General features: G+C 57.1%; 103 protein-coding genes, 1 pseudogene and 1 riboswitch (2 of these 105 cut by a window edge). Of the genes and pseudogenes, 18 read left to right on the top strand and 86 right to left on the bottom strand.

Going from position 1 to position 115343, the window contains the following annotated elements; genetic code table 11:
* The 3 genes from AAFN83_RS08450 to AAFN83_RS08440 all read left to right on the top strand — a co-directional run.
* Positions 1–1078, top strand: partial view of a cache domain-containing sensor histidine kinase gene (locus tag AAFN83_RS08450; RefSeq protein WP_347768552.1) — the 3' portion only. Its footprint begins 722 nt before the window's first position; 1078 of the gene's 1800 nt are visible here — the last part of the coding sequence; its start codon lies off the left edge, out of view; its stop codon occupies positions 1076–1078.
* Positions 1079–1093: 15 nt separating this feature from the next.
* Entirely contained in the window at positions 1094–2377 is a 1284-nt protein-coding gene (locus AAFN83_RS08445; protein WP_347768551.1) for a response regulator transcription factor, read from the top strand.
* Positions 2378–2447: 70 nt separating this feature from the next.
* Positions 2448–3737, top strand: a complete 1290-nt coding sequence (locus AAFN83_RS08440; RefSeq protein WP_347768550.1) for an ABC transporter substrate-binding protein — start codon at positions 2448–2450, stop codon at positions 3735–3737.
* Positions 3738–3832: 95 nt separating this feature from the next.
* Here AAFN83_RS08440 and AAFN83_RS08435 read toward each other — a convergent pair whose 3' ends face one another.
* The 20 genes from AAFN83_RS08435 to AAFN83_RS08340 all read right to left on the bottom strand — a co-directional run bounded on the left by AAFN83_RS08435 (position 3833) and on the right by AAFN83_RS08340 (position 29463).
* Positions 3833–5440 (bottom strand): ABC transporter substrate-binding protein, encoded by a 1608-nt coding sequence (locus AAFN83_RS08435; protein ID WP_347768549.1) that lies wholly within the window; start codon positions 5438–5440, stop codon positions 3833–3835.
* A gap of 167 nt (positions 5441–5607) precedes the next feature.
* Complete coding sequence (locus tag AAFN83_RS08430; RefSeq protein ID WP_347768548.1) at positions 5608–6585, bottom strand: carbohydrate ABC transporter permease; 978 nt, start codon at positions 6583–6585, stop codon at positions 5608–5610.
* Positions 6586–6597: 12 nt separating this feature from the next.
* Positions 6598–7575 carry an ABC transporter permease gene (locus AAFN83_RS08425; RefSeq protein ID WP_347768547.1) on the bottom strand — a complete coding sequence of 326 codons (978 nt, stop codon included), beginning with the start codon at positions 7573–7575 and terminating at the stop codon, positions 6598–6600.
* Positions 7576–7815: 240 nt separating this feature from the next.
* Positions 7816–8505, bottom strand: a complete 690-nt coding sequence (locus tag AAFN83_RS08420) for a hypothetical protein (RefSeq protein WP_347768546.1) — start codon at positions 8503–8505, stop codon at positions 7816–7818.
* A complete protein-coding gene (locus AAFN83_RS08415) occupies positions 8502–9857 on the bottom strand; it encodes an ABC transporter permease (RefSeq protein ID WP_347768545.1) in 1356 nt (451 codons plus the stop codon). Before AAFN83_RS08415 ends, AAFN83_RS08420 begins: the two co-directional genes overlap by 4 nt.
* On the bottom strand, positions 9854–10729 hold the full coding sequence (locus tag AAFN83_RS08410) for an ABC transporter ATP-binding protein (protein ID WP_347768544.1): 876 nt from the start codon (positions 10727–10729) through the stop codon (positions 9854–9856). Before AAFN83_RS08410 ends, AAFN83_RS08415 begins: the two co-directional genes overlap by 4 nt.
* Before the next feature lie 28 nt (positions 10730–10757).
* Complete coding sequence (locus AAFN83_RS08405; RefSeq protein ID WP_347768543.1) at positions 10758–11102, bottom strand: hypothetical protein; 345 nt, start codon at positions 11100–11102, stop codon at positions 10758–10760.
* Positions 11074–11682: an RNA polymerase sigma factor gene (locus AAFN83_RS08400; RefSeq protein ID WP_347768542.1), complete on the bottom strand. Its 609-nt coding sequence runs from the start codon at positions 11680–11682 to the stop codon at positions 11074–11076. Before AAFN83_RS08400 ends, AAFN83_RS08405 begins: the two co-directional genes overlap by 29 nt.
* A gap of 175 nt (positions 11683–11857) precedes the next feature.
* Positions 11858–12292 carry a DUF6157 family protein gene (locus AAFN83_RS08395; RefSeq protein WP_347768541.1) on the bottom strand — a complete coding sequence of 145 codons (435 nt, stop codon included), beginning with the start codon at positions 12290–12292 and terminating at the stop codon, positions 11858–11860.
* A gap of 77 nt (positions 12293–12369) precedes the next feature.
* Positions 12370–13641: a [FeFe] hydrogenase H-cluster maturation GTPase HydF gene (hydF, locus tag AAFN83_RS08390; protein WP_347768540.1), complete on the bottom strand. Its 1272-nt coding sequence runs from the start codon at positions 13639–13641 to the stop codon at positions 12370–12372.
* Positions 13642–13704: 63 nt separating this feature from the next.
* Positions 13705–15156 carry an aspartate ammonia-lyase gene (locus AAFN83_RS08385; RefSeq protein ID WP_347768803.1) on the bottom strand — a complete coding sequence of 484 codons (1452 nt, stop codon included), beginning with the start codon at positions 15154–15156 and terminating at the stop codon, positions 13705–13707.
* A gap of 152 nt (positions 15157–15308) precedes the next feature.
* The gene (gene hydF / locus AAFN83_RS08380; protein WP_347768539.1) at positions 15309–16514 is read right to left on the bottom strand and encodes a [FeFe] hydrogenase H-cluster maturation GTPase HydF; all 1206 of its coding nucleotides are present in this window, start codon (positions 16512–16514) and stop codon (positions 15309–15311) included.
* Positions 16515–16627: 113 nt separating this feature from the next.
* On the bottom strand, positions 16628–18055 hold the full coding sequence (gene hydG, locus AAFN83_RS08375; RefSeq protein ID WP_347768538.1) for a [FeFe] hydrogenase H-cluster radical SAM maturase HydG: 1428 nt from the start codon (positions 18053–18055) through the stop codon (positions 16628–16630).
* 427 nt (positions 18056–18482) lie between these two features.
* Positions 18483–20219, bottom strand: a complete 1737-nt coding sequence (locus tag AAFN83_RS08370; RefSeq protein WP_347768537.1) for an NADH-dependent [FeFe] hydrogenase, group A6 — start codon at positions 20217–20219, stop codon at positions 18483–18485.
* A gap of 18 nt (positions 20220–20237) precedes the next feature.
* Positions 20238–22112 (bottom strand): NADH-quinone oxidoreductase subunit NuoF, encoded by a 1875-nt coding sequence (gene nuoF / locus AAFN83_RS08365; protein WP_347768536.1) that lies wholly within the window; start codon positions 22110–22112, stop codon positions 20238–20240.
* A gap of 131 nt (positions 22113–22243) precedes the next feature.
* Positions 22244–22750, bottom strand: coding sequence for an NADH-quinone oxidoreductase subunit NuoE (gene nuoE / locus AAFN83_RS08360; RefSeq protein ID WP_347768535.1), 507 nt, complete (start codon positions 22748–22750; stop codon positions 22244–22246).
* 326 nt (positions 22751–23076) lie between these two features.
* Positions 23077–25374 carry a thiamine pyrophosphate-dependent enzyme gene (locus AAFN83_RS08355; protein WP_347768534.1) on the bottom strand — a complete coding sequence of 766 codons (2298 nt, stop codon included), beginning with the start codon at positions 25372–25374 and terminating at the stop codon, positions 23077–23079.
* Positions 25375–25399: 25 nt separating this feature from the next.
* Entirely contained in the window at positions 25400–26389 is a 990-nt protein-coding gene (locus AAFN83_RS08350) for a 2-oxoacid:acceptor oxidoreductase family protein (protein ID WP_347768533.1), read from the bottom strand.
* A gap of 96 nt (positions 26390–26485) precedes the next feature.
* Complete coding sequence (gene hydE, locus AAFN83_RS08345; RefSeq protein ID WP_347768532.1) at positions 26486–27541, bottom strand: [FeFe] hydrogenase H-cluster radical SAM maturase HydE; 1056 nt, start codon at positions 27539–27541, stop codon at positions 26486–26488.
* 767 nt (positions 27542–28308) lie between these two features.
* Positions 28309–29463 (bottom strand): LCP family protein, encoded by a 1155-nt coding sequence (locus tag AAFN83_RS08340; RefSeq protein WP_347768531.1) that lies wholly within the window; start codon positions 29461–29463, stop codon positions 28309–28311.
* 422 nt (positions 29464–29885) lie between these two features.
* On the opposite strand from AAFN83_RS08340, the gene AAFN83_RS08335 reads away from it, so the two are divergent.
* The 3 genes from AAFN83_RS08335 to AAFN83_RS08325 all read left to right on the top strand — a co-directional run bounded on the left by AAFN83_RS08335 (position 29886) and on the right by AAFN83_RS08325 (position 32315).
* Positions 29886–30803, top strand: a complete 918-nt coding sequence (locus AAFN83_RS08335; protein WP_347768530.1) for an ABC transporter ATP-binding protein — start codon at positions 29886–29888, stop codon at positions 30801–30803.
* Positions 30796–31728 (top strand): ABC transporter permease, encoded by a 933-nt coding sequence (locus tag AAFN83_RS08330; RefSeq protein ID WP_347768529.1) that lies wholly within the window; start codon positions 30796–30798, stop codon positions 31726–31728. Before AAFN83_RS08335 ends, AAFN83_RS08330 begins: the two co-directional genes overlap by 8 nt.
* 170 nt (positions 31729–31898) lie before the next feature.
* Entirely contained in the window at positions 31899–32315 is a 417-nt protein-coding gene (locus AAFN83_RS08325) for a hypothetical protein (RefSeq protein WP_347768528.1), read from the top strand.
* Positions 32316–32425: 110 nt separating this feature from the next.
* Here AAFN83_RS08325 and AAFN83_RS08320 read toward each other — a convergent pair whose 3' ends face one another.
* The 7 genes from AAFN83_RS08320 to AAFN83_RS08290 form a co-directional block, all read right to left on the bottom strand.
* Positions 32426–33004 carry an SMI1/KNR4 family protein gene (locus AAFN83_RS08320; RefSeq protein ID WP_347768527.1) on the bottom strand — a complete coding sequence of 193 codons (579 nt, stop codon included), beginning with the start codon at positions 33002–33004 and terminating at the stop codon, positions 32426–32428.
* A gap of 43 nt (positions 33005–33047) precedes the next feature.
* Positions 33048–33392: a transposase gene (locus AAFN83_RS08315; RefSeq protein WP_347768526.1), complete on the bottom strand. Its 345-nt coding sequence runs from the start codon at positions 33390–33392 to the stop codon at positions 33048–33050.
* Between the two features lie 40 nt (positions 33393–33432).
* The gene (locus AAFN83_RS08310; protein ID WP_347768525.1) at positions 33433–34035 is read right to left on the bottom strand and encodes a DUF4269 domain-containing protein; all 603 of its coding nucleotides are present in this window, start codon (positions 34033–34035) and stop codon (positions 33433–33435) included.
* Entirely contained in the window at positions 34035–34562 is a 528-nt protein-coding gene (locus tag AAFN83_RS08305; protein WP_347768524.1) for a YfiT family bacillithiol transferase, read from the bottom strand. The genes AAFN83_RS08310 and AAFN83_RS08305 overlap by 1 nt, the downstream gene beginning before the upstream one ends.
* A gap of 36 nt (positions 34563–34598) precedes the next feature.
* Positions 34599–35333 carry a DUF6199 family natural product biosynthesis protein gene (locus tag AAFN83_RS08300; protein WP_347768523.1) on the bottom strand — a complete coding sequence of 245 codons (735 nt, stop codon included), beginning with the start codon at positions 35331–35333 and terminating at the stop codon, positions 34599–34601.
* A gap of 152 nt (positions 35334–35485) precedes the next feature.
* The gene (locus AAFN83_RS08295) at positions 35486–36157 is read right to left on the bottom strand and encodes a DJ-1/PfpI family protein (protein WP_347768522.1); all 672 of its coding nucleotides are present in this window, start codon (positions 36155–36157) and stop codon (positions 35486–35488) included.
* A gap of 30 nt (positions 36158–36187) precedes the next feature.
* The gene (locus AAFN83_RS08290) at positions 36188–37777 is read right to left on the bottom strand and encodes an amidohydrolase (protein ID WP_347768521.1); all 1590 of its coding nucleotides are present in this window, start codon (positions 37775–37777) and stop codon (positions 36188–36190) included.
* Between the two features lie 237 nt (positions 37778–38014).
* On the opposite strand from AAFN83_RS08290, the gene AAFN83_RS08285 reads away from it, so the two are divergent.
* Complete coding sequence (locus AAFN83_RS08285) at positions 38015–38653, top strand: metal-dependent hydrolase (RefSeq protein ID WP_347768520.1); 639 nt, start codon at positions 38015–38017, stop codon at positions 38651–38653.
* A 119-nt stretch (positions 38654–38772) separates the two neighbouring features.
* On the opposite strand, the gene AAFN83_RS08280 is transcribed toward AAFN83_RS08285, so the two are convergent.
* Positions 38773–40062: an MFS transporter gene (locus AAFN83_RS08280; RefSeq protein WP_347768519.1), complete on the bottom strand. Its 1290-nt coding sequence runs from the start codon at positions 40060–40062 to the stop codon at positions 38773–38775.
* 116 nt (positions 40063–40178) lie between these two features.
* Positions 40179–40961 (bottom strand): GNAT family N-acetyltransferase, encoded by a 783-nt coding sequence (locus tag AAFN83_RS08275; protein ID WP_347768518.1) that lies wholly within the window; start codon positions 40959–40961, stop codon positions 40179–40181.
* A gap of 146 nt (positions 40962–41107) precedes the next feature.
* Between AAFN83_RS08275 and AAFN83_RS08270 the strand changes: the two genes are divergently transcribed.
* Entirely contained in the window at positions 41108–41923 is an 816-nt protein-coding gene (locus tag AAFN83_RS08270; protein ID WP_347768517.1) for a TspO/MBR family protein, read from the top strand.
* 48 nt (positions 41924–41971) lie between these two features.
* Here the strand turns inward: AAFN83_RS08270 and AAFN83_RS08265 are convergent, their stop codons facing one another.
* Complete coding sequence (locus AAFN83_RS08265; RefSeq protein WP_347768516.1) at positions 41972–42670, bottom strand: DUF554 domain-containing protein; 699 nt, start codon at positions 42668–42670, stop codon at positions 41972–41974.
* 130 nt (positions 42671–42800) lie between these two features.
* A complete protein-coding gene (locus tag AAFN83_RS08260) occupies positions 42801–42965 on the bottom strand; it encodes a hypothetical protein (protein WP_347768515.1) in 165 nt (54 codons plus the stop codon).
* A 330-nt stretch (positions 42966–43295) separates the two neighbouring features.
* Between AAFN83_RS08260 and pdaA the strand changes: the two genes are divergently transcribed.
* Positions 43296–44183 carry a delta-lactam-biosynthetic de-N-acetylase gene (gene pdaA, locus AAFN83_RS08255; RefSeq protein WP_347768514.1) on the top strand — a complete coding sequence of 296 codons (888 nt, stop codon included), beginning with the start codon at positions 43296–43298 and terminating at the stop codon, positions 44181–44183.
* A gap of 91 nt (positions 44184–44274) precedes the next feature.
* Here the strand turns inward: pdaA and AAFN83_RS08250 are convergent, their stop codons facing one another.
* The 4 genes from AAFN83_RS08250 to AAFN83_RS08235 form a co-directional block, all read right to left on the bottom strand.
* Complete coding sequence (locus AAFN83_RS08250) at positions 44275–45666, bottom strand: TrkH family potassium uptake protein (protein ID WP_347768513.1); 1392 nt, start codon at positions 45664–45666, stop codon at positions 44275–44277.
* A gap of 79 nt (positions 45667–45745) precedes the next feature.
* A complete protein-coding gene (locus AAFN83_RS08245) occupies positions 45746–46654 on the bottom strand; it encodes a D-alanyl-D-alanine carboxypeptidase family protein (protein ID WP_347768512.1) in 909 nt (302 codons plus the stop codon).
* A 78-nt stretch (positions 46655–46732) separates the two neighbouring features.
* On the bottom strand, positions 46733–47848 hold the full coding sequence (locus AAFN83_RS08240; protein ID WP_347768511.1) for a sensor histidine kinase: 1116 nt from the start codon (positions 47846–47848) through the stop codon (positions 46733–46735).
* Complete coding sequence (locus tag AAFN83_RS08235; RefSeq protein ID WP_347768510.1) at positions 47841–48530, bottom strand: response regulator transcription factor; 690 nt, start codon at positions 48528–48530, stop codon at positions 47841–47843. The genes AAFN83_RS08240 and AAFN83_RS08235 overlap by 8 nt, the downstream gene beginning before the upstream one ends.
* 263 nt (positions 48531–48793) lie before the next feature.
* On the opposite strand from AAFN83_RS08235, the gene AAFN83_RS08230 reads away from it, so the two are divergent.
* Complete coding sequence (locus AAFN83_RS08230; RefSeq protein ID WP_347768509.1) at positions 48794–50134, top strand: hemolysin family protein; 1341 nt, start codon at positions 48794–48796, stop codon at positions 50132–50134.
* A 149-nt stretch (positions 50135–50283) separates the two neighbouring features.
* On the opposite strand, the gene nagZ is transcribed toward AAFN83_RS08230, so the two are convergent.
* The 3 genes from nagZ to AAFN83_RS08215 all read right to left on the bottom strand — a co-directional run bounded on the left by nagZ (position 50284) and on the right by AAFN83_RS08215 (position 53155).
* Positions 50284–51909, bottom strand: a complete 1626-nt coding sequence (gene nagZ / locus AAFN83_RS08225; RefSeq protein ID WP_347768508.1) for a beta-N-acetylhexosaminidase — start codon at positions 51907–51909, stop codon at positions 50284–50286.
* Positions 51910–52142: 233 nt separating this feature from the next.
* Positions 52143–52364 (bottom strand): cold-inducible protein YdjO-related protein, encoded by a 222-nt coding sequence (locus AAFN83_RS08220; RefSeq protein WP_347768507.1) that lies wholly within the window; start codon positions 52362–52364, stop codon positions 52143–52145.
* A 278-nt stretch (positions 52365–52642) separates the two neighbouring features.
* The gene (locus tag AAFN83_RS08215) at positions 52643–53155 is read right to left on the bottom strand and encodes an acyl-CoA thioesterase (protein ID WP_347768506.1); all 513 of its coding nucleotides are present in this window, start codon (positions 53153–53155) and stop codon (positions 52643–52645) included.
* 216 nt (positions 53156–53371) lie between these two features.
* On the opposite strand from AAFN83_RS08215, the gene AAFN83_RS08210 reads away from it, so the two are divergent.
* On the top strand, positions 53372–53821 hold the full coding sequence (locus AAFN83_RS08210) for an AbrB/MazE/SpoVT family DNA-binding domain-containing protein (protein WP_347768505.1): 450 nt from the start codon (positions 53372–53374) through the stop codon (positions 53819–53821).
* Between the two features lie 138 nt (positions 53822–53959).
* Here the strand turns inward: AAFN83_RS08210 and AAFN83_RS08205 are convergent, their stop codons facing one another.
* The 4 genes from AAFN83_RS08205 to AAFN83_RS08190 all read right to left on the bottom strand — a co-directional run bounded on the left by AAFN83_RS08205 (position 53960) and on the right by AAFN83_RS08190 (position 56977).
* Positions 53960–54361: a hypothetical protein gene (locus tag AAFN83_RS08205; protein ID WP_347768504.1), complete on the bottom strand. Its 402-nt coding sequence runs from the start codon at positions 54359–54361 to the stop codon at positions 53960–53962.
* 84 nt (positions 54362–54445) lie between these two features.
* Positions 54446–54799 (bottom strand): hypothetical protein, encoded by a 354-nt coding sequence (locus AAFN83_RS08200; protein ID WP_347768503.1) that lies wholly within the window; start codon positions 54797–54799, stop codon positions 54446–54448.
* Positions 54800–54987: 188 nt separating this feature from the next.
* Complete coding sequence (locus AAFN83_RS08195) at positions 54988–56607, bottom strand: M56 family metallopeptidase (protein WP_347768502.1); 1620 nt, start codon at positions 56605–56607, stop codon at positions 54988–54990.
* Positions 56608–56617: 10 nt separating this feature from the next.
* Entirely contained in the window at positions 56618–56977 is a 360-nt protein-coding gene (locus tag AAFN83_RS08190; RefSeq protein ID WP_347768501.1) for a BlaI/MecI/CopY family transcriptional regulator, read from the bottom strand.
* A 254-nt stretch (positions 56978–57231) separates the two neighbouring features.
* On the opposite strand from AAFN83_RS08190, the gene AAFN83_RS08185 reads away from it, so the two are divergent.
* Entirely contained in the window at positions 57232–58101 is an 870-nt protein-coding gene (locus AAFN83_RS08185; RefSeq protein ID WP_347768500.1) for a DegV family protein, read from the top strand.
* Positions 58102–58182: 81 nt separating this feature from the next.
* Here AAFN83_RS08185 and AAFN83_RS08180 read toward each other — a convergent pair whose 3' ends face one another.
* A complete protein-coding gene (locus AAFN83_RS08180) occupies positions 58183–59160 on the bottom strand; it encodes a DMT family transporter (RefSeq protein WP_347768499.1) in 978 nt (325 codons plus the stop codon).
* Between the two features lie 473 nt (positions 59161–59633).
* Here AAFN83_RS08180 and pgmB point away from each other — a divergent pair, with 473 nt between their 5' ends.
* Positions 59634–60314 carry a beta-phosphoglucomutase gene (gene pgmB / locus AAFN83_RS08175; protein ID WP_347768498.1) on the top strand — a complete coding sequence of 227 codons (681 nt, stop codon included), beginning with the start codon at positions 59634–59636 and terminating at the stop codon, positions 60312–60314.
* Complete coding sequence (locus AAFN83_RS08170; RefSeq protein WP_347768497.1) at positions 60311–62623, top strand: glycoside hydrolase family 65 protein; 2313 nt, start codon at positions 60311–60313, stop codon at positions 62621–62623. Before pgmB ends, AAFN83_RS08170 begins: the two co-directional genes overlap by 4 nt.
* A 146-nt stretch (positions 62624–62769) precedes the next feature.
* Here the strand turns inward: AAFN83_RS08170 and AAFN83_RS08165 are convergent, their stop codons facing one another.
* From AAFN83_RS08165 to AAFN83_RS08135, 7 genes are all read right to left on the bottom strand, one after another.
* Positions 62770–64407, bottom strand: coding sequence for an ATP-binding cassette domain-containing protein (locus AAFN83_RS08165; RefSeq protein ID WP_347768496.1), 1638 nt, complete (start codon positions 64405–64407; stop codon positions 62770–62772).
* A gap of 137 nt (positions 64408–64544) precedes the next feature.
* On the bottom strand, positions 64545–64685 hold the full coding sequence (locus AAFN83_RS08160) for a hypothetical protein (protein ID WP_347768495.1): 141 nt from the start codon (positions 64683–64685) through the stop codon (positions 64545–64547).
* Positions 64686–64699: 14 nt separating this feature from the next.
* The gene (locus AAFN83_RS08155; RefSeq protein WP_347768494.1) at positions 64700–65728 is read right to left on the bottom strand and encodes a radical SAM/SPASM domain-containing protein; all 1029 of its coding nucleotides are present in this window, start codon (positions 65726–65728) and stop codon (positions 64700–64702) included.
* Complete coding sequence (locus AAFN83_RS08150; protein ID WP_347768493.1) at positions 65715–65978, bottom strand: PqqD family protein; 264 nt, start codon at positions 65976–65978, stop codon at positions 65715–65717. Before AAFN83_RS08150 ends, AAFN83_RS08155 begins: the two co-directional genes overlap by 14 nt.
* A 452-nt stretch (positions 65979–66430) precedes the next feature.
* Positions 66431–67849 carry an aspartate ammonia-lyase gene (locus AAFN83_RS08145; RefSeq protein WP_347768492.1) on the bottom strand — a complete coding sequence of 473 codons (1419 nt, stop codon included), beginning with the start codon at positions 67847–67849 and terminating at the stop codon, positions 66431–66433.
* A 116-nt stretch (positions 67850–67965) separates the two neighbouring features.
* A complete protein-coding gene (locus AAFN83_RS08140; RefSeq protein WP_347768491.1) occupies positions 67966–68346 on the bottom strand; it encodes a globin domain-containing protein in 381 nt (126 codons plus the stop codon).
* A 184-nt stretch (positions 68347–68530) separates the two neighbouring features.
* On the bottom strand, positions 68531–68743 hold the full coding sequence (locus AAFN83_RS08135; RefSeq protein WP_347768490.1) for a Spo0E family sporulation regulatory protein-aspartic acid phosphatase: 213 nt from the start codon (positions 68741–68743) through the stop codon (positions 68531–68533).
* 391 nt (positions 68744–69134) lie between these two features.
* Between AAFN83_RS08135 and AAFN83_RS08130 the strand changes: the two genes are divergently transcribed.
* The gene (locus tag AAFN83_RS08130; RefSeq protein ID WP_347768488.1) at positions 69135–69614 is read left to right on the top strand and encodes an Lrp/AsnC family transcriptional regulator; all 480 of its coding nucleotides are present in this window, start codon (positions 69135–69137) and stop codon (positions 69612–69614) included.
* Positions 69615–69680: 66 nt separating this feature from the next.
* Here the strand turns inward: AAFN83_RS08130 and AAFN83_RS08125 are convergent, their stop codons facing one another.
* Complete coding sequence (locus AAFN83_RS08125; RefSeq protein ID WP_347768486.1) at positions 69681–69839, bottom strand: hypothetical protein; 159 nt, start codon at positions 69837–69839, stop codon at positions 69681–69683.
* A gap of 246 nt (positions 69840–70085) precedes the next feature.
* Positions 70086–70229, bottom strand: a complete 144-nt coding sequence (locus AAFN83_RS08120; protein WP_347768484.1) for an anti-repressor SinI family protein — start codon at positions 70227–70229, stop codon at positions 70086–70088.
* A 28-nt stretch (positions 70230–70257) separates the two neighbouring features.
* A riboswitch (cyclic di-GMP riboswitch) is annotated at positions 70258–70343 on the bottom strand.
* Between the two features lie 628 nt (positions 70344–70971).
* Here AAFN83_RS08120 and AAFN83_RS08115 point away from each other — a divergent pair.
* The gene (locus AAFN83_RS08115; RefSeq protein WP_347768482.1) at positions 70972–73956 is read left to right on the top strand and encodes a cellulose binding domain-containing protein; all 2985 of its coding nucleotides are present in this window, start codon (positions 70972–70974) and stop codon (positions 73954–73956) included.
* Positions 73957–73980: 24 nt separating this feature from the next.
* On the opposite strand, the gene yfcE is transcribed toward AAFN83_RS08115, so the two are convergent.
* Positions 73981–74523, bottom strand: a complete 543-nt coding sequence (yfcE, locus tag AAFN83_RS08110; protein WP_347768480.1) for a phosphodiesterase — start codon at positions 74521–74523, stop codon at positions 73981–73983.
* A gap of 13 nt (positions 74524–74536) precedes the next feature.
* Positions 74537–75712: a serine hydrolase domain-containing protein gene (locus tag AAFN83_RS08105; protein ID WP_347768479.1), complete on the bottom strand. Its 1176-nt coding sequence runs from the start codon at positions 75710–75712 to the stop codon at positions 74537–74539.
* A 291-nt stretch (positions 75713–76003) separates the two neighbouring features.
* Between AAFN83_RS08105 and AAFN83_RS08100 the strand changes: the two genes are divergently transcribed.
* Entirely contained in the window at positions 76004–76810 is an 807-nt protein-coding gene (locus tag AAFN83_RS08100; RefSeq protein WP_347768477.1) for a hypothetical protein, read from the top strand.
* 47 nt (positions 76811–76857) lie between these two features.
* Here the strand turns inward: AAFN83_RS08100 and AAFN83_RS08095 are convergent, their stop codons facing one another.
* The 5 genes from AAFN83_RS08095 to AAFN83_RS08075 form a co-directional block, all read right to left on the bottom strand.
* Positions 76858–79155 carry a PAS domain S-box protein gene (locus AAFN83_RS08095; protein WP_347768475.1) on the bottom strand — a complete coding sequence of 766 codons (2298 nt, stop codon included), beginning with the start codon at positions 79153–79155 and terminating at the stop codon, positions 76858–76860.
* A gap of 186 nt (positions 79156–79341) precedes the next feature.
* On the bottom strand, positions 79342–81357 hold the full coding sequence (locus AAFN83_RS08090) for a methyl-accepting chemotaxis protein (protein WP_347768473.1): 2016 nt from the start codon (positions 81355–81357) through the stop codon (positions 79342–79344).
* 113 nt (positions 81358–81470) lie between these two features.
* Positions 81471–82493, bottom strand: coding sequence for an HD-GYP domain-containing protein (locus AAFN83_RS08085; RefSeq protein ID WP_347768471.1), 1023 nt, complete (start codon positions 82491–82493; stop codon positions 81471–81473).
* 263 nt (positions 82494–82756) lie between these two features.
* A complete protein-coding gene (locus AAFN83_RS08080) occupies positions 82757–83953 on the bottom strand; it encodes a S8 family peptidase (protein WP_347768469.1) in 1197 nt (398 codons plus the stop codon).
* 186 nt (positions 83954–84139) lie between these two features.
* Positions 84140–84910, bottom strand: coding sequence for a sugar phosphate isomerase/epimerase family protein (locus tag AAFN83_RS08075; RefSeq protein WP_347768468.1), 771 nt, complete (start codon positions 84908–84910; stop codon positions 84140–84142).
* Between the two features lie 196 nt (positions 84911–85106).
* Between AAFN83_RS08075 and AAFN83_RS08070 the strand changes: the two genes are divergently transcribed.
* Positions 85107–85574 (top strand): cupin domain-containing protein, encoded by a 468-nt coding sequence (locus tag AAFN83_RS08070; protein WP_347768466.1) that lies wholly within the window; start codon positions 85107–85109, stop codon positions 85572–85574.
* A gap of 42 nt (positions 85575–85616) precedes the next feature.
* Here AAFN83_RS08070 and AAFN83_RS08065 read toward each other — a convergent pair whose 3' ends face one another.
* The 27 genes and pseudogenes from AAFN83_RS08065 to AAFN83_RS07935 all read right to left on the bottom strand — a co-directional run.
* Positions 85617–86138 (bottom strand): ADP-heptose synthase, encoded by a 522-nt coding sequence (locus tag AAFN83_RS08065; protein WP_347768465.1) that lies wholly within the window; start codon positions 86136–86138, stop codon positions 85617–85619.
* A gap of 783 nt (positions 86139–86921) precedes the next feature.
* Positions 86922–88097 (bottom strand): DegT/DnrJ/EryC1/StrS family aminotransferase, encoded by a 1176-nt coding sequence (locus AAFN83_RS08060; protein ID WP_347768464.1) that lies wholly within the window; start codon positions 88095–88097, stop codon positions 86922–86924.
* Positions 88090–88797, bottom strand: coding sequence for an HAD family hydrolase (locus AAFN83_RS08055; RefSeq protein WP_347768462.1), 708 nt, complete (start codon positions 88795–88797; stop codon positions 88090–88092). The genes AAFN83_RS08060 and AAFN83_RS08055 overlap by 8 nt, the downstream gene beginning before the upstream one ends.
* A 4-nt stretch (positions 88798–88801) precedes the next feature.
* Complete coding sequence (locus AAFN83_RS08050) at positions 88802–89767, bottom strand: ATP-grasp domain-containing protein (protein WP_347768460.1); 966 nt, start codon at positions 89765–89767, stop codon at positions 88802–88804.
* Positions 89768–89817: 50 nt separating this feature from the next.
* Positions 89818–89967: a hypothetical protein gene (locus AAFN83_RS08045; RefSeq protein ID WP_347768458.1), complete on the bottom strand. Its 150-nt coding sequence runs from the start codon at positions 89965–89967 to the stop codon at positions 89818–89820.
* Positions 89968–90114: 147 nt separating this feature from the next.
* Positions 90115–91164: a UDP-glucose 4-epimerase GalE gene (gene galE, locus AAFN83_RS08040; protein ID WP_347768456.1), complete on the bottom strand. Its 1050-nt coding sequence runs from the start codon at positions 91162–91164 to the stop codon at positions 90115–90117.
* Complete coding sequence (locus AAFN83_RS08035) at positions 91164–92720, bottom strand: lipopolysaccharide biosynthesis protein (protein ID WP_347768454.1); 1557 nt, start codon at positions 92718–92720, stop codon at positions 91164–91166. Before AAFN83_RS08035 ends, galE begins: the two co-directional genes overlap by 1 nt.
* 275 nt (positions 92721–92995) lie before the next feature.
* Complete coding sequence (locus AAFN83_RS08030) at positions 92996–94279, bottom strand: glycoside hydrolase family 88 protein (protein WP_347768452.1); 1284 nt, start codon at positions 94277–94279, stop codon at positions 92996–92998.
* The gene (locus tag AAFN83_RS08025) at positions 94276–95472 is read right to left on the bottom strand and encodes a glycosyltransferase (protein WP_347768450.1); all 1197 of its coding nucleotides are present in this window, start codon (positions 95470–95472) and stop codon (positions 94276–94278) included. Before AAFN83_RS08025 ends, AAFN83_RS08030 begins: the two co-directional genes overlap by 4 nt.
* 23 nt (positions 95473–95495) lie before the next feature.
* A complete protein-coding gene (locus tag AAFN83_RS08020) occupies positions 95496–96686 on the bottom strand; it encodes a glycosyltransferase (protein WP_347768449.1) in 1191 nt (396 codons plus the stop codon).
* Between the two features lie 19 nt (positions 96687–96705).
* The gene (locus AAFN83_RS08015; RefSeq protein WP_347768447.1) at positions 96706–97866 is read right to left on the bottom strand and encodes a polysaccharide pyruvyl transferase family protein; all 1161 of its coding nucleotides are present in this window, start codon (positions 97864–97866) and stop codon (positions 96706–96708) included.
* Positions 97863–98924: a glycosyltransferase gene (locus AAFN83_RS08010; protein ID WP_347768445.1), complete on the bottom strand. Its 1062-nt coding sequence runs from the start codon at positions 98922–98924 to the stop codon at positions 97863–97865. The genes AAFN83_RS08015 and AAFN83_RS08010 overlap by 4 nt, the downstream gene beginning before the upstream one ends.
* A 1-nt stretch (position 98925) precedes the next feature.
* Positions 98926–100320 (bottom strand): nucleotidyltransferase domain-containing protein, encoded by a 1395-nt coding sequence (locus AAFN83_RS08005; RefSeq protein ID WP_347768443.1) that lies wholly within the window; start codon positions 100318–100320, stop codon positions 98926–98928.
* Between the two features lie 38 nt (positions 100321–100358).
* Entirely contained in the window at positions 100359–100964 is a 606-nt protein-coding gene (locus AAFN83_RS08000; RefSeq protein ID WP_347768441.1) for a sugar transferase, read from the bottom strand.
* Positions 100948–102162 carry a glycosyltransferase gene (locus AAFN83_RS07995; protein ID WP_347768439.1) on the bottom strand — a complete coding sequence of 405 codons (1215 nt, stop codon included), beginning with the start codon at positions 102160–102162 and terminating at the stop codon, positions 100948–100950. Before AAFN83_RS07995 ends, AAFN83_RS08000 begins: the two co-directional genes overlap by 17 nt.
* Positions 102163–102199: 37 nt before the next feature.
* Positions 102200–102940: a glycosyltransferase family 32 protein gene (locus AAFN83_RS07990; RefSeq protein WP_347768437.1), complete on the bottom strand. Its 741-nt coding sequence runs from the start codon at positions 102938–102940 to the stop codon at positions 102200–102202.
* A gap of 28 nt (positions 102941–102968) precedes the next feature.
* Positions 102969–104045, bottom strand: a complete 1077-nt coding sequence (locus AAFN83_RS07985) for an EpsG family protein (protein ID WP_347768435.1) — start codon at positions 104043–104045, stop codon at positions 102969–102971.
* A gap of 3 nt (positions 104046–104048) precedes the next feature.
* A complete protein-coding gene (locus tag AAFN83_RS07980) occupies positions 104049–105026 on the bottom strand; it encodes a glycosyltransferase family 2 protein (protein ID WP_347768802.1) in 978 nt (325 codons plus the stop codon).
* Positions 105027–105386: 360 nt separating this feature from the next.
* Positions 105387–107486: pseudogene (locus AAFN83_RS07975) on the bottom strand (glycosyltransferase); the annotation flags it as partial.
* 3 nt (positions 107487–107489) lie between these two features.
* A complete protein-coding gene (locus tag AAFN83_RS07970) occupies positions 107490–108611 on the bottom strand; it encodes a glycosyltransferase family 4 protein (RefSeq protein ID WP_347768433.1) in 1122 nt (373 codons plus the stop codon).
* 23 nt (positions 108612–108634) lie between these two features.
* Positions 108635–110464, bottom strand: coding sequence for a polysaccharide biosynthesis protein (locus tag AAFN83_RS07965; RefSeq protein WP_347768431.1), 1830 nt, complete (start codon positions 110462–110464; stop codon positions 108635–108637).
* A gap of 508 nt (positions 110465–110972) precedes the next feature.
* On the bottom strand, positions 110973–111632 hold the full coding sequence (locus AAFN83_RS07960) for a CpsD/CapB family tyrosine-protein kinase (protein WP_347768429.1): 660 nt from the start codon (positions 111630–111632) through the stop codon (positions 110973–110975).
* Positions 111622–112335, bottom strand: coding sequence for a YveK family protein (locus tag AAFN83_RS07955; RefSeq protein WP_347768427.1), 714 nt, complete (start codon positions 112333–112335; stop codon positions 111622–111624). Before AAFN83_RS07955 ends, AAFN83_RS07960 begins: the two co-directional genes overlap by 11 nt.
* Before the next feature lie 77 nt (positions 112336–112412).
* Complete coding sequence (locus AAFN83_RS07950; RefSeq protein WP_347768425.1) at positions 112413–112739, bottom strand: helix-turn-helix domain-containing protein; 327 nt, start codon at positions 112737–112739, stop codon at positions 112413–112415.
* Positions 112720–114552, bottom strand: a complete 1833-nt coding sequence (locus tag AAFN83_RS07945; RefSeq protein WP_347768424.1) for an ABC transporter ATP-binding protein — start codon at positions 114550–114552, stop codon at positions 112720–112722. The genes AAFN83_RS07950 and AAFN83_RS07945 overlap by 20 nt, the downstream gene beginning before the upstream one ends.
* Positions 114549–115058, bottom strand: coding sequence for a lasso peptide biosynthesis B2 protein (locus AAFN83_RS07940; protein WP_347768422.1), 510 nt, complete (start codon positions 115056–115058; stop codon positions 114549–114551). The genes AAFN83_RS07945 and AAFN83_RS07940 overlap by 4 nt, the downstream gene beginning before the upstream one ends.
* On the bottom strand, positions 115055–115343 hold the 3' portion of the coding sequence (locus AAFN83_RS07935) for a lasso peptide biosynthesis PqqD family chaperone (protein WP_347768420.1). The gene runs 5 nt beyond the window's last position; only the last 289 of its 294 coding nucleotides appear in the window; its start codon lies beyond the right edge, outside the window — the gene reads right to left on this strand; the stop codon is at positions 115055–115057. The genes AAFN83_RS07940 and AAFN83_RS07935 overlap by 4 nt, the downstream gene beginning before the upstream one ends.

Genomic DNA, 115343 nt, shown 5'->3' with positions numbered 1-115343 from the left:
GATGGAGAAGTTCGAATCGAAGAAGCCGCGCATTCTCCCGCTCAAAACGAATTCTTCGGACTCGTACGTCTCGTACTCCCATTCCTCTTACAGCGGCTGGAGCCTGTTCGCGTTCATCGACTCTAAGGAAGCGGTCAAGGATTTAAATACCGTTCAACGCAAAATTCTGATCATCGGCTTATTGGGGCTCGCTGCGGCGCTCGCCTTTACGATCATGTACTCCTGGACCTTGTCCCGCCCCATCCGCAGCCTTGCCACCAAGATGTCTAATGTAGAGAGAGGGACTCGCATTCCTTTTGTGAAGACGACCATGAACAAGGAGCTCGACATTCTCTATACCAGCTACAATTCCATGCTGCAAAACCTTGATCGCACCATCACCGACCTGTCTAACAAACAGGTCAGCGAGAAGCAGGCGCAAATCACCGCGCTCAAAGCGCAGTTCCGCCCGCATTTTCTCTATAACACGCTCAACACCATCTATTGGTCTCTCGCCAACAAGAGGTTGAATCAAGAAGCCCGCATGCTACTCGCTCTAAGCGACCTGCTTCGTTACAGCATCGAACGCGGCTCGGAGTACGTCACCGTTGAGGAAGACCTTGAACAGTTAAACCGATTCATCTTCCTCCAAAAGCTCCGGTACGAGGATAAGCTTCACGTCGATATTCAAGCGGACCCCGATGTGCTGTCATGCAAGATTATGAAACTCACCCTGCAGCCGCTTGTCGAAAATGCCATTACCCACGGCCTGGAAACGGTTGTCCGTGACACCTGGCAGTTGCGCATTCGCATCTTCCGTGATCAGTTTACCCTCGTGCTGTCGGTGGAGGACAACGGCAAAGGCATGACCCCGGATGAGATGGAGCAAGTCTTCCTCGGAGACGCGGCCACCTCCGCTCCCATGCAGTCCAATCCGCTTCATTCCGGCATCGGACTCTCTAACCTCCACACTCGCATCCTGCTCATCTACGGCAGCGATTACGGCCTCAGCCTAAGCCAAAGCGAGCTGGGAGGGCTGCAGGCGAAGGTTACGTTCCCGTTATCTCAGGAAGACGCCCCGAGATCCACCGAATTCTAAAAGGAGGTCCTGAAGATGAATATCCTCATCGTGGATGATGAAAGCTTTGTCCGTCGCTCCCTGTCCGAAATGCTTCATACCGCCGGTGCCAAGTGGACGGTGGTGGGGGAAGCAGAGAACGGCCTGGCCGCGCTCCAGATGCTGGAGCAGGAGCCAGTCGACCTGATCATCTCGGACATCCGCATGCCCGGTATGGACGGACTGCAACTGGCGGAACAGGTCAAGCTGCACCATCCCCACACCGAGGTCGTGCTCCTTACCGGTTATCAGGACTTTACGTATGCTCGTCAGGCGATTCAATTCGGCGTGAAGGATTATCTCGTCAAGCCTTCTTCGGTGGAAGCCATTCTGGACCTGGTCACCGGCTTGTCCGATCAGTCGGAGAAACGCAAGCAGGAAGCCCAGTTAAATCGTCTGAGGCAAAAAAACCTGCTTGAAAAGCGGTTGCACGACCTGCTGTACGGTATCCCGATGCCCTACTTCGATGAATCGATTGTTCCTGCGCATCGCTCCTTTCTCGTGTTTACGGTGCTCATCAAGAAGGATGCGCCCCCTGCCGGATGGAAGGAGTCGACGCTCTACCAAGCGGTTCGCAACATCGCCGAGGATTGGTTCGTTCCTTACGGGCAAGCCATCGGCATGATCGAAGAGCAGGAAGGCCCCATCGTCCTCTTCCTGAATGAAGGGCTCCCTTCTCCTTCAGAGGAGGACCATTCCATCGCGGTAACCTTCGCCCGCGAGCTTACCTCCATTTTGAAGTGCGAGTTTTGCATCGGCCTCTCGGAGCGCCACGACAGCTTGGATGCACTCAGCATCGCCTATCGCGAGAGCCTGCAAGCGGCTCGCTTGGCGAAGAAAGCCCCCGATGCGGTCGTTACCCTCTTCCGGGAAGTGCAAGAGAAAGCCAGCCCCACTATGGTGGAGGAGCACATTCGGGTTAAGGCCAGCCGCCGCGTGATCGCGCTGACCGTCGAGGCCATGGAGCGACGCTTGGACGAGGACCTCACCTTGAAGACCATCGCCGAGGAGCTCTACATGAACCCGACCTACCTGGGGAGAATCTTCAAGGAAGACATTGGCGAGAGCTTCTCCAGTTTCCTGACCGGCCTGCGCATCGCAAAGGCCAAAAAGCTGCTCGATGACATCACCGTGAAAGTCTACGAGGTAAGCGAGCGCGTCGGGTTCAAGGACCCCGCCTACTTCAGCTGCATCTTCAAGAAGCATGTCGGCATCACGCCGCAGGACTATCAGAAGCAGCATCGGCCGATGCCGAATACAGCGGAGCCCATACGCCGATGATGGCCCGCCTCTCGCGAACCAGACCGGCGATAATGGAAACAATCGATCAGGCATGGAGGTGACCGCCGTCTTGCGCTTATCCAATCGAATCCTGCTCGCGGCGCTCAGCGGGTTCCTCATGATGGGGGCCAGCGGCTGCGTGCTCACCCCGGTCGTTACCGTCAAGGAAGCGCCGGATCCGCCCATCGTATTGAACGTCTGGCTCATTCCAGGCTCAGGGCTGGAGGCCATCATCGACGATTATCAGAGGCTTCACCCCGAGCTGAACATTCAAGTCCAATCCTCCGCTTACGAGGAACTGCCCAACAAGCTGCAGACGGCTTTCGCCGCTCGTTACACAAGTCCGGACATCGCCATGATCGAAGGAGATTTTATCGATTGGTTCCAACAGAACCCTGGGTATTTCTACAACCTGTTTGATTATGGGGCCGCAGAGCTCAAGGACCAGTATGTCGGCTGGAAGTGGGACCAGGCCGTCTCCGATGACAGCCGGTTCCTCCTGGGGCTGCCAACCGACATCGGACCCTATGCGATGATCTACCGACGAGACTTGTTTGCCGCGGCCGGGCTGCCGACCGATCCCGATCAGGTGCAGAAGCAGTTGGGCACGTGGGACAAGTTTATCGAGGCCGGTATCCAATTGAAGGAACGAACCAACACGGCCTTTGTCAACGACCTGGAAAGCTTGTATCGAGCCGTGGTGAATCAAGCAGATGAGCAGTACTTTGACCGGAGCGGCAAGCTGATCGTGGATACCAATCCCGCTGTCAAACGAGCATGGAACTTTGCGATGAAAGCCCATGAGCACCAGCTGTCCGCCAATCTGACCATCCATACCGAAAAATGGAGCAAGGGACTCACTCAGGACTTCGCCGTCATGCTTTGTCCGGCGTGGCTCGTCGCCAGCATGAAGGACAGCGCCCCGCAAGCCGATGGGCTGTGGAACATCGTCCCCCTTCCCGAGGGATCAGCGAACCGCGGCGGCTCCTTCCTGGCTCTGCCGATCACGGGCAGTCATCCTCAGCAATCCTATGAGTTGATTCGCTGGCTGACGGCGCCGGAGCAGCAGCTTCAAACGTTCCTGAACCAAGGCACATTCCCGTCCACTCCATCCCTCTACAAGAGCAAGACGTTGACGGATTACCGGGATCCCTATTTCAATGCCGCCCCCATCGGAGAAATTTATGGGGAGGCCGCAAGAAGCATCAAGGTCCCCTATATGGGGCCGAAGCATGCAACCATCCAAACCGAGCTGCTTCGCGTCCTTCGGCTCGTGGACACTGGCGAGCTTTCTGTAGAGGATTCCTGGACCGAAATGGTCCGCTCGGTTAAAGAGCTCGATGAGAAGCTGGGCCAATAGAAGAAAGCCTCCTCCTTCTATCAAAAACAAAAGCTCCGAACCCGCAAGCGGGTTCGGAGCTTTTTCGTTGATAGGCCGTTTCGTTGCCAAGTGGCTTATTTCTTGGAAGCGAGGAAGGCATCCAGTTGGGTTTGTTTTTCGGCGATGACTTTTTCCATGCCGGCTTTTTTCAGCTTGTCGACGTATTTAGCCAGAACCGTATCCGGATCTACCGAGCCGGTATCCAGCGTAGCATCGTATTCCTTCATGATGTCTTTGCAGGTAGCAATTTCGGTCTTAACCTTTGACGTGTCAAAGGTGAAGCCCAGTGCCGGAGAAGCCTTGGCTTGGGAGTTGAAGGCCTTGAAGTCATCCCACTTCGTCGGAGCTTCCGTTTCCCAGATGTAGTTCAGGAATTGGTTACCGAGCATCCAGGCAGCGCCCGGGCTGTAGTTGGCTGCTTGAGGGCCGGCTTTGATGACGTTGTCAGCAACCTTCGTGTAGTGCTCGCCTTCGATCCCGAAGTTCAACAGGTTGTTGATGTCCTTGTCGGTGTGCAGCAGGTTGATGACCATCATAGCACGAGCCGGGTCTTCCGAGGTGCTGGAGATCGCAAGCATGGCACCTGCGGTGTCACCTGTGGAGATCGTGGCATCGGTCAAGGCGATTTGCTTCAGCTTGCCAACAAAGCTGTTTTCCGGCGTACTGATGGAGTTCGCCATTTCAATGTCTTTACCTGGCTTCAACGATTGGAAGGTCATGAAGACGTTACCGGCCTTCATGGCATCTTGAGTCGACGGGGTAGCAACGGCAGCGTCCTTGTTGATGTACCCCTTCTTCATCCAATCGCGGGCAAGCTTCACGTTTTCTTTGTATACATCGGTGTCCAGCTTGGAAACAACCTTCGTTTCCGTTCCGTTCTTGAAGATAATCCCCGGCGTTCCGTCATCTCCCATGGTATCGAAGCCAGCCATGTAGTGGGAGTTCAAGGTTTCGCCATCCTTCAGGTACAGAGGCGTGATATCCGGTCTCTTTTCTTTGACGACTTTCAGAACAGCGTCCAGGTCCTTGACACTCTTGACTGCGGTCATGTCGATGCCAAGCTCTTTTGCGATGTCTTCGCGGTACAAGATCCCGCCTTGAGCGGCGAGTTCCTTGTTCGTCGGGATGCCGTAGTTCTTGCCGTTGATTTGCGAACCAGACAGGAAGGCCGGGTTCAGGTTTTCCTTGATGCCTTGGCCGTATTTCTCGATCAGGTTACCGACATCCTTCAGGCTGTCGTCATTCAAAGGAAGGAACGCGCCCTTGGCTACGTTGGTTGCATAATATCTCCATTGGGCGGTGAACATGATGTCGAATTTCTCACGGCTGGCGATCATGAGGTTCGTCGAGTTATCCCAAGGACCCCAGTCGATCGGAGCGATATCGAGCTTGGCGTTGATCTTTTGCTCGAGGATTTTGTTGATCGCATCCTCAACCTTTTGTTCATCCTTTTGGGCAGCGCCGATGTAAACCAGCTTCACTGTATACGGTTTCAAATCTTTGGCTGGGTCTGCGCTTGCGGTCTCAGCCGGAGCCTTGCTCGCTTCCGTTGGTGCAGTGGTAGCCTTGTCACTCGGAGATGGGGAAGAACTGTCTTCTTTTTTGCTGCACCCTGTGAGACTGAGGCTGAAGACGAGCACCAGCATCAGAAGCAGAGTCGCACTTCTTTTGACTGCCTTCATGAAAATAAAACCTCCCTATGGATCTTATATGCCAAACCGGAAGGATGCACCGGTTGAAGCCAATGGAACGGGCTTGCTTTAAACAGATGGAGTAAGAGAAGAACGGGTTCCGGAGGGAACACGGGGACTTGCGTCCTTCGGTTCCTCTCCGGCCCCGGAGGGGCGCATCAGCCTTTGACGGCGCCTACCGTCAACCCTTGCACGAAATACTTCTGGAAGAAGGGGTAAGCGAAGACGATCGGCCCGATCCCGACTACCGCCATGGCCATCCGAACCGATTCCTGCGGAATTTTCAGGTTGCCGCCGGAGGCAGCAATCGCCGCCATGGCCGTCGGGTTGGAGGTGATGAACTGGATGTCGAGCATCGTTTTGTACATCAGGTACTGCAGGTTGACGTTCTGTAGATTGGACCCGTTCGGCATGGAGATGAAGATCATGCTTAGGAACCAGTCGTTCCAATACCCGAGCGTCTGGAACAAGGCGACGGTGGCAAGAACCGGCAGCGACAGCGGGAGCACGATCTGAATGAACGTTCGGAGTTCGCCGGCTCCATCGATCTTGGCCGATTCAATCAAGGCTCCTGGTATGGTATTGGCGAAGAAGGTTCGCATGATCATGATATAGAACGCCGAGATGAGCAGCGGGATGATAAGCGCCCAGATGCTGTCCTTCATGTGCAGCATGCGGGTGTACACGAGGTACCAAGGAACGAGCCCGCCGTTGAAGAGCATCGTGAAGAACATGAAGAAGGAGAAGAAATTCCGATGCGGGAAGTCCGGACGGGAAATCGGATAAGCGTACAAGGCCATCAGGAACAAACTGATTACCGTACCGACCACCGTAACGATCACGGATACCTCTGCGGAGTGGACGAGCTGCTGCCAGTCCTTGAAGAGAAATTCATAGGCAAAGGTTGAAAACTTCTCAGGGAAGAAGGTGTAGCCCTTTCGCATGATGGAGTTCTCATCTGTAAAGGAAACGATGATGACGAGAACGAGCGGAAGCAGACAGGCTGCGGAATAGATCCAGAAGAATATGTTTACGACAAGATTGGTAGGGCCGGATAAGGCGTTCGGGTTCTTGGCTTTCTTGGCCTTGCGGCCGGGTGCCGGCGCACTCAGCTTGCCTTCCATACTTATACTCAATGTCAGCGCCTCCTAGAATAAAGCGTCGTCTTTGCTGACGCGCCGTACAATCAGATTGGCAATAAAGATCAAGCAGAATCCGACTACTGATTGGACCATCCCTGCTGCAGAGGACATCCCGATGTCGCCCATCTGCAAGAAAGTCTGGTAGACATACGTATCGATTACCTGAGTGCTGGAATACAAGGCACCCGCGTTACGCGTCACTTGGAAGAACAACCCGAAGTCCGCATTGAAGATCTTGCCGATCTGCAGAAGCGTCATGACGATGATAACCGGAGCGATGAGCGGAATGGTGATCTTGCGGATTTGCTGCCACTTGTTTGCACCGTCGATCAGAGCGGCCTCGTAATATTCATGATCAATCCCGATGATTGCCGCCAGGTAGATAACCGTGGAGTAGCCGATTTCCTTCCATACCTTAACGAATGGTAGAATGAACGGCCAATACTTGGATTGGGTGTACCATTCGATGGGCTCTAGCCCAAGCTTGGGCAGGACGGTCATGTTGATGAAGCCGTTCTCATGGCTCAGGAAGCCAAATACCAGATAGGCCACAACAACCCACGACAGGAAGTAAGGAAGGAACATGATGCTTTGGTGCATCTTGGACAGGAAGCGATTCTTCATCTCGGAGAACATGATCGCGAACGCAATACCGATGACGAGGAACAGAAGAATAAAGACCCCGTTATAAGCCAGCGTATTGCGGGTGATGATCCATGCCTTCTCCGTGGAGAATAAATACTTGAAGTTCTCGAACCCGGACCAGTCACTGCCAAGGATCCCCTTCGAATAATCGACATTCTTGAAAGCGATGACAACCCCGAGCATCGGAATGTAGTTATTGAAAATGACGATGATCAATGCCGGCAGCATCATGCAGTAGAAAACCCAGTACTTGCGCATCACTTGAAAAACACGCGGTACCCTGGATTTCTTTCGTCCTTCCTGATCCGGCAGCTGGAGCGCTTCTTCCACTGTGCTCATCCGTTTCTCTCCTTTGTTTCTCTGATGATAGATGGATGTCCCTTCGCGCGGGACTTCTCTTCTTGTACTCTCATTAAAACACATGGATTTTTTTGGGACTATAAGGAGGAAATTAGATTTCTATAAAAAATCAAACGGATTTCTCGTATTCTGTGCCTATGCAAAAAGCCCCTTCTCTCCCAAATGGGAAGAAGGGGCTTTTGTGTCGAATAGGTCCTGAGCAGCATTGTTGATCGAGGATCAGGCTTTGCCGCCTATGCTTTTTGGCAGGGCCCACAGGGAGAGCGACAAAGCAAGGAAGGCCAGGCCAAGCAGCCAGAGCTTGTCGGGATTCCACTCCCCCTTCAACAAGCTGAACAGATAGAAAGGGCCGGTAAGCTTCCCCTTCGTCATCCAATCGAGGGCGTACCAGGCGAAGGCCGCGAGGAATCCGCCCGACATCCCGCGAAAGAAAACCGCGATGCAGAGGCCGAACGACCCGAGAGCAAGAGCCGTGATCCACGCCCCGACGGGAATGACGGAGAGAGGGAACGTCGCACCGAGCAGGCGCATGAGCCCGTAAGAGGCCGCCGTCAGCAGGATCATGTATAGAGCAGCGAGCAGCCAGCGCAGGGCGAACACGGCTCGATGCGACTGGCGCTTGGCGAGAAGCGTCTCGCCTATGCCCTCCGCATCGAGAACCGCGAGCGGCGGGAAGAGCAGGAGCGCAATCAAGCTGAGAAATCGCTCGCCCCAGAGGGCCCCCTGCGTCGGACTCATGAAGGCCGGGCTGGCAAGGTAGGCCATCGCGGCGAGCAGGATCGGCGCCGCCAGCCAGGCCGGCGTAGCGATGAGGCGCAGGTTGTGCCAGACGAGCGGCAGAACCGGCGGGCGGCGGCTGCGCGAGTTGAATGAAGCAAAGCGCGGCGAGGGCTGAGCGGATGCGGTCATCGGCTTCCCCCCTGTATGGTTGGCGCTGCCTGATGTCGCCGGAATCGGCGTTTGCCCGATACTCCGCTGCTTCTCCTCCGCTCCCAGAGAAGGGCGGCTGCTTCGACCATCAGGAAGGCGAACAGCACATAGAAGATCCGGTTCGCTAGAATCTGACCGGCAAAGTGATGGTACGTCTCTGCCTCTGTCGGTGTATTAAAGCGGATGAATAATTTGAAGAGTCGGTAATCTCCCATAAGGGGAAGAGCCGATGCCAGCCACCAGGCAATTTGCAACGGGATGGCAACCAGCCCGTTTCCAAAGAGGGCATAGACCAGCATACCGAAAGCAGTCGTCGCCCAGACAGTTGGAAGCAGCCAGCCCGCTCCATATTGCAGGAAGATCGGCAGCGCCTTCCAGAAGGCACCCTCCCCTTCAAGAGCGGCCGCGGTCTCCCAAGCGGCCAGAACCGAAAGCAGCAGGTAGATAAGTGAGATTAGAAGAGCGTGTGCAGCGAAGCGGGCCCCTACGTACGTCCAAGCCCGTACGCGCCGGCTTGCGATCAATTCATGCATGCGGCTCGTTCGGTCGCGGCCTAAGGCGAATGCGGCGAGAAAGACCGGGAAAATCCCGGCTGTAATCCCCATGTAATCGCAGAAGAGCCGCGCCATGCCCGTATAGACCTCGCCGTCGTTGACTCGCTTGAGGTACTCGGCTTCCTCGTACTTGAACTGTTCCATCGCTTCCTCGTAGGTCATGATGGGAGCAGCAAAACTCATCCCATCCCGCATATAGTTGGTCCAGCCGCCCAGCTTATGGTCCAAATCGGCTGCCACCTGCTTGACCTCTTCCGAAGTGTGGCTTTCGGGCGCCTTCAGAATTTCCTGAAAGGAAGCGATCGCTTCCTTCATCGCCTTCTTATCGCTCTCGGATAATTTCGATTGATGAGCGAACATCCCGAAGAAGACCCGTTGATCGATAGCCCCGTTCTCCAGGTCCCATTCAAGCGCCAACTGATAGCGCTCTGCCAGTCCCTTGGGATCCGCAACGGCCTTGAACCCGTAAGCGGGCCTGGGGGGTGGCGCTGCCTCCTCGGGGTCTTCCGAATTCGCTCCGTCTGGAGCAGCGGTTGCGCCGCTCTCCCCGCTTGGAGGCGCATCCGGCTGTCCATTTCCAGCGGGTGCTCCCGTCGTTCCCGATCCGGTCGTCTCCTCTATCTTTTGCGGAGGAATAGGGGCTTTCCCCGAATCCCAGCTCTCTTGGGTGGCGTAATTGCTATAGAAGAATAACAGGATGATGGCGATCAGCAGATAGAAGACGAGGTTGCGGCCCACCATCTTGATCTCCTTGCCGACAAGGGTGACCAGATTCATCGAAGATAGCCTCCCTTCCCGACGAGGCAAAGGTAGCCATCCTCCATCGTCGGCTCCGCCGCCTGTGCATCGGCAAACGGACGCTCCTCGGAGAGGAGCCTCACCTTCATCGCAGAGCCTGCCGCCACGGCGGACACGATGGGGTATCGGCCATCGGCCTTGGCCCATTCCGCCCTATCCATCTCTGCCAGCCAGACGCGCCCCCGCGCTTTCTCAGCCAGGTCACCGATCTCTCCGGTGAAGGGCATCTGCCCGTTTTGGAGCACGGTTACCCTCCGGCACGAAGATTCCACATCCTCGACCACATGCGTAGACAGGAGGACGATACGCCCTTCCGCGAAACGGGCCAGGAGTTGGCGGAACCGCACCCGCTCTTCCGGATCAAGCCCGGCAGTTGGCTCGTCCACGATGAGCAGCTTCGGCTCGTGGATCATCGCCTGCGCGATACCCAGCCGTCGCTTCATCCCGCCCGACAGCGCTCGAACCTTTGTCTTGCGATGAGCAGACAGGTTGACTTCCTCCAGCAGCGTCTCGATCCGGCGGCGGCGCTCCGCTTTGCCTCCTACTCCAGACAAGAGAGCCAGATAATCCATCGCTTCCCCTACCGTCATTCCGGGGTAAAACGAGAAGTCCTGGGGCAAATAGCCGATCAGTTCACGGATTCGTCCCTTGTCGGTCAGCGAAACTCCACCGATCTCGGCGCTTCCCTCCGTCGGGGTTAGCAAGGTGGCAAGCAGACGCATGAGCGTAGTCTTCCCAGCCCCATTCGGGCCGAGCAATCCTTGAACCCCTTCCTCCCAGGTCAGGGTCACTCCGGCCAGAGCCAGTTTGTTGCCATACCTTTTTGTCAATTGATTCAATCGCACTTCCACGACTCTTCACTCCTTTTATCTGACCCGCTTACTCTTCCCACTCATCCCGCCATCCCAGGCTCATCTGCTCCAGAGTCGTGCCGAGCGCTACCACTCCGATGGATACGGTGAGCAAGGTCCCGAGGTCCATGGCGCTCATGCGAAGGACGGCATAGGCGGTAAGACCGGCAACCGCAAGGATGAGCGCCTTGCTGATGCTCTGCCGACGAAGACGGCGGCGGTTGCGCTGCACCCGTTCTTCTTCCCTCCGGTCGAAGTCAAGCAGGGACGCCTTCAAGTAAATGCCGCGCAGAAAATCCTCGGAATCCATTCTCTCCGAATCAATCCTTTCTGCCTGCCTTTCGTTACGCTCTCTGTTCGTAAACTCGCTCATGGTCCTCCTCCTTCTCCACGGATTCTCTCAGCTTTTTCCTCGCCCGATGCAGGGTAACCCGAAAGCCCGCTGATGTTTTCCCAAGCACGGCGGCCGCCTCGCGCGGATGCATGCCTTCAACATCCACGAGGTAAAGGGCCGAACGGTACTCTCCCTTCAGCTCGCCGAGTCTCCTCTCCCAACCGAGCCAGCTCTCCTGCAGCAGCAGATGTTCCTCTGGTCCGGGCTTAGGATCGCAGAGGATGCTCTCCTCCGGCTCAGCCTCCCTTGGATTTCGGTCACCCGAGCTCGTTCCGTCTTCTTTTCTCCGTTCCCTTTTGCGCAGATAATCGATGCACTTGTGCCGAATGAGGGTGAACAGGTACGTCTTGAAGGAGCTGCGGAAATCGTACTTCTCGGGGTACACGTACAAGTAGGCGAAGGCATCCTGCACCAGGTCCTCAGCCATGTGATAATCGTGAACATAATGGCGGGCAAACCCGACGGCGGGCTGTCGGTAGCGGAGAACGAGCGCTTCGAAGGCGGTCCGGCTCCCATTCACAAAATGGCGAAGCTCTTCTTCTTCCGATGTCCGGTTCATGCGCTCTCCCAGCACCTCCTCTCGCAGCGTTTCATCGGGTTGTCCTCTCTTATTCGTATGAATGCCCCGTATCGTTACAGATGAAAAAGAGAGCCGGGCCATCCGCGCTCTCCTGTGTTTGGTTCTATCCAATTATTGCGGCGTAAGCGTACACGTGACTGCCTCAACTTAGCCATTAGGGCTGCTTGCCGTCCACTCCGCCTCCGAGACGCTTGCTACGCATTCCTTTTACTACGTGAAGGTGGGGAGATTCCCTGAGTGTCCGATACTCCTCCGATTCCGCTCCGTAGAGGGCAACCTTGCCCTCATGATCAAAATGGAGGCCCCAGCCGTAGCGTTTGACGAGCGTGGAGGTTCGGAGGCAAGCCTTCGGCGTGGAAAAGAACACATCCCGCAGGCTCTCTTCCTCCTCATCATGAAGCTGGTTCAACTCCACATGAGTCCGAAAAAGAACGTCCTCCATCGTATAAACATAGGGATGATCGGCCAGGAGGTCATATTGAATGCCGGCTGCCGTCTTTTTCCCGCCTCTTTCCGGGGGAATGACCCCCGTTCGCAGCTCGCAATCGTCAGACACGGTGATGAAAGTATCGATGTAGGTGACAGCCATAACGATTCCTCCCTCGGTTCGCTTGCTCTTAAGCTTAGCGGACAGAGGGCGGTTTGTCCATCGGTCGTTGCCGTTCGCTACCGATCCGTTTCCAGGGAAGCCTCGCCTTCCCGCTCCCCTTCCTCCCAAGCCATCCTTGCAAGCGGGAACGGAGAGATAGCTCGCTCCAGGATGCCCTGCACGCAAGCAATGGCTACGCCGTAATTGACGATGGGGACTCCGGCGTCTACAGCCTGCTCGATGCGCCAAAGCATCTGCCGTCGGTTGAGCATGCATCCCCCGCAATGAATGATGAGCGCATAATCTTGAACATTCTCAGGAAACTTCATCCCATTCGCAAAATCAAACTGCAGCTCCTTGCCTGTCGCCTGCCGAATCCAGCGGGGAATCTTCACCTTGCCGATGTCGTCCGGCTGTTGATGGTGCGTGCAAGCTTCCGCGATCAGCACCTTGTCGCCATCCCGAAGCTGTCCGATGGCTCGCGCTCCGCGCACCAGCTCCTCCAGGTTCCCCTTGTTTCGCGCAAACAGAATCGAGAAGGAGGTAAGCAGAACGTCCTTCGGCGTGTCCGCTGCCACCTTCAGGAACACCTGTGAATCCGTAATGACGAGCTTCGGCTTGCGCCCCAGGCTCGCGAGCGTCTCCTGAAGCTCGAACTCCTTCGTCACCACGGCAATCGCATCGCTCTCCAGAATGTCCCGAATCGTCTGCTGCTGCGGAAGGATGAGCCGGCCCTTCGGGGCGGCCTTGTCGATTGGCGTGACCAGCACGACGAGATCCCCTGGAGCGAGCAAATCACCGACGATGCGAAACTTGTCCTCGTCATCCGGAACAGCGGCAATGAGGGCCTTTTTCAGCTCGGCGATCCGTCGGCTCTCCTTAGCGGATACGGCAATGACCTTAAAGCCTAGCTCTGCGGATGCATGATTCTCTGCCTCTTCCAACGTCTCCGCCAGCAAGTCTGTTTTGTTGAGCACGCCGATGGTCGGGATGACTTTCCCCCGCAGCAAGTCTGCAATATCCCGATCAAAGGCCGTGACCCCATCCGCTGCATCGATCACGAGCAGGGCGAGATCCGTCTTGTTCAGGACGTCGAGGGTCTTTCGACGGCGCAGCTCTCCCAGCTCGCCTTCATCGTCCAAGCCCGCCGTATCGATGAACACGACCGGCCCGATGGGCAGAAGCTCCATGGACTTGTAGACCGGATCGGTTGTCGTTCCCTTCACGGGAGAAACCACCGCAATCTCCTGCTGGGTGATGGCATTGATGATGCTGGACTTCCCTGCATTGCGGCGACCGAAGATGGCGATATGAAGCCGACTGGATCGCGGTGTATCGTTCAAGCTCATGAAGTTCTCCCCTTCTTGCTCGTTTTGGTGCGCGTTCCTTACTCCCGTTCCTCACTCCCGCTCCTAACGACCGGGAATCCCCGGCTTGGTTACCTGCAGCGGATTCAGGATGCGGTCTGCCTCCTCCTCGGTGAGCAACCCTTCCGCAAGCGCGATCTCCCGGACGGTTCGCTGCTCTCTTTGGGCGCGAGAGGCGATACGCGTGCTCGTTTCGTAGCCAAGGTGGTGGACGAGAGCGGTCGCCAGCACCGCAGAGCCTTCCACCTGCTCGCGGCAGCGTTCCTCGCGAATGGCGAGGCCGCGGATGCAGCGCTCCGTGAGCAGCGTCACCGCATTCGCCAGCGTCTCCAGCGAATCGAGCAGGGCATCGGCGATGAGCGGTACGAACGCGTTCAGCTCCAACTGACCGGCGGCTGCCGCTGCCGTCACGGCCGCATCGTTCGCGATGACCTTCATCGCGGCGCTTCCGGCCATCTCGGCCATGACGGGATTGACCTTGCCCGGCATGATCGAGGAACCGGCCTGCACCGCAGGCAGTTCCAGCTCTCCGAGGCCGCCAGCCGGGCCGCTGCCAAGCAGCCGCAGGTCGTTAGAGAGCTTGAGCAGGTTGACGGCGGCTGCCTTAAGCAAGCCGGACACCTCGGCGAAGACATCCATGTTCTGCGTGGGGTCCATCGGGTACTCGCTGCGGGCGAGGCCGTAGCCGGTCAGCTCCTGCAGCAGCTCCGTCACGCAGAAGATGTACTTCACCGGAGCGTTCAAGCCGGTTCCGATCGCCGTGCCGCCGAGGTTCACCTCACGCAGCCGCTCCTCGATCTTGTACAGACGCCAGCGGTCGCGGGCCGCGGCCTTGGCGTAGGCGCCAAAGCCCTGCCCGGCCATCATCGGCAGGGCATCCATCAGCTCCGTTCGCCCGAGCTTCAGCACATGGGCGAACGCCTGCTCCTTCTCCTGCAGCGCCTCCTGCAGCGAGGCGAAGGCAGCGCTCACCCGCCGCAGGAGGCGGATGGCGGCGATGCGCAGCGCCGTTGGATAGACATCATTCGTCGACTGCGCGCAGTTGACGTGATCGAGCGGATGCACGACGGCGTAGTCGCCTCGCTGGCCGCCGAGCCGCTCGATCGCAACATTGGCCACCACCTCATTCACATTGAGGTGGGTGGAGGTGCCCGCACCGCCCTGCAGGCTGTCGAGCGGGAAGTGCGCCCTCCAGCGCTCTTCCCACGCTGCGCCATCCTCGGCCAGCAGCTCGTCGCAGGCGGCTGCGATTCCCAGCGCGATCTCCGCCGGGTAAGTACCGAGCCGCTTATGGGCGAGCGCCGCCGCCTTCTTCACGACGATCAACGCGCGCAGCAGCTCGCGGTTCACGAGCCTTCCGCTCACGGCGAAATTTTCCGCCGCCCGCAGGGTGTGGATGCCGTAATAGGCGTCAACCGGCACCTTCCGCGTGCCGAGTGAATCTCGCTCTTCCCGGTAGGCGGGCGCAGCTGACCCGACAGGCTGCCGTTCTTCCATCTTCCTCGTCCTCTCGATAGAAAATGGCGGGAACGCTCCCGCCATCTCCGTTTCGTTTCTATCCTCGGCCATCGAGTAGTTGCTTCCGTTGGCTTCGCTTGATCGGCTTGGTCTTGCCTGTGTTAGGGCCACAAAAGTTCGCCAGAGGGCTGCTAGCGCCGCTCCCCCGTCTGCAAGGCCTCCAGCACGCGGGGCAGGAAGCCGCCAAAGTAAGCGTAGGAGATGCCGTAGTTCGTCATCGGCACCCCTTGCTCGCAGGAGCGAAGCAGGCGCATCATGAGCTGTTTGCGATTGAAGATGCAGCCGCCGCAATGCACGATCAGCTTGTACTCACCCAGATTTTCGGGGAAGTCTGCGCCCACCGTCGTCGCCAGCTCAAGCTGGCCGCCTGCTGCCTCGCGAAGCTTTTGCTCGACGAATTGACGATCGATTTCTCCATTGTGCGGATGCTGAATGCAGCCTTCGGAGAGCAGGACCTTGTCTCCCGGCTTGAGCGAACGGATCGCCTCTGCTCCCTCCACAAAGCGATCCAGATCGCCCTTAAAGCGAGCCATCAGAATGGCATAGGTGGTGAGCGGAACGGACGCCGGGAGCAGCGCTGCCACCTTGTCGAACACCTGTGAATCGGTAATGACATACGTCGGCGGCTCACTCAGCTTGCCCAGAAGCCCGGGCAGCTCGGCATCCGTGACGAACAGGGCCATCGCATGATGATCGAGCAGGTCCCGCAGGATCTGCTGCTGCGAAGCAACGAGTCGATACTTCGGCGCCGGCATGGATTCGGGCGTCACCAGAATGACGGTGTCACCCGGATGAACCAGGTCGCCCACGATGCTCGGCCGCTCATACTCAGCAGGCGCGAAGACGCGGATCGCATCCTTCAAGCTCCCGAGGTTAAACTTCTTCTTCGAGCTGATCTTCACGATCGGAATGTTCAGTTCCATCTCCAACGGATCGATATCCACGTACCGTTCATCGACCTTGGTGATGACTCCGATGACCGGGATGTTTCGCGCCGCCAGCTCCCGGTACCAGACCTTCTCCAATTGAAAGCAGGCGTCCTCCTGCGAGAAGATGAGGATGCCGAGATCCGTCTCCTCCATAACCTGCTTGGTGCGCTGCGTATGGACCGCCTCCCCGTCGATGCCGGAGGTGTCCACCAGAACGACAGGACCGACGCGGTCGAGGTGATAAGGCAGATAAACGGGCTCCTTGCTCGTGTCCGGCAGATCGGAAGCCGCCGCAGGAGCTTGCCCGGTCAAGGCGCGGATCAGACTGGACTTGCCGGAACCGGCACAGCCGAATACCGTGATGTGCAGCCTGCCGGATTGCATGGAAGAATGCAAAGAAGCGTGCATGATGCTTTCCCTCCTTCATGTGGGAAAAACGGACTTTCTGACGGCGACAACCAGCCACATGGGCAATGTGTGAATGTGAATTGTTACTTGGAGGCATTCCATGCATTTGAAAGCTAGAAGCGCAGATCGCGTTCTCCTTGCTCAATGCGGGCGAGACGGTCTCGGGTGGCCCGGCGGGCGGCTTCCTTCGGAATGTCCTCGATTCCCTTGGCGATGATGGCTTCCCCCATCCGCCGGGTCTCATCATCGGCATAATCAAGCAAATATTCCTTAAAGGTCAGAAGCGAATTCGGCTGGCAGACGTTATGAATCTGCCCGCTCTTCGCCAAGCGCATGAAGCGGTCGCCGGTTCTCCCTTCCCGGTAGCAAGCCGTGCAATAGCTCGGCACGTAGCCGTCCCGGCAAAGCCCACGGATGATTTCTTCGGGTGACCGATGGTCGCTCACTTCGAACTGAGGCTTCTCCCGCGGCTCTTCCTCCTTGTGGAGCTTCGCTTCCATATAGCCGCCGACACCCGTGCTGGAGCCCGCGCTGATCTGGGAAATACCGAGTTGGATCACTTGATCACGGAAGGCCGGCTCTTCCCGCGTGGAGAGAATCATTCCGGCGTAAGGAACAGCCAGACGAAGAACCGCCACAATTTTCTTGAAGTCCTCGTCCTGAACGAGATATGGATAGGTGTTGAGGTTGACGCCCACAGCCTCTCGCATGCGAGGAACCGACAGCGTATGCGGCCCGACGCCGAAGCGCTCTTCAAGATGCTCCGCATGCATCAGCATGGCGATGGTATCGTACTTGAAATCATAGAGCCCGTAGAGCACACCGACTCCCACATCGTCCAACCCGCCCAGTTGCGCGCGGTCCATGGCCGTCGTGTGCCAATCGTAGTCGTGCTTGGGGCCTTGCTTGTGCAGAGCGGCATACGTCGGCCGGTGGTAGGTTTCCTGGAACAGGATATAGGTACCCACCTCTGCGTCTCTCAGCTTGCGGTAATCCTCAATGGATGCGGCCGCAATGTTCACATTCACGCGGCGGATGCTTCCATTGTCTACTTTCACCGAATAGATGGTGTGGATCGCCTCGACCACATAGTCGATGTCGCAGTTAACCGGATCTTCGCCCGCTTCCACAACGAGCCGCTTGTGCCCCAGCTCCTGCAGGACGCGGACCTCATCCGCGAGTTCTTCCATCGTCAGCTTGCGGCGGACGAACTCATCATTCGAATGCTTATAGCCGCAATACTCACAGTTGTTGACGCAATAATTGCTTATATACAACGGCGCAAACAAAACAATGCGATTGCCGTAAATGGTCTCTTTGATGGTCCTTGCCGAATGGTAAATCTCTTCCAACAGCTCTTCATCCGCAACTTCCAGCAAAACGGCGGCTTCCCGATGGGTCAAGCCTTTGCAAGCTCTGGCTTTCTCCAATAGAGCCAGCAGATACGTACGATCAAGCGCTTTCTTTTTGGCGTCCTCCAAGGAATCCAGAATTTCCGAATCCTCGATGAAGGCAGCCGGCTCCCAATCCTTCCGCTTCATGGTGTACCCTCCTGACCGGCCGGGGAATGAGCGCTCCACGACCCGTGACTGTGTGACTCTTCTCGAACTTGTGCGCTGTTTAACAGTGAAGCCGCGATGAAATGAGGACGATAACGGTAAAAAAGGAGTCTTTTCTCACTTTACCCTGATTTTACACCGAAGCCTTGTCGGTATCCGTGATTAATTTCACTAAATAAGCTGTGCTTCATCTCACAAAATCACATGCTTGTTGCTCATCATTCAATGGAAGAAACGGCAAGAGCGCAGAGGGGGAAAGCCTGTCAGCTAACCGCTTTCACGGTTTGCCAGCAAGCCCTGTCCTCCTCCTGCACTCCGGCCGTTCACGTTCTTGGCGAACCTTGGCGAACAAGCGTCTTCCAACTCTAGCTCATCCGATCCAGAGTAGCAGAAACGCCCTCCTCACCTTCTAGAACTTGGAGCGTTTCACATAATGGGTATGCAGCAGTTCGTGGGACAGGTGGCCGTTCGGCTCGCCCAGGAATTCCGCATACAGCTGCTGGATAAACGGATTCTTATGCGATTTGCGAACGCTGAGCGCCTCGTCCTCGGTATAGATGGCTTTGGCACGCTCCGCTTTGACGTTGATCTTTTCGCTCGTCTTGGCATCGATGATCGGCTGTCCGCCGCCTGCTACGCAGCCGCCTTGGCAGGCCATAACCTCGATAAACTCATAGGCTTTCTCGCCGCGCTCCATCGCCTCCATCAGCTTCCGGGCATTGCCCAGGCCGTGGACGACCGCCGTGCGGATTTTCTTGCCGTTCGGCAGCTCGATGACGTTCTCTTTGATGCCGTCGAGGCCGCGAACCGCGGTATATTCGACCGTCTCCAGCTCGCGTCCAGCCGTCAATTCGAAGACCGTCCGCAGCGCTGCTTCCGCCACGCCGCCCGTCGCTCCGAAGATCGCACCGGCGCCGCTGCCTTCGCCCATCGGGTTATCAAACGCTTCCCCCTTCAGGTTGGCGAAGTCGATGCCGGCTTCCTTGATCATGGACGCAAGCTCCCGCGTGGTGAGGACAAGGTCGACGTCCTGGAGGCTCTCATGGGACAGCTCCTCGCGCTGGCCTTCAAACTTCTTCGCGGTACAAGGCATGATGGAGACCACGACAATGTTCTTCGGATCCAGGCCCATCTTCTTGGCGAAGTAGGACTTGATCATCGCCCCTTCCATCTCGTGCGGAGATTTACAGGTCGAAAGGTTGTCGAGCTGATCCGGGAAGTTATGCTCCATAAACTTGACCCAGCCCGGGCAGCAGGACGTCATCAGGGGAAGATTCTCCCCGCTGTTCAGTCGGGACAGAAGCTCCGTCCCTTCCTCCATGATCGTGAGGTCAGCGCCAAAGTTCGTGTCGAACACTTTATCAAAGCCAAGCTTGCGGAGCGCAGCGACCATCTTGCCGGTCACGCGGGTTCCGACCGGCATGCCGAACTCTTCCCCGAGCGCAACGCGGATCGCCGGCGCGGGCTGAACGACCACGTACTTGCTCGGGTCAGCCAGAGCATTCCATACGTCCGTCATGTTCTCGATCTCGGTCAAAGCGCCGACCGGACAAGCCATGATGCATTGGCCGCAGTTGACGCAGGGCGAATCGGCGAGGGAGCGGCCGAATGCCGGGCCTACGGTCGTATCGAAGCCGCGGTGGTTGAAGCCGATGGCGTGAACGGTTTGGATCGTGCTGCACGCGCCGATGCAGCGGCCGCACTTGATGCACTTGGCGGAGTCGCGCATGATCGAGGGCGACGACAGGTCCTTCGTGGCATGCGATTTCTCGCCGACGAAGGAAACGGTGCGCACGTTCATGTCACCCGCGACGGTTTGCAGCTCGCAGCCGCCGCTTCGCGAACAGCTCAGGCATTCGCGGTCATGGTCGGACAGGAGCAGCTCGACGGTAGCCCGACGGGCATCCCGGACCTTCTTGGTATTGGTCTGTATCTTCATGCCCTCTTCCGCCTTCAGCGTACAAGAGGCGATGAGGCGAGGCCCGACCTCCACGACGCAGACGCGACAGCTGGAGGAGTGGTTGACGCCTTTCATATAACACAAGGATGGAATATTGATGTCGAGATCGCGGGCCGCTTCGAGCACGGTTGTGCCTTTTGGAACATCCGTTTCGATGCCGTCGATCGTAATTTTAATCGTACTCACTCTCGATCACTCCTATCGTCAGACTATCGCTACGGCTTTGAACTTGCAGACATCGAAGCAGACGCCACACTTGATGCAGGCTACGGTATCGATGACGTACGGCTCCTTCACCTTGCCGGTGATGGCGTCGTTCGGGCATTTGCGCGCGCAGAGGCTGCAGCCACGGCACAGCTCGGGGTCGATGGTGTAGGAGATCAGGGATTTGCAGACGCCGGACGGACATTTTTGGTCGACGATATGCGCCATGTACTCATTTCGGAAGTACTTGATGGTCGACAGCACCGGGTTCGGAGCCGTTTGACCGAGCGCGCACAACGAGGCATTCTTGATCGTGTTGGAGAGCTGCTCCATCTTGTCGAGGTCCTCGATCGTCCCCTTGCCTTCCGTGATCTTGTCGAGCATCTCGAGCAAGCGTTTCGTGCCGATCCGGCACGGCGTACATTTGCCGCAAGACTCATCGCGGGTGAAGTCCAGGTAGAAGCGAGCGACGTCCACCATGCAAGTGTCTTCGTCCATGACGATCATCCCGCCGGAGCCCATCATGGAGCCCAGGCTCGTGAGCGTGTCGAAATCGATGGTGCAATCGAGGTGCTCTTCCGTCAGACAGCCTCCGGAGGGTCCGCCGGTTTGGATGGCCTTGAACTTTTTGCCATTCGGGATGCCGCCGCCGATCTCGAAGATGACCTCACGGAGCGTAATCCCCATCGGAACTTCCACCAGCCCGGTGTTGACCACCTTGCCGCCCAGAGCAAATACCTTCGTGCCCTTCGACTTCTCGGTCCCGATGCCGGCGTACCAGTCGGCTCCGCGCAGGATGATCGGGGCGATGTTGGCAAAGGTCTCCACGTTGTTGATGACAGACGGTTGGCCCCACAGCCCTTCAACAGCCGGGAAAGGAGGCTTCGGGTTCGGCATGCCGCGCTTGCCTTCGATGGAATTCATGAGCGCCGTCTCTTCCCCGCAGACGAAAGCGCCGGCGCCAAGGCGCACGTCGATGTCGAATTTGAAGCCGGTTCCGAGAATGTTATCACCGAGCAGCCCGTATTCCCGCGCCTGTTTAATCGCTTTCATAAAACGCTGAACCGCGATCGGATATTCGGCCCGAACATAGACAAAGCCTTGGTTCGCCCCGATGGCGTAACCGGCAATGGCCATCGCCTCGATGACGGAGTGCGGGTCCCCTTCCAGAATCGAGCGGTCCATGAACGCGCCGGGGTCGCCTTCGTCGGCGTTACAGATCATATACTTCTGTTCCTTGTCTTGGTCTGCTGCAAATTGCCATTTGAGCCCCGTCAGGAAGCCGCCGCCGCCGCGTCCGCGCAGGCCGGATTTCTTGACCGTATCGATTACTTGTTGACGAGACATCGTCATGAGTACCTTGCCGAGTGCCTTGTAGCCATCGCACGAGATGTACTCGTCAATGACTTCCGGGTCGATCACACCGCAATTGCGCAACGCAATGCGAACCTGCTTGCGGAAAAAGTCCGTGTCTTCGAAGTTATGAATATCGCCGTCTACCTTCGTCTTCTCATAGACGAGGCGGTCGAGGGGCTTGTTGTTCAGCAAGTGCTGCTCCACCATGTCGGGGATGTCTTTCACTTCCACGCGGCTGTAGAAAATACCCTCCGGGTAGACGATAACGACTGGTCCCAGCTCACACAGACCGAAACAGCCGGTACGAACAACTTCGACCTTGTCTTCGATGCCGTGATTGGCCACTTCCTTCTCCAGGGCCGCGATGATTTTGTTGGAATCGGACGAGGTGCAGCCCGTTCCTCCGCATACCATGACCGAGCGGAAGTCGACGGCTCCCTTCACCCCGGTTGTTTGCCGGTTCTGGAGCTTGCCTTCGGTCAGCGTCTTGATCGCTTCAAGATCCGTTAACAGCTTCATGCCAATACCTCCCGTTTAAAATGCGCCCATCAGACGCATGCTTCTCCAAGCAAGAGACGTGCTTATGCGCGTTCGTGCGTTTTAGGATCTGCTAGCCGCTCATCTACTACACGATGAGAGTGGATGAGCTACTAGTTGTATTCCTTCAAAATCTTCGGAACGTCGTTCGGACTGAGGCGCCCGTATACCTTTTCACCGATCGTCAGAACGGGAGCGAGGCCGCAGGCACCGAGGCAGCGGGTCGCCTCCAGCGTGAATTTGTTGTCCGAGGTCGTTCCTTGTACCGGAACTTTCAGCTCCGTACTGAGGCGGTCGAGCAGCCCTTGCGCTCCCTTGATGTAGCACGCCGTCCCCATGCAGACGCGGATGACATGCTCGCCTTTCGGCGTGAGGGAGAAGAAATGATAGAACGAGGCCACTCCGAAGATTTCACTCATGGGGATGTTCAGTTCCGTGGAGACGACCTGCAGCACATGCTCCGGCAGATAGCCGTAAATGTCCTGAATTTCATGCAGTACCGGAATCAGAGCGCCCTTCATCGACTTAAATTGCTCGATGGAGACCTTCACCTTCTCCAGCTTCTCATCGGGTTCGGACGCGCCCCCGCAACAGCAGGCGGTTTGTTGTTGCAATTCCATGCTGGACTCTCCTTTCAAGCCGGTTGGATCCCACCAATCGGCTTCCCAATTGTCAGAATAGTGAGAATAATTATCAGTAAGCCTCCCCTAGATCGACCTAAGCAAACGATCAATCTTGGAGAACCCTTTTATTAAACCGGGGAAGACAAGACGCCTTGGCAGGCTTTCACGTACACGGAATCCGCACAAAGCGAAGCGTATGGAGTGGACCGCAGTGTTTGCATCCACGTCAGGATCTCCTCCGGGTCATGCCCATTCGAAAAGAAAGCCCGCTCATTGTCAGCAATCGGCAAGGAAGCGGGCTTGGTACGAAGGATCAGGCGCTCTTATAGCTCCGGATTCTCGTGTTTGGCCTTCAGACGGCTCCAGCGGCGTTCGACTTCTTCCTCAAAGGCCTGGAGCTGCTCTTCGTCCTTGAGCAGGTGCTTCGTCTTGCCCATGCCCTTCAGCCATTCGACGACCGGAATCTTCTTGCCCTTCTCTTCCGGGTTGTATGTGATCGACGTGATGCCTTGCTCGATCTCATACAGCGGGAAGAAGCAGGAGTTGACGGCCGCGCTGACGAGCTCGTTGCCCTTCGGGTCCTCGGACTTCCAGTTCAGCGGGCAGGCGCAAAGAATCTTGCCGTATGCGGTACCAACATTGTTGGCATACCATTGGGCCTTCGCTGCTTTCTTGAGCAGATCCTGCGCATTCGATTCCGTCGCCGTAAAGACATACGGAATGTTGCAGGCTGCGAGAATTTGCGCAGTGTCTTTGTGGTGGCCCTTCTTGCCCTTTTGGGCTTTGCCGACGCCGGAGGTGCTCGTCATGTGCCCCATCGGGGTGGAGTAGGACAGCTGGGAGCCCGTATTCATGTAACCTTCGTTATCGTACTCGAGGATGATCATCTTATGATTGCGGAGTGCCGTACCGACCGCAGCGCCCATCCCGATGTCCATGCCGCCGTCACCGGAGATCATGATGAAGGTCACGTCGTCGGACACTTGGATTTCTCCACGGCGCTTCATTTCATAGAAAGCGTCAACTGCACCAGCTACCGTGGCCGCACCGTTCTGGAACAGGTTGTGCACGAAGGTTTGCTTGTGGGACGAGTACGGGTAGCTGGCTGTGACGACGTATGCGCAGCCCGTTTGGAACAGCAGCACGACATCGCCCTCGATGCCCTTCAGGAACAGCTCGATGGCGGACAGGGCGCCGCAGCCTGGGCAGGCACCGTGGCCGGAAGCGAGACGGTGCGGCTTCACGGTCAACTGACGCAGAGGCGGCAGCTTGACGTTCAGACGGCCGGTCGTTTCGTCAACGGCAACGTTGATGAGGCCCGTCTTGAAGGTATCGGCCTTGAGGGGCTCGGTGACCGGCTTCGAGACGATGGTGAACTCCGGATCGCCCGGATAGTGGCCGTGGTAGTCGAACGGCTTCTCGGCATAGCCCTTCTCGGCGGCATCGATGGCAGCCGCGAAGAACGCCTGGGCGTCATCGGCATAGAAGTCCTTGCCGCCGAGGCCGAAGATGCGGGACAGCACGATCGTCTTGTTCTCCGGATCGATTTGCAGCGCCGAGCGGATTTCGTGCGTCAGGTTGGAACCTTGAGCGCCATAGGAGTCAGCGCGTTCGCCCACGAGCAGAGCCTTGACGTTCTTCATCGCCTTGCGGATCGCTTCGGTCGGGAACGGACGGATGATGTTCGGGCGAACGAGGCCGGCCTTCACGCCTTGGGCGCGGAGGGCATCGACCGTGTCCTTCGCCGATTCCCCGGCGGAGTTCAGCAGGAACACGGCCACTTCAGCGTCTTCCATGCGGTACAGGTCGAGCGTCGGGTATTCCCGGCCCGACAGCTTGGCGTATTCGCGGGATACTTGCTCATACACTTCGCCGGCTTTTTCGAGCGCTTCGCTGAGCTGGTAGTGGTTGTTCAGCAGGTCGTCGCCGCCCATGTGAGCGCCGATGGTGACCGGATTGGCCGGATCGGCGATGTTCGGGTATTGGTGATTCGGGTTCGGTCCTACGAAGTCTTGGACCACCTTGTTTTCCTTGAAGTATTGAACCTTGCGCTTTTGGTGGGAGGTGAAGAAGCCGTCATACGCGACGATGACCGGCAGGCGGACATCGGAGTGCTCGGCAACCTTGAGCGCCATGATGTTCATGTCATAGACGGCTTGCGGGGTGCTGGCGGTCAGGATGACCCAGCCCAGGTTCAAGCCGTAGTACAGGTCGGAGTGGTCGCCGCGAATGTCGAGCGGACCGCTAATCGCGCGGGTGACCAGGTTCAGCACCATCGGGAAGCGAGTTCCCGATTGGGTCGGAAGCTGCTCCAGCATGTACAGGAAGCCTTGCGAGCTGGTAGCGTTGACGACGCGGGCACCGGTCATGGCGGCGCCGTAACAGATCCCTGCGGAGCCATGCTCGCCGTCAGCGGCGATCAGTTGGATGTCATGGAGCCCGCGAGTCTTCATCTGATCGAGGTATTGGGCAACCTCGGTCGAAGGCGTGATCGGGAAATACCCCATGATGTGGTAGTTGATTTGAGCGGCAGCCGTGGCGGCCATTTCGTTCCCGGACTCGAAGTGCGTGATCTGCTCTGCCGGGATGACTTGCGACAGCTTATCTTCTGTAACGGCCATGGTAGATGTCCTCCCTTATCGGATATTAAAATACTTGGGCAACGCGGTGCTCTTCGGCATAGCCCACTTCTTCGCGGCGGGACGACAGGGCGTCGGTCGGGCACACCTCGATGCATTTCAGGCAGCCTTTGCAGTATTGATAATCGATGCCGCGCAGGAGTTGCTGCGGACGGCCTTTCTTGTCTTCTCCGGTTTCCCAGACAAAGCAATAATCGGGGCACACGGCGTCGCAGTTGGCGCAGCTGATACACTTTTCCATATTGAGTTCCGGCAGGAAGCCTTGACGGGAGCCGCTCAGGTCCTTCAGCGTACTGTTCGCTTGGGCGAGGATGACGCCGCCCGGAACCTGGGTGGCATAGCCGAGCGGAGACTGAGCGCGCTTGAAGGGCTTCGCTATCGCACCGGCAGGCACTTCGTAAGTCATGAACTTCACTTCGTTGTAGCCGCGGTTGAAGGTACGAATGTTCGGCTCGACGAGGTGCGGATACTTCTTCTCGAAGGTGGAGCGGATGACATTGCGCATCGCTTCGGGATCGAGGAAGTCGCAGATGCGGAACAGGGCGCCCAGCATCGACGTGTTGACCTTGGTCTTCTCTTCGACTGCGATGCCCATGGCATCGACAACCGCGAGCGTGCCGTATTGCAAACCGAGATCTCTCTTTACGTCTTCGAAGTCGCGGGTCGTGTTGACGAGGACGACGCCGTCCGTCGGCAAACCGCTGATGACGTTGACGTTCTTGTACAGCGCTTCATGGAACACCCCGACCACATGCGGTTCTTCAATCGGGCTGTGATCGCGGATTTCAACCTCCGGATCGCAAAAACGGACAAACGCCTTAACCGGGGTTCCCTTCTTCTCGGAACCGTAGGACGAGAAGTTCGCGGCATTCAGCCCGAGGCCGATTGCGCCGGTTTCGGCGAGCATCTTGCCGGCGAGGTTGGCGCCGAGGCCGCCGATCGATTCGAGGCGGATCTCGAAAAACCCGAGCGAGTTCTTCTTCGGTAAAATAGACATCTGGTTTCCTCCTTTAAAGTTCGGTACAGATAAATGAAGCTCAAATCGACTCTTCGTTCGTGCCGGCATCCGGCAGTGGGGGAGGGACTCAAGCCGTCATGCGGGACAGGGGCCGGTCACGCTGCAGTGGTCGCCTCGGCCAAGGTCAATCTGATAGCCGGAAGCGACAATTCGCATTTCGATGCAGTGACGGCAGTGGGAGGCTTCATCTCCCGTGCAAATCTTGTTCTCGTAAAGGGCGTATTTCTCGCGAACGGCGAGGGGCGATAAAATCGGCATCACGACGTTGGCTCCGGCCCTCAGGGCCTTCTCGCGTCCCACCGGGTCAAGCGTGCCCATCGCCGTGGTGGCGGGGAGCATCGCATCAGGAATAAATAGGCGGGCAAGCGCTATCATTACCAGCGATTGGTCAACCGTCCCCCCGGATTCATGAGCAAGGGGAGTTGCGCTGTGCGGAATGAACGGGCCGATGCCGATCATTTCCGGCTGCAGATCATGAAGGAACAGCAGGTCGTCCGCCAGGTGCCGTGCCGTCTGTCCGGGCAACCCAACCATGAAGCCCGCGCCAACCTGATAGCCGATTCGTTTCAGGGTGGTCAGGCACTGGACCCGGTTATCGTAGGACATACCGGGGTGCAGCGTTTCATAGAGCTCGCGGGATGCCGTCTCGTGCCTGAGCAGGTAACGGTCTGCTCCCGCTTCAAACCAGGCTTGATAGCAGGCTTCGCTTCGTTCCCCGACGGACAGGGTAATCGCAACCTCGGGATAGCGTGACTTGATCCGCCGAATGATCGCCGCAAGCGAAGCGTCGGTGTAACGGAAATCCTCTCCGCTCTGCAGGACAAAAGATCGGTAGCCGAGCTCATGGCCTTCTTCGATACAGGAGAGAATCTCATCATCGGTGAGCCGGTACCGGTCTGCCGATGGATTGGAGCGCCGCAGGCCGCAATAGAGACAGTCCTGCTTGCAGATGTTGGAGAACTCGACCAGACCGCGCATGAAGACGGCTTTGCCGTAATGCCGCTGTCGGGTCTCGTCAGCCATGCGAAACAATTCCTTCTTCCCTTCGGGAGTCAGGTTGCCGAGGAGTTCGACGATCTCGTCATGGGTCAGGTGGTTCGTCTGGTAGAGCTTGGCGAGAAGTTGCTCCACGGGGATTCCTCCTTGATGGGGCATATACAGGCGAAGCAGAGAAAGACGAATCGACATCGGATGGTCCGGCAGGCCGAAGGCCGAGCAACCGGAGCAACGGAACGGAGTCCGCTCTTTCGTCCCCATTGTACTTCAAATCCAACAGGCCTTAAGTGAACTAGTTCACAAGAATTGCTTGATTTTAGAAAAGAAACTAAGATTACCGAATTTCAATGACGATTGGTATTTTTCATGAAGAAGCAGGAAAGAGCCGTGTCAGAAACAGCCCCTCGCACTTTCCTTCCTCTTTGGGGGACGGGGAAGGGACCGCCACTCGTCTTCGCGGACTCTCTCCTTGGTGGATCAAGCCCGCCCGCTTGCTCCATGGAGCAGCTTCTCTTTTCTTCTGCTCTACAACAGAGGGTTCCAATTAGTAGAACAGATGCTTCTAATTCGAGTGAGCAGCAGCAACCTCTTCCACCATTTGGAACCGCTTCCACCCCGATTTTTCCGCCTTCAGTAGGTATTTCCTTCCAGAGAAGTGATGAACATCATTCTCATTTGCCTCAATTGTGTCAGCCTGTTCCAATTCCTGTTCTTGTTGGAATCCGTCGAACTTCGCGATCTCCTTTGTCATAGGAAGTCAAAAAAAGAACCCGTCTCCTTCCTCCCCCCGACAACGAACGGGGGAATAAAGAGACGAGTCGGTTTGGCTGGATGAAAGCGAGCCGAGGAAAAAGAAACATGCAGTTTGGTCGGATGGAAGCAATCAAGCGGGCAATGCTGCGCTAATTGACGGGACGAGAACGGGTCTGCCCTTCCGCCTCTTCTGTCAGCTCCGAAGCTCCGCCCGGCCTGCTGCCGGAGGAAGCTGTGCCGCTGCCCGCCGGATCTGAATCCGCATCCGGGGTGAGCCCAACATACATCGGAAGTCGATTTAGCTGCTCGCCTCCTTCAGCGGTCGCATCGAGGCCAAGGCGAGCACGGAAAGCGGTGAGGGCCTGCTTCAGCTCCGACTCCTTCGGAACGATGTAGGGACTGATCCAATCGCCGCTCAGATGAATGAACTCCACCTCATCCGGCTTCAGGTCGCGAATTCGTCCGATCCAGCTCCGCAGCTCGCTCTCCGGTACATCCGTCTTGACATTGCGGCCTGCAATGTCAAGGATATCGCCCAAGCTTGCGAGTCCGTTGATGGAGGTAAGCTTGCTCAGAATCTGCTTGAGCACCTGCTGCTGCCTTGCATTGCGAGCAGTATCCGACGATTCGCTCGTCCCCTGGTTCGACTTGCGGTAACGGACGAAGTCGAGCGCATTTTTGCCGTCTAAGGTTTGCAGGCCTTGCTTGAGATCGATATTGGTTCCGTCTGAGGTATCGCGATATTTCATATCCATGTCGACGTCCACGCGGACGCCGCCGAGTTCGTCAACCAGGTCGCGAAAGCCTTGAAAATCCACCATGGCCATGTAGTCGATGGGAACCCCGAAGAGTCGCGAATAGAGTGCTTTGGTTTCGGTGAAGGCCGTGTCCTTGTCTTTCAGATAAAAGTAAGGAAAGAAATAGTTCGCTTTGTGATTGCGGATATCACCCGGCTTGAGCTCCAGGTCGCGGGGAATGGAGATAATGGTAGCCGCATCGGTCTTCGGGTTGAGGGCGAGCAGCATGATCACGTCTGTATTCATGGATCCTTCGCTGCCTCCGCGGCTGTCTACCCCCGTGAGCAAGAAGGAGATCGGTTTGTCCGTCTCCTCCTCTACAGATGGTGTTGGTGTGGGAGATGCTCCATCAGATGGTGCAGGAGTTGGAGAAGCAGCAATATTATGAATGGCCTGATCAGCCTTTTGGTAGATATAAGCGGCATAAGCGCCGACGGCGCATAGAACCACGGCCAGGCTTATGGAAATCCCGATCAGCCAGCGGCGGCGGGTTCGATGGGTCTTCATGAAGGTCCTCCTTATCCTTGGGTCTAGCCCGTTTGGGCTACAAGGGGTATACGGCATTTTACCTCTAAACCATCGGGATATTTGTGAATTTTTTGTGAACTTTTTGATCGCGTATGATTCCGAGCGGTTTCGCTCCCCTCCTCACCCTCTGCACCGCTTGGAATCATTTTGCCGCAGGTCCGGCCCCGGGCTGTTCCTGTCGAAGGATATGACGGAGCAAATGCCTAAAAGGATGCAATTCCGTCTTGGGCTCCCCCTCTTTTTTCCTGTCTTCGTCGTTCAAGCGTTGATCGTCACCCATCTTTCGCCCCGTTCCCCCCTCGACCATGGTCCAGGATCCAGGACAGGCCGAAGGCGGTTTTGCCGGTCCGCCCTTGGGATTAGACTGGAACAAGTGAACGAACCCAAAGGAGGAAGAAACAATGAACGAACCGACAGTGAAGCTTCTCGGAGTTACGAAGCGGATCGGCGGAAAAACCTTGGTTGACAAGGTGAGCTTCGAAGTCCCGAAGGGAGAGGTATTTGGCTTTCTTGGTCCGAACGGGGCCGGCAAAACGACGACCATCCGGATGATGGTCGGACTGATGAGCATGACCGAAGGGGATGTGCTGATCGAGGGGAAGAGCATCCGCAGCGAATTTGAGGCGGCGGTTCGCCACGTGGGCGCCATCGTGGAGAATCCCGAATTCTATAAATACCTGTCCGGCTACAACAACCTGGTGCATTACGCCCGTATGTTTCCCGGCGGCATCAGCCGGCAGCGGATCATGGAGGTCGTACGGCTGGTCGGCTTGGAAAATCGGATTCATGACAAGGTGAAGCGCTACTCGCTCGGCATGAGGCAGCGGCTCGGTGTCGCTCAAGCTCTCCTGCACAAGCCTTCCCTGCTCATTCTGGATGAGCCCACCAACGGGCTTGACCCGGCAGGCATTCGCGAATTGAGGGATTACTTAAGGAAGCTTGCCCATGAGGGCAACATCTCTGTGGTGGTCTCCAGCCATCTTCTGTCCGAGATGGAGTTGATGTGCGATCGCATCGGGATCATTCAGAACGGTCGACTGGTCGACGTGCGCACCATGAGCGATTTCGTAAATGCAGGAGAATCGAGCCGATATCTCTTCGAGGTCAATGACCCCGCCGGAGCGAAGGAAGCCATCACCCTAGCTCGAGAGGCCCAGATGACTCCGGAAGGAATCGAGGTCACGGCCGAGCGTGAGGAGGTCGCGGAGCTGACTGCCGCGTTGATCCGAGCAGGTATCCGGGTGTACGGCATCCGCCCTGTGACGAAGAGCCTGGAAGACAAATTCTTGGAAATGACGGGGAGTGATCGCATTGCTTAACCTGATTCGCAACGAGAATATGAAGACGTACCGCCGTTTCCGGACTTGGATCATGGTCCTCTTGCTCATCGGGATCGTCGGCTTCGGAGCCTACCAAATCAACCACTTCCGTCCCGACCCTGCCAACTGGAAACAAGAATCGGCCGAAACCATCAAGAATTACAAGAGCGCGCTGAACGACAACCCGTCCATGCAGAATCGAAACTACTTTGAAGAGCGGATCAAATTGGAAGAGTATCGTCTGGAGCATGACCTGATTCCACCGGACAATACGTTGTGGGGCTCTGTGCTCGACATGAGCGACCTTATCGTTCTGGTCACTATTTTTACCGTCGTGGTCGCAGCCGATTCTGTCGCCGGGGAATTTACCCAAGGAACGGTCAAGATGCTGCTCATCCGGCCCCATTCGCGGAACAAGGTCCTTCTCTCCAAATACCTCTCCTCACTGCTGTTCAGTCTATTCCTGCTGATTGTGCTGTTCGGGGCCTCATACGGATTTGGCGGCCTGTTCTCTGGCTTTGACAGTGCGAGCCTCCCTCACCTCTCCGTGGGGAGCGATGGAGCGGTGCATGAAAGCAATATGATCGTGCATACCCTCTCCATCTACGGCCTCTCTTGCGTCAATCTGCTCATGACCGTGACGCTCGCCTTCATGATCTCGACCCTTTTCCGATCCAATTCACTTGCGATCGCGCTGTCGATTGTCGTGCTCCTGCTCAGCAATACGGCGATTCATCTGCTGAAGGGCTACTCGTGGATCAAGTATTACTTGTTCGCCAACACGGACTTGACTCAATATTTGAACGACGCCCCGCTCCGGGATGACATGACGCTTACCTTTTCCATCTTGGTCCTTGTCGGATATTTCATCGTCATGAATCTCCTCACCTGGACCCTCTTCAAAAAACGCGACGTCGCCGCCTAATCGCTTCTCAGGTTCGAACCGCGACGTATGCCCGGCTCTTCGAATCACATCCCCTCGATCCGGGAAGTTTAACAGCAGGTGCATTCGGGTAAAAAGCATCAGCTCCCCCGCGGCCTTGATGGTCCGGCGGAAAACCCCGCGCCTACTTCGGGAGAAAGGCGGAACACAAGATGGCAGACGACAAATTCGAAAACTCGATAGAAGCTTCTGCTGCTGGTAAGGAGCAGGAGGATGCTTTAGACAACGGTGCTGGCTATCGCAATGGGACGGCCTTCGGCGAACCACTCCTCGGCGGCTCTTCGCCGAACGATACTGTGAATCCTGCATGGAATGCAGTCTATGGTGAAGACCTGCGCTCGTCAAGCGAAGCGGGCAACCGGGAAGAGGTCCTTCCCGAGGAGCCGGTAGGTCCCATCGACTTGGCTGCGGTGCCTGATGCAGATGAGATCGCGCCCGGCTCCCCCGTCGATCCGGCAGCCCCGCTCACCGAGGTGGTGAACGGGATCGATCTGCTGAACGGTACCGGCGCAGATGACCCGGATGATGATTTTCGCCGGGTAGACAATCGAGAACCTCTCAAACCGTAAGAAGGATCCCGGCAACCTGTATCATCCCCATAAGGCAGAGAAACCCCCGAGAGGCGTCGTGCAATTGCCGACGCCTCTCGGGGGTTTTGGCCTTTTTCGGGCATAGGAAGCTAGTCCATCCAATAGGGAGAATCCGGGTTGATTCTCTGGCCGATCTCATCCACCTTGTCGAAGTCCACCTCCAGGAAGCCGTCCGCATCGACGGTGAACGCCCCCTCCCGGTAGAAGGCTGACACGGTCTCCAAGAACTCCGCGGGCGAGGCTGACCATTCCTCCAGCTCTCCCTCTAGGTTCGTGAGCACGCAAATCTTTTCGGCTCCTGTATCGTCGAGCACCACGCAGTAAAAGTCACCGGAGTAGTTGGCCAAAAAGGGGATCACCCTGGCCGGCGGGCAATCCCCCTCCTCCAGCAGCGTTTCTCGGGCACGCTGTGTCTCCTGCAGCAGCTCCGTGATGTGAATCAAGCGGTAACCGGGAAGGAAATCCATGAGATGCTGCTCCGGGATGCTCCTTCTCGTGCCGGATACCTGTCGATAGAGGGTGGACAGCAGGTCGGGGATTTCCCCCTCTCCTGCTGCCTTGCGGAGCAGTTCCTGCCCACTCTCCGGCGGGGAGCCTAACGATGCCGGATAGTCCGGCCTCTGTTCTTGGGCTAAGCTTAACAATTGCTGAAAACGATCTGCGAGCATCCTTCGTTCCTCCTCTTGTCTGTCAAAAAGTACTTTCGGCCTATCAATGGTTATGGCCCTCTACATAGCCCAGGAAAAAATCTTGCAAATCCCCTTCCGTATCCACAGAATCCAGATACAGGCGAGGGGTGGCGGTAAATCCGTTCAAGGTCGAACTCCCATCGATTGCACCAAGCGCGTTGGACAACGTATCGGTTATGGTCTGCTTGAGAATCCTTAGAAAAACCTTCTGCTGCTCCTCCGTTAGCCCGCGGTAGAGAGCAATGGCATCCTTCCAATACTCGACGGTGTTTGATTTAACCTCCGTCGTCTCAAAAAGATTTTGGTAACTCTTCAAATTACCCTCCACAATGGTTTCATAGAGAGACTGCGTAAACCTTTCAATCATCTCGGTCGATCTCCTTCCAATAAATAGGTCCAATCCCTTTTCATTCGCGATCCGGCGCAAGTCTGGCCCAGCGAAGCCGTTCCTGAATTTCCTCATCAGGAGCATCCCACAGAACAAGCAGTTCCTCGTAAGGATCGCCGGATAAGCCAAGCAACCGGGCAAACGCCGGCTCCGTCTTCATCCCCTGCGTCTTCCAGTCGCGAATGCGCTCCCGTTCAGCAGGGGACAGCCAGCGCAAAATGCGCTCCTCCACCACCATATGGCGGTACCCATTCTGCTCATCCGTCGGGCGGTCTTGGGCGAACAGCTCGATCTCCCAACCCTCGTGTACAAAATTGGCCGTAGCCGAAGCTCTACCTGCACCGGAGCAGCGAAAGCCGGCATGATGATGGAAGCGGGCGGTTACGTCCCTGCACCAAGCCTCCAGGTCCTGCGCCTCGCAGATCACGTCAAGGTCTGAGCCATCCACATCGATGCCGATCGGCACAGTTCCAACCAGTCGGGGGGAATAGCCGCCAAGCTCCTCTTCCAAATGAAGCTCCTCCAGCACCCGAGCCGCCTCCTGCTGCCTCGGTGTTCCTTCTCTCATTCCCGGCGGCCAGAAGCCCGTCCCATGCGGCGGTCCGGGTATGCGGGCGGTCATCAAGACCAGCCCTTCCGCTCTTTCAGCCCGCGGATATGAGCCAGGTGATGACGGCCATGCCAGGAGTAAATACCCGTGTTGACGTCGAGCCGTGTGACCGCTCCCGATTCGGGATGGTAAAACGTTCGGCTAAATTCCTCATCGCTCAAGGATTGCAGCAGGAAGGCCCAGCGCTCATGGAGAGCGGCCAGAAGCCGAAGCGACACGTCGGGGGGAAGCAGCCGGGCATCCGCTCCCTCTGCCCAAAGAGCTTCTTCGTAAGGGCGGATCGTCGGATTGTCTTCGGTAAGCGCCAGCTTGAACCGGGCGAAGCTGTTCAGGTGGCTGTCTGCCAGATGGTGCACCACCTGGCGAATTGTCCACCCGCCTTCCCGGTAGGGGGTGTCCAACTGCTCATCGGTCAGTCCGTTCACCTCGGCCGCCAGCAGAGATGGAAGCACCTCGATGTCCTGAATCCATAGCTTCCGCTGTTCGACGGTTACCTCACCCCGCCATTCAAACGTGCCGATCGGGTAACGAAGATCCATGGGACTCGACTCCTTTTATTCAGATGATTTAGGGGGTTAAACAACCGAGACGATACCAAAAAACAGCAGACCGGCACCGACGATGGCAATGATGATGGCTGAAATCTTGGTTGAAGTGATATAGAAATCCGTCGGCTCAGGAGACTCGACGTTCGCCGCATATTTTAGGTAAAAGAAGAAATCCCGAAATCTCCAGGAGAGGAAACTCACTGCCAACAGCAAGAAGCCAATCACGTAATAACCCGGTTGTCCGTCCTTCTCCTGTCGAGCAGGATCCACGATGCGTATAAGAACATCCGCCGGATAGAGGAATCCCCCCTCGATCTTGTTTACTTCCCCCAAACCGGTTGTCTGCATGGTGGTCACGAATTCCGGAAAGAAGGTTCCGTCCGGCTGCTCTACCTCAATCCAGCCGCCATAAAGCGGCACCTTCACCTTCCTTGTCCCTACCGAATCCGTCACTTGATAGACCTTGCCATGTTCAGCTTCATACTCGAAATCGATGGAAACTTGCACTTTGCCAATGGATACCTGATACCGCTCGCCTGCTTCTTCACCCTTCACGCGAATGACTGGCCTATCCCGAGGAAAGGAGCGGTAGATCCTCTCTCCGTCTTTTTCTTCGGCCAATCGGTATTTATGACCGTCCAGTTCGAACGCCTTGTCTTGAAAGCGGGGGATGGACCAGATGATCCCCACGAGCAGCAAAATGGAGATAACCCCCACGATCACCTGCCATTTCTTCCATTCTCGAAAAGAATGCCGGTTCATCCTCTTGCTCCCCCCTTGCCCATACGTTGACCCTTTGCCCGATTCTGTTTCGACTTGTTGGTCCTTATTCATGAAAGACTCCGTCCCCATTCACAAGATTGACCATAGACCAGCCGGCTTCACCAGGTGAAGGACGGGACCAGGCCTCACTCTCAGTCGATCCGCTCCGGTTCTCCATCCGGGCTAAGCCAGGGATATTCCATCTGGCCTGCGGCAAGGAGTGCCCGTTCCGGCCCATGGAGCTTGCCCAGAGCATGGAGGGACACGTCGATCCCGGCTGACACTCCCGCGGACAGCAGGATGCGTCCGTTATCTGTATAACGCACATCCTCGCGGATGGTTGCATGCGGGGCGAGCTCGCGCAGGAGCGGGATCGCCCCGTGATGCGTCGTGATCTCAAGTCCGCCCAGAAGACCGGCCGCCGCGAGCAAAAGAGCGCCTGTGCAAACCGAGATGAGCAGCTCGCATTCCTTCCCGACGGTGGCGATCCAGTCCAGAAGGGTGCGGTTCGCCAGGTCGCGCCGCGTCCCCATGCCGCCAGGGACAATCAGGATGTCCGGCTGCGGGCAGTCGGCAAGGGCATAGTCTGGGATGAGCCGAAGCCCTCCCACGGCTTGGACGGGGTGGACCGTCTCGGCGGTCGTGTACACCTCGAAGTCACCGCCCTGCTTGCCAGCCATGGCGAACACCTCATAAGGCCCGGCAAAATCCAGCACCTCGATCCCTTCGAACAAAAGCACCGCCACCTTGCGCTTTCGGGTTTCGTAAGGCACCGCATCGGATGCCGGAGGCAGCTCGGCATTCCGGGATTGCTCTTCTCTCATTCGTCTCTCCCCCTCGTCACCTTCGATTGTCTAGCAGCGGTAAGCCGTTTCCCCATTCACGACCGTCCGCATCACCTTCATGCGAAGCCACTCCTCCGGGTCCGCCGAGAACGGGCGGTCGACTACCGTAAAGTCCGCCCCATAGCCCGGGGCAAGGCATCCTCGCTCCTGTTCTTCTCCCGCCGTCTGCGCCCCGCCGTAGGTATACAGGCGAACCGCTTCCGCGAGCGAGAGCTTCTCTTCCGGCTCGTAGCCCTCGTGCTGCTCGCCCGGTTTGCGGCGAGCCACGGCCGTGTAGAGCCCGTGGAAGGGAGACAGCGGCTCGATGGGTGCGTCGCTGCTGCCGCCGCACGGAATGCCGGCGGCAAGGAGCGTCCGCCACGCGTAGCGGTGGACGGCCCGCTGCCCGAGCCGCTCGCGCACCCACGGGTAGTCGCCGGTAACAAACGGCGGCTGAATGTCGGCGGCAAGCCGTAGGCGGCTCATCCGGGCGAGCTGCTCGGAGCGCAGCACCGGAACATGGATGAGGCGGTCGGGAAGCCCGCTCGCCCGCTCCACCGGCTGCCGCTCCAGCTCCGCGAGCACGAGGTCCACCGCCGCGTCACCGATGGCGTGAACGGCGACGGGGAAGCCGGCCTCTCTCGCCTCGCGGACGATGGCGCCGAACGCCTCCGGCGAGTGGATCGGGAAGCCGGCGTTGCCGGGGTCATCCGCATACGGCTCGCTCAGCCAGGCGGTTCGTCCGCCGAGAACGCCGTCTGCGAACACCTTCGCACCGCCGATGCGCAGCCAATCGTCGCCGCTTCCGGCGCGAAGCCCGAGCTCCCTTGCCTCCGGCAGGTGCGGATAATATACGAGCTGATGGGTTCGGAGGAAGACGCCCTCCTCCCGCAGCTCCCGATGAATGCGCAGCATCGTGGACAGGTCGCCCACGTAGCGCAGGTCATCGGTGTGCGACGCCGTCAGTCCGAGCGACAGCGCGTATTCGGCTGCCCGGCGGATGCAGGCCTTCTTCTCGGCGTAGGAAGGCTCCGGCACTGCGGCGTGGAAGGGATGGCCCGCATCCTCGTAGATTCGGCCGTTCATCCTCCCGCGCTCGTCGCGCCCGAATGCGCCGGATGCCGGGTCCTCCGCATGGTCCGCCACACCGGCCTTGCGATAAGCCTCCGAGTTGGCGAGCCAGGAATGATAGCAGACGCGCGTGAGAAGCACCGGATGCCGATTCGTGACGGCGTCGAGCTCCTCCCGGTTCGGCGCAACCGCCGGGAAGAACGCATTCTCGTTCCAATTGAGGCCGAGAATCCATTCGCCGGGCGGTGTCTGATCGGCGCGAGCTTTTACAAGACGAAGCATCTCATCCTTTGAGGTCACTTCGCTGAAATCAAGCGCAGCCAGCTTCATCCCCAGCATGGAGAGGTGCATGTGGCAGTCCACCAGACCGGGCAGCACGTACCCGCCGTCCAAATCCACGCGCTGCACATCCCTTCCCGCAAGCTGCAGCGCCAGTTCCCGGTCGCTGCCGATGGCGACGATCTTTCCTTCCTCGCAATAAAGAGACACGGATTGCTCGTCCTGCTCCGCATAAGGGCTGCGCCCTCCGCTAAACCATATTCCCGCCACTCGTTGTCCTCCTCGCTTCCTGCTGTGCTGATCCCTTTCGGCTTCTCAGGGCTCCCCAAGGCATGTGGGCAAACACGCTCCAGCAGGCTCCGTTGCAGTTTTGTCTATTCTACCGCGGATGGCCGGAATCGACCACCAGTAGTCATATGGGGTTGCGGCGATCCTGTGGATGCAGGTATACTACCAAAGCAAACATACGTTTGCCTGTCCCATTCGATAGAGCCAAAGGAGGACCTCATGAAAGGCTCGACCCACCTCACCATCGGAACCGTCGTCGGCATCGGCGCAGCCCTTGCTTACGCGGGTTCCCTTCCTCATGCGGCTCTCCTGATCACCGCCGCGTCCTTTTCCGCGCTTGCTGCCGACCTGGACGGCCCCAGCCTGCTGAGCTCCCGCCTCAGCCCGCTCTCCCGCTTCCTGCGCTACGCCGTCCCGACGGCCGGAGCGCTTGCCGTCATCGGCGTGCTCCTCTACGGCGTCCGGTACGGCTTTACGCCGCTCCCCGTCTTCGCGAGCGTTGCCCTCCTTCTCGCAGGCCTCACGGCCAAGGAAGGGTTCATCCGCAACGCGCTGGTGAGCGCGGTAGGTACCGGTCTTCTGTATCTTGCTTGGCGGGCAAGCTCGCTCGGCCTCTGCGGCTTGGGCGCCTTTGTCGTGATCGCTCCGTGGCTGAAGCACCGCGGCATGACCCACACGCTGTGGGTGCTCGCCGCGTGGACCGCCCTCGGGTACCAGCTTGAGCTGGAGTGGGGCTACCCCGGCCTGATGCTGGCGTCAGGTGCAGGGTATTTCTCGCATCTCGCCGCCGATACTTTGACCCCGAGCGGAGTGAAGTGGTTCTCTCCGCTCCTCCGCAAGTCGTTCAAGCTTCGTTAGCAAGCAGTAGTTCCTGCCGAAAGCAAAGACGCATCCAGCCCCGGTGCCATCATGGGGGTGGATGCGTCTTTTTTATCCTTGGCTGGGCCTGAGGTCTCTTCCGCCCTCCAAACGCGCTGTCAAGCGGGCGGGACGGCAGCAAGCGAATCGGATGCTGCAGGGGTGCGGACTTCCCGCATCCGGAACAGCTTTCGGTACAGGAGGACGCTGACTCCCCCCGCCAGCAGCAGCTCCACCCCCATCGCCCAAGGCGGAACCAGACTTCCCAGCATGACAGACAGCGAACCGATCATCATCGCCCCCCGCATCGCAAAGGCGTTCATCGCCATATAGGAGCCGCGCTGCTCAGCCGGAATGAGATCGGCAAGCACCGCTTGCTTGCGCGGGTTGTAGATCATTTCCCCCAGGCTGACGATCCCCATCATGCCGATCAACAGCCACGGGAGGGAGAACGCGACCAGGAACGAATACCCCACGGTATAAAGCAGCAATCCCGAGAAGAGGACCACCCGATCGCTCCGATTCATCGTCCGTTTGCGAATCCACGTTCCAAGCAGCACCACCACCACGGTGTTCACGATGTTAAGCAGCCCGAACAGGCGGTAGCCGTCCACGATGAAGCTCCAATCGGCGATGCGGAGAAGCGTCGTCTGTTGAACCGACTCCACAAGCTGAATGGGGCCGTAGTTGTTAAACTGAAATTGCACCGAAACGTCGATCAGCGACGCGATCAGGAACACGACGAACAGGGAATTGCGAAGGACCGACCGGTAATTGGTCACCGTGCTGCGAAGGAACCCCTGCGAGTTTCCTTCCGAAGGGTCTGCGCTGAGGGGCAGGGAGGTTTCCCTTATCCAGAAGACCAAAATGAGGATCGACAGCAGGGAGATCACCCCGAGGGCACCGAAGAGCTCCAGGCGATGCTCTTTGAAAAAGAACCCGCCGATGATCATCCCCACCAATACGGAGATATTCCATAGCCAGTAATCCAGGCTGTAGATGTAACGCCGTTCCTCGCTTTCACTGGAATCGATGATCAGGGCATCCCCAGCCGGACTCGACAACCCGGAGCAAAAATAGCAAAAAAACAAGCCCGTCCAAACGAGATAGGGAGAGGCCAACGCGTTCGTGCTGCCGATCACCATGCCGACAATGGCGGCGAAGCGAAGCCCCTCGACGGTGACGAGCAGCTTTTTGCGGCCGATGCGGTCGGACAGGTAGCCTCCGAAGATACCGGCGAGGAAGGCGATCAGGATCGTGGCGGTCAGCAGGGCTCCGGTGGTGCTTTTTCCGAATTCACCCGCCAGATAGACACCCATAAACGGGAAAATGCAGTTGTTGATCATATGCGTCATGAAACGTTCGATCATTCTTGCCTTCACATTGCGTTGCAGCTTCCAAAAAGACATACCCTTCTCTTGCCTCTTTCCTGCAGCCCCATCACAGCAGCTCTACTGATTTATACTAGACAGTAGATCATCTTCAATTATTTGTCAATAATGGGACTGAAAGACCGATCGCTTCTCTAGCCGTCATGCCCTTCTTGCACTCGGTACCATTGTCGGTATGCTTCGTGAAAGCCCAGCTTGGCATACAAGGATACCGCTCCTTCATTTTCAGCAAGCACTTGCAAAAAGGCGGACTCCGCCCCGCGCATGCGGGCCTCCTCCAGCAAGCCCCGCATAAGCTGCTCCGCATACCCTTTGCGGCGATGGGCAGGGGCGGTGACGATGTTGTAGATACCGGCGGCATTCTCGGCCAGCACCGCCATCCCCATGGCGACGACCGCTTCGTCCCCCATGAGGCAGGCGAACAGCCGCATTTCTTCCTTGCGCGAGAGCAGTTGTGCCATGGTCTTCTCATGCCGTTTGCGCCCCGGGTTGAGGCGAAGGAACTCGGCAAGCCAAGGTTCCATCGGCAGAAACTCCACGGCCCTGTCCCCCTCCCGCGTTTCCGGCGGGGCTTGCAGAGGCAGCATGCTGCGCATGACCATCACTTCCTCCGCTCGCCGGTAGCCTCGCTCGTTCAAAGCGTCATCCAGCTCCGGCGGCTCCGATGCCTCCGTCAGCTTGAAGACGGTAGGAGCGAGGCCCAAGCGCTCATAGTGTTCCTCGCAATGAAGAATGGCTTCGGTAAGCGAACAACCGGGCTGTCCTGCCGGCAAAACCGAATTGGCGCGCATCGAATAGCCCGCCGCCGTGCGCAGCTCCCAGCCCCCCAAGCGAGTGGTGGACAGCGCCGGCCAGGTGACGGCGGCGAGGCGTTCGTTGGCGGCAATCTCTTTTTTGGATTCAAGCGAATGGTTCATCCGGTTCTCCCTTCTCCTGGAAATCCCTTAATTGCTGCCAAATGGGACATCCTGTGCAAGTTATCCGCATGGTGGGTATAAGTATGTAGAGAAAGACTTGGTAACGGACGGGTCTCGTACCCGTACCCCTCTTGGAGGTGTTCGACTTGTCTACTCGCCTATCCGCAAGGAAGAACAGCCGAAATGGTTGGCGCTGGTTGAACGTACTGGCGCTGATCGCCATGTTGGTCGTCAACTATTTATCGAATGCTCTGCCGCTCGGAGGCCGAACGACGGAGGAGATATCCGACGCCTATCCCGTCCTGGTAACGCCCGCCGGGTACGTGTTCCCGGTGATTTGGGGACTTATCTACCTGCTGCTTATCGCCTTTGTCATTTATCAGGCGCTCCCCGCCAACCAAAACCGGGAGAGCGTACGTAAGACCGACGGCCTGTTCGTGTTGAGCTGCCTGCTGAACATCCTCTGGCTGTTCCTGTGGCATTATGACTACATCTACCTGTCGGTGCTCGTCATCATCGGCTTGCTTCTCACCCTCATCGCCCTATACGTTCGAGTCCGGTCCGTACCGGGAACGCCCACTCTCGGAGAGAAGCTTTGGGTGCGCCTGCCCTTCAGTCTGTACTTGGCTTGGGTGAGCGTGGCCACCATTGTCAACATCAGCATAGCCCTGTACCGCGCCGAATGGGACGGCTTCGGCATCGCCGATTCGACCTGGGCGGTCATCGTGCTCACCCTTGGAGCGCTAATCGCCCTTGCCGTCAGCTTCAAGTACCGTGATCCCGCCTTTGTCGCTGTCTTCGTTTGGGCTTACATCGGCATCGCCGTCAAACAGCAGGATCACAAGACCGTCTTTGTCGCGGCTCTTGTCCTCGCAGTGCTGCTGTTCCTGTATATGCTCACGCTGCTGCCCTTCGGGAGACGAACCATCACGATCGGAGGAGGACGCGAGCGCGCGAAGTAAAAGCCACGCGTTAGGCAAAGACGCACGTGCTAGGCAAAGGCGCGCACGTTAGGCAAAAGCGGCGAAGAGTGCCATCAGCACAAGCGCCGGCAGCATGTTGGCCACTCGAATTTTTTTGATTTCGAGCAGGTTGAGCCCGACGCCCACGATCATGACGCCGCCCACGGCGGAGATCTCCTGAACAGCGCCATTCAGCACCCCAGGATCGACGCTTGAAGCGAATGCATAGGCAGCGAGCGCAATTACTCCTTGATAGACGAACACAGCCGGAGCCGAAAAGATCACTCCGATGCCAATCGTCGAGGCCAGCAGCAAGGACAGCATCCCGTCCATAATCGCCTTCGTATACAGGAGCGAATGGCCTTGTCCGGTCGCACCTTCGATCGGGCCCAGAATGGCCATCGCTCCAATGCAAAAGAGAAGCGTCGAGGTGACAAAAGCCGGGCCGATCCTGCCTGTACCCGATGCGCCGACTCTGCGCTCCAGCCAGCTCCCGAGACGCTCAAAGCCGCGCTCCACGCCGAGCGCTTCTCCGACCAACGTTCCGGCCGCCAAGCTTATCACGAGGAAGAGCGTCTCCTCTCCCTTCAGCGCCATTCCGATGCCAAGCACGCAGGTGAAGATGCCGAGCGCTTGAATCACCGTTCGGTGCATCGTTTCCGGCATTTTCGGAACAACCAGACCGAGTAGACTTGCCGCTGCAATAGCCAGCGCGTTGACAACCGTACCCCATAAAGCTGCGAACAATCGGACCTTCCCCCTCTTGTGAACGGCTCTATCCTTAGAAAACAGGCACCCTGTTCTTAAGCAGGGTGCCTGTTTCTTCACTTCTCCAAGCCCTTATCGGCTCTTTTTTCCTCATTCGTTCGGGATGGCCTTATTTCGCGGTTTCGTGCACATTCTGATGGAATTGCTTGATGACCTGCTGCAGGTACTTGCCATCCTGCTTGGTCAGTCCCCGTTGATTTTGCTTCAGAATCAATTCCTGCATATTGCGCTTAAGCATTTCAGATCGGCGTTCCAACAGCGGTTGACGAGTCACGTTCGTCCACTCCCCCAGGATTATTGGTTTCTCTCTCTGGTTCTGCACTTCAATCGCCCTCTATTATATAGCTTTCGAACCGAGCGATAAAACCGGATAAATCCGCTCTCCTCGCAAAATATCGCCATTTGTCGAAGCCACTGCCACCCTTGGAGCAGGAAACGAAAGGATGCTCCCGATTTCGCCGCTTCACTTCGGTAACGCGACATTTCGTCAATGAGAATCATCCTCATGAATGGCGCGCATAAAGCCTTCCTCCTGGTGGAAAAGTAAGAAAAGCGCCGCGTAGCGGGGCATTTCCGCCATTCCAACCGGATAGGAGAATCATCCATGCCAAGCCGTTTCCGTTCGCCCGGCATCGCGGCCCTGGCCGGTTTCCTGCTCATCGGGAGCCTGCCTCTCACCGCCATGACGGGCTCTCATGCTTCTTCCGCCGCTCGCCAGCAAGCCGCTGCCCGTCCATCGGCCGTCTCTGCCCTCGCTCCCTCCCGCTCTGCAGCTGCAGACGGAGCGTTTCACTTCGGCTTTAAGAGAAGCAAGGGCGGGGTGCCTGCTTCCATTGACGAGGAAGGGTTTAAGTCCATCCTGCAGCAGCACAGCGCCATCTTTCGCGGCCAATCGCTCCCGGGCGGTTCTGGAAAGGAGCTCTACCTCACCTTCGACAACGGGTACGAGAACGGCTACACGCCGCCCATCCTGGATACACTCCGTAACAAAAAAGTGCCGGCCATCTTCTTCCTGACCGGGCATTATGTCCTGAGCAAGCCCGAGCTGGTGAAGCGAATGGCAGCAGAGGGACATCTCGTCGGCAACCACTCGTGGAGCCATCCGGACATGACCCAAGTCTCCGACGCCAAAATCCGCGAGGAGCTGGCCAAAGTGAAGGAGGCTGTTGTGAAGCTGACGGGGAAACCCGATATGGCGTACCTCCGGCCGCCGCGCGGCATCTTCAACGAACGCGTGCTTCGTGTCTCGGCGGAGGAAGGGTACTCCAACGTGTTCTGGTCCGTCGCCTACAAGGATTGGGACCCGAACGAGCAGCGGGGGGCCGAGTACGCTTACCGGCAGGTCATGGCCCAGCTTCACCCCGGGGCCGTCATTCTCCTCCACTCCGTTTCCCGCGACAACGCAGAGGCATTGGGACGGATCATCGATGACGCGAGAAAGCTCGGCTATGAGTTCAAGAGCCTCGATTCCATCGCAACCCGCACCTATTGAAGAAGAACCATCCCGACTCGCCGGAATGCGGCATTCGGGATGGTTCTTTGCTATCGATTCTTGTATAGCCCGAGGAGATCCTTTCCTTCCATCACCCGATGGTGATCTTCCCTTCCGGGTACCGGTACAGCTCCTTCTCATGCTTCGGGGTCAATGCAAAAGCGAGCGTGACCGGACCCAGCCGTCCGACGAACATGAGCACCATGAGCAGAATTTTACCGGGGATGCTCAGCTCAGCGGTTAGGCCCATGGACAGCCCTGCTGTCGCATAAGCCGAGGTGGCCTCAAATAAAATGCCCAAGAAGTTGTAGCTCTCCGTTACGGACAGAATCATGGCCGCCAGGATGATGAAGAAGAAGGAGAACAAGGTGAAGGTAATCGCCTTGTAGACCCGGTCCTGCGGAAGGCGCCGCTTGAACATGACGATATCCTGCCGCCCTCTCAGCATGGCGATCACAGCCCCGACCAGGATGGCGAAGGTCGTGACCTTGATCCCGCCGCCGGAGGAACCCGGTGCCGCACCGATGAACATCATCAGAATCGTGAAAAATTGAGTCGCCTGCCGCATCGAGGCAACGTCCAGCGTGGAGACGCCGGCTGACCGCATCGACACGGACTGGAACAAGGAGCTAAGCAGCTTGCCCGGCTCCCCCAACTTTTGGAGTGTCAGCGGGTTCGTGTACTCGAAGACAAGAATGACGAGGGCGCCGAGTGCGATAAGCGCGAGCGATACGGACAGCACGACCTTGCTATGCAGCGTCAGCTTGCGGCGTTTGCGGTAGTGAAGCAAGTCGTCGATTACGATGAAGCCGATTCCGCCAAGGAAGATGAGCAGCATCGTGACGACGTTGACAAAGGGATCGTTCACGTAATGGATCAGGCTTCCCGGACGGCCCGGAAGCATCCCGAACAAGTCGAAGCCGGCGTTGTTAAAGATGGAGATGCTGTGAAAGAGGCCGAAGTAGATCGCTTGATCCGCCGGCATCTCCAGCAGAAATCGACCCGTCAGCAGAAGGGCTCCCACCGCTTCGATCACGAGGGAATAGAGCAGGACGCGGCGGATCAGCCGGACAATGCCCTCCACCGAGCCATGATTCATGGCCTCCTGCAAAATGAGGCGCTCCTTGAACGTGATCCTGCGTTTGAAGGCCAGTGCGATGAGCGTCGCCATCGTCATGAAGCCCAGACCGCCGAGCTGAACGAGCGTGAGCAGGACGAGTTGACCGAAGAGGGTAAAATCCAACCCCGAATTGACCACGGACAAGCCGGTGACGCAGGTAGCCGAAGTCGCCATGAAGAGGGCATCGATGAACGGCAGTTCTCCGTCCTGCTGCAGGGCGATTGGCGAGTTGAGCAGGAAGGCTCCGATGAAGATGATGACAAGAAACCCCAGGGCCAGCACCTGGGGAGGATGAAGACGAGCCAGGCGGAAAGACCGGGCAATCGCAGACCGTTTCAAGATATCGGTTCCTTTCCGGTTCATTCAATCGAACGCTTTCCAGCCCATTGTATAAGTCTCTCTCGGGAAAGTAAAGATGGGAGGTCCCTCTGTGGAACAGCCGCTAATTGACCCCGAAGCCGTAATCCAGAAGCTTGCGCGTCTCCTCAAATCGGGCTTCCGGCGTCGAGGCGCCCATCACCACGGTGACGAGTCGCTTCCCTTCTCGACTGGCCGTACCGGCGAAGCAGTACTTAGCGGCCGTGGTGTACCCTGTCTTCAGCCCATCGTTGCCTTGGAAGCCGAATCGGCCGCCGGGAAGCATTTCATTCGTGGTCGGCAGCACCACTTCACCCCCCTTTAGGCTGGCGGTAAGCTCGCTCGTCACCTCAAGAAGCTCGGGGTACGTGTCGATCAAGGCGGCTGCCAGCACCCCGGCATCCCTTGCCGACATGCGGTTGTCTTTGCCGGGCGGCTCCGGCGACACTTCCGCAATGTCCTTCTGTCCGAGTCCCGTCGCATTGTAAAACACCGTATCCTCCAGCCCGAGCTCCTGGGCTGCCTCGTTCATGTTCTTCACAAACACCTTCTCGCTTCCCGCTGCATATTCGGCGAGCGCCACAGCGGCATCATTTGCCGAATGGACGGCCATCGCCGCGAACAGGTCGCGCACCGTCCAGCGTTCTCCCTCCTCTGCTCCCATCCCCGCTCCGGGAACCTGTGCGGCATAAGCGCTGACCGGGACTTCATCCGACCAGTCGATCTCCCCAGCCGCAAGCTTGTCCAACAGCACATATTCCGTCATCATCTTCGTCAAGCTCGCAGGAGGCAAAGCCTGATGGCTGCTCCGCTCATAGAGCACCTTGCCATCGGTCATGTCGAACAAGAAGACAGAGCCGGCGTCCAGTCCTTGGAGGCTCTCCGGCGTCCCGGCAGGTTCCGCGAATGAGGGGAGACGAAGAGACAGCCCGCATTCTTTGACAAGGACAAAGATCCCCAGTGCGATCAGAAGTACGGCCAACCAACGTTTCATAACCTCTCCCATCCCTTTCTCTCTCAATTGGATGGGATCAGTATAAAAGGCCGACTTTAAGCCCCCTTTAAGAAACCCTTAAGATTTCTTAAGCTGCTGGTTGTCTAGAAGCGGCAGTCGAAACCGGAATACGGTTCGCCCCTCATCACTCTGGGCCTCGATGCTTCCTCCATGTCCTTCAATGATGCCTTTGGCGATCGCAAGGCCGAGCCCGGAGCCGCCCGTGTGCTCGCTTCGTGACTTCTCCACGCGGTAGAAGCGGTCGAAGACATACGGGAGGTCAACGGAAGGAATCGGGTCTCCGTAATTGATGATCTCGGCGACGGCGGTCTGCCCTTCCCGGCGGACCGTCATATCGATGAACTTGCCGCTCTTGCCGTAATGCATCGCATTGGAGAGCAGATTCTCGAAGACCCGGGTAAGCTGGCGAGCGTCTCCCAGCACCTGCAGCATTCCGGCGGGACGGGACATCCGCCCTTCCATCCCCTGCTCCAGGAGCGATAGCCGATATTCCGTAAGCAATTGGCCCGCGAGCTCGGCAAGGTCGATCGGATGCCGTTCGCTGGGCAGCTGCCGGTTCTGCATCCGCGTGTAATCGAACAGATCGCGGATCAGTTCGTTCAGACGAACCGCCTTCTCGTTTGCGATGGCTACATAATGCCGGAGCTCCACCTCGTCGCGGTACCGATCCTGATCCACCAGCTCCAAATACCCCATGAGCGAGGTGAGCGGCGTTCGCAGGTCGTGCGACATGTTCGTGATGAGCTCGTTCTTGGTCTGCTCCGCCCTTCTCTCCTCCTCCAGCGAAGCATGCATGCGCCGAACAAGTCCATTGATGCCCCGGGCCAGGTCCGTGAGCTCGTTATTTTGCTGCACCGGGATCGTCTCGCGCACATCCCCCGAGGATACGCGCTCCACCGAGCGCAGGATTTTGCCATAATAAAGATACCTCGGCAGATTGAACAGGCACATGAACACGATGACCAGAGCCCCCGCCATCAGCGGGACGATGATGCGAACACCGCCCAGACTATTCACAATCTGGAACAAGCGCAGTGAAGGGTAGCGGTACGCCATACGGATTACGGCGTCATAGATTCGGTCGAAGAAGGAGAGAAAGACCACCGTCAGCAGCATGCTCGCAATGAGCTGCAGAATGAGTCGGCGGATCATTTTGCGTGCAGGATTACCCATCGATCTTATACCCCACTCCCCACACCGTGACCAGAATGCGCTCGCGCATCTCGCGCTCCAGCTTGTCTCTGAGGTTGCTGATGTGCACCATCACGGTATTGTTGGAATCAAAATAGTGCTCCTGCCACACCTGGCGAAAGATGGCCTCCGCACTCAGCACACGGCCGGGCTGGCTTGCCAGCAGATGCAGAATAGCGAATTCCTTCGAGGTCAAATGCAGGTTCCGGCCGTTCACCTCAGCGCTGTGTGTCCTACTGTCGATCACGAGCGGGCCGATGCGGATGACCCCTTCCGGATGCGGCTCCTGCCGGTTGTATTGGTAGGCTCTCCTTAGAAGAGACTTGATGCGGGTCACCAGCTCCAGCGGATGAAACGGCTTTGCGAGGTAATCATCCGCCCCCGTCATCATCCCGGCGATCTTGTCCATCTCCTCGGACTTGGCGCTGAGCATCAGGATCGGGAGAGACCGTGTTTCCCGTACCCTCCGGCAAAATTCCATGCCGTCCATCCTCGGCATCATCACGTCCAGCACAATGAGGTGGAATTCCTCATACGCGAGTGCTTCGAGGCCTTCCTCCCCATTGCCGGCCATAACGCACGTCCAGCCCTCATGCTCAATATAAATACGAACGAGTCCGGCGATTGCCGGATCATCGTCCACGATCAGAATCCGGTAGTTCATCGTCTATTTCTCCTTCAATCCTGCGGGTTTTCCCGTTTGCTCCCCCTACTATACCCAATAAAATCCTTCCCTGTCCTGCTCTCGCTCCATTCTTAAGAAATCTTATGATGTTGTGTCTTCCAGCCCATTCCCATATAATATTGAAAAAAGGGGGGTGATTGAGTTGGAAAGTTGACGCATACATTTCTAGAGTCAGCGTTTCATCCATCACTCAAGAATCCCGGAGGTGAATGTCCTTACCCGCGTGCGGGGAGGATGACAGGTTGGAAGATGGTCTAACAATTTTATGGAATCTTATTTTGGTTTTGGCGCTCGTTCTGTTGAACGGGTTTTTCGTGGCAGCAGAATTCGCCCTGGTTCGGGTTCGTGCCACCCGCTTGTCGGAGCTCGCAGGAGCCGGTAACGGCCAGGCAAAGGTAGCCCTGCATGTCGCATCCAAGCTGGATGCGTATTTGTCTGCGTGCCAGCTCGGTATTACCCTCGCTTCCCTCGGCCTCGGTTGGGTAGGGGAACCGGCGATCGCCGATCTGATCGTCAAACCGATCATGGAATGGGCGAATGCGCCCGAGTCCTTCATCCACCCCGTTTCCTTAGGGGTCGCTTTTGCTGTCATCACCTTTCTTCATATCGTCCTCGGAGAACTTGCTCCGAAATCCATCGCCATTTTTCAGGCGGAGACCACTTCCCTTTGGCTGAGCGCGCCGCTCCTCTGGTTCTATCGGTTGATGTACCCGATCATCTGGCTTCTGAACGGCGCAGCCAACACCATTCTGCGCTGGATCGGCATCGAGCCAGCAAGCGAGCATGAAGCGAGCCACACGGAAGAAGAAATCCGCATTCTCATGAAGGAAAGTCAGAAGGGCGGCCATATCGACCAAAACGAGCTGACCCTTGTCGAAAATATCTTTGAATTCTCCGAGCGGCTGGCCCGGGAAGTGATGATCCCCCGGACCGTCGTAGAATGCTTATATGCCGAGCTTCCGTTTGAGGAAAACCTCGCTTCCGTCATGGAGACGCGCCATACTCGCTACCCGGTCGTCTTCGAAGAGAAGGACAACGTCCTCGGATTTGTTCTCTCCGCAGACGTCTACAACGCCGCACTGACCGAAGATCGCGCCGTCATCAAGCTTGAGCCGATGATTCGCCCGGTTCCCCACATCCCGGAATCGATGGAAATCAGCCAGGTGCTGAAGGTTATGCAGCGCGAACGCGTCCATATGGCCGTGGTCGTCGACGAGTACGGCGGCATGGCCGGGATCATTGCCATGGAGGATATCCTCGAGGAAATCGTGGGGGACATCCATGATGAATGGAAGGAAGAGCGACCCGAAGTCGAGGTCTTTGATTCGTACACCTCGGTGGACGGCCGCTTCCTCATCGACAAGCTGAACGACCTGTTCCACCTCGACATTGAAGACGAAGAGGTCGACACCGTCGCCGGCTGGGTCTACCAGCAGTTGGAGGAGAAACCGCGTGTCGGCATGCAGGTGCTGTACGACGGCATCATCTTCGAGATTGCCGAGCTCGACAACCTGCGAATCGAACGCGTGACCATTCACGCCCTTCCTTACCACGAAGAATTGCTCGAGGACGCATCCGGCTGACGAACGTAAGCTGCTAGAGCCCTCCTCCTGCAAAACCGAACAGCCCTTTCCCGGAATCGAGCATGGAACGCATGCTCTAGCCGGGAGAGGGCTGTTTTGCTTGGGACCGATCGGTTCACATTGGGTTCAAGGTCTTCTGTCGCCTCGCGTTACTCTGCTTCGGCAGCGGCTGCGGCGATCGTTACCGGCAGCCTGCCGCGGGCGGGTACTGCTCCGACCAGGACGCGGGCAAGCGATTCCATCGCTTGCGGGCGGTTCTCATAGGCCGCCAGATAGGTCGGAATGGCAGGGAACTCATTCAGGTCGTACGGGTTCCGCGTGGAGACCACCACGAGTCTAATTCCGGATTGAGCAGCCAGCCTCTTCACGAGCTGCACCTGGCCCTCGGGAAGGCGGGAAACCGGGTTGTGGGTGGCCACCACGACCTGGGAGTACCCCTCCGCCTCCTTGAGAAGCTCGCGAACGACCGCTTCGGCCGGATCGAGGCCGAGGCGTACCTCATGCACCTTCGCCAAGTACGACTGCAGTGCGGTGCCGAGCGTAGCTTCCTGCTCGATGACCTCGACAACCTGTGTGGCTTCGCGCGGCTCCGCCCAAACAACCAGCGTGGGCTCATGGAGACGAAGCGGCAGGTTGCCGGCGGTGTCCTTCACCAGCGTAATGCTCCGCTCGCTGGCTTCCCGCACCGTTTGCCAATCTTCCTCGAGGCCAAGCCTTTTACCCACTTCCTCCACCCGCACGGAAGGCGGCTGCTCCATGCCTCGTCTCTCCTTGAGAGCCAGGATGCGCTTGACGGACTCCTCGATCCGCTCCTCGGACAGGCGGCCCTCGCGCACCGCGCGGACCACTGCCCGAATCGCCGCGCGCTGCTCCTCCAGCGTATGGCTGACCAGGACGACATCGACACCCGCCTCAATTGCAAGCACCGCTCCCTCTGCCACACCGAAGTGGCGGGAAATCGCGTGCATCTCCAGACAGTCGGAGAAGATGACGCCGTCATAGCCGAGCTCCCCGCGCAAGAGCCCCGTCACCACGTTTCGCGACAGCGTCGCAGGCAGGGGCTCCGACTCAAAGGCGGGGAAGATCACATGCGCGGTCATGACCGCATCCGTTCCTTCGGCGATCGCCTGACGAAACGGTGCGAGCTCCACACGCCGGAGCCGCTCCGTGTCATGGGCGATCCGCGGCAGCCCGTAATGGGAATCAAATTCCGTGTCCCCATGACCGGGGAAGTGCTTGACGGTAGCGGCGACTCCCGCTTCCTGATAGCCGCGTACTGCGGCCGTGCCCAATTCCCCGACGAAAGCCGGGTCCTCCCCGTAGGAGCGAACGCCGATGACCGGATTGAGCGGGTTGTTGTTCACATCCAGACAGGGAGCAAAGTTCACGTTAATGCCAAGCAGTCGAAGCTCCCGCCCGCTGATCTTTGCCGTCTCGTAAGCAAGCCGGGTGCTGCCTGCTGCACCTAAGGCCATAGCGCCTGGGGTGAGCGTGATGTCGCGGTCGATTCGCGACACCATTCCGCCCTCTTGGTCAATGGCGATCATAAGCGGAGGGACATCCGCCCCGGCTTCCGCATTCTTTTCTTGAAGCAGGCGGGACAGCCGGGCAGTCTGCCCGGGGTCCCCGATGTTCCGGCGAAAATAGATGATGCCGCCAAGTCCCTCGTCACGGATCAAATCCAGAATCCCCTCGGTTGGCGTCAGCCCGTCAAAGCCGGCCATCACCAGTTGCCCTACCTTTTGCTCCAAGGTCCAGTTCTTGCTAGTCCACATGCTCTTCACCTTCCGAATCTCGAATCTCGATCTCGCTAAAGCGCTTTCTTCAAATGCGGGAGGAAGCCCCTTGAAAAAAGGAATCTCTTAGACAATTTCTCCTTCTGGCGCTCCGTTCCTGTTCCTGGCTAGGTATCAATCGAAATAAAAAACCTCCCGCAAGGAATGCGAGAGGTTTCGAGCAGCGGCAGGGTCGCCGGTCTGCCTGTATTCAAAGGAAATCGGGCGGGTGCCTATCGAGCGGTTTTGGCCGCAGCCTTCGCCTTTTTCTTCGGCTTGCCCGTCGGCGGCAGGTGCTTGATGCTCTTCAGCATCGGCCCTTTGCAGATGGGGCAGGCTTTGTCATCGGGCAGGAACTCTTCCCGAACCCAAGCTTTGCAGTCCGAATCCTTGCAACGGTAGATCGGTGTTGCTTCTAATGCTGGTTTCTCTGTTGCTTCTTCTGTTAAACCCACGTGACTTCCTCCTCATGATGGTAAGCAAAGAGCCTCTATGCCCTTTCTTGGGAAAGCAAAGGCGGACGAAGCGCGCGGCTCCCTCCACCCGTGCAAACCTTATCCTTTCTCCAGCGCCGGACGGCCGTGGAGAAAACAACCCGTAGAGCGTGTTTGCAAACCCGTACCAGGCCGATTCCGGTCATGCCATGGGTTTGCAAACACGCTCTACGCATTATATAGGCCTGACGGAGACAATTCAAGTATTGACAAATCAGCCGAAAAAGCATTCATCCCAGCTATTCCCAAGGGGACTCGGTGCTCAGATGCTCCGCGAACCGCTTGCTCTCCGATCGCCGCTGCTTCCTCATCTCGGCCCTGCGCTCGGCCGCTTCGAACAGCGCGTGCTCCTCCTTGGACTCCGGAATGACCCGCGGAACCTGAAGGGGCTTGCCCTCGTCGTCCAAGGCGACGAAGGTCAAAAAGGACGTCGCGGCAATGCGGCGCTCTCCCGTCTTCAAGTCCTCGGTCACCACCTTGACGAAGACCTCCATCGAGCTTCTCCCCGTCCAGGTGACATACGATTCCAGCGCCACCGAATCCGTCATGCGAATGGGGTACAGAAAATCCACCGAGTCGGCGGACGCCGTCACCGTCGTTGCCCGGCACAGCTTCGCAGCCGAGATGGAGGCGATATCGTCGATGTACGACATCAGCTTGCCTCCGAACAGGGTATAATGGTTATTTACATCAAAGGGAAAGACTCTGGATATTTTGTAACAGCGTGTCTCCCTCACATATTTCGCTTCCATGGTCGACTCCCCTTCTCTCGCTTGCGTGCTTCCTGCCCTTCATTATACCTCAACCGCCTCAAATCAAAAGAGAGGCAAACTCTTTGTCGAAAATAGCCGAATGCGGCCGAAAATGAGTTATTTTTTCCATTTTTGGCCCTTTTCCAGTACGCTTCTTAAATAAAATCTGTTATAGTTAAGCTGTGAAATTCACTTTGCCGCAAGTGAGGGAGCCTTATGAAAAATACCGGAATGGTCCGCAACCTGGACAGCTTGGGCCGAATCGTCATCCCGACCGAGATCCGCATGACCAGAAACATCGAGATCGGGGATCCGCTGGAGTTCTTTATCACCGATGATTACACCATCGTGATGCGAAAGTACAAATCCACGGAATGCGCATTTTGCCGCCGGCTGGACACCGTTACTTACTACCATGAGCAATTCATCTGTTCCACTTGTCTTGAAGAGCTGAAGACCGGCCAAGTGTCCGCCGTCTACAAGCCGACTCCCGTCCGCCGCGAAACCGAACCTTCCGGCCGCAAGCGCGGCAAAACCTCCGAGATGCTGGAGCGGCTGAGACAAGCCTTCGCCGACCATCCCGGAGCAAGTCAGAAAGACCTGGCCGCCAAGCTGGGCATCAGCCAAGCCCGCATCAGCCAGCTAAAGAAAGAGCTCAAGCTCTGAAGACTCCCACACACGAAGCGTCGATTAGCAATCGGCGCTTTTTTCGTTTCACATAAAGACAAGAAGACTCTCATCGCCTGCGGCAATGGGAGTCTTCGGTAAAGTCCGATCAACAACCGGATCGGTCTATCTTCTGCCTCACTCACGAGAGGAAAACCCGGATGCTTCCACCGTGATGACAGCATCCCCGTCGATCTCGCGGATCAGACGGATGACCTCTTGCTCCTCGGAGCGTGTGACGAAGAAGACGAGTGTCGCGTCTTCGGGCTGCTTCGTTCTTCCCGGAGCCGCGACGGCCACCTCGCGGTCCAGTTCCTGCTCCAGCATGGCCCTTACCATACGGGGCCAGCTGCTCTCCACGTGAAGCTTGCGCGTGGAGCGAGAACCTTGCATGAAGAAGAACATGGCAATAAAGGCGAGGCCGAACAGCACGAGACCGTGAATCACGGAGTCCAGATGGATGGGGATGCCGAACAGCGTGATGTCCGCCGCTTCATTCCACATCGCGGTTGATGGAGCCAGAACGGATTCGTCTTGCATGAGCATACCTCCTCGTTTCAATGATGGGGCTTTCAGCAGCCGCATAGAGCGGAATGCTTCCCGTCATGATCCGGTAGGAGGCTATTAAATGTATCGGGAGGAAACCTGAAGGGGCAGCAGGAGTGCCCGGAGCCTCAACCCTGTGGATGCCGTTCTCCGGCCGAACCTCAAGATGGTCGACACCAGCGGGTGGACCAGCCAAGCGGCAGCTACGAGCAGCAGGGCGGGTAGCGTCTTGCCGTAAAAGAGCTGCTGCTTGCCGGGAAGAAGCTTCGCCTTGGGCATCGCCGCCATGGAGACGGCTCCCTCCCCCTGCGTCATTCTGGAGTAGGGGGAATCCGGCTGCTCCGTCAACGAAGGAGTGGGATACGCGAACAGGAAAAAGGCAGCAAGCAGCAGCCAAGCAATAGCGCGAGGCGAGCGAGTGGCCGATTTCATCTTATGCGATCCCTCCTTTGCGGGCAGGTCTTGCTTTCAGGATACCATACTCCCACCGCCAGACCAACCCGGAGTAGAGTAAGAAATGCCCTATGAAGGAACAGCGGCCCTTTTTCTCTTTCCTTCATTATACGGTTGGAGCGGGTCGATCGTGTGCGCGCTGTCCATCCTTGGGTGTTACGCCATTCTTATTGAAGTCCTTTCATGATTTTATCGGCATCCTGTTGGGTCATCTTTCCGGCCGCCACCAGCTCCTTGCAGAAGGATTCGGCTGCCTTGCGCAGCTCCTCCTTGGTGAGATAATGGCCGAGGTCCTTTTGCTCTCCGTTATCAAGAGTAACGATCAAGCCATAGGACGCTCCGACTTCCACGTTCCCCTCATCATAGGACAAGGTAATGTCATCCCCGCCGTCCACCGTTTTCGAAATCTTCTTACCTTCTCTGATCTCCTGAAGCTGCTGCTCGTAAAGCTTGATCGCTTCATCAACACGCTCTTGTGTCCAGACATACCATCCATCCGTGGGATTCCAGCCCTTTTCGCCGATGATGTTCTTTAGGGCTTCCTTTTCCTGATCCAGCCACGCCTTGTAGTCTTCATACGTCCACCACACTACATCCGGCGTCGGGTACTTGGCCGCGAATTCCTCGTCTGTCAGAGCCGCCCAGGTCTTCCCTTCATCCCAGCTGTAATAGGTTTTCCCATCCGTTTTGTCCGTGTACGAAAACAGGGCTGCTGATGCAACAGAAGGCTCTGCCTTTGGGACCGTCGCTTGATCCAGCCCTGCTTGGGTCTTTTCCCGTTGCCCCTGTTGCTCTTGGGGAGTTGCTGACGCAGCGGAGGTGGCAAAGATAGCAGGAATCCCGACTGCGAGGGTGAGGGCAAGCAGGATTCCCGGTAGAGAGGGTTTCTTTCCTTTCATAATGGACACGATCCTTTCCTCAATGGCATTTTTGCTGAAATGGCTGGAGAGGGGACTGGGCCCGCTCTTGGCCTCTTCCATGTTGACCAGAACGGTGGCATAGAACGATTTCATCGTCTGGCCGAAGGACCGCACCACCGCTTCGTCACAAGAATGCTCGATATCTCGATTGGCCAATCCAACCATCATCCATACAAAAGGGTTAAACCAGTGTACACATCCCGCAGTCGTCAGCAGCAGTTTTTTCAAGGTGTCGAAGTTCCGGATATGTACGAATTCGTGCATCAGGATATAACGCAGCTTTTCTTCATCTGCCCAGTTCGTATTCTTTGGCATCAGGATCACAGGGTGAAAAACTCCATAGGTGAGCGGCGCCTTGATCCGGTCGCTTTGCCGAATCTGCACCGGCCGCCGCAAGGGATGCTCCCTCAGCCATCGATCGGCAAACGCATCCTCAACCGGAAGTGAGGTTTGATATTCCCTGCGACACTTGATGTACGCAACCAAAAAGAAGATCGCACAGGCACATACTCCAACCAGCCATATCAGGACCATTGGCGATTGAGAAGAATCGGGCGCAGGGCTGCCAACCAGATCACTTGCGCTTGGCGGTTGGAAGCCCGCCCGGAAGCCCGCCTTAATCGGTTGAATTCCTTCTGCCGGGAGACTCGCAGGAGAGCTTAAGCTCAACCTATCCTTGAGCTTCTCTACCCCTGTGTAGAGGCTGATGCTTGCAGGAGCCTTAAATGGAATGAGCAAGCGGCAGACCACAACCCCCCACAAGATGAGAAACGTCTTCTTGGGCAGCTTGTACAGAGCAAGGGCTCGAACGATCACAATGACCACAATCAGGAGAGAAGCCGTCAAACTCATTTCCACAATTCCCATACGGAACGCCTCATTTCAATTGATGAACAAGCTGCTTTAGCCTTTCAATCTCGTCCGTTGACAGATTCTTTCGGCTTAAGAGGGAGGCAAACAACAGATCGGCCGAGCCGTCAAACACCTTATTGATCAATTCTGTTGTTTCCTTCTCCTGCACCTGTTCCTTGGGAATGAGGGCATGACAGAGGAAATTCGGCTCTCTGCGCTCAATTGCCCCCTTCGCTATGCATCTTTTGATCAGTGTATAGGTCGTGTTCATGTTCCATCCCACTTGCTCCTTGAGAAGATCCGAAATCCTCTTGGCTGTCGTATCTCCTTCCTTCCAAAGGACATCCATTACCTTCAACTCGGAATCAAACAGCTTATTCTCCATAGCTCCTCCTCACTACTGCAGTCGTCTGGTGACAATTCCATACTACTTCAGTCGTTTGTCATTGTCAACACTACCCGAGTAGTTTCATGCTGTCGCTCTCGAATTTTGAGAAAACGCTGCCAATCGAGCGGGGAGTGCGTTTCTTTTTCCCGAATTCCCCTCTCCCGAATGTTCACAGCAGGGTAAGTAATGGTATGATGGGGTTACAAGCATGCGGATTCCCCCGGTTCTCCCGGGCTAAAAGGAGTTAAGAGATGACGATCAAATTGTTTACGGACAGCTCGGCTGACTTGCCGAAGGAGCTCATTCAGCGCTATGACATCGAAGTCGTTCCGCTGCTCGTCATTGACGGCGACCAGCAGTACGAGGACAACGTCACCCTGGACCCCGCCGATCTGTTTCGCGGGATGCGGGAGGGGAAAGTCTACAAGACTTCCCAAATCTCCTATCAAACCTTGTACGACCGCCTGAAGCCTTACGCTGAGCAAGGACAGAGCTGTTTGTATTTAGCCTTCTCCTCCGAGCTGTCGGGAACCTATCAGACCGGGGTGATGGTCAAAAATGACATCCTGGAACAATACCCCGACTTTGAGCTGGAGGTTCTGGATACGAAATGTGCCTCCCTCGGGGAAGGCATGGTCGTGTTGAAGATCGCCGAATTGGCTCAGCAGGGCAAAAGCATGGCGGAGTTGCTGGCGGCCGCCTCCTTCTTCGCCCGCCACATGGAGCATATCTTCACGGTGGACGATCTGAAGTATTTGCTGCGCGGCGGGCGAGTCAGTCCGATTGCGGCGTTCATCGGCGGCATTTTGCAAATTAAGCCGATTCTGGATGTAGAGGACGGCAAGCTGATCCCCATCGAGAAGGTGCGCGGACGCAAGAAGGTCTTCCAGCGGATGATCGAAATCATTCGCGAGCGCGGCGTCGCTCTCGACAAGCAAACCATCGGCATCAGCCATGGTGACGATCTGGAAGGCGCCGAGCAGCTCGCCGCGATGATTCGGGAAGCCTTCGGTACTCCCGAAATCGTCATTTCCATGATCGGTGCCTCGGTAGGCGCCCACTCCGGCCCCGGCACGATGGCCATCTACTTCCTGAACCAGGAATGGAACGCGGTCTCGTAACGAACGCACGACAAACAACTCCATTCGTATCAACATGCAACAGGCCCTTCCCGGGATCATTCGGGAAGGGCCTGTTTGGTTTTAGGCGCGCGGCGCTCTTCGACGAGTGAGCGCAAAGCGACCTGAGGGAAGGGAGGACGCGTAGCTTTGCAGCACCATGCCGATCATGACGAGCGCCATCCCCATCCAGGAGACGGCCGCAGGCGTCGGGCCGCCCAGAAGAAGCTCGATGGCCACCACGAAGAGGACCTCCATGGACTGCGTCGCCTCTACCCCGGCAAGCTGTTGCATGCTTCCCTTGGCCAAGTCGGTGGCGTGGAAGAATAGCAGTGTCGCGATAACACCGGAGGAGATCGCCACGGTTAGCGAGGAGACGGTTTGCCCGACGGAAGGCGCACCGGCGACCGCATAGCCGATCGCGGCGAGCCCGATCCAGACCGGCAGGCTCCCCAAAGTCATCCCGAGCACACGTTGATAGGCATCCAGCCTCCCCTCGCAATGCTCCATCATCTTGCGGTTGCCGAGCGGGTACGCGAAGGAGGCGACCAGTACAGGCAGGACGCCGAGTACCCCTTCTCGAAGCGTAAGTGCACCTGCGTGCTCAGCCTGCACGAGTGCGATTCCGACAAGAATCACCGCGGACAGCGCGAGCGACGCTTTGGGTATGCGGCGGCGCACCTTTTGCGGCCCGGCAGGTGTCATCCTCGTCTCGTGGAACAACGGCACGAGCAGCGTCCCGGAGAGAATGGTGATCTGCCAGGTGGAGGCCGTCAACCAGCCAGGCCCATACGCGGCAGCATAGCAGAGAGGAGCGTAGAACAGACCGAAGCCTATCGTGCTCCAGAGCAGCCATGTGCCTGGAGCCCTCTTCAGTTCGGCGAGCAGCGGAGCCAGGCTGCGGCGCCCTATTACAAGTAGAAGCAGGAAGGGCAGCATAAACAGGTAGCGAAGCGATGCGCTCCACAACCAGCTGCCTCCGGCCAGCTCCATCGAGCGGTTCAAAATAAACGAAAATGCAAAAAAGAATGCTGCCCCAAGGCCAAATCCAATGGATCGCACGATGAGCCTCCTCGCCCAACAAGTTGTACCGACTATAGCACAGGCTTGCCCGGGAGAACATCCATCCCTTCCTTATTTCACAAAATGGAAAAAGAGTATTCCTCTCTTTATTTGCACGATTGCGCATCTTATTTTTTGAAACATGCACAGTTTCCTTTTCCATAAAAAAGCCAAAATGCGTTATTTTATCGATGTAATCGTTTACTTTAGGAGGTTAACCTCTCGATTCTAGAGGAAAGTTCTGCAAACCTTCTATTTACAAGGAGCACAATTTGCATTAAGATGACTCTGTAGCGCAAACGGTTTCACTGATTTCGAAGACATCCTGTCTGCCGTTACAGGAATACCCCCTATGCAAGAAGGCTAGAATGGGTAAGGAAATCTGCTCATCCTCCGCTTCCATTTCCCGACTCGTCTCCTGGCATTTCGAAGGGGATCATGCAAACGCTTGTACTCTGTGAAGGAGAGATGATATGACACTTCCAATCCAAGCTTGCTTGTTCGACCTGGACGGCGTACTCGTCGACACAGCCAAGTATCATTATCTTGCCTGGAGGAGACTCGCCGATGAGCTCGACATCCCCTTCACGCAAGAGGACAACGAGAGACTGAAGGGAGTTAGCCGAATGGAGTCCCTCTCCATCCTCCTTTCCCTCGGCGGATTAACCTATTCACCGGAAGAACGAGAACGGCTGGCCGCTCGAAAAAATGAGTGGTACGTAGAGATGATCTCTCGCATGAATGAATCGGAAATCCTGCCCGGTGCTCTGGACTTTCTCTCGGCCTGCCGAGACGCCAACCTTAAGGTTGCCCTCGGTTCCGCCAGCAAGAACGCTTCGCTCATTTTACACAATACCGGGCTTTACGCCCATTTTGACGCCATTATTGACGGAACGAAAACCCAGACGGCCAAGCCCGATCCGGAAGTCTTTCTCTTGGGCGCGGAAGCGCTTGGCGTCGAGCCCTCGGCCTGCATCGTCTTCGAGGATGCCGCGGCCGGCATCGAGGCCGCGAAGCGAGGCGGCATGCGGAGCGTCGGCATCGGCTCTCCTGATATTTTGCATGAAGCGACTCTTGTCGTTCCTTCTCTGGAAGCGATGACCCTGGAGCAATTGACTACCTTACCTACATCCACAAAGGAGATTCCAAGATGAACCAATACCTTCGCATCGATGAATGGGCGATCGTCGAAGAGGGCTTTGATGCCCACACCCACGAACTCTCCGAAAGCATCTTCAGCATCGGCAACGGCTATATGGGCCAGCGTGCCAACTTCGAGGAAGCCTACAGCGGCTCCTCTCTCTCCGGCAGCTACATGGCCGGGGTCTACTATCCAGATAAAACCCGGGTCGGCTGGTGGAAGAACGGCTACCCCGATTATTTCGCCAAGGTGCTCAATTCCACCAACTGGATCGGCATCGGCGTAGAGATCGACGGGGTTCCGCTTGATCTTCATAAGGTCAAGGTCCATGATTTCGTCCGCACTCTTCATATGAAGGAAGGCTACCTGTCCCGCCGCTTCACCGCCACCCTCGAGGAAGGCAAAGAGGTCGAGATCGACGCCATTCGCTTCGTAAGCAAGAAGCGCCAAGAGATTGGCGCCATTCGTTATTCGATCAAGCCGCTCAATTTCTCTGGATCAATTCGCCTTACCCCTTATCTCGACGGAGATGTCGTCAACAAGGATTCTAACTACGACGAGAAGTTCTGGTTGGAGGTCAGCCGCGGAACGAACGACACCTCCGCTCACCTGACGGTCAAAACCAAGAAGCTGGATTTCCACGTTACTTCCGTGATGGAATACTGCGTCACCAAAAACGGGCAAGTCCTCCCCATCGAACCGGAGCGAAACGAACGCGAGAAATTCGTCTCTCACACCTTCAGCGTCGACACCGCCGCAGGCGAAGAACTCGTTCTCTATAAATACGCAGCAAACGTCACCTCGCGCAACTATGGGCTCGGCCAGCTTCTGCCGACCGCCGAAAAGCTCGTTCAGGAAGCAAAGACCGCTGGCTTCGCCTCCCTTCTTCAAGAGCAGACCGATGCCTGGGCCGACGTTTGGAAGGAAGGCGACATCGTCATCGAGGGCGACCCTTCCGCGCAGCAGGCGATTCGGTTTAACATCTTCCAATTGAACCAAACCTACAGCGGCGAGGACGATCGCCTGAACATCGGACCGAAGGGCTTCACCGGTGAAAAATACGGCGGCAGCACCTATTGGGACACGGAGGCGTATTGTGTTCCCTTTTACCTGAGTACGCACGATCCGTCGATCTCCCGCAACCTTCTCATCTACCGCTACAAGCATCTGGAGAAAGCGAAAGAGAACGCCCGCAAGCTCGGCTTCACCAAAGGCGCGCTGTACCCGATGGTGACCATGAACGGAGAAGAATGCCACAACGAATGGGAAATCACCTTTGAAGAGATTCATCGCAACGGAGCCATCGCCCATGCGATCTTTAACTATGTGAATTATACGGGGGATAAAGCTTATCTGGGGCAATACGGCTTGGAAGTGCTCGTGGAAATTTCGCGCTTCTGGGAAGAACGCGTCCATCTTTCTGCGATGAAAGACAAGTACGTCATGCTGGGCGTAACCGGGCCCAATGAGTACGAGAACAACGTCAACAACAACTGGTACACGAATCGCATCGCCGTCTGGACGCTGGAATACACCCTTGAATCGTTGAACTACTTGAGCACGGAAGAACCGGATCGGTATCGCGAATTGACGGAACGGCTTCGCTTGACCGAAGAGGAAACCGGCAAATGGAAGGACATCATCGACCGGATGTATTATCCGACAGACGAAGAGAGAGGCATCTTCCTTCAGCAGGACGGCTTCCTCGACAAGGAGATCATCCCGGTTCGGGAGCTTGCCGCCGAAAACCTGCCGATTAATCAGAAGTGGTCCTGGGACCGTATCCTCCGCTCCTGCTACATCAAGCAGGCCGACGTGCTGCAGGGGCTCTACTTCCTCAGCGATCGCTATGACCGGGAGACAAAGAAGCGCAACTTCGATTTCTATGAGCCGCTTACGGTTCACGAATCTTCGCTTTCTCCCTGCGTGCACGCTATTCTTGCCTGCGAGCTCGGCTATCAGGAGAAAGCCTACGAGATGTACCTGCGCACGGCCCGCCTCGACCTCGATAACTACAACAACGACACCGAGGACGGCTGCCACATCACGAGCATGGCCGGGACCTGGATGGCGGTGGTGCACGGCTTCGGCGGCTTGCGCGTGACGAATGGCCGCCTCGTGCTGAATCCGGTTGTCCCCGCCCAGTGGAGCGCCTTCTCCTTCCGCGTTGTGTTCCGCGGCGCTCGCCTGAAGGTGACCGCCAAGGCGGACGCGATCGAGATCGTGAATGAGACAGACATCCCGGCGGATCTCTCCGTCTGCGGCAACGAAGGCACGCTGGAGCCGCACGGCACGTGGAAGCAGGAGCGCGTGCTCGTCTAGGCACACAGCCCAACAAAAAGATCGAAAGCCCTCCTTACCCCTTTCCTCAAATGAGGAGAGCGTGTAAGGAGGGCTTTGTCATATTGGGGGGCAGGAGGATCTTGAACAGCCCCTCCAATTTTGATAAATCGTTCTTGGATTCTTCTTCAATGTCCCACGGATAACGAGCCGAATTCGGGTGAAATTTCGATCTTTTCCCATGATCCTGACTGCTTCAAAACGCCGTTTTCCAGTAGTAAGATCTCATCAAACTGCTCTAGATGAGCCTTAGACAGCTTATGTGTAATCAAAATGATCGTCTTGTCCTCCAGTGAAAGCAGGTGACGTAACATGATGTCCGTACGATGCTCATCCATCGCGGAAAAAGGTTCATCCAAAAGAAGGATTGGAGAGTCAGCTACAAGCAGTCGCAGGAAATGGATTCCCTGTTTTTCTCCCCCACTGGCCACCTGAACGTTCCGTTCCGTCTTAAGCCGACTTAATTTCTCCCAACGAAGCTTGGCCAATTCCCCGTCCACTCTTTCGGAAGGATAACTCCCAAAATCAGTCCCATTTTGCTCGAGGGTATCTGCAAATAGATGTGCTCGCTGATCAAGATGAAAACAAATAGGCGACAGATCCTTCCCCGTCGTGTCCTCCCCATCCACAAGGACGCAACCTTGCTCCAGGTCAACATAGCCCATAAAAGCATCAAGCAGGGTGGACTTTCCGGAGCCACTCCGACCTATAATCGCATAAGCCTTTCCTCTCTCAAATGTAAAATGAAAGGGCGCCAGACAAAAATGCTCAAGACGAGCTTCCACACCTTTGAACTCAATATCCTGTCGGAATTCCGCAATTACGGGACGCTCTTCCTTTTCTTCTTCCAGGAAGCCAAGGAGCTTTTTCTTCACCTCGCGAGTGGAGTGGATATCGTTTACGTCATTTAAAATATAGCGTATGGGATAAATAAAACTTTCCACATAGCCAAATGTGGCAATCCCTGTCCCCACACTGATCTTTCCGCGTATGAGCAGATAGCCCACCGTCAAGAAGGCCATGAGTTTGACGAAATCCATAACAAATCCATTCACGATGTTGGCAAGAGTCTTCCGAATGCCGAAAGCCAGCTTCTTCCCCTCTGTCTCCTGCAAAATGCCTTCATGTACCTCATTGACGTGTTCACGATTAACGGCATGAATTCTCTTGAAACCTTCCCAAAGATCCTGAATGCGAGAAAAGTAATGCCCCAACTGCTCCTGGTACATCTTACGGGTATTCGACAGCTTATCCGACATAAGCCTAGGGACAAAGACGGCAAGCAAGGAAGATGCGAGCAAGACAATGGCTATTCGATAATCGACCAGAAGGAAAACAAAGATGGCTGAGATCACCAGCATAAGCCCTGACTTGATGATATCAACAAACGCATCCACAAATTGAGTGGATAGGAGCTGGACATCGTTGTTCAACATGGACGTATATTCGCCTTTATCTCTTTTTGAAAAGCGTTTGAAGGAGTATTGAGAGAGCGCTCGAAACAGATCAGATTTTACCGCTAAGTGGAAAGCCACCCCAGTCTTCCAAGTGTGCGTTTGTGAAATGTACTGGAAAATAGCACTTAAAAGCATACAACCCAGATACAAACTCCCTAGTAGAAGCAACCCTTGACTATGAAAACCAAACTTCCCGTCAAAGAGAAGTTTTTGCAAATAAGGCATGAAGGCCAGCATCAAAGAATATAAACCGGAAAAAATAATATCCATAAGGGCAACTTGCCGAATCGCACGAATATAACGCTTCAAAATTTACTCAACTCGCTTATTTTAATAAATATCTATTTTTCTAGAAAAATATCTATGTAACAGGAAAAGATGAGCGCGTAAACAAATAATAAGGACGCAGGCAATTAACCTGCATCCTACTAAATGACCGCATTAACTTAAGCCGTCTTTTTCTGAGGCTCTTCCTTCTGCGCTCTTTCAATTTCCCAGGCACGATTAGCCCCATTACACGTATTACCATTACAAGCATAAACCTCAATATCTTTTCCCTTGGTTATAACTGGTTTTTTGTATTCCATTTCCTCACCTCCCTTCAATGATAAGCCTCATGTCTACAGCACGCTATTTCACGTGCAATTGATGAGCATCCTAACATGTCGTCATCCTCTAAATAAGCAAGACCAGGACATCGGTTACAGTACTCAACCACCTCACATGAAATACATTTAGAAAGATGAGTGTTTTTAATAGACTTTACATTTTTAAGCTTTTCTGAATCATTCCAAATATAACCAATTTCCTCTCGAGTAATATTTCCGACGCTATAATAAAATGAGTTGCAGGGATAGACTTCTCCGTCTGAATCAATGAATAAACTATATCTTAATGCAGGACACGGCTCTTTTTCTTGTTCAAATGCCGTAGGAGCAAACCTATTGATCTTATCTAAATCAACAATGGTTTCTTTTATGCCATCTTTGGAAAGTCGAAGCCTATGGGGAGAACAATCGCCATTGGTTCTCGAAAATATAATTGGGCTGGCTCCATATGATATCTGATTTTCGTCACAAAATTCCATAAGGGCTTTATATGATTGCTTATTCATAGTCATTATCGGTGTTTTTATTTGAACAGGAATGTTATATTTCCTCATCAATAAGACGTTATTAAAACAGTTAGAAAAGGAATCTTTAACGCCAGTTATAGAATCATGGACACGTTTATCCAGAGAAAAAATGGTGGTTGAGAATTGAGAGATATTCAAACTACTAATTAGCTCAATTTTTTCCTCTGTCAATAAAGATGCATTACTAAGCAAAGTAACTCTAAAGTTTAACTCCCTGGCTCTTTTGATAATTTCGAAAGTATCGCTCCTGGTGAATATTTCTCCTCCTGTAAATACTAAATCTAGAGTGCCCATTTTTCTTAAATCACAAAATAATTGAGACATGTCACTATAATTTATCTGATGGTTAGTTGTTTTATTAGGTATGTAACAATGCTTACACTTCCAATTGCAGTTTTTCGTCAATTCTATTGTCACACTAGCTAAAATGTTATGGTCATAAGCATATTTATATATGCTTCCTGAATTCAATTTTTCATCACTAAGCACAGTCATTAATAATTAGCCCCATTTCTTGGAGTTCAAATAATATCTGGCTGATGTCGACAGATATCTCATCAGATGAAATACCATAAATGCTTGAAATTTTATTCACAATCATTTCTAAAGGATAGTTCATTTCTACCAACCTCCAAACCTCAGCAGATACAGCATTCAGTGAATAGACTCCTGAGTCTCGTTCATCAATAATAAAAATAGTTTCTTTCATATCGCAAAAGGAAATATAAGGAGAATATATAAACATTCTTATCACCATTCCAAAGTATATAATTCCACATTATTCAATTTTTTTCTTCATTTTACCTTATTTTTCTTCCAAATCAAGTGCTCGATTCATCATTTTTGTATTTCAACCAAAAAAATAAATTTTATTAACACTAATTTAGGTAGATGAATTCCCTGAGATTTGTCCATCAGGTAAAAGCTCCTGTTAGAGGAAACCGACCTCAAGGTACGATATAACTCAGCACATTCTAAGGGGTGGCACTTGATGACAATGCTCCCACCGAATCATTCTATTAACACTCTAAGATCAATATATCTTGAAGGATTCTACTACAACTAAATGCAATAGTTACCATTCGAGATAGCAAGCATTAACAAATTAAAACAGCCATTCACCGATCATCACTCGGTGAATGGCTGTTTTAATTTGAAAAGGTATCTTGACCATAACATTTTGATATAGAGCCCATGTTATCGCTCGGTGAGCAACTCCTCGCCGGAAATGCCGGGTGAAGTCATGTGATAGGGATCGAGGATGATATCGATCTCTTCCTCGGTTAGCAGGTGACGTTCCAGAATCAGCTCGCGGATCGTGAGCCCCGATTTCATCGCTTCCTTGACGAGCTGGGCAGCCCGCTCATAACCCAGATGAGGGTTGAGCGCCGTGCAAATGCCGAAGCTGTGGTCGACATATTGCTTGCAGCGTTCCCGATTGGCCGCAAGCCCTTCAATGGCAAAACGGCGGTAGACGTCCAGCCCGTTCTTCATGATCTTGACCGATTGCAGCAGATTCAACGCGATGACCGGGCCCATTACATTCAGCTCCAGTTGCCCGGCCTGGCAAGCCTCCGAAATGGTCGCGTCGTTGCCCATGACCTGGAAGGCGATCTGATTGATCGTCTCTGCCATCACCGGGTTCACCTTGCCGGGCATGATCGAGGAACCGGGCTGCCGAGGCGGCAGTGCCAGCTCCTGGAGTCCGGCCGTCGGCCCGGAAGCCATCAGGCGAATGTCATTCGCCTGCTTGGACAGGTTGATCGCACAAACCTTGAGCGCCGAGGACAACGCCGTATAAGCATCGGTATTCTGGGTTGCGTCTACGAGATGATCGGCCGAGCGGACGTTCCACCCTGTCTGCTCCGCCAAATGGCGGGAGACCAAGCCGATGTAGGCGGGCTTCGCATTCAAGCCAGTGCCCACAGCCGTCGCTCCCATGTTCACCTCGAGAAGCCCGTCCATCGCGGTTCGAATGCGGACAACATCCCGTTCGAGCACCCGCGCGTAAGCCTCAAATTCTTGTCCCATTCGAATGGGCACCGCATCCTGAAGATGCGTCCGGCCCATTTTGAGCACATCGGATAGCTCCTCCCCCTTCGAATGGAAGGAGGCGATCAGCTCCCCGAGCGTCCCGACCAGTTCAAGGGCAAGCCCATAGGCCGCCAGCCGAAGGGCCGTCGGGATCGTGTCGTTCGTCGATTGCGACATGTTCACGTGGTTATTGGGGCTGCAGGCAAAATAGGCGCCTTTTTGCTCCCCGAGCAACTCCAGCGCCCGGTTAGCCAGCACCTCGTTCATGTTCATGTTGATGGAAGTGCCGGCCCCGCCCTGGATTGAATCGACGAGGAATTGGTCGGCCAGAGCACCTACAGCCACTTCCTCGGCTGCCTGCACGATAGCCTGTCCGATGGTTGGTGGAAGCAGATGCGTCTCCATGTTGGCCCGCGCCGCCGCCTTCTTAACCACGGCCAAGGCACGGAATAGTTCCGTATGAACCGGTATGCCCGTAATCGGGAAGTTCTCAACGGCTCGCAAGGTTTGAATTCCATAATATGCGTCAGCCGGTACCTCTTTCTCTCCTAGAAAATCCTTTTCCACCCGAATGCTTCCCATTGCCGCAACGGTCCCCTCTCTGGCTCTCGGTCCATTTCGCCTCCATTGTAATCCTGTATCTGCGGAGGTGGCAACCTGACATCACCGTGCTATAGGCCCGGGAAGGCTCATCCTCTTCACGAGGAGCCCTCATCCTCCCGGTTAATAAAGAAATAAGCCGTATTCCTCAATCGTTCCCACAGCACATCGCGAAGGGCTTCCTCTTCAACCGTATCCTCAAGCGCCTCCCGCATGCAGGCCAGCCAGGCGTCCGCTCTCGCCGGGGTGATCGGAAAGGCAAGATGCCGCGCCCGCATCATCGGGTGGCCGTGCTCCATGGTATAGCGAGGGGGCCCGCCGAAGAACTGGGTAAGAAACTGCTCCTGCTTGTCCATAACGGGTCCAATGTCTTCCGGGAACAAAGGGGCGAGCAGCGGATGTGCCACAACCCGAGGGTAGAACGCCTCCACAAGCCGGCGAATCGCAGTTGCCCCTCCCATTCGCTCATACAGTTCCATTCCAACGCCTCCTAGGCAGGGATTTTCCCTTTCAGCATAGCACAGGCACAAATCCGCTCCAAATGAGCGCTGGTCTTCGGAACAACTCAACGATCCGACGAAAACGCATACAAAAAAAAGCCGCTGTCCGCCGCTCCTCGATCCGTCTATTTTAATCCCCTTCGCAAGGACCTTCTTGTCCCTTCTATCCCTTCCACAGGTGAGGCCGAAGTCTCCAGCACAGCTGCCCCCGCTTCTCTGCGTTCCCATTCTTTCCGCGTGTTCGCTCATACTGATTCAACAGTCCGTCCACTTCATTAGACTTCTCCAGCACTCTGGAATCGTCGATTCCATAACAATTGGCAAGCTCGATCATCTCTCTGCGCGCTTCTTCAATCTGGTCTAAAATTGTACTCACTTTTCGTACTCCTATTTCCCATTGCTTAGTCTATAAGATCAAGCGAATCTACCAAAAGACCCGCTCCTTTGTCCGATTCTTCCATTATACCAAGGAAATGAATCATGTCCACTCCAATGCCCAGCTTTCAAAAGAAAAAAAAAGGAGCCTCCACTCCATGGAATCGACTTCGTTCCATGGATTTGCAGAAGCTGCTTGCCCTTCATTGATGACAGGTATGATTACATGAAAAGTTTCGTGAATCGATTCCGCTCAAGCTATCACAATTTCCGTTATCGTCCAAATTAACCATTGCTAACGATGGTTCGTTCGGGTTATAGTAGAACACATAGTAAGACTTTGCGAGAATGTAACATCATTTTGTAACCTGAACCAATAAGGAGACTGGGCCATGAACAAATCTCAACATGACTCCGATGTGTTCGCTATTGATGAAATAGATCGAAAAATCATCGTTTCACTCCATCGAAATGGAAGGATATCTTACACAGACTTGGCTCGTGAAATCGGTCTTTCCCGAGTATCGGTCCAATCTCGGATCAACATGCTGATGGAGGAAGGGGTTATCGAGCGCTTCACAGCGGTCATCAACGCAGAGAAGATCGGGATTGGCGTATCCGCCTTCTTTTATGTGGAAGTAGAGCCGCAACAGCTCCTCGAGGTTGCTGATCTGCTGAAGGATGATCCTTTTATAACGAGTTTATACCACATGACCGGGCCCAGTAAGCTGCATGTCCACGGCTTGTTTCGGGACAGCCGCGAAATGGAGCAATTCCTGGGCGAGAAGCTGTACCCCCTGCCCGGCGTTACCCGCGTCGATTGCCAGGTGATGCTGAAGAGCTACAAAACGCCAACAGGCATCCGCCTGTAGCGCTGGCCTGATGGAAGATCAGGCCGCCGCTGCGGATGCCACTGGGGTTCCTATTCGACATGCACCTTAGGAGGATGATTCCGCTCCTGCGCACGCTGCGGTCATTTTCTCCAGCTTGGCGGTGATTTCTTTCTGCCATGCCTCGTCCTGCAAAGCGATGGCCAGGTTCAGAAGATCCAGATAGTCGTCGAGAGACAGGCGGGTTCGCAAGCGTTTTGTCCTCATCGAATCGATCGTCCTTTCCTTGATCGTCATCCCGTATGGTTGATGATCGTTCGTATGTGATAATGATTTTCATTATCATCTAGTATTCATTATGAAGGTTTTTTCAGGAAAACGCAATCGATCCTTGCCAATCCCCTCAAAAAAACAATCAGACCGCCTCGACCATGGATAAACCCACGGGAGATGGTCCAAGATGAACGTTCCTTGTATGTATGATTCATGAGGGATTTAAGGAGGAGACAGGGGCTACAGGGCAATAGGCATCCGATTGGAGCGCCGAAAGAAATCCTTCACTTCTTCGAAGGACATTCCCATTTCATAGGCTTCCATAATCAAGTCGATCCATTCCTGGTCAAAGTCATCGGCCTTTGCTTGGATGGGCTGGTTCATCGTTTATCCCTCCATGTAGTTCCGATCCCCAGGCAGTCCAGCCGTCTTAGTTGGTTCACCTTAGACCTGTGACTTTGCGTCCCTGCTTTTCAGCGAGGTTTGCCCTTTACTGACCTCGGTTACTCCGTTTGTTTTATCATACCACGCATGAATCAAGGATGTTTGTCACAAAATGGCGCAACTTTTTCGTGTTTTGATCGTTCTTTCTTAGTTGCCCTATAAATTGTTTTCATCGCTCTCGATTTTCGAGCAGGCTATCACGTTCCTTTCCTCCCTTTGTTACAGATTCTGCAAGCGATTGAGGGGCAAATTGGAAATAGAATAGTTTCCTTTACCCACTTTCGTCTCCCTCTAAACATCCCATTTCGATTCTTTTCAACCAGAGTAATTCCCAATTCAAGGAAAATACTAGTTTACATTTCCTTTCCAGCTTGCTAGTATAGATTTGAAAGCGCTATCGGTAACTTTATTAAGCCTATTTCACGGCTTTCCTTTTTTTGCTCATTCTTGTATGCGCTTACTTTGTTATTTTTGTAACTATCAGGATTATACAAATTGAGCATGCCGGGTTGCCGACGCTTGTACAAGCAAATTGACGAAATTTGGGGGAGTGATGACGGAAAACCTGTTTATCAGCCGACTCTCGCCTGCTATTCGACCGCTTCATGGCTATGCCGGCACGCTCATGGGTAAAACGTTGGCTTCGTATGCAAGCCCATTCATTTCTTGGAGGAGGATCATTATGGCGCTTATCACCACTCGCAAAACCGCTGCCGCTCTGCTGCTGGCCGCCGCCCTTGTCGGGAGCTCGTTCACCCACATCATCCCGGAAGCACAAGCGGCGCCTCAAGAGTCGTACACCTGGAAGAATGCCAATACGGGGGCAGGCGGAGGCTTTATCCCCGGAATCATCTTCAACTCGTCCGAACGCGACCTCATTTATGCCCGTACCGACATCGGCGGTGCTTACCGCTGGAACAAGACCGACAACAGCTGGATTCCGCTTACCCACTTCGTAGGTTGGGAGGACTGGAACAAGAATGGAATCGACGCCCTCGCCACAGACCCTGTCGACCCCAATCGGCTCTATATGCTGACGGGGATGTACACCAACGACTGGGATGGCAACAACGGTCAGGTGCTGATCTCGACCAACCGGGGCGATTCCTTCGTTTCTTCTCCACTCCCCTTCAAGGTTGGCGGCAATATGCCCGGCCGGTCGATGGGCGAACGTCTGGTCATCGACCCGAATAAGAACAACATCCTTTATCTCGGCGCCCGCAGCGGGAACGGCCTGTGGAAGAGCATCGACTACGGCCAAACCTGGAGCAAGGTGACGAGTTTCCCGAATCCAGGCACTTATATTCCGGTTCCCGGAGACTCCTACCAAGGGGACATCATGGGGATTTCCTGGATCGCCTTTGACAAATCAACGAGTACTGCCGGGAACGCTACTCAGACGATCTATGTCGGCGTAGCAGACAAGTCCAATAACATCTTCCGAAGTACGGACGGCGGTGCCACGTGGCAGGCTGTTCCCGGTCAACCTACCGGTTTCCTGCCCCATCACGGCGTTCTCGGTTCGAATGGAATTCTCTATGTGAACTACAGCATCGACGTCGGCCCTTATAGCAGCAACAAAGGAGAGGTCTGGAAGCTAAACACGGCAACGGGAGCCTGGACCAATATCAGCCCGATCAGCTCCGCCTCCGAGGATAATTATTTCGGCTATGGCGGTCTGACCGTTGACGCCCAACACCCGGATACGCTAATGGTCTCCTCCATGAATACGTGGTGGCCGGATGAAATCATATTCCGGAGTACGGATGGCGGTGCCACCTGGAAGCGCATTTGGGAATGGGGGAGCTACCCCGAGCGGAAGCTCCATTACACCATGGACATATCCGCTGCTCCTTGGCTCGATTTCGCCAACAATCCGTCTCCGCCTGAAATGACCCCCAAGCTCGGCTGGATGATTGGAGATTTGGAGATTGACCCTTTCAATTCCGACCGGATGATGTATGGGACGGGAGCCACCCTCTACGGCTCCAACAACTTGACGGACTGGGATAAAGGCGGCAAGGTCACCATCTCCGTGATGGCCAAAGGCATTGAAGAGACAGCCGTTCCCGCGCTGCTCTCTACACCTGTCGGACCTCCGCTCATCAGCGGCGTGTATGATGTGAGCGGCTTCCGTCATGACGATCTCACCAAGGTCCCGAAAAAAATGCTCGTTAATCCAAAAAGTACGGCCAGCATGGATTATGCCGAGCTTGATCCGGCGTTTCTTGTACGGGTGGGGACCTATGACAGCAATTATCCAACTCAGATTCTTGCCGGCTTTTCCCGTGACAGCGGCTCTAACTGGTACATGCCCAACACCCAGCCGACAACGCTGAAGGGCGGCGGCACGGTAGCCATGGCGGCGGACGGCAGCTCGATCGTCTGGTCGCTTGAGGATGCCGGTGCCTACTACTCAAAGACGACCGGAAACTCCTGGACGGCCAGCACCGGGCTCCCGACAGGGGCCAAGGTGGCGTCGGACCGGGTCAACAAATCGAAATTCTATGGCTTTGCGAATGGCAAATTCTATATCAGCACCGATGGGGGCGCAAGCTTCACCCAGACGGCTGCAACCGGATTGCCCAACACTGGCAGCCTCAGAGCCATTCCCGGAATCGAGGGCGACATTTGGCTCGCCGGCGGAGAAAAGAACGGTGCCTACGGCCTCTGGCACTCCACGAATTCCGGCGTCAGCTTCACCAAGCTCAGCAACGTTCAAGAAGCTGACCTTATCGGTTTTGGTAAGGAAGCTCCCGGCTACAACTACAAAGCGCTCTATACGAGCGCCAAGATCGATGGAGTCCGCGGCATCTTCCGTTCCATTGACGGCGGTGCAAGCTGGGTTCGCATCAATGACAACCAGCATCAGTATGGAGTACACATGTCGATCACGGGAGATCCAAAGCTGTTTGGGCGGGTTTATCTGGGGACCAACGGCCTCGGCATCGTGTACGGAGACCCGGTGAATTTGCCGCCGACCCCAACGCCGACGCCGTCGACCACACCAACGGCTACTCCGACGCCAACGCCGACACCTACCGCTACTCCAACTGCAACACCGACGCCTACCACTACACCTACTGCCACGCCTACTGCAACACCAACACCTACTGCTACTCCTACTGCTACTCCTACAGCCACACCGACGCCAACCCTTACGCCAACTCCGACCGTCACCCCGACACCAACACCAACCGCCACACCGGCTGTCGGAGCGGTGAAGGTTCAGATGTACAATGGGACGCGGACCGACATCTCGAATACGCTCAGCCCGCGCATCAAGGTGACAAATACCGGGACGAGCGCTCTCAACCTGTCCACTCTGAAGCTTCGTTATTACTACACGGTAAACGGCGAGAAGATTCAGCATGCATTTGTTGACTGGGCTTCGGCAGGCAATACCAACGTCACCAGCTCCTTCGTCAAGATGGCGACGGCGAAGACCAAGGCGGATACTTACCTGGAGGTTGGCTTTACGAGTGCAGCCGGAACGCTTGCGGCCGGCCAGAGCGTGGAGATTCAATTGCGGATCGTCAAGGACGATTGGAGCAACTATACCCAATCCGATGACTACTCCTTCCTCTCCACCGCGACCGCTTATACCGATCAAACACTGCTGCCCGCTTACCTCTCCGGCACGCTGGCTTGGGGCCTGGAGCCATAAATGAGAAAAAAGAAATCTCCTGGGTTACCAGGAGATTTCTTTTATGCATTCCCCGCTGAAGCTTTTCACTTGGAAGCGGCGATCCGCAATCAGTCCATAAGAGGGAGGATGATTCTCCTTCGGTAAGGAAACCGAACCCGGGTTAAGCACATAAACCTCTCCGCGCTTCTCCGCGACCGGGACATGGGTGTGGCCTTGAATGAACACATCTCCTGCCGTCAAAGCAGGCAAATCTTCTAGATGATGATGGTGTCCATGTGTGGCAAAGATGCGGCGTCCGTCCGCAAACAGCATCGCATACTCCGCCATCATGGGAAATTCTATGAGCATCTGGTCGACTTCCGAATCGCAGTTGCCCCGCACCGCCAAGATGCGGCTTTTGTAGGCGTTCAAACGGTCCGCGACTTCCTTGGGCCGGTATTCGTCCGGGAGCGGATTCCTTGGGCCGTGGTACATCAAATCCCCGAGCAGAACGAGCACCTCCGCCCCTTCGCGTTCAAAGGCATCGAGCCCCTGGTTCAGTCCCGTCAGTGACCCGTGGATGTCGGACATGAAAAACAGCTTCATCTCGTTTCCTCCCTTACAAGGCGCTGAATACGATGTTGCGCATTTTGCGGGTAACCGGCATCGTGCCGGCATCTTTTTTCTGAATCATCATGAGGACCGTCAGCCCGTCTTGAGGGCTGTTGCTGAAGTACGCTCCCAGCCAGCCGTCCCAGCCGTACTCGCCGTTGCTGCCGATAAATCCGGCTTTCCGGCTATCCATCAGGATGCGCATCTGGTTGCCATAGCTATGGCCGCTTAGGGAATGCCACGTATCCAGGCCTTTTTGCTGCCGATCGGTTAAAGCGGCTGACGTCATGTATCGAACCGTATTAGGCCTCAGCAGTTGCACGCCGTTAAAGCTGCCTTGATTCATCAGCATCGTCGTGAATTTCGCGGCATCGTCGATCGTGGACGCCAAGCCTGCCCCGCCCGACTCAAAAGCGGGCTCCCGATCCATCCGGTAACAGATGCCCAGATGGCTTTGCTCGTACCGCTTCAAGCCGCCTTCGCCATCATCCTGATAGGTTCTCACCAGACGATCTCGCTTTTCTTCCGGGAGCCAGAAGCCGGTATCGGTCATGCCCAGCGGCTCGAAGATCTCCTTTTGCAAAAAGGTCCCGTACCGCATACCGCTAATCGCTTCCACCACTGCACCCAGGACATCCGCCGACGTTCCATATTGCCAATTCGATCCGGGCTCGAACGAGAGAGGGCCTTGGCCCAGGCGATTCGCAAATTCCATCGTGCTCATCGGATTTTCGCCGTGCAAGCGGCTGACCAGTTCTTGGAACAAGGCGTCGGTTTGCTGACCGGCCAGGTCGGTTCCACCGTACGTCAACCCCGAGGTCATGTTCAGCAGATCGTGGAGGTTGACTTCCCGACTAACCGGTACCAAGTGGCCGTCTCTTTCAACCTGTTGGTTTTGGAAGCCGGGAAGGTAGCGGCTGACGGGATCAAGCAAATCGAGATCGCCGCGCTCTAGCAGCAGCATGATTGCCGCAGCGGTGATCGGCTTCGTCATGGAATAGAAACGAAAAATCGAATCCCTTGACACAGGTCGACCCGATTCAAGATCGGCAAAGCCGTCCTCATGGTAAAAAACTTCGTGGCCGTCCTTGATCACCATGAAGTTTGCGCCGGCGATTTCCTTATGGTCGATGCTTGCTCTCATTGTTTTTTTCAATTGGTTGATTGCCTTCGGCTCGAGCATGTCTCTTCTGTCTCCTTTTTCAACATATCCCTCTATCGCCTTGCTTCTTGCATACACGCCCTAGTATACCAAGAAGAAGCGAGGTTCGTCTCTCAAAACAGCCACGTCTTTCCTGCTATGGAACCGCTTGACACGGATGTCGATTCCCGCTATAGTCGCACTATACGAATCCATCTTGCGAAGGAAGCACCCGTGAGAAGAGAGCCAATCGGCTCCTCTTGCGGGTGCTTTTTGGCGTTCCCGGAGCAGGAGGGTTCGTCACATTCTGTCCAACAGAGGAGGTCTGAAGGAATGAAAAGAGCCTGGATGGCGGTTCTCATCCTCGCAGTAGCCGTTATGCTCCCCAGTCCAGTATCCGCCGCAGTTGAGATCACCCCGACGGTGGTCACCGCTTTCGAGAAGCTGACGGCTGCCGCACCTGCGGATACAGCGGGCAAGCTCCGCTCGCGTTATGCCGAGTTTGTGGAGACTCAAGCCAAAGAGCGTTCATCGGATCAGGAGATCGCAAGCACCCGAACACGTGCCGAGGAGACCCGGCTTGAGGTTGCCAAGCGGATGAAAGAATGGGACACCCTTAAGCTAAGTCGCCTGGAGAAGCAGGTAAAGGAGCTGAAGGAGCGTCGGCAGCCCCTGTTCGACTCATACAGCCTGCTCCAGCAGCAGCTGTCAGTCGCCAAATCGCTCAAGAGCAAGTCGGCCATCACCCTTACGCAGGCGCAGCTCAACGCCCTCAAGATTCCGGTACAGCTCGCCCGTGAGGAAATCAAACAGAAGGAAGCGAGCCTCAAAGAGGCAAAAGCAGCGAGAACAGCGCATCTGAAAAAGGTTCGCTCCGTGCTCGCCGAGGTGGATTCCGTCAACCTCAAGCTGAAAACCGAACGAAGTAAAGCTTCCGCTGCCAACAAGATCGTCACCGCCGAAAGCAAGGTGTTCTCCGCCGCTGCACGGAAGGGCGATGCTTCCGGCACGCTCGCTTCCTTAAACCGCCTCTCTCCATCCGCTCGCGATACGCTGGCGGCCAAGCAGCGCATGCTTGAGCTGGAGCGAAAGCGGAAGGGTGTCGTCGAGCAGGCGCTCTCCCTCCTTCCTGCTTCCTAACGAACGACGGCCGGACAGAAGGCGCCCTGTCCGGCCGTCGTTTCTTTTTAGTCGCGCAAGGGCATATATTGATCATCCATGCGCCGGTAAGGGAGCTTCACGCGGAATTCGCTTCCTCCCCCTTCCGACCTTGCGTAGTCAATGTCTCCCTTCATCAGGAGCACCAGCTTTTTGCAAATGGCAAGCCCAAGCCCCGTTCCCCCATACTTGCGGTTGATCGAGGGGTGGAGCTGGGAGAAGGTCTGGAACAAGCGATTCCGCTTTTCTTCGGGAATCCCGATGCCGCTGTCGCACACCCCAATCTCCAGAAGGGCGTCGGTTCCATTTGCGAACGACTGAAACGACACCTCGATGCGGATGCCGCCCTCTTCGGTAAACTTCACGGCATTGCTGACGAGATTCAATACCACCTGCCGAAGCTTTCCCTCGTCTCCGTAGAGAACCAGAGGCACAGCTTCCTCCACCTCAAGAGCAAGGGTCAGCCCCTTCTCACGAGCCTTTCCCCGAAATAGCTCGACCACTTGCTGGAGGGCAGCGCGAGGGTCGAAGGGATCGCAGGCCAGGCTCATCTTTCCGGCATCGATCTTGCTGAAATCAAGAATTTCATTGAGGATGTGCAGGAGGGCATCGGCGCTCTGTCCAATCACCTCCGTGTAGGATCGCTGCTCCTCGGTCAGCTCCGTCTCCTCAAGCAGACGATTCATCCCGATTATCCCGTTCATGGGGGTGCGGATTTCATGGCTCATCATCGCGATGAACTCCGCCTTTGCCCGATCGGCGCGTTCCGCCGACTCTTTGGCCTGGTAGATTTCCCGTTCGCTCGTCACATCCCGGAAGACTACGACCGCTCCTTTTCGCTTGCCGTTGTCCAGAATCGGGGTAACCTGGCATTCGGCAAGAAAGCTGGTTCCGTCTATTTTCCAGAGAATCATTTCCTGACGACCAAAGTGCTCCCCGTAGAGCATAGCCCGATAGACCGGGGACCTGTCCGCCTGCAACGCGGTGCCGTCTGCTGCCGCATGGTACAGGAAGGAGAGCTGAGGCTGCGAGATGACCCCGTCCGCTTCAATGCCCAGCATCGCAGCTCCCGCCGGGTTGAGAAAGGTAACATTTCCCTCCAGGTTCACCCCGAAGATTCCTTCCGAGACAGAGTTCAGGATCATCGTATAATCGTAGCTTAACTGCTCGATCTCTTCCATGTAGCGCTTGGTAGCCGAAACGTCGCGGGCGATTGCATGGATTTCCTTGACGTCTCCTTGCTCGTCCCGAACCAGGCGGCTGGACGTCTCCAGCCAGATGTATGCCCCGTCCTTGCGGCGGTACCGATACATAATGGAACGGCGTCCATACGTTTCAAGACGGTTCTCCAAGTGATGGAAAACCCGTGCGAGATCGTCCGGATGAACCAAGGCGAGCGAAGGCATGCCGATTAATTCTTCAGGCTCATACCCCAGTAGGGAACGGCAGGCAGGAGAAGCATACAAAAACGGGGTTCCTTCCTCCACACTATGCCGGGAAATCAAGTCCTGGGCGTTCTCCGAGAGCAGCCGATAATTGGTCACGTTGGTACGCAGCTCTTCCTCCAGGTGAATGCGCTCGGTGACATCCCGCCCGATGGTCAACACGCGGTCCACTCTGCCGGAGGGGTCAATGAGAAAATGAGCGGATGTCTCTACCCAGAAAAGTGCACCGTCCTTCCCCTTGGCCCGACGCAGAAACAGCTTGCCGCTCTCCGCCCGCTCCCGATCCAGCAGGGTCGCGTCCTCTTCTCCCTCGTAAAAATCCGTTCGTTTGCGGCCGATCATCTCATCGGGGCGATAGCCGAGCAAGGGCTCCACCGAGGGGGAGACAAATTCCAGATGGCCGTCCGCTGAGCTGATGGAAATCAGATAAGGCGAACGGCCGCTGACCATCATATGCCCGAGAAAATCCTCATAGGCAAATGGATTCTCTTCTCCCGGTGCTGCAGGCCCATTCTCTACCTGAACGAGAAGCAGGTCATCCTCTTCTAGCTCCGGCGAGGGCATCCTCTCGACCTGCAAGAATAGCGCGATGCGATTCCCGGCGCGATCGAGGAAGCGCACCATCAGCCGCTCCTCCGCTCCCCGCTCTCGAATCCGGGCGGTCACTTGCTGCAAGGCCCTGCGCTCCTGTTCTTCGGAAGCCAGCATGTCCAGCCAGTTCCGACCAGCCAGCTCTTCTGCCCCATAGCCGAGGAGACGGCGAAAGGCGGCGTTTGCACGGACCCAGCTGCCGTCCTTCTCCGAAACAATCGCCGCTGCCTGCAGGCTTCGCTCAAACCAATGCTCCAACCTCTCGCTGTCAAATGCGCGTGACTGTGGCACCTGAGTCCTCCTCTCCGACTGCACTTCTGCTACCAGTATAAGCGATTTTCGGGCAGCCTTCTGCTGTTTTTTCTCGGAATTTGTAAAAAAGCGTCTCACGGCAGCAAGCCGGAGACGCTGGATGTAATGGAACGAAATCATCGACCTGTCAGCCCGTTGCATAGCCGGGAGGCAAGCTCTTTTTGCCTACACGCGGAACCGCTCGGTCATGGCTTGAAGCTCCTCCGCCATCTTGCCGAGGGAGGCAGCAGAGGACGCGATCTCTTCCATGGAAGCAAGCTGCTCCTCGGTGGATGCGGAGACGGTCTGTGTGCCGTCCACCGTCTCGATGGCCAGCTGCTGCACCTCCGCCATGGCGGTCGACAGCTCGGTCATTTGCTCGGCGAAGCGGGTGATGAGTCCGGCCATGTCGCCGACATCTCCCGTCACCCCTTGCACCGAGGAGTAGATGCCGTGGAAGCGGGTCCCGGCCGCTTCGACCGAGCGCACTCCTTCCGCGAGCTTCGCCTGGGCATCGCCCATGGAGACCGACACCTGTCTCGTGTCGGATTGAATGGCGGTGACCAGCGTCGCGATGCGCTTGCCGGAAGCGGCGGATTGGTCGGCCAGCTTGCGAACCTCCTCCGCGACTACAGCAAAGCCTCTGCCGTGCTCTCCGGCTCGCGCGGCCTCGATGGCCGCATTGAGGGAGAGCAGGTTGGTCTGCGCCGACAGCTCCGCCATGATCTCGACGATCCGGCCGATCTCCTCGGAGCGCTCTCCTTGCCGATCCAGTGCACCGGCCAGCTCTTGGACAGAGGCATCCACCGCCGCCATCTGATCGACGGCCGCTTCCATTGCCTCTTTGCCCTCCAGGGAGAGTCCGGCTGCCGATGCCATTCGGTCGGAGATGTCGAGCATTTGGTCGGAGGCGTCTCTCGCCTGCCGCGACATGCTGCCGACCGACGCGCTGTTGTCTTCCACGTGCTTCAGTTGACGATCCGTTCCGGCTGCGACGCCCTGAATGACGTTCGAGATCTGCTCGGTCGCCTTCTCGGTCTGCTCCGCGCCTGCTGTCAGCTCCTCCGCGGAAGAAGCCACATGGCCGGCGTGAATGCCGACCTCCTGGATCAATTGCCGCAGGTGGCTGGACATGACATTGAAGCCCTGCGCCAAATCCCCAAGCTCATGAGAAGCGGAAACCTCGATCTGGTGGGTCAGATCCCCCTTGCTGATGCGATCCACCGCTTGGTGAATTTGGCGAAGCGGGCGCAGGATCGAGAACAGGAAGGCGGTAATGAGCAGACCGCCGATCACAATGGCCGCCACAACCACGATTCCGGTCGTGCGAAGAATGGGTGCCACAGCCTCGTCGATTTCTTTGTGGGGATAAGCCCCGGCGACCTTCCAGCCGGTCAGCTCGTTGGTCAGATAGGAGACGATGTGCTCTTCGCCTCCTTCGCCCATGGTGAGATCTCCGGAGTCATTCGTGTAGAGGGAATCGAACATGGAGGCAGGAGCTTCCGACCCGTTCTCCAGATCGGGATGATGGATGACGCGTTGATCCTTGTCCAGGATGAAGGCGTACCCTTTTTTGCCAAAGGAGATGCTTCTGGCGAGGGTTGTGATTCGGTCCAGGCTTAGGTCCATGCCAAGCACTCCGGAGCCGTCGGACAAGGTCCGTGCGATGGTGACGACCATCGCGCCGCCGCTGTCGGCCGACTGGTACGGGTCCGTCATCACCACCTTGCCGTTCGCCTGTACGGCATCCTCGTACCAGGGCCGCTTGCGAGGGTCGAAGTCATCGGGCAGACTGACGGAGGGGGCAAGCATCATCTGGCCCTGGTCGGTCCCCACGTAGATGCTCGTGATTTCAGGATGCAGGGAAGCAAAGGTCTGCAGGCTGGCTGTTATCGTCTTCGGATCATCCGTCTTATGGAAGACGCTCGCCATCGTGGACGTTTGGTCAAACTTTTGCTTGATCGTGTCGTTCAAAATGGAATTCAGCACCATGACGTTCTCGTCCACTGTTGCTTCTACATCCGCATGCAGGTTCGAATCGGCGCTTCGGTAAGAGATGATCCCTACCAAGAGAGCCGGTATCAAAAGAACGATGGCAAACACCGCGATCAATTGAGTACGCAGCGATCCCATCGTCCATTTACGCGAGCCCTTCGCTCGCACTTTCCCTTTTTTCCATACTGGCATTTGCAGTTTCTTCAACACAACCAGCCTCCTCTACTCTCCGACGGTCTTCTCTGGAGCGTGTTTGAAATCCTATGAAAGGGTCGAAAAATTCGACCGAAGATCGGATTTACAAACACGCTCTGGCTCTCTTAAATGGCCAGTTTTGTAATTTTCGTGGAATGAAAGGGTCCCAACTCCTTGTAATCATCCTCAATTCTAACAATCGGGGACGAAACTTGATACGGGGAAACATACACAATCTCACCCTCTTGTCCATTGCTCAAGTATACCTTAGTCCCCGTGTAGCAGGAAGGCATGCGTTCCAAGAAAGCGCACAACACCTCAGGATCAAACTGCGCCCTTCCCGTCGTGGAGAACATATGAAAGGCCTCAAAGGGAGAGGAAGCTTTCTTGTAGATGCGGTTCGTTGTCATCGCATCGAACACATCCGCGACCGCAACAATGCGAGCCGCAACTGACAGCTTAGGGAGAGGGGTTCGGGTCGGGTAGCCGTTGCCGTCCAGCCTCTCATGATGATGGAGTGCGGCATCCCGCACCTCAGGCGGCAAATCGGGAATTCTGCCAAGCATTTCATAGCCCAGGCGGGAATGCTGCTGCATCAGGGCAAACTCTTCGCCGGTCAGCGCCCCCGGCTTGTTCAGCACACCCTCCGGGATCAGCAGCTTTCCGACGTCGTGCACCAAACCGGCTTGTCCGGCTTTGCGAATCTCGGAGGGGGGAAGCCCCATCCATTTGGCGATAAGAAGGCTGTATATCGACACATTCACGCTATGGGAATAGGTGTATTCATCCTTCGCTTGCACCTCGTTTAAGTACCAGGCAATATGCGAAGGCTCTTCCAAACAGGCAAAGAGACGATCCGTGATCGCCTCGATCTCCCGCGACTCTATGCGTACCCCGGCAATCAGCCTGCGAAAGATCCGGCCCAGCTTGCGAACACCCGCATGATATTCCTTCATCAAGGTAGGAGAAGAATCGTCCTGCGGCAAAACCTGCACTTCTTCAATGCAGTGTTCGGCAAGCCTTCGGAGGATGTAATCATTCAATGGGCTGTAGCGGGTAATCAACAAAATTCCATTAGGCAGATGAACGTCCTCCGCCAGAACGTCGCCATCCTTGCAAGCCGCTAAGCGTACTTTTGTTCCTTTCATTTCGTCACCTTACCGTTCCGTCAAGCAATGCGGATCAACCTCGGTGTAGAGAACAGTACTCTTCCTTATCTATTATTTTTATAACACGTATAAGAGAATATAAGAACGTGCCATAATTCGTCAATATTTGTATAGAAGTGTCGAAAGATAGACACCAATTTTAGCAACGCTTTCATTTTTTGTAAAAAAAACCAGCCGCAGAGCGAAAGGCTCTGCGGCTGTCCAAGAATGCACATGGAAGACTTTGTGTGCATTTTTTCCTCTTACGGTCCCGTCGTCAACAGAAGGACGGCTGCGCGGCGGCTCCTTCTTCGGGCTGCAAACACTTGACCGCTCGAACGGATTGCCGTGCCGCGCACTGCTTTGGCCGCATTGACCCGGCCGTACTTCCACAAAGAGCCGGTCCCTCCGATTTGATCGGCCGTCTTCTGGATGCGGGAGTGGATTTTCGTTCCGCTCAAGCCTTGAGAGGCGAGCAGACCGGCCAACCCGCTGACGTGAGGAGCCGCCATGGAGGTTCCGCTCATCTGCTGATAGCGGCCGGGTGGGTACGTCGACAGAATGTCGACCCCCGGTGCGGTGACGCCTACCCACTTGCCGTAGTTGGAAAAGCTGGCTCGCTTCCCGCTGCGATCGATGGCGCCGACGGCAAGCACATCGGCAAAGGCGGCCGGGTAACAGCGCGTCGTTGTGTTGTCATTGCCGGCGGCCGCAATGAGCGCAACTCCCTTTTTCTTCGCGTAGCGAATGGCATCGGCCTCCAGCTTGGAGTTATCGCTTCCCGCAAAGCTCATGTTGATCACATGAGCCCCCCGGTCAACGGCATAATGGATGCCCTGCACAATCTGATGGATTGTCCCGTTGCCGGCTGCGTCCAGGATTTTTACGGGAAGAATCTGACATCGCGGAGCCATTCCGGCTATCCCTGTGCGGTTGCCGGTGGCTGCGGCCGCGATCCCCGCCACATGCGTGCCATGCCCGTTATCGTCTGCGGTGTTCGTGTTATTCCCGACAAAGTTATACCCGCTGATCAACTTGGTCTTCAAATCGGGATGGCTGGTTTGGACCCCGGTATCCAAAACGGCGATGATGATCTTTTTTTTTCCAAGGGTACGATCCCAGGCCTTAGGAGCTTGAATCGCTGCTGGCCCGTATTGCTGACTATACAAGGGATCGTTCGGAATATAGGCCGCACGGCGGACATAATTGGGTTCCACGTATTCAACCCCCGCCTGCTTCTTGTAACGGTGCAGCGCCCTCGACAGATTGCCTTTCACCTCGATGATGTCAAAGCCCAGCTTGGCGTTGCAGGACACGAGCCGGTCTCCGTTCTTGTGACAGGCCGATGCGACCGAGGCGCGCGACACGCCATTCCGATATTTGACGATCAAATGAGCAGTGGAGTGGACCTTCCTTTTCGTTTTGGTGGAAATGGGACTCTCCTCCTCGACCCTTTTCATGTTCTCCTGCATCTTATGAGCAAGCTGTACCGGAAGCATGGGCCAGTGAGCAGCCGCAGCCAATTATGCGAATGTCTCTCCCCATAGGCTCTACACCAAGCCCTTCCGAAGCTCTATACCAAACTCTCACAAAGGCTCTCCATCAAAAAAGCCCTCCACATGGAGGGCTTTCGGTTTCTTGCAATCTCAATCGAGGATGCCGTTCTCCCGGAAAAAGTCCAGGCAGCGAGCAGCGCTTTCGATGGAAGAGGAAGGGAACTCCTCTTGTTCGACGATGAAATACTGGATGCCCGCTTGCTCCGCGACGGCCAGCACGCTCTTCAAATCGACAACGCCTGTTCCCACCTCGGTGTCGCGGGTTCCCTCGCCAAAGTCCTTGAAATGCGCAAGCGGCAGACGTCCGGCATAGCGAGTGACGTAGTCAACGGGAACCTCTCCGCCCATGTGAATCCAGCCCAGGTCGAACTCGGCTGCCATGTATTCCGCAGGGACGAGCTCCAGCAGGTGATCGAGCACCGGTTTTCCTTCTACCCGCTTGAGTTCGAAATCATGGTTGTGGTAGGCGTACTTCAACCCGGCTGCCGTTACCTGCCGGCCGGCGGCCTCCAGAATCTGCGCGAGCGCGCGGACATCCTCCATCGTCGGCTGGTCCGGAAGCGGGGCATAGGGAGTGACGAGGTACGTCAGTCCGAGCTCTTTGGCATAGTCGATTTCTTTTGCCAGGTTAGCTGAAATCTGATCCGGCTCATCGAAGGTAAGGCCCACGTGAGCCGAAGGCGCTTCCAATTGCAGTTCTTTCAATAGAGCCTTAAGCTCGCTCGCGGGCATCCCGAAGTATCCGGCAAATTCAACCGCTTGATAGCCGAGTTCCGCTACTTTGCGCAGGGTTCCGGGGAAATCGTTTTCCGTCATGTCTCGAAGGGTATACAGCTGCAGTCCCACGATCGGCTTTGCCATATGATCCACCATCCTTGGATTATTGTGTCGTCTATAGGGTCCGTTTCTCGATACGCTCTTGATTATACCCCGGTGCAGTAAAAATACTATCTCGGCATTTGGGGCATTCTTTTGTGATTTTGGCATCCGACCAAAAAAAAGGTATGATAAAAAGCATGCTGGCGGTTATCACCCGCTAAAAAAGGAGAGCTGCACCATGACAACCCCTGTATCCCCTCTTGTTGATCTGCTTAAGCTTCGCGCCCATGTGGAAGGCGGCTGGTTTACCGAATGCTGGAGAACGGCTCAAGAGATTCCCCAATCGGTGCTCGGCCCCAAATACTCGGGCGACCGCGCCTCGGCCACGGGCGTCTACTTCCTGCTCCATCCGGGAGAAGTGTCCAACTGGCATGTCGTGCTGTCGGACGAGCTGTGGATCTGGCAAGCCGGGAGCCCGATCGAGCTTACCCTCGGCGGGTCTGCTGAGCATCCGGAGGATGGGGAACGCTTCATTCTCGGCATGGACATAGCCGCCGGGCAACGCCCGACCGCGCTTGTTCCGGCCGGCGTATGGCAAACCGCGCGTCCGATCGGGGACGAAGCCGGCTTCGTGACCTGCATCGTCGCCCCGGGCTTCGAGTATGACGACTTCCGCCTGGTCGAGAAGACCGAGGAATCGAAGTAAGAGACTGCTCCTAGCCCAGCGGGAACAGCAAAAAGCCAGCTGTCAGCTTTCACTGTCCAGCTGGCTGGGAAGCCCGCTCTCAACGGCGTATTCAAAATCCTCAACATCCACCACGATGACGGGAATGCCTTGCTCCAGAATACGGTCCACCAGCTCAAACTGGTCCGTGAGGAGCAGGGCTTTTTCACGTATGGCCGCCAGGATCAGCTCGGTGTCGATTTCGTTGAAGGCTTCGCCATACTCCGCATTCTCGAGGGTGTTGATGACCGAGACGGTCACCTGATCGGCAAGCGGCAGCGCCGAGGTCTTCCTCCAGGGAACCAGAAGAGCGTTCTGAATCTGTTTGGCGAAAAAGGGAAGCTCGAAAAATTCAATGAGCCGCTTGATGGTGTTCCGCAGTTCTTCGGGATCGAGGTCCATCACAATCGGCTCGGGATCATCCAGGTAATCATACAGGTCGGTGATGGTCGAAGCGGGGACGAGAAACTCCACCGGCTTGTCGGGAACGATCAGATTGCCGTAAACCGCCAGCATGACGGCTTCGGTTACAAAACGGATAGGCATGACGGGATCGATTCCTTTTTTGTTTTCATCCTATCACTGTGCGTGGGGCAACGCAAACCACAGGAGAATCGAAACCGGAGGTGCCGTTGTTCGCGTGGCGGGCTCGCGCTTCGGAAATGAGATGACGGAGGGGGCGCTGAGAGTGGCCGGGTGGAACTGGGAGGGCAGGTGAAGCGCTGAGGTGGCGGGGCGGCGCTGGGAGGACGAGTGGCGGAAGTAAGGATACCGGAGATCCTTATTTGCGCCAACAGGGACTCGAAATCGGGAATAAGGATATCGGAGATCCCTATTTTCTTGAAGTGGGGCTGAAATTGGACAGGAACGCCAAATAAGGATTCGGGAGATCGTTATTTGCGCCAACAGGGGCGCGAAATCCGAAATAAGGATTTCGGAGATCCTTATTCTCTTGAAGTGGGGCTGAAAGTGTACAGGAACGCCAAATAAGGATTCGGGAGATCGTTATTTGCACCAACAGGGGCGCGAAATCCGAAATAAGGATTTCGGAGATCCTTATTTTATTGAAATGGGGCTGAAAGTGGCTGGATAGCACCCAGACGCCGATTTTCCCCAAAGGAAAAACGAAAACACAAATAAGCCTCCACCGTTAGCGGAGGCTTCGTGCTCGTGGGAAAGCTTCGACTTCGTAGAAAGATTCAAGTTCATCGAACGAAGGCTACAAGTTTGATGAAGCCTTCGACTTCATAGAACCCTTCAAGTCCGTCCAAGGCTCCGACTTCGTAGTAGACGTCGAGTTCGGGATAACTATTCGGTTTCGGCTGCCGATTACGCAGAAACGGCGATTCCGCGCTTCATCTGCTCGCGCACACAGGAAATGACGCGCGCCTGCTCCTCTTCCGTAAGCGACGAGCCGGAGGGCAGGCAAATGCCTTCGGCAAACAGCTTCTCGCAGAAGCTCTCGCCTGGCGCGTGAGAATAATAGGCCGCTTCCAGGAACAGCGGCTGCAGGTGCAGCGGCTTCCAGACCGGCCGTGCTTCGATGTTCTGCTCGGCCAAAGACCGAAGCAGAGAAGCAACGGATACGCCGCTCTCTTGAGCGTTCACGGTCATGACCGTGAGCCAGCGGTTGGAGCGGCCCTCTGCAAGCTCCGGCATGAAGGATATGCCGGGCAAGTCCTCCAGTTCGCTCGCGTAAGTGGCGAAGATGAGGCGGCGAGCCCGCACGCGTTCTTCCAGCACCTCGAGCTGCGCCCGGCCGATTCCTGCCAGCACATTGCTCATCCGGTAGTTATAGCCCACGGTGCTGTGCTGATAATGGGGGGCAGGATCACGCGCCTGCGTAGCGAGAAACCGGGCACGTTCAAGAGCGACAGTGTCATCGGAGACGAGCATTCCGCCACCGGAGGTCGTAATAATCTTATTGCCATTAAAAGAATAGACGCCGAAGTGGCCGAACGTTCCGCTTGGCTTCCCCTCGTAGGTCGAGCCGAGGGATTCCGCGGCATCCTCGATAATGGGCACTCCGTAGCGGTCGCACAAGGCTTTCAGCTCCAGCATCTTCGCGCTCTGCCCGTACAGATTCACCACGATGACGGCCTTCGGGAGACGGCCCAGCCGGTCGGCATCCCAGAGGGCTCTCGCGAGGGCAGCCGGAGACATGTTCCAGCTGTCCGGCTCCGAGTCGATGAAGACGGGCGTCGCCCCTTCATATTGAATCGGGTTGGCACTAGCGATGAACGTGAAGCTGGAGCAAAAGACCGTATCCCCCGGTCCTACGCCCAGTAGCTTCAGTGCAAGGTGGAGAGCAGCCGTCCCGGATGAAACGGCAGCGGCGCCGCGTACCCCCACCTGCTCAGCCAGCTCCCGCTCGAACGCATCAACGTTCGGGCCAAGCGGCGCGATCCAGTTGGTATCGAACGCCTCCTGAATGTAAGACAGCTCTCCTCCGCTCATATGCGGGGGAGACAAGAAGATTCGTTTGGCTGGCACGGGGTTAGGCATACAATCCCTCCATTCGAAATAACGGCCCAAGGACCGGAATGTCCTTCAACTCCAGAAGCGAGGTTATGCGATAATGAGCTTCTTCCAGGGCGGTATACGTTCTTCCCGAATACACGCCGTCGCCGCGGTCGATGTGGACCGTCGTCCAGCCGAGCCGTTTGGCCGTTACAAAATCCTTCGACGGATTATCCCCCACGTACAGGCAGCAGTCGTGCTCCGTCTGGAGCAACCGGCTAACCGCCTCGTACGGAACCGGGCTCGGCTTCCAGCAGTCCCGCCCGAACAGATCGGTCAGGATCACGCCCTGCATCCGCTCCCGAAGCCCAAGCACCTGCACCTTGCGCTCTTGCGTCTCCAGATAGCCGTCGGTGATCAAACCGAGTTTCACGCGGCTGGTTAAACGGGAGAGCACCCATTCGGCATCCGGGAGAAGCCGGATGTCCGGACGATGCTCCCGGAAGCAGCAGATGCAGCAGGAAATCAAGCGATCGTCCCAGGGAATGCCGAGGGCATCCAACGTTCGATTGAAGATCTGACCCTTGTCTCCGCTGTCATAGAGAGCAGCCGCCGTTTCATAGAAACGGTCGGCCGGAAGAGTCGCGCCAAGCCATTCACCAACAGCGCGAAACCCGCTCAGGGTGTAATCCCGCTCCGAGATCAACGTGTCATCCAAATCAAACACAACCGCCTCAATCGCCATAGGCTCACCCAGCAAAAACGGCATCATCGTACCGATACATGCCGAGGTTATCCTTCCAGGAATAATCAGGCTCCCCGAGAGGGATGTCCCTGCACATCTGGAGCGTCCACAACGGGAGGTCCGCTCCGGCAGCAATGGAGAGCGGAACGCCTCCGCCAAAGCGAGGATTGATCTCGATAAAAGTAAAGGAACCGTCCGCCTGTAGAAACCCTTGCAGAGTAATGCAACCGACCGCCCCCGGCAAGCATTCCGCGACATGGCGAGCGGCGTCGATGAGGAATGGATTTTTGCGGGTAATCCCCTTGCTCACCTCACCCGCTCGCGTCTCGATGCGCAGCCGGGGAACAATCGTCTTGACGGCCCCCGAAAAATCAACAAAGACGTCGATGGTGTATTCCTCGCCGCTCACCAGCTCCTGCACCATCGCGTCCGGTATGTAGTCAAGGAAGAAGCGCAGCTCCCGCTCATTGCGCACGACGGTCACGCCCTTGCCCGAGCTGCCGTTACGCGGCTTAACCATGAGGGGATAAGAAAACTCCCCTCGCTTCACTTCTTCCTCTGTGAAGACCCGGGGAGTTGGAATGCCATGCTCTTGAAAAAAACGGTACGTATTCGTCTTATCGAAGGAAATTTCGTTTACCCGCGGACTGGATAGCACCAGCCGAACCCCCTCCTGCTCGAACCGCTCGCGATTTTCCGCGAGGAGGGTCAGCTCCGTGTCGATGAGCGGGATGATGGCATCGATCTTCTCCTCCCGGCAAATCTCCAGGAGCCGGTCCAGGTAACCCGGATCGGTTACAGGAGGCACGAGGTAATGCTTATCGCTGGTAAAGGCGGTCGGAGCCGTCGCTTTCAGGTCGGCAGTAATCACCTTTCCCGGAATGTCGTGTCGGCGATAGGCCTCCTGAAAATCCCGGATCAGCGAAACCCGCCGCCCCGAGCTGGTAAAGAGAAGATGAGTGGCTTTCATGTTCGAAACTCTCCTTTTTTTCTCAATTCGTCATCCATCCTGCTCGATCTTTAGTCAAGCCGGGTAGAGTTCATAATCTGCCGCTTCAGCTCTTCGATCGCTTCCCGAACGCCCCAATCGCGGGACTCCTCGCCCTTGCGGGTCACATCCAGCATAATGGCGAGCAGATCATCCTGCGACAGCCTGCCTAGATCGTACATGGTTTCAAACCCCCTGTATGGTTGGTCTCTCTATTTGCTTCCTATTCCATTTTTGATTCCTATTTTGGGTTCCTCTTGATTCATCCCGCTTCCCGTTATGCCTCAGATTCGACTCCAATATCTGATGAATGCAGAGAACCTATCGTTCTATACCCCGCCGGAGCCCGTTCGTAACACCGCGGCCGGGGTCAGGTAGCCGTCCGGGTTTTGCATCTGCCAGCGCCAGGCATCCCGACACATCGCTTCGATCCCCCGTTCGGCAGTCCAGCCAAGCTCCGCGGCCGCCTTTGCCGGATCTGCGAAGCAGACGGCGATATCGCCCGGGCGGCGATCGGCAAGCACGTACGGCACGACTCGGCGCGACACTGCCTGGAAGGCTTCGATCAGTTCCAGCACGCTGTAGCCCCGGCCCGTGCCGAGGTTGTACGCGTGCGCCCCGGAGGAATCCGCGGTCTTGGCGAGCGCCTTCAGGTGCCCGATGGCGAGATCGGTCACGTGGATGTAGTCGCGTACACCCGTTCCATCGAGAGTCGGGTAGTCGCTGCCAAACACCTGCAGAAGCGGCAGCTTGCCGACCGCCACCTGGGTAATAAACGGCATTAAATTGTTGGGAATGCCGTTGGGATTCTCCCCGATGCGCCCGCTCTCATGTGCGCCCACCGGGTTGAAGTAGCGCAGAAGCGCGATGCTCCAGCGCGGATCGGTGAGGCTCAGATCGCGAAGCATCTCCTCGATCATCTGCTTCGTGCGGCCGTACGGATTCGTCGCCCCGAGCGGAGCCGTCTCCGCAATCGGCATCGTCTCCGCCAGCCCGTATACGGTAGCCGAGGAGCTGAACACGAGGCGAAACACCCCATGCTCCTTCATGGCTTCGCAGAGGTTCAGCGTTCCGGTAATGTTGTTATGGTAGTATCGGAGCGGCAGCCCGACCGATTCCCCAACCGCCTTCAATCCGGCAAAATGCAGCACGGCGTCGATGGAGTGCTCCGCGAAAACCCGGCTAAGCCCCTCCTTGTCGAGCAGGTCGAGCGGATAGCGAGCCAGGGTTCGTCCGGTCAGCTCCTCCACCCGGTTCAGCGCCTCCGGGTGGCTGTTCGAGTAGTTATCCACCACCACCACATCATAGCCGGTGGTTAGCAGTTCCACACAGGTATGACTGCCGATATACCCCGCTCCGCCTGTCACGAGAATGGCCATCAGCGAATCCCCTCCAATCGCTCCATCGTTTCGAGTTTGCGGCCCGTCAGCCTTCGAACCAGTCCACGGGCCACTTCCAAGAGATACTTAAATTCCTCCGTGCGCCAAAAGGCCGCCAGGTAGATCCCGTTAACCGCCGCGAACGACAGCCCTGCTTTCAGGACAAAGGCTCCCCAGCCTCCTGCCGGCAGCACGTCCATGATGCCGTAGACCGCCGCAAGCGCCAGAACCCCTACGGCCGAGTACCCCACATAGCGCCGATAGTAGTCGGCGACCGACCGCTTAAACACATGGCGATAAACCAAGTGAGGGGTATACCAGAACGGAACGACCAGGCTGCCGATCAAGCTTCCGAGGAAGACACCTGCGATCCCCATGTACTGGACGAGCACCAAAGCCGCCCCGAGGTTGACCGCTGCCTGCAAAAGAGGCGCATACCGATCCTGGTGGAAAATGCCCGCCGTCGTCTTCACCGTCGAGATGGAATTGCGCATGCCCCGCTCGAAGAAGACGAGCACCATCAAGATGAGTGCCCCGTGCCCCATGAGGAACTTGGGCCCGATCCAGAGCAGAATGAACGGTCCGATCAGCGCGTACAGCAGAATGGCGAACAGGGAGTACAGCCAGAAGTTGACCAGCATCGTGGCATTGTAGACCGCATAGACCTTCGCCGAGGACTCTTTTGCCACCAGATTGCCGACGCTGTGATACATGTTGTTGAAGATCTGATTCACGAAGGTGCGGCTGATGTCGATCAGCATTTTGTAATTGGAATAAAGACCGACCGCCGCCAGACTCACAAAGGACGAGATGATCAGGCTGTCGGCTCCGAACACAAAGTACCCGCCGATGTTTTGCAGGACGATGGCCTTCACGTTGCGGATGATGGACTGTTTCGTTTCGGGGTCGATGCGGGCCGTGGCCGGTTCTCTCAAAAAAGGGTACTGGCGATCCACCCGGCGGCTCAAATAGAGCGAGGTCGAGATCGTCAATACGCAGTCGATGACAAGAAACAGAATGTAATTTTGCGTGTAATAGAGGATCGCAATTTTGAGGCTGGTCGACAGAATGGAGGAGATCGAGTAGGCCGCCGTGACGACGTACGTCTTTTGGTTGACGTTCAGGAACGACAGCTTGCTCTGGAACAGATAGGGGGCCACTGTATTCACGAGAAAAATACTGAAGATCAGGTACAGGTGATCGACCTGGGCGTCTTTTACGAAAAAGGGGAGGAACGGCAGAAACGAAAGTCCCAGCAGCGCGACCACAAGGGCGATGAGGAGATAAGCCTTGCGGTAGAGCTTCATGAGGGCTTTGATTTGCTCCTGATCGTTCTCCGCCACCGGCTTGTACAGGTTGTAGATGATGCTCGCGCCGATGCCCGCCTCCGCCAGAGACAGCATGGCCAGAATGCTCGTGAACAGCCCATTGACGCCCAGGTATTCAATGCCGAGCGTGGCGATGAAGACGCTTCGCGACAGGAAGCTGAGGGCTGTAATAATCAGCTGATTTCCGAGTCCGGCCAAAATGTTGATCATTGTGTTCTTCGTTCTCATGACACGCCTCTTTCCGGCCTGCGAAAGCCCCTGTACGCTTCAAGCACGCGCGGAGGGCCGTCGCCGGCATTTTGCTAATGAGCAGTGGGTCCTGCTCGATCTAAAGCGGGTCTGTCGTATCCCGTTCCCCTTGTGCAGTCCTATGCCTTGTGTCGGGCACAGGATCCGGTCGCGCAATGGGGAGCGTTCGCTGACGAACCCGACTCTTCTTCACACAACGAGGACCGTTCCGCGGGCAGCCCTCTCCCACTCTCATTCCGAGCCGGACATAGTCCTCAAACCGCGGTTCGTCGGTCAGCCAGCGATTCAGCCGCGCACGCAGTCCGTTCCGAAGCGTCGCGATCATGGCCCTTTCCTCCGCTCTGCCCGAAGGCACAGGATGCCCGGAGAGCAAAGCCTTGGGTGAACGGCAGGATGTCGAACCGGGTGGAATACACGCCGATGTCCTTCGTGTCGCCCTGGGAGAAATCGATCACTCCGTCGCGGCGGGTCACCTTCATCAAATGGTGCAGCGCTCGCTCCGCTCCGGCCAGGCATTCCCGGGATACAGCATCCAGGCTCGCCGCCTGGGTGAGAAACCAGGCGAGCGCGGCCGTCGCTGATGAATCGGGAATCGCCTCTTCGCGCATAACCGTCCAGCTCCAATGGCCTCCTGGCTGCTGCTCGCGAAGGACGGCCAGCGCATACCCCGCGACCGTTCGCTCAAGCGCGGCTCGTTCAGGATGGCGGGCGGGAAGCTCCCGGAGCGTATCGGCCAAGCCGAGTGCGAACCAGGCGAGCCCGCGACCCCAGCCGTACAGGCCGAGGGGGGCCTTCGTCTTTACCTCATAGGCATGGCTCGGGATGAACAGGCCGGGATGAAGCCCGTGCCGCTCGTAGGCCCGCAGCTGGCGGAGTGCCAGCTCGACACATTCTTCCTTCCCGTAGCGAATGCCATAGGCCGTAAGGAAGGGACAGATGAAGCCGACCGTGTCCACATACCGGTACTTCATCATGCTCTTGCGATAGCCGACGGTACCGTCGTCGCCCAGATGCTCCCGGATCATTGCCCAGACCGCATCATAAGCCGGGCGGTAGTGATCCGGGTCGCGCCCCGGCAGCCGCATCAGCGCATAGGCAAGGATTGCCGCATCCACATGCGCAGGGGGCGTTCGCCAGTTCCCATCCGACCCCACTAGGCGTTCCAGGTAGCGGTCAAGCTCCCGCTGGATCTGCTTGTATGGCCCGGTCCTATCCTCTTCTTCCAACCGGAGCAGGTCGCCCAAGCCAAGTAGAAGCGCCCCTTCCTGCCACTGCTGAATGGAGGAACGGGAATAGTTGCCGCGCAGCCGATCCAGCAGGGTCAAGCGGGTCTGGTCTGTAAGCCGAACAGTCGGCGTACGGCGTACCCACCCGACCGCCTTGCCCTGCACGAGATGCGTCCATGCTTCCCGGTTGGAATGGCGGCCAATATGAATGCGCGCCTGCCAGGTGCGGAAGACCGGCACCAGGTCAGTTAAGGCGACGGCAACCGCAAGCGCAGTTAACAAAGCGACGATTCCCCAGGCGATTCCGATCATGCACATCCCCCCTCTCCCACGATCCGATAGAGCTTCTTGACTTCGCTTTCCGTACCGAGAGCAAGCTCAGCCAGTCGGCGCGCCAAGGAAGCAGCCAACTCTTTATCCTCAGCCAGTCGGCGGATGCCGTCCGCAAGGGCCTTGGCATCCATGTTCACGATGAGTCCCGTTCGTCCATCCTCGATCTGGTCCCTTGCCGTCGTGAAATTTGTGACGACAATCGGCTTGCCGAGAATCATTGCCTCGTCGATGGCGATCGACTTGCCTTCAAAGCGAGAGGGCTGCACGTAAATGTCCGCCTCCCGCAAGTACGGGTACGGATTATCGCGCAAGCCGAGCAGCAGGAAGCGGTTCTGCAGGCCATGCTGCTGGATGAGCTCCTCCAACCGAGGCCGATCCTCGCCTTCGCCAAGGATCGTCCAACTGACGTTCAGGCCGCCGTCTGCCAGCAAGCGGCAAGCCTCTACCGCCAAATCGAAGCCCTTCTGGGCCGTCAGCCGGCCGATGGACAACAGTTTCACATCCGCTGGTGGAAGAGGGACTCCCTCCGCAGCCAGCTTACGGATCGCCCGAGGCGAGACGATGTTGTACAGCACCTCCACCTTATGAGCAAGGTGCGGGAATTCCTCTCGCAGCGTTCGGGCGCATCCTTCGGACACCGTGACCACATGATCGAGCCGGTCAAAATAAGGGCGATCCAGCTGCGCATCCATCCCCAGCTCACGGTAGTCGTTGTGGATGAATCCAAGCTTCTTCTTCGCCCTCACCTTCTCGATGCAGTAATAGATCGGGTTTTTCTCCAAAAAGCCGATAGCGGCGTCATAGTCACCATTTAGCGGAGGCAAGGAGCGGGTCAGGTGTCGCCAGACTCTTTGCTCGCAGCGAGCGCGGTTCGGCTCGCGGCGGAAGACCCAGGCGGCGGCGAGCCGATGAGCGGCATCCGCTACCCGGCCGCTGCGCAGCTGGTTCGCGACCGCCCCGCGAAGCGGCATGTCATACTCGCGGTAGCCGCCCGGCTCCGGGAGCAGCCTCACCTCCTCCGGAAGCTGATGGAGGAAGAGCCCTTCCTGGCGGAACAGCAGCAGGTCAACCTCGTAAGCGTCGTAATCGATCGTGTTGAGAAGAGAAACGAGCGCCTTCTCAGCCCCCCCGCAGCCGAGGTTGTTCATGACGAACAGCAGCTTCTTTTTCACCTTGCCACCTCCTTGCGATTTGATTAGGCGAAGAGCCGCTCCAGCTTCGCGAGCTCCTCTTCCGTTCCGAGCCGGCTTCCGGCCAGCTGCTCGGTGAACCGGCGGCAAAGAGCAGGCGACGAAAGCAGCTTCTCGATGCCGTCCGCCACCGCCTCCGGGCTCATACCGACGATGAGTCCCTCCGTACCATGACGAAGCGAATCGACAGCCGTGCTGAAGTTGGTGACCACGATCGGCTTGCCCAAAATCTTCGCCTCGTCGATGGCGATGGACTTGCCTTCGTACCGGGACGTCTGCACATACAAGTCAGCTTGCTTTATGTAGGGGTAAGGGTTAGCTTTCAAGCCAAGCAGGAAAAAGTGATCCGAAAGCCCGTTTTCGGCGATCTGCTCTGTCAGCTTGCCGCGCTCCTCTCCCTCGCCGATCACATACCAGCGCACGGCGTGTCCCCGATCGAGGAGCCGACGGCAGGCGGCGACGGCAAGCTCGAATGCCTTCTGCGGATGCAGCCGCCCGATGGAGAGGATGATCGTCTCCTTGCCTCTGCGTCCGTAGAGGTCCTCCGGGACTTCGTCGGCCATGCGCGTGATCATTGCGGGTGAGACGATGTTATAGACGACATCGATCTTGCCGGCCTCCTCCGGGAAGTGACGGCGCAAAATCTCGGCGCACTCCTCCGAGACGGTCACGATGTGATCCAGCTTTTGAAAATAAGGCAGATCAAACGCGGCATCCATGCCGTGCTTGTCGTAATCGATATGAACCCAGCCGATTTTTTTCCTCGCGCGGACTTTATCGACACATAAGTAATTGGAGGTTTTCTCCAGAAAGCCGATCGCCACATCATAGACCCCGGGCAATAACGGAAGCGCCGCGGACAGATGCTTCCAGCCTCTCTGCTCGCCCAAGCTCGTGTCCTGCGTTCGGCTCGCAAGGGCAAATTGCAGGCGGTGCCTCGCAAGGGAAACCTTTCCTTCCGCCAAAAAGCTCCTCACCGACTCCACCAGAGGGAGGGCGAAGGTCTTCCAGGTGTCCGGGAGCGGCAGCACCCGTACCTCGCGCGGAAGGAAGTCCAGGAACAGCCCCTCCGGATGGAGAAGGAAGAGGTCCACCTCATAACGGGTGTAGTCGAGCTGAGACAGGAGCGTCACCAGGCTCTTCTCTCCTCCCCCGGCGGACAGGCTCGGGATGATGAACAGCAGCTTCTTTTTCATGGCCATCTCCTCCCTCCAGCTATCGCGCCACCTCGCACAGGTAATCGACGGCCTTTCTGGACATCTGCTTGATGCGGGGGATGGCGACGGCGAGCTGCGCCTTCAGCTCCGCTTCCTCGCGCACCATCTCGTCGAACGCCGCGATGAGCTCGGTCTTGTCCTGCAGCCGATCAATGCCAAGCACCAGCTTCTCCTTGCCGAAAAGATCGCGGGCGATGCCCTTCGATTTGACGCTGTAGCCGAGCACGAGCGTCGGCACGAGACTCGAATAGGCGGCGATCGTCGCATGCGTGCGCGCCCCGACAAAGAAGCGCATCCGTGCAATATAGCCCTTCACCTGCGTAGCGCTGAGATGATCGGGCAGCAGGAACACCCGGCCGGTTGCCGCAAATTCCTCCTCAAACTGGCGCAGCAGATCGTAGTCGTTATTGCCCTCCTCGACGACATGCGGCGTAAGCGCGATGCTCATCGAGGTGGTCGATAGGATGTGGGCGACGAGCGCACGCGCCGCATCCCGCGACCGCTCGTTCCGCTTCCAGACGAGCGGGCTGAAGTTGAAGCCGAGCGTGTTTCCTTCCTGCCAGCCGGAGGGCAGCGGCAGCTCCTCCTTTTCCATGGTGAAGGCCGCATCGGCACACAACCGAACATTCGTGAGCCCCTTCGAGCGGAGCATGCCGTAGGTCAGCGTCTCGCGGGCAAGGATGAGGTCGAACAGCCGGAGATCCTCCAGCTTCCGCTCCGACATGTCTTCCTCGCCGATGGAGCAGCCCCAGAGCACCAGCTTTTTGCCTTGCCGCTTCACCTGCCGATCGATCTCGTACCAGCCGGGCTGCTCCCCGTAGCAGTAATTGTCTCCTCCGATGGAGAGGCAGACGTCCACCTCCGGGATGTGGCGGATGACGTTGCGGTGGATTTTGCCAAGTGCATAGGATTCGTCCCCCCTCAGCTTGTAGGAGAGAGCAGCAAGCACACCGTCCAGACTGAACCGGCTCACCGGCTGCGCCTTCCCGTCGCGGATTTCATCCACCTTGTCGAGCAGACGGTCCGTCTCGGGCCGCTCCGAGGTGAGCAGCACGCGAGCGTCCGCGATCCGCTCCTTGATGAGCTGGGTCGAGGAGCGAACGATGGCTTCGCAGCCGCGGTTCAAGCTCCCGGCGTGGGCAAACATCATGATTTTCATAGCAATTCCGGCCTCCGGTTTCCTTGGTTTCTCATGCGGCTGTAAGCAGTGGCGGCGTAGAGCCCCGCCGTCAGCCTCGTTTTGACAAGCCACAGCAGCATCCGCTCATAGCGGCCTCCGGCTTGGTAACGCTCCTTCCAGTAGAAGGGCAGAGCCTCTCTCACTCGCTCGTGGCGGATCATTTTTCGAACATAGGCAAGCCTCTTGCGCAAAGGTACCTCGGGGCTGGGACTCAGGTAGAGATAGACGTAGGAGAGTACGCTGTAGATCAGTTTCTCGGCTCGAAGCCGGGTGAGGTTTTCCTCCGGCAGTCCCGTAGCGCTCTCGAAGGCTGGCAGCCGCAGCTCATAGATTTCCAGTGCCCGACGAAAATAGTCTTTGGCAAGAATGTTACGGGTGGCGCTTCCCGGAACCTCTCGGTAACGGTACCCAAGGTAGTTCAAAACACGCACGTTGGACGCATGCACGAACGCCTCCATGTTGAAGAGGGCATCCTCACCGAGCGCCACTCCGATCGGGAACCGCACGTTGCGCTCCTGGAGGAGAGAGGCGCGGTACAGCTTGGTCCAAACGGCGTTCAGGTTTTCTTCGCGGAGAAAATAGGGCAGGATGGTGCGCTGAATCTCATCCCGGTTGAGCGGCCTGTCGGTAGGCAGCCCGTACTCGGTGACGACAAGCGTCCCCTCCTGGCTTGCGGCGAAGGTCGAGACGACGATGTCGCAGTCCTCTTTCTCCGCAGCATGATAGAGAGTCTCAAAGAAATCCGACTCCACGGAGTCATCCGCGTCCACAAAGCCGATGTACGCACCGCAAGCTTCCTGCAGCCCGCGGTTGCGGGCCGCGCTCACGCCGCCGTTCGGCTGTTCGATCACGCGAATGCGCGAATCCCGCTCCGCGTACTCGTTCAGGATCACTCCGCTTCGGTCGGTGGAACCGTCGTTCACGAACAGAAACTCGCAGCCGGGAAGCGTCTGGCTGAGGAGAGAGTCGACGCATTCCTTTAGATAGCGTTCGCTGTTATAGACGGGAACAATGACGCTGACGCGAACGTTCTCCATCTCATGCCCCCCCTTCCAGATAGCGCACACGGCGGCGAGCGAGCCGCCAGACGCAGAGGAACGGGCGAAGCGGAAAGTACAGAAAGTGTGCCGCCGCAGGCAGCGGAAGCGTTCGCGCATCCTCGTAAAAGGGATAAGCCAGGCTGAGGAGGAACAGCAGCTTGTGGAACGGCGCCATCAGCGCGAACAGGTGGCGGCGGTGGTAGCGATTCACTTCATCCGACAGCGGATAGGTGTGCAGGTTCAGCATCTGCCGGACGTAGAACATCGCGCCGTCCGCCAGCTTCCCCGCCCGGCGGCCGGAGGCGAGCGCCGCCAGCGGTGCGGTAAGCGGCGTCTCGAAGAGCCGATTGGCGAGCCGCATAGCCTGCCCGCCGATCGGCGCGAGGCGGTGTCGGCGAAGCAAGGGCACAAGCGTCCGCTCGTCGAGCCCCTGCCGGACGAGCCGGTCGATGTCGAGCAGCCAGCGCAAGCGAGACCACCCGTGGCGCGCCCCATGCGAGGCGAGGAAGAGAAACAGATCCTCGCGGCCGAGGAAGTAGACCGGGTGCCCCGTGGCGAGGGGAGACTGCCGCTTGCGCGACCAGAGCTCCTTAAAGCCCGGCTCGCTGGAAGGCCCGGGATTGAGCCGCCAGTGAACCTCCAGCTTGATCCCCTTCTCGCTGTGATAGAAGGTGATGTGATGATGGCGCCACTTCCAGTCGCCAAGTACCGTTTCGATATAATCATCCTTCACATAACCGAGAGAAGGCAGCAGCCGCTCAATTCGCGGAAGCTCTTCGATCTCCACGAGCACGTCCAGGTCACAAGAGGTGCGAAGCGACAGCTCGCCGTACAAGTCGCAGGCGAGCACCGGTCCCTTCAGCATGAGGGAGCGAATGCCCGCGCGGGCCAACTCCCCGCTGACCTGCTCCATCTCCCCGGCCAGATGCAGCATGCGGAAGGCATTCGTGCGGTATTCACGCGCAAGCGTCTCGCGAATCGAAGCAGGCAGGAACGCCCCTTCCAGGGCCTGCACCTGTCGGTGCAGGTACGGGGTCACGCGATGATGCCGCGCGAGCTCCAGCACATGCGCCCAGTCGGCATGCTCCGCCGCCGCAAGCTCCTGGGGGTGCCAGGACCGGCCCGGCTGCTGGCGCAGCATGGCGAGCAGCAGCTGCAGCTCGCCGGACAGCTCCGCAGAGGCGGGCTCGGGCAATGCAGCACCTTCCCGATGGCGGTGCCACTTGGCATGCTGGGCATCGGAACGGGAAACCGGCTGCTGAATGGCACCCGGCTGCTTATCGGTCCCTGCGCCGGGCTGCTCCCCTGTCCGCGTGTCGGGCCGCCCGCTGGACGATTCAACCCGTTGCTGCTTCCATGGTTCGGGCCGAACGCCCGCCTTGCGATCGCTCATGAGGCTCCCCTTCTTCTCTGAATTTCCGTGCCGGTCCCTTACAACTCCGACTTCTGAAGGCTGCCCTGGAAGAACGGCATCGTCGCGTGCTGGGGATTTTGAATGCCCTCGCGGCGAATCACCTTCCGTACCGTCAGCCAGAGAATCTTCAAGTCGAGGAGGAAGCTCTGGTTGTCGACGTACCACACGTCCAGCCGAAACCGCTCCTCCCAGGTGATCGCGTTGCGTCCGTTCACCTGCGCCCAGCCCGTGATGCCGGGACGAACCTCGTGCCGCCTTGCCTGCTCCGGCGTGTACAGCTCGAGGTAATCCACCAGCAAAGGCCGCGGGCCGACCAGGCTGAGCTCGCCCTTGATCACGTTGAGCAGTTGAAACAGCTCATCGAGGCTCAAGGCGCGCAGCGCCCGACCGAAGGCGGTCAGCCGAATATGATCCGGCAGCAGGTTCCCGTCGGCATCGCGTTCGTCCGTCATCGTGCGCAGCTTGTAGATGGTAAACGGCTTGCCGTGAAGCCCCGGCCGCACCTGCTTGAACAGAACCGGTCCGCCGAGCTTGAAGCGGACCAACACCGCCAGAAGGGCAAGCACCGGGACGAAGGCCGCAAAGAGCGGCACCGCCACCACAAGATCAAAGAGCCGCTTCATACAACTCCCCTTCCAGGAGCAGGCAGAACTTGGCGAGCTCGCCGGCGTGACGGCTGCCGCCCTGCTCCAGATTCCTCGTCAGCCGGGCCCTCAGCTCCGGCTGGTCAATCAGCTGCCGAACCCCGGCAGCTATCCCTTCGGGCGTTACGGGCACGAGGAGCCCGGTCTCCCCCGGCTCAATCTGCCGCCGGAAGGAAGGGATATCCGTCACCACCACCGGGCGGGCGAGCGCAAGCGCCTCCTCTACCGCGATGCAATGTGCTTCCGTCTTCGACGGCTGCACGTAGATGTCGGCGCGCTGCATGAACGGGTAGGGGTTTCCCTGCTCCCCAAGCAGCCGGAACGTCCCGGCGAGGCCGAGCTCGCAGGCCCGCTCTCGCAGCTCCCCGGCGAGCGGTCCCGCGCCGATCAGGTTCCAGCGCACGGGGTAGCCCTCGCGGGCGAGAATCCGGCACGCCTCCAGCGCGAGCCGAACGCCCTTCTCGTCGCCCAGCCGCGCGACGGTGACAACCGTGATCCCGGCGAACGGCTCTTCCGCGCCGGGAACCGGCTCTTGCGCCATCTTGCGCACCGCGCTCTCGGAGACGCGGTTGTGGATCACCTTGATTTGGCGCGAGAATTCCGGGAAGTGCGACACCAGCGAGTCCCGCGCCGATTCGGCGACGGTCACGATGTAATCGCATTGGCCGAAGCTTCGGCGCTCCATCTCCGGACACGGCCAGCCTTGTGCTTGGCTGTAGCCGTAGTCCATGTGGTTGTATAGAATTTTGCGGGAGGCGTGAACCTTCTCCGCTACGTAATAATTGCAAAAGAAATCGAGGTAGCTGATCGCCGCATCGTAGTAGGCCTTTTGCTTCGGCAGGGCATGGCGGTAGACCGCCCATCGCTTGCCGACTCCCTTGCCCCGCCCCGTCCGTCCGAAGAGGGCGGCAAGCACCTTCCCGACAAGCAATCGGAATTGCCGCTGCCGCAGCAGATAGGGGATGGAGGGAGCGAGCGGCATCGTGAAGGAGGGAAACAGGGGCGGAAGCACCCGCACCTCCGGGGGCACAAGCCCAAACAGCTTTCCGCTGTGGTCGAAGAGCAGCAGATCCACCTCATATTTGTCGTAATCCAGCTCGGAGAGGAGCGTGAGCAAGCTCTTTTCCGCGCCGCCCGTATGCAGGTATTGGGTGACGAAGAGCAGCCGTTTTTTCATCGTCGGGCCTCCTTTCCTTGTACGAGCCGCTCGGGCCTCATGGGTTCGCCTTCAGGAGCGCCCGCATCCGGGCGATGGCCGCGGGGCCGAGCAGACGGGCGACCCGCCGCTTCCATTCGCTTCTCCGGCGGACCGACGGCGGCAGCCAGGACTTGGCGAAGTGATGAATGGCGAAGCTTTCATCGGATAAATAATTCGCTCCGTTAATGTAGTCATAGGGACAGAAGTACGTGCGCGGATAGAACGCTACCCCCTGATCAAGCTCTTGGTAGAGCCCGTTCGGGACAAACCCGTGCTGGAGGGCGTGGTCGGTTATCCGCTTGGTGTTGGTGGTGAGGTCGAGCGTACCGTCAGGCAGAACAAAAGGACGATTGTCATAGTCTTCGAGAAGCTCCTTGATCCACGGGTGTCTCGGTCGCGCAGCCATCAAGCCCGTCGGCACATGCCGCTCGTCTTCAAAGCCGGAGAAAGCTTCATGGTGAAGGAAGGAATCGAGCGGTTTCAGCACCTCTACATCCGTATCCATGTAGATGCCGCCGTGCGTATACAGCACCTGTAGCCGAACGAAGTCGCTGACGAAGGCGTACTTTCCCTGTTCGTAGGCTTCGCGGACGTAGCGGTTGGCGGAGAGATCGAAATTGTCCTCGTTCCATTCGAGAAAGGTATATCCCGCGAGATGTTTCGGCCAGCTGGCTTGGCACATGTTGATTTTGGCGGGCTTCTCGCCCCTTCCGAACCAGCAGGAGTGAATGATCTTCGGGATGGAGCCGGCGGTCATCTCGGGATTCCCCTTTCGTTTTGGCAGCTTAGAACACCAGGTAGCGGCTTCCATACTGCAGGCCGCCGTAAGCGATGATGCATTCATAGAGAAAGAACAACAGGTAGAAGAGGATGAGCACGTAATAGAAAAGCTTCTGATCCTTTTCCCGGAACACCTTGACGAGCCAGGGAATGAGCAGAAGCGGATAGAGACCGAAGTAGATGGTAAACCGGGCGAAGATCCAGTTTTGCGTCGCGATGAGCAGCACGAGCACGTTGAGAAGCGACAGGTTGATGATGGGGTCGAGCTGCGGGGACAGAAGCTTCAGCTTATGCCGCCCGTAAAAGGCAATGGCCAGCGGCGCCGCCGCGACCAGCACCCGGACGAGGCTCGCGCCCCCCTCGGAAAAGCTGGAGTAATGCCCGTACTGCGTATCTTGAATAACCGAGAACACCGTACCCGAAATCTGGTTGAAGCCAAGCACGATGAGAATCGCTCCTCCAATCAGGAGGAAGGTCTGTTTCGTCCAGGCCGGTGCGCGCACCAGAAAATAGAGCGGCAGAAGCACGAGGGCGCTGCGGTGCACCGTAGAGGCGAACAGCACGAGCAAGAAAAATCGTTTCCAGTCCCCGTTCAGCAAATAACGGGTTCCCGCGAAAAGGATCGCCGCCGCGAGAAACTGGCGAATGCCGTTCATCGAGGTGGTAAACATGCCGGTGGTGATGTACAGGTAGAGGCTCAGCTCATACATCCGGGAATAGCGGTACAGGATGCGCACGATCAAGCCAGTGGTGACCGTCGCTGTCACGAAGACGAGCAGCTGCGGGTCATCGCTGATCTGCTTGAGCAAAAGCTGCAGGATGTTGAACCCGAAGTCCTTGCTGAAATCCAGGGAACTCCAGGTGAACACCCCGTAGCGGTAGGCATGCATGTACGAAAAGGTATCCCCGATGTTATTCCGAAGCCCGGCCACGAGCACAAGCGCCATGGATGCAAGAATCGCCGGAAGCCAACTGGGCCGATAGCGGAGACCGTACTCGCTCAAAGGAAGCGGATGAGCGAGAATCCGGCTGTACAAGGCGACGCCGTAGGCGAGAAACAAGGTGCAGAGCAAAATCTCCATGGGCTATCCCTTCGCTGCCGCCTTCTCAACCTTCCTTGCGGTCGAGCGGCTGGTCCTTGTCAGATAGAGGTAGAGCAAAATCCCGGCCGGAGCGGCGAGAACCGTATGCAACCGGCAGGGCGACTCCTGCAGAAAGCGGCGGTTTCCGCTCATCAGGCTGCTGGAGACATAATGGATGGCCTCACGCAGCCGCTCCCGGGTCGAGGGGGCGTGCTTCATTGCCGTTTTGCGGAAAAAGGCGAAGCCTTGCGGGTTGCGGCGGTATTGCTTGATGATGTTCATGCTCGACCCGTCGGGCAGGTACTCGACCACGCACAGCGGCTTGTTGAGCAGGAGGAGCGGATGTAATTGATCGATCAGTACGTATTTGTAGCTTAAGGGGCCGTAATTCTCCCCCTCAAATAGAGGGTAAGGCGGAGTCTGCCGCGTCAACTGAGAGCGGTAGACGAGCTTCTTGTCTCCGCGTACCTTGTGGATGCCGTAGAGGTCGGTCAAGGTGGAGGTGCCAAGGCGCTCCGGCAGCTCTGTTCCGATGATCCGGCCCGCCGGATCGACATCCAGTCCGGCGATTCCTGCCACGTGCTCGCTGCCGTGTTCCCGCCAGAATCGGACAATCGCCTCGACAGCATCTTCCGGCATGTAGTCGTCGGAATCGATGCAGACGTTGAGCTCCGTCTCGATTCGTTCGTAGGCGGCGTTGTGGGCGCCGTGCATACCCTGGTTTTCCTGCTTGTGATAGCGGATTGGAATAGCCCCTTCCGCCATCCAGGAAGCGACCAATTCCTCGGTCCCGTCGGTGGACCCGTCGTCGACGATGAGCCAGAGGAAGTCCTTTGAGGTCTGCCGCTTCAAGCTGTCGTAGCAGACGGGCAGAATGTACGCCCGGTTAAACGTCGGCGTGAAGACGGTGAGGGTGGGAAGCCCGGGCCGAGAGGAGGACGCCGACGAGCCCGCGCCGGATTCCGATGGATCATTTGCCAGGGAAGGCGCGTGTATGCCCTCTTCCCAATGGCCGATGGTAGGGATGCCGTCCAGGGCAACCTCTGTCTCATCGGAGTGAGTAGCTTCCTTGTCGACGGAGTAAGCTGCCTCTGTCTCATCGGAGCGAGTAGTCTCCTTGTCGCCGGAGTAAGCTGCCTCTGCCCCCCCGGCGCCAAGGTGCGTAGCCTCGGGTTCCCAAGTGTTGGCGGTTCCCTTTTCGCAAGGGCGGACCGCCGTCTCCTTCTGCTGGGCATGGGCGGCGTAGAACTCGCTCAGTTCGCGAGCGGTTGTGTTGGTGTCGTAGCCACTCTCAGCCAACTGAGCTGCGGTATCGGCGTGTTCGAGCGACAGGGCCAGGATTTGCTCAGCCCAAGCGGAAGGCTCCGCACCGAGAGGCTCGAAGCTCACGCGGCCGGTTACATCGGATTCACGGGTAATCGCATCCGATACCACACAGCGAAGTCCCGCTGCCTGCGCCTCTACCAGCACAACCGGCAGCCCTTCGAAGAGCGAGGGGAACAGGAACAGGTCGAAGGCTTGCAGGAGCGCCGGAATGTCCCGGCGCACCCCAAGGAAGCGAACCGCGTCCGTCAGGAGGAGCCGCTCTGCCTTCTCCTCGATCTCCGGGCGGAGATCCCCTTCCCCGGCCAGAACCAGGAGGGCATCCGGTCGCCGGTCATGCACTTCCTTAAAGATATCCAGCAGGAAAGCGTGGTTCTTCTGGCGATTAAACCGGCCGATGTGGCCGATGACGAGTTGGTCCTCCCCGGCCCCGAGTTCCTCGCGAACCCGCTCGCGCAGCTCGGCATGCGGGCGGAATTCCTCTGCGTTTACCGCATTGCGGAGCACCGTCACCGCCCGGTTTCTGCCGAAGAGCCAGCGGCCCGCTTTCTCGGAGCAGGCGAACGCATGCGTCGGCTGTCCGCGCAGGACGGCCCGTGCATACAACCGGAAGGGGAGCTTCCGGTCGAAGCCGAGGTCGCTTAAGTGACTGTGGGCGATGCGGCACGGAACGCCGGCTTTCTTGGCGGCGCGGAGCACGAAGCCGCTGTTCTCGTTGATGTGGGCATGGACGACGGAATAGTCGACATGCTGAGCGAAGAACTGCCGAAGCTGTCGGAAGTAGCGTCGGTAGTGGCCCGGCTGAATTCTCGGCATCCGGTAGATCCTCCCGCCGAGCTGTTTGATCTCCTCATCATAATGACCGGGCTCATCCCGATGAACGAGGAAGTCAAACTGCAGTCGGGAGCGGTCGATCGCCCGGTAGTAGTTCATCAGCATCGTCTCGAGGCCTCCGCGGTTCATGATGGTGACCACCTGCAGGACGCGCATCGGCTCCATAACGGCTTCCTCCTTATGAGCATCATTCGGAAGCAGCTCCACTTCCTTCTTTCCTCTCTTCTTGCGATACCTCATCCACTCCGCTGCCGTGAGCAGCAGATAGAAGCCGGACGAGAACCGGAGCTTCGCGCTCCAATAGAAGGTTCGCCAAACGAGGGACCCCGTTGGCTTGAATTGCTTGAGCGCCGAACGGAACGGCTCCTCCTGCAGAAGCTCCTGCAAAAGCTTCCGTTTTTCCCGGATGGATGCAGGGTTCGCGGGCGAAAGCAGGTTCAGCCCGAGCCCGAGCGTACTGAGCGCGATGCGGTTGTGGAGCGCTTCGCGGAACAGCTCGCTTCGCTTTCGTTCCTCAAGAAACTCCTTCATCCGGTTAAACAAATGCACGAACTGACGGGTCAACTCGGGGTTGTAGCCCGAGGTAAGGGAATCCGCGTTGGCTCGCCAGTAATGATAGTAAGGGGCAGATAGAAACACAAAGCTCTTCGCCTCGTGAAAGACTTGCAGGTTGAACAGGGAGTCCTCGTTGCTGCCGATGTGGTGCAGGTCAACGAATTCGGCATCCGCTTCGCGCAAGAGCTCCGCCCGGTACAGCTTGTTCCACACGGTTCCCCAGGCGTCGAGCAGCTCGGGGGCTCCCGTCTCCCTTCCGATCGGACCGATCAGGCGGCGGACAAGTCCATCCGAGACAGCTTCATCCCGGAGAACCGTGCCGTCTTCAAGCGGGAATCGTTTCTCGCTGGAATGCGTGCCGAATTCCCGCCTATACGAGCACATGACCAGATCGGCCCTCTCCCGGAGGGCTGCCTGGTAGAGCGATGCAAACATAGCGGCATCGACCCAGTCATCCGGGTCGACAAAGCCGATATACGCCCCGCTCGCTTCGGCGAGTCCCGCATTGCGGGCGGCGGAGACGCCTCGGTTGGGCTGATCGATGATGCGCAGACGCCGGTCGAGCTCCGCCCGCTCCTGCAGGAGGGCAAGGCTTCCGTCGCTGGAGCCGTCATTTACGGCGATGATCTCCAGTTGCTCGAGCGTCTGGTGAAGCAGGCTGTCTAGGCAGCGCGGCAAGTACGCCTCCATGTTGTACACCGGGACAATGACGCTGACGAGGGGCCTCATGCGTTACACCCAAGCGTAGCGAGCATAGATTTGGCCGAGCTGCTGCTTGACCTCCTGCACCGAATAGGCGCCGACGAGGTGAAGCCCCGTCTCGCCCATCCGCTTGCGCGCTTCCTCGGAGAGCAGCAGCTCTTCCAGGCGATCCGCCATCGCCGCCGCATCACCCGGCGCCACCAGGTAGCCGTTCTCGCCGTCCTTCACCAGCTCATCGTGTCCGCGGTTGCTCGTGGCGACGATGGGAAGGCCGCTCGCCATCGCCTCCATGATGTTCACCGGCAGTCCCTCGCGGAGGCTCGACGCCACCGCAATGTCGCAAGCCGGCAGGATTCGCATGATATCGTCGCGATAGCCGAGAAACTCGACGCGGTCCGCGACCTGCAGCCGGTCCGCCAGCTCCCGGCATGCGGGAAGCAACGGACCCGAGCCAGCCAGCAGGAGCCGGACCGACGGCACGCGCTCCTTCAAGCGTTCGAGCGCCTGAAGCAGCAGCTGCTGATTCTTGTTCTTGTTGAATTCGGCCGCGTAGAAGAGCAAGAGCTCCTCCTTCGGCAGCCCCAGCTCCTGCCGCCGTTCGCTCTTCTCCTCGGGTCCAAGCGGCCGATACCGTTCGGTCGGAATCCCGACTCCCGGGACCCGCGCAATCTCGGAGGCTCGGAAGTGCCGGGCTTGCGCCAGCCGATAATCCTCGGCATTGATCGTAATCAGGCAGTCCGTCAAGCGGGACAGCCCCTTCTCGATCGGATAGTAGAGCAGCCAGTTGAGCATCGGCGCTCCTTTGCAAAAATGAAAGCCATGCGCCGTGTACAGCATCTTCGTCCCGCTCTTGCGGGCTTTCCAGCCGGCAAGTCTAGCGAGCATGCCTCCCATTGGCGTATGGCAGTGGATCACCTGGTAGCCTTCGCGGTCGATGAGCTCGGACAGCTCCCGGTAAACGCGGAGGTTCCCTCTTTTGAACGGCGAACGCTCAAAGGGAATGTTGATCTTGCGGTCCACGTAGGGCAGCTCACGCTCGCCCCGCGCGGCAACATGTACCTCCCAGCCCTGTTCCTTGAACCATTGCAGGTAAGGAAGGTGGAATTTCTCCACATGCGTGTCGACCGTGGCGACAAACAGAATAGCCGGCATGAATGCTTCTCTCCTTTTTGGGCTTACCGGGAGACGACCGCGAGCTCTCCCTCTCCGCTCTCCGGCACCTGCCGGTTCGCGAGGTTGAGAAGGGCTTCCCTCAGTTCCGTCTTATCCAGCGTGGAATAGGATTTGACGAGCTCCTGGATTTCCTTGATGCGCAGCTCCGAGGCTTTACCGATGTAGATCTTCGGGTAGACCTGCTCCTCGTGCACTTCGTCCTTGTTTAGCAGCTCCTCAAACAGCTTCTCCCCCGGTCGAATGCCGGTGTATTCGATGCCAATGTCCTCCACTGAATTTCCGGACAGCCGGATCAGGTTGAGGGCCAGGTCGGCAATGCGCACCGGATCGCCCATATCGAGCACGAAGATCTCCCCGCCGCGCGCTAGTGCTCCTGCCTGGATGACAAGGCGCGAGGCTTCCGGGATGGTCATGAAATAGCGGATCATGTCCGGGTGGGTAACCGTCACCGGCCCGCCGCGTTCGATCTGCTTTTTGAACAGCGGAATGACGCTGCCTCGGCTGCCGAGCACATTCCCGAAACGAACGGCCACAAACTTCGTGAAGCTGCGCTGATCGAGGTCTTGAATGATCATCTCGGCGAGGCGCTTGGCGGCCCCCATCACGCTGGTCGGGTTGACGGCTTTGTCCGTGGAGATCATGACGAAGGTCCGCACCCCGTATGTACTGGCTGCACTCGCCACATTCATCGTCCCGATGATGTTGTTCTTCACCGCCTCCTCGGGGTTCCGCTCCATGAGCGGCACATGCTTGTGGGCGGCGGCGTGATAGACGACATCCGGCCGGTACGTCTGCATGACGGCCATCATCTTGGCCGCATCCTGCAGATCAGCGATCTCCGGCACGATTTTGATGCCGGCATCCTTGAATGATTCCCGAAGCTCCATCTCAATGGAATAGATGCTGTTCTCCCCGTGACCGAGAAGCACTAGCATTTCCGGATGGAAGCGCGCCACCTGGCGGCAGATCTCCGAGCCGATGGAGCCGCCGGCACCGGTGACGAGCACGATTTTGCCGGTGACGGATTCGGAGATCTTCTCCATGTCCATCTCCACCGGCTCGCGGCCGAGCAGGTCCTCCACTTGAACGTCTCGAACCTGATTGACCGACACCTTGCCGGTGACGATATCCTCGATCATGGGGAGAATCTGTGTCTTGGCGTTGGTCTTGGCGCACTCCTCGTAAATCCGCTGCAGCTCCTTGCGCGTCAGGGAAGGGATGGCGATGATGATGGTGCTGATCTGTTGCTCCCGCGTGACCCGTTCAATGTCCTCCAGTCCTCCGGCTACGGGAATACCCAGAATGTCGAGATTCTGCTTATTGGCGTTATCGTCGACGAAGGCCACCGGCTCCAGGTCGGTTTCCCGGCTGCTGAGCAGATGGTGGACGATCATCGTGCCACCGGAGCCGGCGCCCACGATGAGGGTCCGCTTCTTGTTGCTCGGCTTCCTCCCGGACGGGGAGCGCAAGAGACGCCAGCCGAACCGCGTTCCGCCGATGAGCAGAATATGCAGCATCCAAGTGATGGCCAGCACCCGGAAGTAGATGCTGTGAACGACGATCATCTGCATGAGGGCTGCCGTAATGATCGAGAAGGTCACGGCCTTCGTGATCGCCACAAGCTCGCCTATGCTCGCGTACTCCCATGCCTTTTTGTAGAGCTTGTAGCGGATGGAGAAGAAGTGGTGGCTGAGGAGGAGCGTAATCGAGCTGATGACAATGGAAGCTTCGCTAACCTGGAGCCCCGTCAGGTACCGACCGAGGAAGATCGCACTGATCACCACGAACGAATCGGTAAAAATCAAAAAAGACAACCGCTGTCGATAAGTCACGTTTTCATCCTCCTGTGCTCAAGTGAATACTGCGAATCCATCTGCGGGAATGCGGCAGTGCAGTAGAGCTTCTTATCGCAACAAGTCGCCGGATCCCGATGCAGGCTGATTCTCGATTGCTTACCTGTACGGCATCCCCTCAGGAATCCCGCACAAGTAAGGAAACGAAAATCTCCCGTTTCCTTCTATTTAAAGGGGGCATCCAACCCCACCTCACGTCACACCCTCGACGACCCGCGTCTAAGGCCCTACCACCCACGGCATGACCGAGTGCCTCCATCGATAACGGCCAGGAGACATCGCCGAACCCTGTCTGGGGAAGCTTCGCCATCAGAGGAGGCTTCGTTTGGTAGAAGCTACCTCTTCTTCAGACAAGATTGTTCGCTATGTTAACTATAAATGTTCTCAATAGAGAACGGTCGGATAAAAAAAGAAGCGTGCCTCATTCCTTGCTCTTGATCGCCCGCCTCGAGCTAGCGTCAGATGGGGGATCTGTTCTCGCTGTTGCTTACTTTTCATTGAGAACCGCACCTAGCAGGACGGCTCCGGCAAACTCCAGGGTCAGCTTCGCGTTCAGCGCTGCTTCCTCCTTGGTCTTGCCCTGCTCAAGTACAAGGAGAACCGAGTCGCAGCAGTTGGCAAGCGCCTTTACCTCGAAGGCTCCCGAGACGGCTGGTGCGTCAACCAATACGATGTCGTAGTGGCTGCCGAGCTGCCTCATGACCACGGCAAGCGCGCCCGTATCCATCAGGTCATGGGACTGGGTGCCGTAGGTTCCGGCTGGAAGAACATCCAGCTCGGCGATCTCGGTCGGCTGAACCGCGTCTTTCAGCTCCTCGCGTCCGGCCAGCACCTCCGTGAGGCCGGTGAGGCGATCCATCCCAAACATTGCGGTTATGCTCGGATTGCGGACATTCGCATCCACGACCAGCACCCGGCTTCCCTTGTAGGCCATCGAAACGGCGAGGTTGGTGACGAGGGTGGTTTTGCCCTCTCCACCGACCGGGGAAGTGACGAGGAGCGATTTCATCTTCTGGCTTTCGAACAGCAGCCGGATGTTGGCCCGGATGCTGCGGTACTGCTCCGATACCTTCGCGGCAGGCTGCAGGTAGCTCACCAGCCCTTTGCGGGTTGAGGCATGCGCGGCAATCGCTTCATTAAGAGCCAAGGGTCTCCCTCCTTGTCGTGGAAATGCGGGTATGGCTCTTCCCGGGCGGCTTCACCCGACCGATGCGAGACACTTGACCGAGTACCGGCATGCCCAGCACCTCCTTGGTTCGCTTCTCCGTACGGAGGGAATCATCCAGCGTATCCCGGAGGAACGAGGCGCCGACGCCGAGAACAAGACCCGCGGCCAGTCCGATTAGAATCAACCGATTCTCGTCGGATGGATTGATCGGGCGCGGGGAGGCATCCGTCTTCGCCTCGGACAGAATCGTAATTTCGCTGAAGTTAAGCAGCCTCGCGATCGCCGCCTTGTATTGCCGAACAGTCGAATTGGCAATGCTCGCAGCAAGGGCTTGATCATGATCGGTCACCGTGACGAGCACCACTTGCGTGTTGTCGACACTCGACACCGAAATTTGGCTGCGCAGCGCGGCGGGTGTTCGATCGAGCTTCAGCTCCTCCACCACCTTTTGCAGGACAGCGGGCTCCCGAATGACCACCTTAAGGGTGTTGATAAAATCCGTGTTGGAATGAATGATAATCCGCGCGGTCGCTTGGTAGAGCGGCTCCTCGGGCTTGTTGGCATACAGGGCGCCTAACCCGGTAAACAGCGCGGTCACCAGCGTCAGGATCATCCACCGGCGGCGAAGAACGAGCAGAATGTCGCGAATGTTGATTTCTCTTGCGGTACGCACATTGTCCATGAGAGCGCTCCTGATCTTTATAATGAACTCGTCTCCCATTATAGTTCTTAATAACGAACGTGTCAAATGAAGAAATCCTAGAGGGCTTCCTTTTCTTGCTGCTGCAGTTGGTAGAGGCGGATGAAATCTTCCTTGCGCATGCCGTCCTGAATGGCGGTATAGATGAGGCTCTTCCACTCGTCATCGAGCAGGTAAGCGGTCTTCAGGTATTCCTCGCCAAGCAGGAACTCCAGATTCGTATCCAGCGATTCGGCCAGCTTGGACAGCATCTGCAGAGATGGATTGTTCTGCAGCTTCCGCTCCATATGGCTCAAATAGGACTTGGAGATGTCGGCCATCTCGGCGAGCTCCGTAATGGTCAGCCCCTTCTGCTCCCTCAAGTATTTAATTCGATCTCCAATCATAGCGTTCTCCTTCGCCCATGGGGATGGAATCATTCCCTCGCTGAACTCCGAGAAGCCGGCGGAACATGCCGCGCTTTTCCCGGGCCAGACTGGAATATTCACCGCATTGCACAACCTTGCCCTGATCCAGCACGATCACTTGATCGGCATTGCGGATGGTGGACAAGCGGTGCGCGATGACGATCAAGGTGATTTTGCCTCGCAGCCGGAACAAGGCATCCTGAATCTTCTCTTCGTTCTCGTTGTCGAGCGCGCTCGTGGCCTCATCGAGCACGAGAATCGCCGGGCTTCGCAGCAGGGCGCGCGCCAGCACGAGGCGCTGCCGCTCCCCTCCGGACAGCCGGAGCCCGCGATCTCCGAGGATGGTGTCGAGCCCCTGCGGCAGCTTGGCAACAAAGTCCGCTGCGGCAGCCAGCTCCAGCACCTCCCACATGCGCTCCTCGGCTGCGTCCGGCTCCACGAGCCGAAGGTTATCCCGAATGCTGGCATGAAAGAGGAAGGGCTCCTGCGACACATAGCTCACCGTCTGCCGAAAGCGGCGGACATTGGCTCCTTCCAGCGGCTCACCGTCCACTCGAATGTCGCCCTCCTCCGGTACGATGAGCCCCATGATCAGGTCGGCGAGCGTGCTTTTACCCGCTCCCGACCGCCCTACGATGGCGGTCATCCGATTCGCCGGAATGCGGAGGGTGATTCCCTCCAGCGCATAAGGGCCGTCTCCTCGCTCATAGCGGAAGGAGACTTCGGACAGCGTAATCTCCTCCGCAAGCCGCAGGGGCTCCTCTTCCCCGGTGCCTATCCGCTCGCTGGCATGCCGGCACCGTTCAGTCAGCTCCCGCAGGCTGCGGAAGGCCGGAATGCTGGACGACAGCTGCTCCAGGTTGAGCTGGATGCTCATGAACCGGGGCCACAGCCGCGAGAAGATGGCGACGACGAGAATGAGCTCTCCCGCAGGCGTCTTGAGCCAGGCGATCGAGGCATAGAGGAAGAAAGCAATCAGCAGAGCCGAGGCCAGCTTGTAGAGAAGCTGGGAGTTCGAGCGTAGCTGCACGTATTGGTCCTGCTCCTTTTGCAGCTCGGCCGATTCGCTCTGCATCCAGGCGAGACGGGATTCCTCCAAGCGATTCGTCTTGATGTCCTTGATGCCGTTAATTTGCTCGGTAATGCCGGCGAGATAGCTCTGCGACCGGTCGGTCGTCTGCTTGCCGAGCACCATCGCCTTTTTCAAAAACCGCTTGGACAGGAAGGCGAGAGCCAACCCGCACAGCACGACGAAGACCGTTACCTGAAGCGAGAGCCAGACTGCGATGGCCACTTGAATGGACGTGAACAGCAGGTTCGTCACCAGCGCGAGAAACAGGTTCAAGCCAGCCCCCACGCGGGTAAGCTCCGCGGTCATCACGTTGACGAGGTCCGATCTCCGCCTTTTCAGGAAGAAGCCCCAGTCGGCATAGAGCAGATCCCGGTACACCGTAAACCGCAGGTGATGAAAGAATGATTGGTGAATGCGGGCATTCCGCACCGTAAACTGCCGCTGGAGGCCGTTCTGAAGCAAGGCCAGCATCACAAAAATTCCCAACACCGTCAGCAACCCGGTCGCCTCCGACCCATTCCGGAGGAAGGAAAACATCTCGAACACCGGGTGTCCGGATGTCGGATAGCTGATGATTCCGCTGATGCCCAGCATGGGAATTAATAGGATAAGACCGATTCCATCCAGCAGACTGATGGCGAGCATGCCCGCCATGTTGGCATACAAAACCGCGCCCGAATAAGCAAACAGCTGTCGGACGACTCGAAGTACCTCTTTCATTGCGCATCCTCCCGCGGGTGTCCGCCCTCGTTATTCCTTCGGGACGCATGAGCGAACTTGCCGACCGTGGCAAACCGCTTCTTCTCCTCCGCTCCCGTCACATAGACATCTCCGCTGCGCAGCCAAGCGTGAGCGGTTAGCTTGCCCGCTTCGTCCCGAGCGGTGCCGAGGTAGAGCGTGCAGCCGATCCCTCGCCGGGCCAGCATACGCAGCGCGGCCACGGCCCGCGTAAAACACATGCTGCTCCATGGCGTGTGCCGGCTCATGACCTGAATGGCGTCGGCAACCGCCATGACCTCCGCGCGTTCCTTCGCCTCCACCCGCTCCTTCGTCGTCTCGCGCATTGCGGCGCCAAGCGTAGGCGCTACCTTGGCAAAGGGACGGAGCAGCTGGAGGCGAGCCTTGCCCAGCTCCACGAAAGCCTCCATCCACAAGCGCTTTCGGTCCAGAGGAAGGGCCAAGAAGAGGCGGACCGCTCGCAGCGGGCGATTCCCCAGGCGACTCATAATGCTTCGACAAGCCCCTCGGCCAGAAGGCGGTCGGCGAAGACGAGTACCTGCTGCCGACATTCCTCCTGCTCGACCTCATATTCCTCCACAAGCCGCTCCACCACCTCTTCCAAGGTGATCGGCTCCGCCAGCTTGCTCCAGATGGCTCCCCCGATCTCGCCCAGGTTGTAATAGTTGCCGCTTGCCACGCTCAGCATGACGGTCTCCCCGTCCATGACGCTGACGATCATGCCGGGCACCTGAGCCAATCGGGTCCCCGCCTGCACAACAGCTGTCCCACTT

The organism is Gorillibacterium sp. CAU 1737 (assembly GCF_039888655.1).
Taxonomy (GTDB): domain Bacteria; phylum Bacillota; class Bacilli; order Paenibacillales; family NBRC-103111; genus Gorillibacterium.
Note: the sequence above shows the minus strand (reverse complement) of the source record. Positions and strands in the feature narration are given on the sequence as shown.

What these genes read in the sequence shown, in the direction of transcription:
- AAFN83_RS08320 (WP_347768527.1), bottom strand. Translation starts at nt 33,004, where the DNA reads ATGCTCGCAGATCGTTTTCAGCAATTGTTAAGCTTAGCCCAAGAACAG.
- AAFN83_RS08145 (WP_347768492.1), bottom strand. Translation starts at nt 67,849, where the DNA reads ATGGGAAGCATTCGGGTGGAAAAGGATTTTCTAGGAGAGAAAGAGGTA.
- AAFN83_RS08100 (WP_347768477.1), top strand. Translation starts at nt 76,004, where the DNA reads ATGAAAAGAGCCTGGATGGCGGTTCTCATCCTCGCAGTAGCCGTTATG.
- AAFN83_RS08035 (WP_347768454.1), bottom strand. Translation starts at nt 92,720, where the DNA reads ATGAGAACGAAGAACACAATGATCAACATTTTGGCCGGACTCGGAAAT.
- AAFN83_RS08105 (WP_347768479.1), bottom strand. Translation starts at nt 75,712, where the DNA reads ATGCTCGAGCCGAAGGCAATCAACCAATTGAAAAAAACAATGAGAGCA.
- AAFN83_RS07985 (WP_347768435.1), bottom strand. Translation starts at nt 104,045, where the DNA reads ATGGAGATTTTGCTCTGCACCTTGTTTCTCGCCTACGGCGTCGCCTTG.
- AAFN83_RS08010 (WP_347768445.1), bottom strand. Translation starts at nt 98,924, where the DNA reads ATGGAGAACGTTCGCGTCAGCGTCATTGTTCCCGTCTATAACAGCGAA.
- AAFN83_RS08125 (WP_347768486.1), bottom strand. Translation starts at nt 69,839, where the DNA reads ATGAGGACAAAACGCTTGCGAACCCGCCTGTCTCTCGACGACTATCTG.
- AAFN83_RS08295 (WP_347768522.1), bottom strand. Translation starts at nt 36,157, where the DNA reads ATGAGAGAAGAGCAATCCCGGAATGCCGAGCTGCCTCCGGCATCCGAT.
- AAFN83_RS08155 (WP_347768494.1), bottom strand. Translation starts at nt 65,728, where the DNA reads ATGACTGTGCTTAGTGATGAAAAATTGAATTCAGGAAGCATATATAAA.
- AAFN83_RS08115 (WP_347768482.1), top strand. Translation starts at nt 70,972, where the DNA reads ATGGCGCTTATCACCACTCGCAAAACCGCTGCCGCTCTGCTGCTGGCC.
- nuoF (WP_347768536.1), bottom strand. Translation starts at nt 22,112, where the DNA reads ATGAAGCTGTTAACGGATCTTGAAGCGATCAAGACGCTGACCGAAGGC.
- AAFN83_RS07940 (WP_347768422.1), bottom strand. Translation starts at nt 115,058, where the DNA reads ATGAGTCGCCTGGGGAATCGCCCGCTGCGAGCGGTCCGCCTCTTCTTG.
- AAFN83_RS08425 (WP_347768547.1), bottom strand. Translation starts at nt 7,575, where the DNA reads ATGAGCACAGTGGAAGAAGCGCTCCAGCTGCCGGATCAGGAAGGACGA.
- AAFN83_RS08305 (WP_347768524.1), bottom strand. Translation starts at nt 34,562, where the DNA reads ATGGATCTTCGTTACCCGATCGGCACGTTTGAATGGCGGGGTGAGGTA.
- AAFN83_RS08415 (WP_347768545.1), bottom strand. Translation starts at nt 9,857, where the DNA reads ATGAATCTGGTCACCCTTGTCGGCAAGGAGATCAAGATGGTGGGCCGC.
- yfcE (WP_347768480.1), bottom strand. Translation starts at nt 74,523, where the DNA reads ATGAAGCTGTTTTTCATGTCCGACATCCACGGGTCACTGACGGGACTG.
- AAFN83_RS08015 (WP_347768447.1), bottom strand. Translation starts at nt 97,866, where the DNA reads ATGAAAATCATGATGTTTGCCCACGCCGGGAGCTTGAACCGCGGCTGC.
- AAFN83_RS08200 (WP_347768503.1), bottom strand. Translation starts at nt 54,799, where the DNA reads ATGAAATCGGCCACTCGCTCGCCTCGCGCTATTGCTTGGCTGCTGCTT.
- AAFN83_RS08215 (WP_347768506.1), bottom strand. Translation starts at nt 53,155, where the DNA reads ATGGAAGCGAAATATGTGAGGGAGACACGCTGTTACAAAATATCCAGA.
- pdaA (WP_347768514.1), top strand. Translation starts at nt 43,296, where the DNA reads ATGCCAAGCCGTTTCCGTTCGCCCGGCATCGCGGCCCTGGCCGGTTTC.
- AAFN83_RS08435 (WP_347768549.1), bottom strand. Translation starts at nt 5,440, where the DNA reads ATGAAGGCAGTCAAAAGAAGTGCGACTCTGCTTCTGATGCTGGTGCTC.
- AAFN83_RS08050 (WP_347768460.1), bottom strand. Translation starts at nt 89,767, where the DNA reads ATGAAAGCCACTCATCTTCTCTTTACCAGCTCGGGGCGGCGGGTTTCG.
- AAFN83_RS08150 (WP_347768493.1), bottom strand. Translation starts at nt 65,978, where the DNA reads ATGTTTATATATTCTCCTTATATTTCCTTTTGCGATATGAAAGAAACT.
- AAFN83_RS08300 (WP_347768523.1), bottom strand. Translation starts at nt 35,333, where the DNA reads ATGAACCGGCATTCTTTTCGAGAATGGAAGAAATGGCAGGTGATCGTG.
- AAFN83_RS08350 (WP_347768533.1), bottom strand. Translation starts at nt 26,389, where the DNA reads ATGTCTATTTTACCGAAGAAGAACTCGCTCGGGTTTTTCGAGATCCGC.
- AAFN83_RS08355 (WP_347768534.1), bottom strand. Translation starts at nt 25,374, where the DNA reads ATGGCCGTTACAGAAGATAAGCTGTCGCAAGTCATCCCGGCAGAGCAG.
- AAFN83_RS08205 (WP_347768504.1), bottom strand. Translation starts at nt 54,361, where the DNA reads ATGCAAGACGAATCCGTTCTGGCTCCATCAACCGCGATGTGGAATGAA.
- AAFN83_RS07990 (WP_347768437.1), bottom strand. Translation starts at nt 102,940, where the DNA reads ATGACCGCCGGCTCCATCCCGAAGATCATTCACTCCTGCTGGTTCGGA.
- AAFN83_RS08385 (WP_347768803.1), bottom strand. Translation starts at nt 15,156, where the DNA reads ATGGAAGAACGGCAGCCTGTCGGGTCAGCTGCGCCCGCCTACCGGGAA.
- AAFN83_RS08420 (WP_347768546.1), bottom strand. Translation starts at nt 8,505, where the DNA reads ATGACCGCATCCGCTCAGCCCTCGCCGCGCTTTGCTTCATTCAACTCG.
- nagZ (WP_347768508.1), bottom strand. Translation starts at nt 51,909, where the DNA reads ATGTGGACTAGCAAGAACTGGACCTTGGAGCAAAAGGTAGGGCAACTG.
- AAFN83_RS08045 (WP_347768458.1), bottom strand. Translation starts at nt 89,967, where the DNA reads ATGTACGATCTAGGCAGGCTGTCGCAGGATGATCTGCTCGCCATTATG.
- AAFN83_RS08070 (WP_347768466.1), top strand. Translation starts at nt 85,107, where the DNA reads ATGACAACCCCTGTATCCCCTCTTGTTGATCTGCTTAAGCTTCGCGCC.
- AAFN83_RS07955 (WP_347768427.1), bottom strand. Translation starts at nt 112,335, where the DNA reads ATGGACAATGTGCGTACCGCAAGAGAAATCAACATTCGCGACATTCTG.
- AAFN83_RS08340 (WP_347768531.1), bottom strand. Translation starts at nt 29,463, where the DNA reads ATGAAGACCCATCGAACCCGCCGCCGCTGGCTGATCGGGATTTCCATA.
- AAFN83_RS08005 (WP_347768443.1), bottom strand. Translation starts at nt 100,320, where the DNA reads ATGAGCGATCGCAAGGCGGGCGTTCGGCCCGAACCATGGAAGCAGCAA.
- AAFN83_RS07995 (WP_347768439.1), bottom strand. Translation starts at nt 102,162, where the DNA reads ATGAAAAAACGGCTGCTCTTCGTCACCCAATACCTGCATACGGGCGGC.
- AAFN83_RS07950 (WP_347768425.1), bottom strand. Translation starts at nt 112,739, where the DNA reads ATGATTGGAGATCGAATTAAATACTTGAGGGAGCAGAAGGGGCTGACC.
- AAFN83_RS08335 (WP_347768530.1), top strand. Translation starts at nt 29,886, where the DNA reads ATGAACGAACCGACAGTGAAGCTTCTCGGAGTTACGAAGCGGATCGGC.
- AAFN83_RS08445 (WP_347768551.1), top strand. Translation starts at nt 1,094, where the DNA reads ATGAATATCCTCATCGTGGATGATGAAAGCTTTGTCCGTCGCTCCCTG.
- AAFN83_RS07945 (WP_347768424.1), bottom strand. Translation starts at nt 114,552, where the DNA reads ATGAAAGAGGTACTTCGAGTCGTCCGACAGCTGTTTGCTTATTCGGGC.
- AAFN83_RS08075 (WP_347768468.1), bottom strand. Translation starts at nt 84,910, where the DNA reads ATGGCAAAGCCGATCGTGGGACTGCAGCTGTATACCCTTCGAGACATG.
- AAFN83_RS08065 (WP_347768465.1), bottom strand. Translation starts at nt 86,138, where the DNA reads ATGCCTATCCGTTTTGTAACCGAAGCCGTCATGCTGGCGGTTTACGGC.
- AAFN83_RS08130 (WP_347768488.1), top strand. Translation starts at nt 69,135, where the DNA reads ATGAACAAATCTCAACATGACTCCGATGTGTTCGCTATTGATGAAATA.
- nuoE (WP_347768535.1), bottom strand. Translation starts at nt 22,750, where the DNA reads ATGGAATTGCAACAACAAACCGCCTGCTGTTGCGGGGGCGCGTCCGAA.
- pgmB (WP_347768498.1), top strand. Translation starts at nt 59,634, where the DNA reads ATGACACTTCCAATCCAAGCTTGCTTGTTCGACCTGGACGGCGTACTC.
- AAFN83_RS08280 (WP_347768519.1), bottom strand. Translation starts at nt 40,062, where the DNA reads ATGTCTTTTTGGAAGCTGCAACGCAATGTGAAGGCAAGAATGATCGAA.
- galE (WP_347768456.1), bottom strand. Translation starts at nt 91,164, where the DNA reads ATGGCCATTCTCGTGACAGGCGGAGCGGGGTATATCGGCAGTCATACC.
- AAFN83_RS08120 (WP_347768484.1), bottom strand. Translation starts at nt 70,229, where the DNA reads ATGAACCAGCCCATCCAAGCAAAGGCCGATGACTTTGACCAGGAATGG.
- AAFN83_RS08170 (WP_347768497.1), top strand. Translation starts at nt 60,311, where the DNA reads ATGAACCAATACCTTCGCATCGATGAATGGGCGATCGTCGAAGAGGGC.
- hydF (WP_347768540.1), bottom strand. Translation starts at nt 13,641, where the DNA reads ATGAGCTTGAACGATACACCGCGATCCAGTCGGCTTCATATCGCCATC.
- AAFN83_RS08400 (WP_347768542.1), bottom strand. Translation starts at nt 11,682, where the DNA reads ATGAACCGGACATCGGAAGAAGAAGAGCTTCGCCATTTTGTGAATGGG.
- AAFN83_RS08080 (WP_347768469.1), bottom strand. Translation starts at nt 83,953, where the DNA reads ATGAAAAGGGTCGAGGAGGAGAGTCCCATTTCCACCAAAACGAAAAGG.
- AAFN83_RS08405 (WP_347768543.1), bottom strand. Translation starts at nt 11,102, where the DNA reads ATGAGCGAGTTTACGAACAGAGAGCGTAACGAAAGGCAGGCAGAAAGG.
- AAFN83_RS08325 (WP_347768528.1), top strand. Translation starts at nt 31,899, where the DNA reads ATGGCAGACGACAAATTCGAAAACTCGATAGAAGCTTCTGCTGCTGGT.
- AAFN83_RS08160 (WP_347768495.1), bottom strand. Translation starts at nt 64,685, where the DNA reads ATGGAATACAAAAAACCAGTTATAACCAAGGGAAAAGATATTGAGGTT.
- AAFN83_RS08315 (WP_347768526.1), bottom strand. Translation starts at nt 33,392, where the DNA reads ATGATTGAAAGGTTTACGCAGTCTCTCTATGAAACCATTGTGGAGGGT.
- hydF (WP_347768539.1), bottom strand. Translation starts at nt 16,514, where the DNA reads ATGCACGCTTCTTTGCATTCTTCCATGCAATCCGGCAGGCTGCACATC.
- AAFN83_RS08190 (WP_347768501.1), bottom strand. Translation starts at nt 56,977, where the DNA reads ATGGAGAATAAGCTGTTTGATTCCGAGTTGAAGGTAATGGATGTCCTT.
- AAFN83_RS08140 (WP_347768491.1), bottom strand. Translation starts at nt 68,346, where the DNA reads ATGGAACTGTATGAGCGAATGGGAGGGGCAACTGCGATTCGCCGGCTT.
- AAFN83_RS08285 (WP_347768520.1), top strand. Translation starts at nt 38,015, where the DNA reads ATGAAAGGCTCGACCCACCTCACCATCGGAACCGTCGTCGGCATCGGC.
- AAFN83_RS08030 (WP_347768452.1), bottom strand. Translation starts at nt 94,279, where the DNA reads ATGATCGGAATCGCCTGGGGAATCGTCGCTTTGTTAACTGCGCTTGCG.
- AAFN83_RS08185 (WP_347768500.1), top strand. Translation starts at nt 57,232, where the DNA reads ATGACGATCAAATTGTTTACGGACAGCTCGGCTGACTTGCCGAAGGAG.
- AAFN83_RS08055 (WP_347768462.1), bottom strand. Translation starts at nt 88,797, where the DNA reads ATGGCGATTGAGGCGGTTGTGTTTGATTTGGATGACACGTTGATCTCG.
- AAFN83_RS08195 (WP_347768502.1), bottom strand. Translation starts at nt 56,607, where the DNA reads ATGGGAATTGTGGAAATGAGTTTGACGGCTTCTCTCCTGATTGTGGTC.
- AAFN83_RS08275 (WP_347768518.1), bottom strand. Translation starts at nt 40,961, where the DNA reads ATGAACCATTCGCTTGAATCCAAAAAAGAGATTGCCGCCAACGAACGC.
- AAFN83_RS08240 (WP_347768511.1), bottom strand. Translation starts at nt 47,848, where the DNA reads ATGGGTAATCCTGCACGCAAAATGATCCGCCGACTCATTCTGCAGCTC.
- AAFN83_RS08000 (WP_347768441.1), bottom strand. Translation starts at nt 100,964, where the DNA reads ATGAAGCGGCTCTTTGATCTTGTGGTGGCGGTGCCGCTCTTTGCGGCC.
- AAFN83_RS08235 (WP_347768510.1), bottom strand. Translation starts at nt 48,530, where the DNA reads ATGAACTACCGGATTCTGATCGTGGACGATGATCCGGCAATCGCCGGA.
- AAFN83_RS08310 (WP_347768525.1), bottom strand. Translation starts at nt 34,035, where the DNA reads ATGACCGCCCGCATACCCGGACCGCCGCATGGGACGGGCTTCTGGCCG.
- AAFN83_RS08060 (WP_347768464.1), bottom strand. Translation starts at nt 88,097, where the DNA reads ATGCCTAACCCCGTGCCAGCCAAACGAATCTTCTTGTCTCCCCCGCAT.
- AAFN83_RS08250 (WP_347768513.1), bottom strand. Translation starts at nt 45,666, where the DNA reads ATGAACCGGAAAGGAACCGATATCTTGAAACGGTCTGCGATTGCCCGG.
- AAFN83_RS08245 (WP_347768512.1), bottom strand. Translation starts at nt 46,654, where the DNA reads ATGAAACGTTGGTTGGCCGTACTTCTGATCGCACTGGGGATCTTTGTC.
- AAFN83_RS08395 (WP_347768541.1), bottom strand. Translation starts at nt 12,292, where the DNA reads ATGGCTGTCACCTACATCGATACTTTCATCACCGTGTCTGACGATTGC.
- hydG (WP_347768538.1), bottom strand. Translation starts at nt 18,055, where the DNA reads ATGAAGCGGAAGGATTGGGAGCCGGCTGCCTTCATCGAGGATTCGGAA.
- AAFN83_RS08085 (WP_347768471.1), bottom strand. Translation starts at nt 82,493, where the DNA reads ATGAAAGGAACAAAAGTACGCTTAGCGGCTTGCAAGGATGGCGACGTT.
- AAFN83_RS08210 (WP_347768505.1), top strand. Translation starts at nt 53,372, where the DNA reads ATGAAAAATACCGGAATGGTCCGCAACCTGGACAGCTTGGGCCGAATC.
- AAFN83_RS08020 (WP_347768449.1), bottom strand. Translation starts at nt 96,686, where the DNA reads ATGAAAAAGAAGCTGCTGTTCATCATCCCGAGCCTGTCCGCCGGGGGA.
- AAFN83_RS07970 (WP_347768433.1), bottom strand. Translation starts at nt 108,611, where the DNA reads ATGCCGGCTATTCTGTTTGTCGCCACGGTCGACACGCATGTGGAGAAA.